Origin of the sequence: Streptomyces sp. RKAG293 (genome assembly GCF_023701745.1) — a bacterium.
Lineage (GTDB): Bacteria > Actinomycetota > Actinomycetes > Streptomycetales > Streptomycetaceae > Actinacidiphila.
This window is the reverse complement of the sequence record NZ_JAJOZB010000001.1, coordinates 2,997,647-3,112,358: the sequence shown is the minus strand read 5'-3', so window position 1 is coordinate 3,112,358 and position 114,712 is coordinate 2,997,647. Positions and strand designations below refer to the sequence as shown.

Sequence of the window (114,712 nt, the reverse complement as noted above, 5' to 3'; positions counted from 1 at the left end):
TTGATCCCGGCGTCCTTGGTGAAGCCTCGGTCGCTGTTCCTCCCTATGGCACAGGAGCCCTCATTCCGCGCGGCACCGGACTGCCGCAGGGCTCCGTTTGGAGCAAGCCATGAACAAGACTCTCCTGCCCCTGGTCGGTATAGCCGCGTTCGCCGTACCGCTGGCGCTGCCCGCGATGGCGTCCGCACAGGACTCCAGCGGTGGTGCGAACTATCAGGCCACTCTCGACCCGGTGGCCACCAACATGGTCAACGGTTCCGGCACCGCCACCGTCACCCTGTCGGGCAACCAGGCCACCGTCTCGGTGACCGCCAACCAACTGCTCGACGCCTCCCCGCACGCCCAGCACATCCACATCAAGGGCTCGGGTGAATGCCCGAAGGCGGACGCGGCCCATGACCACAACGGGCACAAAGCCATCAGCACCACCGACGGTCTGCCTGCCTACGGCAAGATCGGCACGTCCCTGACCACCAAGGGCGACACCAGCCCGAACAGCGCGCTGGCCATCGACCGCTTCCCGGCCACCGGCTCGTTCCACTACACCCGCACCATCACCGTGACCCCGGACGTGGCGGCCGCAGTACGGGCCAACAACGCCGTGATCGTCGTGCACGGCATCGACTACAACCACAACGGCAAGTACGACAACGTCCTGGGCGCCAGCGAACTGGACCCCAAGCTCCCTCAGGAAGCCACCGCCCCCGCCATCTGCGGAGCCCTGAACTCCATGCCCACCGGGGGAGCGGGAACCGGTGACGGAGCCACCCAGGCCTCTGCCGGTGGCAACAGCGCCGATCTGATCGCCACCGGCCTGGGCGCCGCCGCGGTCGCGGCACTGGCCGGCACTCTGATCCTGCGGCGCAGGAATGCCGCAGCCCAGCGATGACCGACGGGACCGGGCCCGGCACCAGGCCCGAGCCGGACCCCGAAGCGGCCGCCCCCGTCCGGCGGGGGGCGGCACCCGCCGCCGTACCGTCATCGGACTCACCGCAGCACTGGCCCTGGCCGGAGCCGGTGCCGCCGTCGCCCTTGCCGGCGCGCCCAGCAGGAGCGCGCCGCCACCTCAGCCCCCAGCCGTGGCAGCCCCGGCGACCACGGCACGCCCCACACCACCACAGCCCCCCGGCAAACCGGCACCACACTCCTCAGCGGAGCACGTCCTCCCGGCATCCGTACCGGTGTCCCTGGACATCCCCGCCATCGGCGTCCACACCGCCCTGCTGGCCCTGGGCCGCAACACCGACGGAACCGTCCAGGTCCCCTGGAAGCCGCTGCAAGCCGGCTGGTACAAGAACTCACCCACCCCCGGACAGCTCGGCGCATCCGTCATCCTCGGTCACGTCGACTCCAAGGAGACCGGCCCCGCCGTCTTCTACCGGCTCGGCGCCCTCACAGTAGGCACCCGCGTCAGCGTCACCCGGACCGACAGCACCACCGCCGCCTTCACCATCGACTCGGTGCGGGCCTTCCCCAAGGACGACTTCCCCACCCTCGACATCTACTCCACCACCGCGGACCGCCCGCAACTCCGCCTCATTACCTGCGGCAACTGGGACCCCAAAACCCGCACCTACCTCGGCAACATCGTCGCCTTCGCCACCCTCACCGACACCGCCTAAGATCACCTTGCCCGGGAGCCACGCGGCCAACCGCCGGCCTGACTCACCTGCTCAGAGGGCGACTGCACGAACAACTGTCAAGGCAGGGACCGTTCGGGCAGGTCGGCGTCATCGAGTGGGCAGATCCCCTGGATGCGTTGGGCGGCGTCACCGACGCCCCTCAAAGGAGACGAAATGTTCGGTTATCGCGTTCCCGCCCCCGACGAGGCGATGCTGATTTCAGGCGGCAGGCGGGGACTGGAAGGTGCGCCGTTCCGCGTGGTGACCGGCCACGGAAAGTTCGTGCTCCCCGTCTTCCGCAAGACCCGCTTCCTCACCCTGGCGATGTGCGAGGCCGAGGTCGCCGAGACCTGTGTGACCAAGCAGGGCATCGCCCTGTCGGTGACGGCCGTGATCGCCTTCAAGGTCGGCAACGACCGGGAGAGCATCGTCAACGCCGGCCAGCGGTTCCTCTCCGACCAGGACCAGATGTCGGTACTGACCGGCCGGATCTTCGCCGGTCATCTGCGCTCCATCATCGGCTCGATGACGGTCGAGGAGATCGTCACCGAACGGCAGAAGCTCGCCACCGAGGTACTGGAGACCTCCAAGACCGAGATGGCGAAGATCGGTCTGACCGTCGACTCGCTGCAGATCCAGTCGATCGACGACGGCAACACCGGATACATCGCCGCGATGGCCGCACCGCACAAGGCCGCCATCCAGCGGCAGGCGCAGATCGCCCAGGCGCAGGCCACCCAGGCCTCGGTGGAGGCGGAGCAGGTGGCCGCACGGAACCAGGCCGAGTACGCCCGGCAGACCGCCGTGGTGAAGGCCGAGTACTCGGCCCAGGTGGACCGCGCGCAGGCGGAGTCCGCTCAGGCCGGCCCGCTGGCGATGGCCCACGCACAGCAGGAAGTGCTCATCGCCCAGACCGAACTGGCCCAGCGCCAGGCCGAGCTCCGGCAGCAGCAGCTGCGGGCAGAGATCGTGAAGCCCGCCGAGGCCGAGGCCGAACGGATCAAGGTGCTGGCGATCGCCGAGGCCGAGCGGATGAAGATCCAGGCCGAGGCCGCGGCCTCGTACGACCGGGTGGCACTGGACCGGATGCTGATCGACCAGCTGCCGCTTATCGTCAAGGAGGCCGCCGGCGGCCTCGCCGGGGCCAACGTCAACGTCCTCAACGGCGCCGACGGCCTCAGTGAGATCGCGGCGGGACTGGTCGGCCAGGGGCTGACCATCCTGGACTCGGTCCGGAAGAACCTGAGCGGCTCCACCGAGTACCCCCGTCCGGGCAAGGACAACGGCCTGCTCGAACTGCAGGGTTACCTGAAGCCGGCCGCCGGCCCCGCGGAGCCGGTGAAGCCGAAGCCCACCGGCAAGGACACCGAGAGGGACGCCGGGAAGGACAAACCGACCGACGGCCCGATCACGATCGACTAGCGGTCCAGGCTCACAGTGCCCACAGGGGGGACACCGAAGGTCAGAGCAGCGACAGTGTGGTGGCGTAGTTGGGGGCGGTGTGTTCGGGCTGGCTCCCGTTTCGGGCATGGGCCGTTTCGCTCAGGTCACGTTCGCCTCCGATGCCGTACATGACCTGGAGGTCCACGCCGCGCTGCAGCTGGGTGGCTGCGGCGCGGGCGAGGAAACCGAAGAAGGCGCCCTTTTCCTTGTCGCAGGATGCGGTGGCCAGGGCTTGGAGGGTGAAGCTGGCGTCGCGTACCCAGGTGTAGCGGTAGTCCCAGTTGCGGTCTCCGCCGATGCTCTCGGGGAGCGAGGTGGTGGCGGCCGCCACGATCGCCCCTGTCGGGGCGAAGGGTGAGCGCCTGCAGTACCCGCCCGCTGTGCTCGACCTGCTCCTGCCACGGCCCGCGGTAGGAGCAGGTGCGGCGCTGTCCAGGATCGCCAGCTGTTGGTGGTGTCCGCCAGGCGCTGTCGGATGCGCCGTCGGCTCCACGGTCTGGGCTCGTCGCCCCAGACGGGGCGGGCGTGCAAGGCCATGTCGAGCCGGTCACCAGCTCGCATCATGATCTGGCCGCGGGCGGTGGACTGCTCGATCGCGAGGTCGATCGGTGGAGACAGCATCAGGCTGTGGGAGCTCCCGCGCGCAAGAAGGCCATCGAGGTACCGGCCGCGGAAGTCGTCGTGTTCCGCGAAATCCTTGCCCAGGTGCTCAACTACGGACGGGCGGACGCTGTGCCCACCCGACTAGCCGTCTGCGCCGCTCACTCGGACCATGATCCAATCGTGAGTGGGCAATTACGTCCCGGCGCCCATTTCGGCCTCGGCCTGTGCGGCGATTGCCTCCTGGCGGGCCCGGTCCTGCGGGTCGAGATAGTCCAGGTGGTTCCAGCGCGCCGTGTCGTAGCCGGTGTCGGCGTTCCACGGGTAGACCGCGCTCCACAGCCGGTTCCACGCCCGTTGCAGGTCCTGCCGAGAGCTCAGGCGGTCCCGGGCGTCGAGGAAGATGTCCTTGGCCAGTTTGTCCAGGTGCCAGCGGGCGGTGTTGGCCGCGTCCTGCACGAGGCTGTCCAGGGCGAAGGCCATCTTGTAGCCGGGCGTGCCGTAGTGATCGTCGCGCTGCTCGGCCAGCCGCGGCGCGAGGAATGCGTCGATTGCCTCGACGTCACCGCCGGTGATGTCGTCGGTGTAGTGCAAGGTGCGGTCCAGCGCGGCGGGGTCGGTCACGGGCGGAGGATTCCCCTCGGTCGCGGCGCCGGACCGACGGGGCGTCATATCCGGTCTGCTGCATCGAATAGGGAATGTTATCCGAGGCGATGGAGCAGGAGAGGTTGCGACGAACTCGCGTCACGGTTTCGCGGACAAGCGGCATCCAGACGCCGGCTGCCCCGGCGAACAGGACCGAACGGGACCGGAGGCCCTGCCTCGGCGCAGGGCCCACCCCCGTTTCAGTAGCTTTGCGAGCACCAGGCCTTGTTGTCGCAGTACTGCGCGTCCCGCACGAATTCCGGCACGGCACGCTTCTCTCGCCGTGCCCATTGGGGGCAAAACGTCAGCCCGGTGCGATACGGCGAACTGGATGCTCACTGACGCGTTCCGGGAGGTGCCCGGCCCTGCGGACGGGCGATTCCGCCGCCGGTTGTACTCGATGGCATCGCGTCCGGCACGCTGGAACGGTCTGCCCGGCTGAATCACGCTCTGGGCCGGTGTGGTTATCCTTCCGGGCCTGCGGGGGTGTGAGAGACCGGGGCATGGAACCGGTCCCGAAGGCGTTGCCGCGACGCTTCATCCTGGCCACCGGCGTCGGCCTCCTGATGGCTGGCTGCGCCCGATCCGCCGAACCGGCCGAGGGAGAACCCGGCGCAATTCGTACGGGCCGGACGCCCATCACACCGACCACAAACGCCGTGCCATTTCCACCAGCGGCCGCGGCGGCACCCCCCGCTGCGGTGCCCGTTCCCGCTGAGCCGGCTGAACCCGCTCTACGTACGTCACCGTTGTACGAACTGTCGAACCCGGATCGCACGGCCATCGCGCTGACGTTCGACGATGGGCCGAACACGGAGTACACCCCGAGGATCCTGGCGATTCTGGCCCACTACGACATCCGTGCCACGTTCGTGGTGGTGGGTCAGAACACCGCTGACAACCCGAGTGTCCTCGCACGGATCTATGAAGCCGGGCATCAGATCGCCAACCACACCTGGTCACACCCTGACCTGCGCCGTCTGTCGTCCGGGGGCGTCCGCGACGAACTGGAGCGCACCAGCGACGTCGTCGAGTGGGCCACCGGCGGATGCCGTACTCGTTGGTTCCGTGCTCCCGGTGGCGACTTCTCGCCCAAGGCACCGGATGTGTGTTTCCAGCTGGGGATGAGCCCCCTGGCGTGGAGCGTGGATCCTCAGGACTGGCGATGCCCCGGCCAGAATTACATTGCCTCGGCCGTGTTGAGCACGGTCAAGCCGGGGGCCATCATCCTCAATCACGATGGCGGCGGAAACCGGGCCCAGACCCTTGCCGCTCTCCACGACTACATCCCACGCCTGTTGGACGCCGGCTACACCTTCACCACGCCGTGACCGCGCGCGACCGACCCAGCACAGCGGAGGCCAGGAGACAGGTCCCGGGGTTAAGGCCCTCCTGGGCGACCGTGCCGTCAGGGCTTGGTGAGGTTGGTGTAGAGCTTGGCCCATGCGGCGTCCTGTGCGGTGGCGGGCTTGGTGTCGCAGAAGGGCAGCGTTCCCTTGGCGGTGTAGTACTTCATCATCGCCAGGACGGCCAGGGTCTTCGCGTCGCTTCCCCCTGTGTAGTCCTGGCTGGGCAGCACGCTCTGGTGGGTTCGGCAGGTGGGTTTCTTGCTGTCGGAGGTGGTGTCGAGTGCGCCGGTGCGCGCCGCGGAGGAGCCGCAGGCGGTGAGCGCGAGCGCGCCGAGCACGAACAGGGCGGTCCAGCGGGTGCGAGCACGTGATGCCATGGTGGTCTTCCTGTTTTCCGGAGTGATGGCGAGGCCTCGGTGACGGGTCACAGCGGCATGGCCCGCAGTGCGGTGCCCATCCCGACGGCCAGGATGAGTAGTGCGGTGCCCAGCGGGGTGATGCGTGCGCCCCACGTCGCGAGTCGGCCGGCACGTCCGCCGTTCAGGGCCGGGATTCGGTCACGCAGTTTGAGCAGGAGCAGTCCGGCGGCGGCCAGGGTGGCGGCCATGCCCAGGCCGTAGCAGAGGACGAGGGCGACGCCGAAGGCGGTTCTGCCCAGGGCGATGGAGCCCAGCAGGACGATCAGGGCGGAGGGGCTGGGGACGAGCCCGCCTGCGATGCCGATCCCGATGAGGCCGCCCTTCTTACGGCCGGTCGACCCATCGTGATGATGGTGGCCGAACAGCCCGTGGCTGTGGCCGTGTGGGTGACCGTGGCCACTGTGGCTGTGGTGGCGCTGCTCTTGGTGCTGGTGAGCGACAGCGTTCGGCGCCGCATGGTCGTGGTGTGACTCGGGTCCCGTGGCGAGCGCTGCCTCTGTCGTCGTGCCGGCTGCGGCGACGGCCGGGTTTCCGACAGAAGCCGTGACGAGTTCGCCGGCTCCGAGGGGCTCGGCGACGGCGGCGACCGCCACGTCATGGCTGTGCGGATGATCGTGGCCGTGCTCGTGGTTGTCGTGGGTGTGGCCGTCGTGTGCGGGGGCCTGGTCTGTGGACCGGGCCCCCGACCGGGTGCGTGCGGTGCGCAGGGCGGCGGGCAGGAGCCAGATTCCGGCGGCGATGATGACGAGGCCGCTGATGGTGCCGAGCCAGGCGAGTGCCTGTTCGCCGACGAGGGCGGAGGACACGCTCAGCGCGGTGCCCAGGATCAGGACGGACGCGGTGTGGGTGAGAGTGACGGTCGTGGCGACGGTGACCGCGTCGCGCGGTCGGCCCTGTCGGCCCGCGAGGTAGGCGGCCATGATGGTCTTGCCGTGTCCGGGCAGCGCGGCGTGCCCGGCGCCCAGGACCAGGGCCAGCAGCACGGCGAGCAGTCCGATGGGAAGGGTGAGCCGGTCCCGGTCCGTGAGGGACCCCAACCGTGCGTCCAGAGCCGCGTACCAGCCGCCCAGCAGTCCCGAACCCGGCGCGTTCCCCGCGACGGCCCCCGGGCCGTTACCGAGGGTGACGCGGGTGTGGCGGGCGTCGGGCGGGTTGGACAGCAGGTCGGCGGGGTACTTCCGCAGCTCGTTGGAGATGGAGGTGGCGGGGACATCCGAGGAGCCGATCCGCGTCCCGTCGCTCTGGGCGGTGATCTCGTGCCAGCCGATGTGGGACGGATCGACTCCGGTGGTGAGTTCGAGGGTTCCGGTGGCGCCCAGGTCCGCGGGCGCGGTCAACCGGCACTCGAGCCGGCCGGTGTCGAGACCGGCCTGGCCGCGTACGAGCCGGTAGTCGGTCGTCATGGCCTGGAAGTGCAACGAGACGGCGCGTGAGGACCCGGTCCCTTGGGGTTGGGCGGTCGCACGGATCGCGCGGGCGATCGTGGAGCAGGTGGTGCGGGCGTGGGTGGCGGCTTCGGCGGCGCTGAGTCGGCCGTCGTGATCGGTGTCCAGGCCGGGCATGGCCTGGAGGGTGGGGATTTCGGCGGTGTCCACCACTACCAGGTCATCGACCCGGTCGGAGTGGAGCGTCAGACCGTCGTACCGGTTGACGGTGAAGTTCCCCAGCGGGTGCGCTGACGCGGTGGGTGCGGCCAGGGACAGCAGCACCGGAATCCCGGCGAACAGAAGTGCGGCGCGGCGGGCGTAGACGTGGATACGGGTCATCGTTGTCCTTGGAGGCGGGCCAGGCGTGCGCGGGCGTCGGGTGCGCGCAGGGGTGAGAAGGCGGGGTTGGCTGACAGGGCGCCCGTCAGGTCGGTGCGTGCGGCCTGGTCGTCGCCGACGGTTTGCTCGATGACGCCGCGGTGGTAGCGCAGGGTGGCGTCGCGCCACCCGAGCCGGTTGGCTTCTCTGACCAGGGGCAGCGCTTCTTCGTCGCGGCCGGCCCGGTGCAGGGCCCAGCTCAGGGCGTCGGCGACCAGCACGCTGTGGCGGCGGCCCCATTCGGCGGTGAGCAGAGTGACGGCGAGTTGAGGGTTTCCGTGGTCGGCCTGGTACTGGCCGAGGTTCAGGTCGTCGACGACGCCGTTGGCAGCGAACAGCTTCTGCTCGACTTCCAGGACGCTGTATTGCGCGCGGGCCTCCGCGGTGCGGCCCAGGGACTCCAGGAGTTCGCCGAGTTCGAGCACGTACTGGGGTTGGGGAACGCGGGCGATGGCTGCCTGATAGTCGGTGACGGCTTTGGCCGTCCGGCCCAGCGCGGCTTCGGCGCGGGCTACTCCCGCAAGGGCGGCGGTGTAGGTCGGGTCCAGGGCCAGCGCCTTGCGGTAGTGCTCCAACGCCGCAGCGGTGGAACCGGTGTTGAAGGCCAACTCCCCCAGGTAGTGCTGGCAGAAGGCCTGGTCAGCAGGGTTGGATGCATCCTCCAGACCTCGTTGGAGGGCTTGTGCCGCCTCATCGGTTCGGCCTTGCAGTTCCAGCGTGTAGGAGGCGCGGGTGAACGATGCGGTCGATGGGTGCAGGTCCAGCATCCGTTGGACGGCGGCCTGGGCTCCGGCGTCGTCGCCGAGTTGGGTGAGGGCATCGGTCAGTGCACCGTAGGCGGCCCATGCGTACGGGTCGCCGGCGACGGCCTGATCGGCCCAGGTACGGGCCTGGCTGAACTGGTGCCGGGCGTTCGCGAGCCCGGCCATGCCGGTCAGCGCGGTCGTGTTGACGTCCGGCTGCAGCGTCAGCGAGCGTCGCAATGCCGTTTCCGCCTTGGGGTACAGCGTCGGATCAACGGTGAGCCGGGCCTGCTCGACGTACGCGGAGCCCAGCTGCGCCCATGCTGCGGCGTCGGCGGGCTGCCGGCGCAGTTTGTCCTGGAGCTTGGTCACCACCGCGCCGATCGACAGTGCGGTATGGGCCGAGCCGGCCGCAGGGGCGGCTGCCGATGCGGGAGGAGGGGGGTTGGAGTTGTGTTCCAGCGCCGCGAATCCGGTCAGGCCGGCACACAGCGCGGCGGCGGTGGCGATCAGGGCGAGGCGGCGCATGAACGACATCCCTCACTGGACGATGAACGATGGGCGTGTTGGGCTGTGGATGAGCCGATGGACGTACGCGTCGTCAACGACGGGGCCGGTGGACCGGTGCGGGCCAGTCGTGTTGGCCCGCACCGGCCCGGACGGGACCAGCCGGACGGGACTAGCCGGCCTGGTTGACCGAACCGGTGTACGGCAGAGCGACGTACGGGAACGTGGTCCCGAACGGGATGCCCGGCCCGTTGACGCCGTCACCGGCGGCCAGTGCCTGGATCAGGTGACCGGGAGTGGCGCCTTCGAGCGCCTGGATGGCGATGTCGATGACGTCGTCACCCATGCGGCGGCCGTTGGGGAAGCCCTGGAAGTCACCGTTGAGCACACCGAGCCGGTCCGGCATGGCCGTGACCGGTGTCGACATGTTCAGCCGCAGTTCCTCGGCGGGAACGAACCGCTTCTTGTTGATGTCGAGGTTCATCAGCTGCGAGTTCAGGTCCACGGCCAGCGGCCCGTTGGTCGCCTTCGCAATGCCCGTCAGGAAGATCTCCTGCAGGTCCTTGCGCGGGGTTGCGGGCGCCGGGATGCCGTAGATCCCCTGGATGAGCTTGGGCAGCTCAGGGTCGAGGACCTTCGCGACGACCTTCGGCTGGTTGTGGTCCTCCGACGGCGGCAGCGCGTTGAAGGCGTTCTTCAGCCCGGCCGGTACGACGGCCTCGTTGACCAGCGGATTGCCCAGACGCGAGACCTGCACGTACTTGCCCGTGGGGGTCTGCTTGCCGGGGCTGAGCTGCATGGTGCGCCGCTCGGTGGAGCTCCACACGCCGATGACAGGGTTGCGCTTGGCGTTGCCCTTGAAGGCGAGCTTGGACTTGGGCACCTGGATGGACAACGTGTTGACGTTGTAGCCGTTCAGGGTGTTGTGCCCGGTCTCGGAGAGGTTGCCGCCGTAGAGCAGGTCGAAGACCCGCAGATCCAGGAAGAACGGGTCCGCGGCCTGCGTGGCGACGGTCTGACCGCCACCGGGCAGTTGCTTCGTCGCCTGGTTGCGGAGCCTGCCGTAGTTCGGCATGGACGCCTTGCCGACGTTGGACGGCGTGGCGATGCCGTCCGCGACGAGCGTGACCGGCTTCTTGCCCGCGCGGATCTCCTGCAGGCAGTAGTGCTGGCGGAACAGCAGCGTCTTGTCGTTGAGGTTGTTCACGACGCCGTTGTTGTACAGGAACGTCTTCTCGCCGCGCAGGTCCTCGTTGCGGAACGTCCACCGGTAGGTCAGGTCCGGCTTGCCGGTGCCCTGGCTGTCGATGTTGATGTCGTAGTGCGCGTCCTCGGCGAACGGATAGAAGTTCGGTCCACCGTTCGGCTCCTGGAACGGGATCCAGTTCGCCGTGAGCGTCACCGTGTCGGACTTGTCCGGGCTGGTGAACGCGTACAGGTCGGTGTTGTCGACCTGCGGGTCAGCCGCGATCAGCGGTGCTTCGCGGTGGCTGGACGCCTGGCCGACACCGGATCCCGGCCCCGCCAGTGCGGCGCCGGCGACTGCCGAACCGAGGGCTAGCAGCATGGCTGCGGACTTCCACCGACGGCTGCCGGCGGGTGCTGCGTTTGCGGTCATGAAGAGTCTTTCTCTCGCGAACGTGGGGACGGTCTCGGAGGTTTGGACCTCCGCATCCTCTTCGGAGCCAAGCGCACTGCGGATTGGCTCCGATATGAAACTCCACTCAATGGAGAGAGTTTTCCAGCCACCCCGCCGATGGATTTAATGGGACTATTTTCTGCCCAGTAATCAAGATGCCCAGGTCATGCGGGTGGTTGAGGAGGCTGGATGATCGTTTCTGCTCTGCATCCCATGCCGCGCAAGAGGATTTGGCGTTTAATTCTCTCGACCGGAAGTCTCAACCAGTGGGGCCATAAAGGTATCGCCGTTGACGTGAACTTATGCGGCCATTTGAGGGTTGGCATCGCCCGGTCGCACAGGTGGACGATATTGCGAGTGGCCTCGGACTCGCGGTTCGGTAAATTGCTTATTCTTTACTGCGCATCAGTTGCAAGTAGGAACTCCATGCTTCTACGGTGAATGAGCTACGCCTGACCGGAAGAAAGCAGTCCCATGGCGCTCACCTCCACCTCCCCCGCTCCTTCGTCAACTCTCGTCGCGCCGGTATCGCGCTGGGCGCGCCTGCGCGACTCGATGACCAGGCAGGAGTGGACGCGCCTTGGCGGCATGGCCGCGTTCATCCTGGCGCTGCATGTGATCGGCTGGTTCACGCTGGTGGTGATCGTCGCACCGGAGCACTACACGGTGGGCACCAAGGCGTTCGGCATCGGGATGGGGGTGACCGCGTACACCCTCGGCATGCGGCACGCTTTCGACGCCGACCACATCGCGGCCATCGACAACACCACCCGCAAGCTCATGGGTGAGGGCCAGCGCCCGCTCTCGGTGGGCTTCTGGTTCTCCCTCGGCCACTCCAGCATTGTCTTCGTCCTGGCGTTTCTCCTCTCGCTGGGTATCAAGGCGCTGGCTGGACCGGTTGAGGATGATAATTCGAAGCTGCATCACCTGACCGGTCTGATCGGCACAACCGTTTCCGGTGCCTTCCTCTACATCATCGCGGCCATCAACCTGGTGATCCTGGCCGGGATCTGGAAGGTCTTCCGGAAGATGCGGACCGGCCACTTCGACGAGGCGGCGCTGCAGGAGCAACTGAACAACCGTGGTTTCATGAACCGGTTGTTGGGACGGGTGATGAAGTCGATCACCAAGCCCTGGCAGATGTATCCGCTCGGCCTGCTGTTCGGTCTGGGATTCGACACGGCCACCGAGATCGCCCTGATGGTCCTCGCCGGTTCCGGGGCTGCCTCGGGCCTGCCCTGGTACGCGATTTTGTGTCTTCCGGTCCTGTTCGCCGCAGGCATGTCGCTGCTGGACACCATCGACGGGTCGTTCATGAACTTCGCCTACGGATGGGCCTTTTCCAAGCCGGTCCGCAAGGTCTACTACAACCTCACCATCACCGGGCTGTCCGTTGCCGTCGCCCTCATCATCGGCACCGTCGAGCTCCTCGGACTGCTCGCCAACCAACTCCATCTGCACGGCCCGTTCTGGGACTGGGTCGGCAGCCAGGACCTGAACATCATCGGCTTCCTCATCGTCGGCCTGTTCTTCACCACCTGGCTCGTCGCCGTCGCGGTGTGGAAACTCGGCCGCATCGAAGAGAAGTGGACGGCAGGTCTGCATCCCGCAGAAGAAGCAACGGACTGAACTGTTGGCGCAGGTGTTGCGGTCACGGGCCGTGCTGCACCGGTGGCATTGCACCATCTCTCATGCGAACGGCTGCGAGATCGCTCGCTGGGACGCCTTCACGCCCTTGCTGCCCGCGGTGACGTCGTAGGGCGGTGACAGCGGCGGTCGCCTGTTTACGGTGTGCTGGGCAGCGCGGCGAGAATCGCCCGCGCTTTGGGGGCGTGCAGCGGGTTGAAGCGGGAGTTGATGGCCAGGGCCAGGGTCAGATCCTTGCGCGCTGCCGCGTTGTCGCCGAGGGACTGTTGGATCAGAGCCCGGTGGTAGTGGAAGAGGGCACTGCGGGTGCCTTGGGCGAGTGACGCGTTCGATTCCTCCAGGGCTTCGTCGTCGCGGCCGTTCGTGTGCAGGGCCCAGGCCAGCGCGTCGTGGGATTCGAGGAACGGACGGGTCCGCAGACCTTGGCGGGCGATGGTGAGGGCGTCCTGCGGGTTGCCGTGGTCGGCTTCGAACAGCGCGGCGTCGGAGTCGAGGGTGACACCGCCCGCGGCGAAGAGTTTCTGCTCGGCCCTAAAGACCTGGTACTGCTGGTTTGCCTCCTGGGTGCGGCCGAGGGACTGGTAGAGCTCCCCGAGGGCGAGGACGTACTCGGGCTGGGGCACCCGCTGGACGGCTTGGGTCAGGTCGGCGATCGCGGCGTCCGTCGTGCCGAGTGCCGCTTCGGCCTGGGCCTTGGCCTGGAGCAGGGCGACGGAGGAGGGGGCCTCACGCAGCCCGGCCTGCGCCTGGGCCAGTGCACCGGCCGGATCGCCGCTGTTGAAGGCGAGTTCACCGAGGTAGTAGTGGGCGAAGCCCCGGTCGGCGGGCCCAGCCGCGTCCTGCAGAGCGCGCTGCATGTCGGTGCGGGCGGTGTCGGTGTCCCCGCGCAGTTCCGCGACGTAGGAGGCACGAGACAGCGACGGTGTCCCCGGCTTGAGGTCGACCATGCGCTGTACGGCGTCGGCAGCCTCGCCGTAGCGGCCAAGTTGGGTGAACGCGTCGGCGAGGGTTCCGCACAGCGAGGAGTTGTACGGATTGACCGCGACGGCCTGCCGCGCCCAGTCCAGTGCGGGGGTGAAGTGGTGGCGGGCTGCCTCCAGGGCTGCCATGCCGCCCAGCGCGGTGAAGTTGTCCGCCTTCTCCACGGCCAGCGAGTGCTTGAGCAGCTCCTCCGCCTTGGGGTAGTACGACGGGTCCGCGGTGGCTTTCGCCTGCTGGACGTAGTCCAGACCGAGCGTGGCGAGCGCGACGGCATCCTGCGGAGCCTTACGCAGGTGGTCCTGCAAGGCGGTGATGTCCGCCGCGAGCGGGTCACCGACCGGGTCGCTCACCGCGTCGGCGGAGAGTGACCCCTGCTCGGATCGTGCGGCCGGCCACGGAGAGAGGCCGAGGCCGCCGGCGAGGAAGAGCCCCACTCCCAGGGCACTGGTGATCGCCGCGAGCCGGATGTGGTGCCGGCGTGCGGGGCGCATGCGTTCGGACTCGGTCAATTCCCGCTCCGGTCTGGGATACCTGGTGGAGAGGCGGCTGATGGCGGTGCCGCGGGGTGCGGGTCGGCGGGGGTCGCGTAGACGACGATGTTGTCGCGGTACTCGTGCAGGGCCTTGTCATAGGTGCCGCCGCAGGTGATCAACCGCAGCGCGGGGGCGCCGGCGGTGGCATAGACCTGGTCGTCCGGGAAGTCTTCTTTCTCGTACTGCCGCAGCGCCCGGACGGTGAAGACCATGTGGGTGTGGTTTTCGCGGTCGATGGTGATCGCGTCTCCCGGTCGCAGGGAGGACACGTTGTAGAACGCGGCCGGGCCGGTGCGCGAATCGACGTGGCCGACGATGATCGCGGCCCCGGGATCTCCCGGGCGGGGGCCTTCGCTCCACCACCCGACCTGCTGCGGGTCCTCGGGGACGCCGAGGTGGCCGTCCTGCTGCACCTGCAGCTGAGTCAGGGTCTCGTCGAGGTCGATCCCGGGTATTCGGATACGCACCGGTGCCGGAGCTGAAGCTCCGGCGGGGGCGGCCCGGTCCCCGCCCTGGGAGATGGGGAGGGTTCCGACGTCCGCGATCTTCGCGGGCCCTGGGCCGGCGGTGATGAGGGCGCAGGTGCCGAAGGAGGCCAGCGATATGCCCGTCAGGACGGCGAGGGATGCGGCCACTCTGCGGGGGCGTGCCGGGCGGAACCTGCGCAGCCCCCGCGGCCGCCTGCGCTCCGGTGCGGAGCGCAGGCGGCCAGGTGCGGCGGGGGTGGTCACGGACGGCCTGCGTGCCGGCGCCGCCGAAGGTACAGCACTCCGGCCACCGCCAGCAGGACGCCTCCGCCCAGTGCGGTGGCGGGAACGACGGTCGATCCGCTCAGGGCCGTGCCACCGAGGCCGGCTCCGATGCCGCCGTCCGGCCGCTGCGAGTCGGCCTGGTTGACCGCGGCCGTGTTGGGTAGCGCCACATAGGGGAAGGAAGTGCCGGTCTGGCGGTAGGGCGTGTCGACACCGTCACCGGCCGCGAGCGCGGGAACGATCTTCCCGGTCTGCGCGGCACCTTCCAGGGCCTGCAGTTCGATGTCGACGACATCGTCGTTCAGACGGCGGCCGTTGGGGAAGCCGGCCAGGTCCTGACCCAGCACCCCCAGGCGGCTGGGGTTGTCGGACGGCGGCACGGCCATGTTCAGCCGCAGCTCCTCGGCCGGGGTGAAGGCGTCCTTGTGGACGTCGGCGTTGAGCAGCTGCGAGTTGAGGTCTGCCTTGATCGGTCCACAGTCCTTGCACACACCGGTCAGGAAGATCTCCACCAGGTCGTCGCGGGGCGCGGCCGGGGCGGGAATGCCGTAGATGCCCTGGACGAGTTTCGGGACGATCGGGTCCTTGACCTTGTCGACGACCGGCGTGACCGTGTGGTCCTTGTCCGGGGTCAGCGCGTTGAAGGCGTCCTTGTACTTCAGAGGCACGACCACTTCGTTGACCAGCGGGTTGCCCAGCCGGGACACCTGATGCCAGCCCGCCTCGACGGGCGGCCCACCCTTGCCCTCGTTGCCCTTGGACTGCGAACCCTCGTCACCCTTACTGCTCCCGGCGGTGACCGCGACACCCTTGCGGTCGGTGGTGGACCACACACCGATCACCGGGTTGCGGGTGGCATCGCCCTTGAGGGCCAGGTCCTTCTTGGGGACCTGCAGGGCGATGGTGTTGACGTTGTACCCGGCGAGCGTGTTGTGGCCGCTCTCCTTGAGGTTCCCGCCGTAGAGCAGGTCGAAGACGCGCAGGTCCAGGAAGAACGGGTCGGACGCCTGACCGGCGTAGGACTGACCGCCCTCCGCCAACGGCACCACGGCCTGGCTGCGCAGCGAGGCGTAGTCGGGCATCGAGGCCTTGCCGGTGTTCGAAGGGGCCGCCGGGGCGTCCTTGAGCAGGGTCTTGGTGTTGCCGCTCGCGTCGGTGACGGTCAGGTTGTACGTCTGGCGGAAGTTCAGGTTCGCGTCGTCCACGGAATTCACGACGCCGGTGTTGTAGAGGAACTGGTTGGCGTCGTCGCGGATGTGGTCGGTGAACGTCCAGGTGTAGGTGGCGTCGGGCTTGCCGTCTCCATTGCTGTCGATCTTGATGTTGTAGCGGGCGTCGTTGGCGAACGGGTAGAAGTTCGGTCCCCCGTTGGGCTCCTCGAACGGGATCCAGTTCGCCACCAGGGTCACGGTGTCGGGCTTGTCGGGGCTGGTGAAGGCGTACACGTCGGTGTTGTCGACCTTCGGGTCACCGGCGGTCAGCGGTGCCTCGCGGTGACTGGAGGCGGAGCTGACCCCGGGAGCGAGGGTCGTCAGAATGCCGGCGGCGACCAGAGCGAGAGTGCCCACGGCCGCGAAGGTTCGCTCGGCGGGGCGGGTCGGACTCTTGTGGCGGCGCGGACGGGATCGTGGCATGGGACATCCGTTCCAGGTCAGAGCCGGTGCCTGCCAAATGGCAGGCGGGGCGGCGGGGTGCGGCGAGCGCTCGGAGCCGCACACGGAGCCATGCACAGAATGCCCGTAATGTGACTTAAGCTACGAATAAAGCACCATGAACTCAGAGTCCCCGCAACGCTCCTGGGCCGAACGTGGTCGCCGGCCCTCAACCGTGACGCCACCCGAGTGACCGGCAGCTACCTGCGGTTACCACACGGCTCTAGCGGGCAGCGTCGGCCGGCGGTGTCGCGGGCGAGACGTTTACGACGTTTACGTCGATGCCTTCGACCTGCTGACTGGTGCCTCTCCCGCGGTGGGCCGTCTTCGCACATACCGGCCGGCAGGGAGTGGTCCAGGCAGCCGTCGACCTGCGCACATGGAGGTCCGAGCACATGTGCGGATATCGCCATCGGCGCCCAGTCGACCGCATCGGGCGTCATCATCCCGATATCTGGGTATTGCGTACTTCGCTGGATGGTTGTGCGGGAGTGACCGTTTCCGGCCTGGGCACGCGGGCGGGTCGAACTCCTCCAGCCGTCCAGCTGAGGCGAAGGGGGAGCGGATGAGCCCACGGTTTCCCGACCTGAAGGATCTCGGCCTGCTGAGCAGCGAGGAGTCGGGGGCACTGCGATGCCTGAACCGCGCGCACGTAGAGCTGCGTGGCGAGTGGGAATGCGCCCGCGCCCTGACGCGGAGACTGTTGGCCAAGGCCGATCTGGAGGAGGGATACACCGGACAGGGCCTAGCGCCGCACCATCAGCTCGCGGCGCGAGCAGCCTCTTCGGCAGCAGTCGCCTACGAGCGGACCATCGGGGAGATCACCTGGCGATACGCCAGCGCGGCCACCGTCCTGGGCATCACCATCTGGGACCGCCTGACCTGCGGCCGACCACCCCTCAACACCCAGACCCTGGAAGCCCTGGCGGAGCAAGAACCCACTTTGGGCCAGTTGCGCAGCATCTTCTGCGGGCCCTACGCGCGGCTTCTGGAGTTTCGGGCCGAGGAGCCCTGGCGGTCCGCGGGGAAGGAGCAGGAGGACCTGCTCGGTTTGCTGGAGACCGCCTCCTTCAACGTCACCCACACCAAGACGGACGGCCGGTATCCGGACGAGTCCGAAGCCGCCGACTGCCGGCTGACAACGGCGTCGCCCCACGACGTCGACGCCTTCTGGGAAGACCTCCTCCCCCAGTGCTGCACCTGGCGGAAGCAGTACCTTTCGCCATCGCGCAGCGACTCAGGAGCGGCAGCTCACCCAGACGCTGAACGCAGGAGACAAAGGGGCGTACCGGCCGGCGGGGCAGCTCCCTCCGGTGACGCCGCCCCTCCCAGCTTTGGCATCCAACGACCGCATCCGCTACCGCTCTTGGCACAGGTATGCCGGTATCCCGTTCGGTGCCGCAGGCCACCCAGATGGCTACGACGATTGCACCAACCCCGCCCACACACCCTGAGGGCGGCTCCTGTGGAGGCCCCACTCCACAAACGGACCCGCGCATCATGAACAAGGGTTCGTGGAACGCGCGAATGCGCGTGCCGTGTCAGGTCGGCAGGAAGGCTTCGTCCGGTGCTGTGGTCACCGAACGAAGCCCCCGGCCTTCCCAGGGCAGCGGGAGAAGCGGACCGTGCACCAGCCACATCCCTCTGGAGGGGCGGGGCACACGATCCGGCAGAAATTGGCTCACCCGTGGGCGGGCCGCGCACGCCGCACCGCCGTACGATGCTAGACCGGCAACCCGATCAGGTGCGCCCCACGCGCCGGAGCGCGATCAGTGGTCGCAGTCGTCCATGCCGGCGCCGTGCATGTCGCTGCCCTGGTGGTCTTTGCCCCACTGGGCCTGGCCGCTGTGGTCGTCGCCGCCGCGGTTGTCCTGGCCCCAGTTGTCCTCGCCGCGGTTGTCCTGACTGCCCTGGTCGCCCATGTGGTGGTCGGATCCGTTCTCGCAGCGGTTGCCGAATGCCGGGTTCAGCGCACCGAGCACGCTGACGGTGTTGCCGCACACGTTGATCGGAATGTGGATGGGCACCTGGATCAGGTTCCCCGACAGCACACCGGGCGAGCCGACCGCATAGCCCTCAGCGCCGGCGTCGGCTGCGGCCAGTCCCGCACCGCCGAACAGGGCGGCACCCATAGCGGCGATGACCGTGGCGGCCTTGGCGATACGCATCATGAAGATCTCCCTGAGGGTGAGACAGCTCCGCACCGGGTGCGGCACGGACCTCACGATCAAGACCACACTCAGCGCCATGGACCGCTCCCCAACACGCCCATTGCGTCCGGGTCGGAACCATATTCCACCGCAACAGCTCTCTTCGGGTGCTGGCGACCCGTTCATCGACGGTGCGCGGGGCCTTCCCGGGTGCCTCCGATGGTGACGCTATTCCAGAACGCCACATGGTTCTTGATCCTCCGGGCGAACGGGCTGGGACGAGGTCTGACGCCGCAAAGGACAGCCCGCTCAGATCGACGTCGATCGGGCGTTCCCTTACCGCGGTGGCGAAGGACGTCGTGGACCGGCGCATCCTGGCCCACAGCGAACGCGAACGCGGGCAGCTCCAGTACGTCCTCACCAGCCGCATCGTCCTCGAACAGGTCAAAGGCATCCTCGCGGAGCGCTGGAACACGAGCGTTGACGACGCCTTCAACGCGCTGCGCACCTACGCCCGCAGCCACAGCTACCAGCTCGCCAGCCTCGCCCGGGAGATCGCCGCCTCCCGAAGGTCTGCGGCCGTACGCACTGACCACGGTCTGGGGGCGGTGCCTGCGCACCACTCTCGAGAATAGATCATGCGTACGTATATTGAGGGTGTGTCGATCCACCAGCGTCTGGGCAGAGACCGGGCTGGTGGTGCGTTGGGTGCCCTCTCACCTTTCATGGAGAGGGAGAAGGAGACGAGGGTGGGTCCGATGGAGCCGTTGCAGGTGAGCGCGGTGGGGCAGGCGCAGGTTGGTGTGGCCGTGCTGTCGGTGGCCGGCGAGCTGGATTATGGAACGGAGCCTGTCCTGGGTGACGCCGCGCAGCGCCTCCTGGACCAGGGGTGCCGCCGGCTGATCGTGGATTGCGCGGGCCTGGCGTTCTGCGATTCCCAGGGCCTGAACCGTTTCCTGCAGCTGCGTCTGGACCTGGAGAGCCGGGACGGTCTGCTGGTCCTGGCCGCCATCAGCTCGCCGCTGCGGCATGTGCTGGAGTTGACCGATGCCCTCCAGATCTTCGTGCTCGCGGATAGCGTCGAGGCCGCGCTGGGGTCGGCCGGGCCGGGCGGGGCCTGCGTGCGCGGGCCTGCAGCCTAGAGGCCAGCCGGCAGGCAGAGGGTGGCGCGGATGCGTTTGCCGACCGGCACGCGTTCCACGCGGACCTCGGCGCAGATGCGGTTGATGATCTCCATGCCGTGGCCGCCGATCCGGGTGGGGTCTCGCGGGAAAAGGCGGGGCAGCGCGGTGCTGCTGTCCCAGAGCGGCAACCTGACCCCGCTGCGGCGCCCTTCCAGCTCCAGGAGGCACGGGCCGGGTGCATACCGGTTGGCGTTGGTGAGCAGTTCCGTCACCACCAACGCCACGTCGTAGGCGAACGGCTCGGACACCGGGACGACCAGCAGGTCGACGAGCTCCTTCACGAACACGTCCGCCATCTGCCGCGCCTCACCCGCAGCCCTGTGCTCCACCCCGTAGTGCGCCGCCTGGTACAGCACCCCCACTGACACCGGAGCCCCGGCCGGCTTCGCCGGATCCTGCACCATCTCGTCCCCCTGGCATGTAGCCGTGCACTGCGACTCTCCCCGATCCGCGCAGGTAGTCCTGTCGCAACCCCAAACCACGTCCCCTCGCCATGGCAGACAGCGAGAGGACAACCTGGGTTCGCCAACCGACGGCCCGGTGTACTGGCTACCGCCGCTGCGCCCGACCCTGCGACAATCGACAAACCGTACGCGGCCCCTGCCCTTGGCGATGACGGCACGGATGCGCTTACCGACTGGCACCCGCTCGACGATCAGTTTCTGGCAGATCTGTTGGAGGATTTCGATGCCGTGGCCCCCGATCCGCCGTGGGTCGGGGGGAAATTCGCGTGGAAGCGACGTGCTGCTGTCCGAAACGGTGCCCGTGATGGCGCCGCGATCACCCTCATGACCCGCCGCATCACCCGCAAGCCAGCCCGCCGGGCCGAACCGTCGGCGCCCCGGCGGGACCAACTCGCGGCGGCCGCCTGATCACAGCGGATCCTCAACGGGCACGGCGTCCGTCGAACAGAGCCGTCGCGATCGCCAGCAGTTCGGTGGCGGTGCGGGTACCGTCGACCGGAACGGGGGTGGTCAGCGCGACTCCTCAGCCATCCGCATCAGCGCGTCGACGACGTGCTGGTCCGTCACTCCATAGATCGCGCACAGATCGCGCACATCGCGGGGGTTGACGGCGCGTTGGCCGAGCTCCAGGCGACTCATCTTGGGCTGGCCTACCAGAAGTCGCTCTGCCGCTTGTGTGCTGGTCAGGCCACTGGCCTTGCGGAGCCGGCGGAGCTCGGCTCCCAGATCGTGTCTCCTGCGGGTGGGATTGATGATCGCCGCCACGGGTGGTGCGCCTCCGGCTCACAAGGCCCTCTGCCACTCGGCAGCCTGCCATGATCAAATTCAGCGAGCGCATTCTGCACTGCCCTGTCGGGGCCGCTCGTGACCATCTGCCGGAGTTCACCTATCTGGCGCAAATGGCCCGCCCCAGACTCAGCCGCTGACCTGCGATGCCGAGCAAACTGTCATGTCCCGCCCACCCGTTTACTCTGCCCGCGACACGAGCGATCCGGGCCACGCGGGGCTGCGGTCAGGCTTGGGTGAGCAGGCGGGCGCGCAAGGTTTCCAGGGTTCGGGTCAGGAGGCGGGAGACGTGCATCTGGGAGACGCCCAGGACGGCTCCGATCTGGGACTGGGTCATCTCCTGGCCGAAGCGCATCTGCAGGATGCGCTGGTCACGGTCGCCCAGTTCGGCCAGCAGCGGCTTGAGGGCCTGGAGGTTCTCCACCGCGGCCATGCCGGGATCGTCCGAGCCGAGCCGGTCGGTCCGCGCGGCTCCAGCTCCGTCCTCGGTTCCGTCACCGACAGGGACGTCGAGGGAGTCTGCGGTGTAGCCGTTGCTGGCCATCATCGCCTCCGACACCTCCTCGCGGGTGAGGTCCATGTACTGCGCAAGGTCCGCGGTGGTGGGTTCACGGTTGAGGTGCTCGGTCAGTGTCTCGCGGGCCTTGGCCAGGACGATGCGCCGCTCCTGCAGACTGCGCGGCACGTGGACCGCCCAGCTGGTGTCGCGGAAGAAACGCTTGATCTCCCCGACGATGTACGGAATGGCGAAGGTGGTGAACTCCACCTCGCGCGACAGGTCGAAGCGGTCGATGGCCTTGATCAGGCCCATCGTCCCGACCTGGACGATCTCTTCCATGTCCTCGGGCCGGTTACGGAAGCGCCCGGCGGCGAACCGCACCATCGACAGGCTCATCTCGATCAGTGTGTTCCGCGCGTACTGGTACTCCCGGCTGCCTTCCTCCAGGACCCGCAACTGGTCGAAGAACAGTCTTGACACCGCACGCGCGTCCTTCGGAGCGACCTTGCGCCCGTCCTCGATCCACGGCAGCGCCCCCGCTGTGGCTGGGCAACCCCGCATCGTAGGAAACTCCACCAGCTGGCCCACTATGTCCGTTTGTGCGGTCATCTAGTCCACCCTTTAAGGCGCCCGACCATCAGGCTCCCATCTCCCGGACCTACCCCCCTCTGCCGATCCGATGTCCCCAAGGCGGCAGGGACTTCGCGGAGCCGGGGCAAAGCATCTCTGGCTCGGATGGTGGGGATCGGGTTCCCTCCAGGGCGCGGTGAGTGCCCGTCAGGCTCGGGGCGCGCGTACTTGGCCCCCGTGGATCAACTGCGAGAGGTCAAGATCACGGACTTGACCGGATGCGACCACCGTGAGGCGCCCTGCCCTCATCACACACGCGAGCGCCCCGCCTCCAGAAGGGGAACTTCTGGAGGCGGGGCGCCCTGGTGCGGCGGTGCTGCGCTCAGTCGCGGCTGCCGTAGTAGCCCTCGACCTGCTGGTGATAGCCCGCGTCACCGGTGTGCTTGTCCTTGTCGAACTCCGGAGAGTCCTTGATCTCGTCCTTGGTGAGGGCGACGTAGATCTTCCGGTCCGCGCCGTCGATGGACTGGATCGTCCCCGCCGGGAGCAGGACGTGCTTGCCGAAGATCCACACTCCGGTGTCGACAACGATGTACGCGGACCCGACCTCGTCGGACTGCTTGTCGACCTTGCCGATGCTGCCGTCGGTCGCCTCGACCTTGAACCCGGTCAGATCCGTTCCGGCCTGGTAACCCGACGCTGCCGTGTGTCCCCACATGCTGTCCGTCACAAGAAAACCTTCCGTTGCCGTGCAGGTAGTGCGAGAGATCCCGTCCGGCAATTCGGTGGGTAACTCTCAAAAGGCGCCTGCCCCGCAACCTCCGGCACACACCCGCCTCTCGCTCAGGTACCCCGCCTTCAAGGACGCGCTTTCGGACCACTTTGCCGCATATTGGAACAGATCGGTTGGCCGACGAAGCCTCGCGGCGGCCCTGCGAGCCGTCAGGGCAACCGATTCACGCTCCCAGTTGCCGTCCGCGCGGGACTGGCCTAATGCGTCATGTTGACAGGGTGCACAAATGGGGCCTAGATGGTAAATAGGGTCGAAATCTGAACGTGGGCGAAGGCTCCGCGACGAGATGGAACGGGTCGCATTCCATGCGCCTGACCTGCTCTTTGTCGACGAGGCGCACGTGACCGCGCCTGAGGGCATCGAAGGTGGATCGGCTGCGATTCTCGTTCGTGCGTTCGAGTGCAAAATGAGGAAGTGAATGTGATGGGTAGATCACCAGGTGAGGTTTCCAAGGAGGAGCTGCAGGAGGAGCGGGGTCGGAAAGGGTCACGCGATACGGGTTCGGACGAGCCGTCCGGGGGACCGGTCGATCGGCCTTCAGGTACCGCGGATGAGGATTCCGACACTGGCATCGATCCCCAGCTGCCCTCTGATTCGGACGCGCCGAACCTGCAGTCCGGCGGCGGCTGACGTGGACCGACCGGGGCACTCCACATGAGCGGAGCATGATGAGCGAGCCGAAGCAACCCGATGACATCGACACTGAAGGCAGAACTCTGCCGCCCTATGAAGGCCGCAAGAAGAGCGGCAAGGTCAGCAGTGACAAGGCGCAGTCGGTCAGGAGCGGCGTGAAGACAGCCGGCGCGGCCGGCCCAGTCGAGGACGACGACATGAAGGCGCCCGACCTCAGGGAGACCCCCGGCGGTGCGACCAGCTCACCTGCGCACGAGAGGTCCGTCAGCCGCTCCTCCAAGGCCGACGACGACGGGACCGGCCCGGCCCACCAGCGCGGCACCCCACGTGCCGAAGACCAGCCCTGAGGTGTGCTCCAAGCCTGACTCCCGGGGTCCGTGGCGCGGTGCGATGGTTACCGTGCATCTGAACGTTGCGCCGCCGTGGCTGCCATTGCCAGGTCCACCAGTGGCCCTGTCCCGGTCGTGGACACGCCCGGGGCGGGCGCAGCGAAGTTCGCCGCGTCGAATGTCGGCCCGCGCGTGATGACCAAGGCGTCGTACATGCCTAGGGGTGGCAGGGAGTTCGGAGTCAGGGTCGGGTTCCGGGGGCTGCAGTCTTCGACGAGTTGCCGGAAGGCATTTTCGGTCCTGCTGGCGAGCATGACGCAGCTGTTCGCGGGTCAGTTGTGTGGGCGGGGTGGCCGGCCGTTGCGTCAAGTGGAGACCGAGGACGATCATGGATGACCGCACCAGCCAGGCTGAGGAGCTCGGTCGAACCTTGAGCGACACCGCCTCGGTCGCGGTGGAGGTCACGTGGATCGACGGCCATGAATGGACCGTCAGCTGGTCGGACGGCCCCGGTGAGCAGCAGGTGCGCGACAGCGTGGTCCGGGCGCTGGCCGACCCCCGCTACGCCGAGCTGCGCGGCCGGCATTTCACCTTTCTCCGCAACGAAACCGGCGGCGGCTCGCGGCTGCGGTGACCGGGGGCGTGCGTGGCGCACTATGGTGCTGGCCGCAGGGGGGGGCGCCGGGCGTGTACCGACGCCTGCTCTGGGCGTGCGATGCGGTGTACACGTAGATCTTGCGGTAGGCGCGGTCGGGCGGGCTGCATCGGGACTAAGCTGCGGGCAGCGTCCCGGCCCCCGGCGTGACCCATCCGATGGTGAAGCAGATGCCCGCAGGAACGGATGACGGTGATCCGCGCCGATGGGCACCGTGGAGGGAACGCACTCATGTCGCAGCCTTTGTCAGGGCGGCGGAGCGAACGGTTCAGCTGACCGATCCATGAGGTTCGGCCACCCACCAGGTGCCAGCTGCAGCGGTAACCCCCGCTCGCCGGTGCTGGCCTGGGAGGCCGTAGAGACTGAGGCGTTATGCCTGTTCTGCAGGCGCTGGAGTTGTCTCACATCATTCGACAGGGCCAGGCGTTGATCACCGTGGCCGGTGAGCTCGACCTGGACACCGCGCCCGCGGTCAACGCGGCAATACAGCACTGTCTTCACGAAGGTGTCCGGTCGATCGACGTCGATCTCAGCGAGCTGTCCTTCTGCGACGTCAGCGGACTGAACGCCTTCCTGACCGCCGCCCGGCAGGCCCGAGCGGCCGGAAGCACGTTCCAACTGCACCACCCCTCTCGCTCGGTGACCCGAGTGTTCGAACTGACCGGCACGTGCTTCCTGCTGCTGTGCTCCCCCGCAGTGCGCGTGCCGGGCCCCTGCTGCCCCATAACGGCCGATCCGCGCGGCGCGGCGGCCTGGTGATCAGTGACCGCATGGCGGAGCTCATGCGTCGGCTGGAGCCGGAGCAGACATTCAAGAGCAGCACCGATATCGGCCCGATCATCTCGACGGCCACCGACGTCCTGGGCGCCGACGGGCTGTCGGTGTCCTTGCTGACCGAGGACGAGAAGACCGAGCTGCTGTGGTGCTCAGGGGACATCGCCCGGTGTTTCGAGGAAATGCAGCTCACCCTCGGGGAGGGCCCGGGGCCCGACGCGGTACGAACAGGGGCGATGGTGTGGGTGCCGGACCTGGCCCGCACCCGTGCCGAGCGCTGGCCCATCCTGAGCATGGAGGCCCCCGATCTTGAGGCGCGGGCGGTGTACTGCTTCCCCTTGGGCATCGGCGCGATCCGGGTCGGGGTGCTGACCGCCGTGCGGCGGATGCCGGGCCCGATGTCCGCGCAGCAGGCCGACGACGCCATCGCCATGGCCTCGGTGCTGACCGCCCACTGCCTGAACCACCACGTACTGCCCGGCACCGAGGCCGGCGGTGGGCCGGACGGCCCGCCGCAGGTGCTGAACGCCGTCATCCACCAGGCCACCGGCATGGTCTCGGCCCAGCTGTCCGTCCCCCTGCCGCAGGCGCTGGCGCGCCTACAAGGCCATGCTTACGGCAGCGGGCGCTCCCTTACCGAGGTGGCGAAGGACGTCGTGGACCGGCGCCTTCGCCTGACCGACCAGGGCAACGGTTCGCCGACGCCGCCATCCGTCGTAGACAAGGACTGAACCCCATGATCCGAGAACAACGTCTGACCGAGGTCTTCGTCGAGGTCGCCGACTCCCTGACCGACGATTTCGACGTGATCGACTTCCTGCAGCAGCTGTCCGTGCGCTGCATGGAGTTGCTGAATGTCGCGGCGGTCGGCATCATGCTGGCCGACAGCCACGACACCCTGCAGACCATCGCCGCCTCCGACGAGCACACCCGGCTGCTGGAGCTGTTCGCCCAGGAGCACGATCAGGGGCCGTGCGTGGACTGCTACAACAGCGGCAACGCCCGCACCAACATCAACCTGACCGACTGGACGATTGCCGCGAAGTGGCCGCAGTTCGCCGTCCAGGCCCAGGACACCGGCTTCGTGGCCGCCAACGCCCTGCCGCTGCGACTGCGCGGGCGGACCATCGGCGCGATGGGCCTGTTCCAGACCGACCCCGAACCCCTGACCGCCTCCGACCTCACGCTCGCCCAGGCACTCGCGGACATCGCGACCATCGCGATCCTGCAGCAGCGCACCCTGGCCCACAGCGAACTCGAACGTGGCCAACTCCAGTACGCCCTCACCAGCCGCATCGTCCTCGAACAAGTCAAAGGCATCCTCGCGGAGCGCTGGAACACCAGCGTCGATGACGCCTTCACCGCGCTGCGCACCTACGCCCGCAGCCACAGCTACCAACTCACCAGCCTCGCCCGCGAGATCGCCGACGGCACCTTCGACACCAACCAGATGTCCCGCCCGGCCACCACTCTCCGGCCCTGACACGGACCCCTACGGCTCGGCCAGCCCACGCCCGCGAAGGGCAAGGCCCGGTACGGGGGAGAGGTCGCGGCTCAGGCGGCCCGCTGTTTCGTGCGTGCGATGGCGTGGTGGTGCTGGTGGTACTGGTGGTCGGTGAGTTGGGATCTTCGCCGTCCGGAGTGTGATCGGCTCTTGGTGGGAAGAGGGCCGGCTGCCCCTTGAGTCTGCCCTGGGCACGTACTGGCCGCATGTGGCCGGGCGCCTGCTGGGGGGGCGTCACCGTCCGTCAGCTACTGACCCACTCCGCCGAACTGCCGTTGCGCGCAGCCCTCAAGGCGTCCTACGGCACCGACCCACAAACCATTTGTTCCGGGGTCCCTGCACGAGGCCCTGTACCGCCCGCACGGGCAGGCCGGCAGTACACCGACCGGGCTGCCCTCATCCTGGGATACCTCGCCGAAGACCTGTCCGGTCAGAGCCTCGACGAGCTGGCTCGCACGCGGGTCTGGGAACCGCTGGGCATGGACGGCACCCGCTTCGGTCCGCTCCCGCAGGAGGTGGCGGCTCGGTGCGCTCCCACCACAGCGGTGCCGGACCCGCCGCCGTCACCTACCACGACAAGAACGGCACCAAGAACCAGGTCCTGGTCAACCACTGCGGCTGCGGCGACCACGCCGCCGGAACCGCCGAAGCCCACCTCGCCGCCGAGGAAACCGCCGCCGCACCGGGCGGCCAGCGACCCCCAGGAGCCGCCCGGTGTCAGCTGCACCGCGAAGCCCGCACCCAACTCCTTTCGCCATACGCCGCCCCTCTGCCTGCCCCCGGTCTCACCCACCCCACGGCTGGCCCGATCATCGGCCGCAGCACCCTCCTCATCCATCCAATTGGAACCGGACAAATGGCTGTGCTGACGTACCGGCTTAGCCTGTGCGACGACCGCCTGAAACCCGCCATCCGTCCAGGTCAGCGAGTTGTGGAACAACCCACCCTGGTGATCCCCGACACCCTGGCCGATCCGGTGGCCTGCGCCAACCCGCTGGTGGCGGGCCCACTGCAGATCCGCTTCTACGCAGCCGCCCCGATCATCACGGCCGACGGACACCGGCTGGGCACCATCAACATCCTCGACACCCGCCCCCACCTGATGACCGAGGCCGACACCGCCGCCTTGGCCGACCTGGCCGCCATCGTCCTCGACAGCCTGGAACTGCGGCTGTCCGCCCTGCGCCTGCTGCGCGAGGAGCAGGCGCGGCACAAGGAACAGCAGGAGACGCGGGAGCGGGCCGAGCGGGACATGGCGGCCATCACCGCCTTCGCCACCACACTGCAGCGCACCCTGCTGCCGCCCGCACTGCCGACGATCGCCGGACTGGAACTGGCCTGCCACTACCAGACCGACTCCCCGCGGGACGTCGGCGGAGACTTCTACGACGTCTTCCCGCTGGGCGCCGATCGGTGGGCGTTCTTCCTGGGCGACTGCCACCCTCACACTCCACCCGCACCGAAAACCGGCCAGGAGCCCTGAACCCGCTGGCCCGCCTCGTACCACCAGCAACGCTCGGCATCTCGCCGAATGAAACGCAGCCCGCGGGGAAGGACTGTGCGGCCGTCGGGAGGGAAGCCAGCACATAGGATCTGCTGCAACACAGGGCTGGGGACCAATGACATATCACCTGCCCGACCCCGTTCAGCCGCCGACAGCCCCGCCCGTTCATGTGGCGCCGCTGTACTGTGCCGCTGACTGTTCCGGTGAGGCCGGCAGCATCGCCGATGCGCGGCACTGCGCGGGCACCTTCATGGATCGCCTCGCGGCAGCCCTGGGCGTACCCGTGAGCGACCGGCTCCGTTACGACGTGCAGCTCGTGGTGACGGAACTGGTGACCAACGCCAACCGGCACACGCACGGCCCGTGCTTGCTGGAGCTTGAAGGCGCGGTCGGCTCCGTCATCATCACCGTGTCGGACAGCAGCACCGCGCTTCCACGCGCGTTTCCCCCCGACCCCCAGCGGGTCGGCGGCCACGGCATCGAAATCCTCCAACGGATCTGCCAGGAACTGATCGTCGAGCGGGTACCGGTAGGCAAACGGATCCGTGCCGTCCTCGCCATATCCTGACAGCCCGCGCGGTTGCGCCATTTGTGACCGAGGGGTGAGAAGAGCGGCCTCTGCGCGGCCATTGCAGCCGACGGAGGACTATTCTGGCGTATGGACGTCCCGGACCCCGGCGTTATCGTGCCGCCGAACCGATGCTCGTGGGGACCGGATGCACTCCGTTTGTCACTGCATCACCGAGGGGAAACGGCTACGTCCCACGGTCTGGGAGATCGGGCTGTTGGGCCGGCCTTTCGCCCGCTGACCCGAAGCGTGACCGTACCGGAAGTGCCAGGCGGAGCCGGGGATCCGGCACCGCCGCACAACACAGCACCGGCCGGTCTTTGGAACCGAGGCATCATGCCCATCCCGCTCCACCTCACGGCCCATCGTCGCGACCGCCAGGCGCGGACGCTGATCACCCTGTCCGGTGACATCGATCTGGATTCGGCGCCCTTGCTGAACGCCGCTTTGGAACAGTGCCTGCACGATGGCAGCCGCACCATCGACGTCGACCTCAGCGCTGTCACCTTCTGCGACTGCACGGGCCTCAACACCTTCCTGTTCTTCCTGCAGCGCGCCACCGCCGTCGGAGGAACCCTGCGCCTGCACCGTCCACCCGTTACGGTGGCCCGGCTGTTCTCCCTCACCGACACCAGTTCGCTGCTTCTGGCCCCCTCCGCCGGCCACACCCTGCCCCCTCCAGTTCCGCTCCTCAAGGTGCCTCGGCGGCTCGCATCCGTGATGTCTGCGGCGCGTGATGCGGCATGAGGTACGGGCCGGGACAGGCGCAGAAGGTGGAGGGTCACCAGCCCTCAGCGGGCGGCGAGATGTATCTGCGCGGGCTCAACCGCTGGCAGGCCGAGGATCAGTGTGAGGACATGGCGGATCTGTACGTCGAATCGTCTGCCACCGCGCCTGGTCAGGAGTACCGCAGTCGTGAACGTTTCCTGCGACGGCTGACCGAGGACGTACGTCGGCCCGGTTTCGACATGATGGTCGCGGAGGCCACCGTGGCGGCCGAGGCACCCGCCCTGGTGGGTTGCATCTTCGGCTACCCCGTGGGGCGTGACGGTTCGTGGTGGCAGGGCCTCGACGGTGAGTTTCCGCAGGAGATCGAGCAACTCACCGCGTCCGGGCACGTCTTCGCCATCACCGAGATCGTGGTCCATCCGCACGAACAACACCGGGGCCTCGCCGGCCGCCTGCAGGAACGGCTGCTCGCCGAGCACCAGGCATCGCTCGGTGTCACCCGGGTCGACCAAACCGACGATGCCGGCCAGGCGGCCTTCCGATTATGGGGCTGGCAGGACATCGGTCAGATCCGTGACTCACTCGGCTCAGCGGTCCAGCGGGTGCTGATGCTTCCCCTCGGGGAGCGCTCGGCGGCGGTACCCGACGGCCTGGCCCACAACGCGGACAACGAGCCCCCTCGCGAAGCCGACGCCCAGGACCCGGGCATGAGGCGCTAGAACTCCACGGAGTTCGACACACCCCGCAACGGCGACCGGAGCCACCCCGCCGTCCACTCCTCAGTGCAGAATGCTGACCGCGCGCGCGATGACCAGGAGAGAGGTCATCAGGGCGGCAATGCACTGCACACTCATCATGAGTTTCGCGCGAGTGGACAGCGGCATGGTGTCCGTCGGGCTGAACGCAGTCGAATTGGTCACCGACACGTACAGGTAGTCCATCAACGTGGGCACCCAGTCGGACGTGACGCTGGAGCCGTCCGCGACCTCCTCGACGGCGTCGTCGTTCTCGTCCTGGGAGAAGCGGAAGTCCGCCAGCGGCAATTCCGCTCGGGGCACCTGCGTACGACTGACCGGGCCGCCCCGGTCCAGCTCCCAGTAGGCCAGACCGAAGACGATGATGTTGGTCAGCCACACCTGAAACGCCGCCGTCAACAGGGAGCCCCCATCCTTCACTCCGGTGGAGATCAGGTCATGGATCAAGATCCCCAGGGAAACCAGATTGCTTGCCGCGATGACCAGGACGAGCGTGAGCGACAGAATCCGGGAGAACCTGGTCTGGCGGGTCAGCCGTTTGGGATTGATCGCGATCAACGGTACGAGGAGCAGCAGTTCCAGGGCCAGCAACACATAGCGCGGTGCGATCAGCAATTGCTGCGGCAGGACCTGGTAGAGCCCGATCGCCACGAGCGTCGCGATCACAGCGGGCAGCCGGGCCTCCCCACGCCGTTCATGCCGGGGATGCCTGACCCGGGCATCGGCACGGCTCCGCGTCATATTTACGCCCTCTTCATCGCCCGAGGATCAGCTGGTGATCGAATGGAATCGGAGTCCAATTAAACTCGAAGGGCGCCTCGCGCCCTGGACCGACGCTCATGGTTCAGGGTCACCGCATTTCGGGCTCATTCCCTCCGACAGTGGCCGACGTCGCCGCTCAGAGGCGGCGCCAGCGCGCTGAGGCGAAGGAGAAGACGCCGAAGAGGATCAATCCGACCGCGATGAGGGCCAGGAGCCAGGGGCCCGCCGGGGTATCGGTGAAGCTGCGAAGCGTCGCGTCCATACCCTTGGCCTGATGCGGGTCGAAGCGGACGGCCGCTACCAGGACGAAGATCCCGGCCGTGGCGAACACGGTTCCGCGCGCCACGCCTCCGGCTACACCCAGCCCGGTGACGACCTCCCGGGTGCGGCGGCTCATCACGCCGGTGTTCAACTGCTTGAGGAACCGACGCTGCGCCGCCCGTACGGCGAGCACCGTTCCGACTCCGATCAGGGCGAGGCCCGCGAGACCCACCAGGATCCGGCCGCCCGCCATCTTCAGCGCCGACGCCGTCCAGTCCTGCGACTGCGCGTTACCACCGGACGACTCGCCACTGCCGGCGGCATAGGTGGCTATACCCCAGCAGACCGAGGCGTAGAACACCGCCCGACCACCGTCCAACAGCCGTGACCCCACCTTCCGATGAGGGCCCCTGGCCAGCAAAGCCCGAGCAGCCCGCCAGATCGCCATACAGGCGAACCCGACCACCAGCGCCCACAGCATCACCGTCCCGAAGGGCTGTGCCGCTATCTGGTGCAGTGCCCCCTGGCGGTCGGCCTGCTCACCGCCGCCGTGCCCGAAGGCGATCCGCACCGCCAGCACGCCGATGAGGACATACACGATGCCCCGTGCGACAAAGCCCGCACGCCCCGCGGTGGTCAACGTGTCCTTCTCAACGGAGCGCCGGGTTGAAGGCCGCGAGGCTCGGCTCCGACCGTGTGCGCGCGACGACATCACAAGGGTCTCCCTGACGAGTGGTCGCGTTGCCCGCGCCCTGCTGTCTCGTCTGCCCCCCGCCCGGCGTCCGATGCGCGAGGCCGGGCCTGTGGAGCGGGCGTACATCCCACCCTGAACACCGTTGAACGTCAGTCTGGTCGGCCGGTCAGGGCATCAGCCACAGAGGTGTGGATGGGGAAGACCTGTCCAGGCCGGTGAGACGGAAGATCTTGGCGACATTGGGCGTCAGGCCGGCCATGGACAAGGTGGCCCCGGCCGCTGGCTGGCGAGCCGTTACGGGAGATGACAGGCAAGACGGGGTGCCTGGAGGCGACCGCTTCGCTATTGCCTGCGGCACAACCACTTCACGATCTCCGTGACATAGCCGCGGCGTACAGTGCGCTCCTGCGCGTGACTCATCCGGTCCGCTCGTTGGTAAGGACTTCCCATGAATCCTGACACGCTGTTCGACGACCTTGCCACTGACCTCGCACCTCGCGGTGCCGCAGCCGGCACGCTGTTCGGCAAGCGCGCCCTCACCGCCGAGGGAAAGGCATTTGCCTGTCTCAAGGCCGATGCCCTCGCTTTCAAGCTCGGCCAGGGGACCCCGGCACACGCCGAAGCACTCGCCCTGCCCGGTGCCGAGCTGTTCGATCCGTCTGGCAAAGAGAAGCCTTTTAAGGACTGGGTTGCTCTCCCCATCGCCCACGCCGCCCGCTGGCCCCACTACGCCGAAACCGCGCTCAACAGCCTCAAGTAGGAGAGCGTTCGATCCCCTGGATGACGCTTGCTTCGATGCCTGGCTTCTCCGCCGCTTCAGGGATGACCTGCGAGGTTGACCGGCCGCCCGTGCCGGTATCGACGCCGACGCCCACGTTGGAGCCGTCGGCTCGCCGAGCGTTCTTTCGGGCAACCTCTTGCGGGTCCCTGTCCACATGCCGATCACATGTGCAGCAACACCCTCAACGTCATCGGGCTCCTCAACCCCACGTTCGGCAACACCTCCCAAAACATCGTCAAGCACCACGACGATGACGACAACAAGGACGCAAGGGGCGGCCACAGGGGGTACAATAACGGCTGACGCCAGTCCCCCCGAGCCCCTGCACCGTCGGGACCAGGTGTCAGCCCGCACGGGAACCGGGCCGTCGAATGCCCCGTTTCCGTGCCGCGTCCCCGGCGGAGGCCCGGGCCTCCGATTCAAGCGATGAGGACCGCAGCGCAACGAGGGGCCGTGGCGCGGGTCAGCGCACGGGCCGCCGGCCGGAGCGGCGCCAGTACACGGCGAGGAACACCACGTCGGCGATGAACAGTGTGATGGCGATGATCAGCAGGTAGAACAGCCCGTGGGCGAGGACGCCGATGACGCCCAGCACGATCGCCGCGATGACCAGGAGCAGAAAAAGAACCATAGAGCGGATGCCTCCTTGGTCGGTGCGGGCGCTCAGCGACGGGCGAGCTGCCGCTCGCCGTTGGCACCGGGCTGGTATGCGATGCCGTAGTGCTCGAAGATGGCTGCCTCATCCTCGGCGGGCAGCACGTCGTCCGTGCCGATCGCCGGGCACCGCTTCACCACTGCCTTGTCGTAGACGACTTTCACATAGCCCGGCCCGACGATCGCGCCGTCCAGCGGAACGAAGACCAGGCGGTGCCGGGTGGGCAGCCCGACTTGGACGGTGACCATCGCGGGCTCATCGGTGCTGGTGTCCACGTAGACGGCTTCGAACGTACCGATTTTGTGACCGCCGAGGTCGACAACATCGTGTGTGCGCCACTCGCGGATATCCCCAATGTGGATCATCGTTCAGCCACCTCGCTGGTCGGGCCTGGGTCGGTGTACTTCTCAGCCTGACCCCGGCCGCTCGCCTCCACCACTGCGCGCGCCGATCCATCACGGTCAGTGATCCCGTGGGCGCCGATCGCCCTTGTACCTCGGCAACCGGGAAGCCTGCATCGGCAGCTCTGCTGTGCGGCCCGTTCAAGCGATCCCGGTGCCGCGCAGCAGCAACAACGCCACGTCCACCGCCGCCGCGAACGCCGCCTGCTCCCGGCGGCGACCCAGCACCGTTCCCGCCACCGCGACCAGGCCGGCCACCACCAGCCCCGCCACCCCCCACGCGCCGTATGGCCCCGCGGGCCCCAGCACCAGGACAGCTGACGCGGCCACCAGTGGCACTGGCAAGAGCAGCCGCGCGCCGTCGGGCCCCAACACGTGCGGCCACCCGCGTACGCCCGTCGCCAGGTCTCCGCGGGTGTCCGGTAGTACATCCCCCAAGTGGACCCCCACTCCCAGCAACGCGCCCGCGGTGACGATCCACCAGGCCGGCCACGGATGCCCTGGTAGACCCAGTGCGACGAACGCGCTGCCTGGTTGCGCAAACGTGGAGGCCCTGACCAGGGGCGATTCCGGGGCGAAGATCAGGAAGACCATACTCCCGGTACATCAGCTTTTCGTCCGCTGCCCCGCAGACGTCTGCAGCCCGCGTTGCATCACCGAGCACCTCACCCTGGTGCTACTCCTGAGGCCGCATAGGTCGACTCCCGGCGGCAGCTCGCAAGCACAACCGCACCCCGAATGGCATGGGCGTCTGTAAGACAACCAATTCGCACCCCGCTCAACCCGGTGCCCCAGGCATCAACGCTGCCGCGTCCTATTGCACGAATGCCACCGGGTTGACCGCCTCCGCCGCAGGTCCGCTGGGCATCCAGCCGTTTCGACCGCCACTTGCCCCAGATGGGAGGCCGTTCCCCTTTGGTTGTCACGTGATGCGTCGGATGACGGCCCAGCTGCCCCAGCCAGCGGTGGCCTCGATGGTGTGCCATTGCCCAGGGATGGCGGCGGCCACGTCTTCAGAGGGTACGTACAACGGTCCTTCCGGGCCAAGTTGGTTGATCCACCGCAGCACGCCGTCCGGGGCTAGTACCCGGGCGATTTCGGTGGGGAACAGGAGCATGTCGATGGCGGCGATGGCAGCGATCGACGCGTCGGGAACGGGCAGTGCGCTGGCGTCGGCGCGAACGCGGGTGGGAGAGCGGTCGGCGGCCTGGTGGAGCATCTGCTCGGACAGGTCGAGGCTGAGCACAGTCGGGAAGGCGGTTGCGAGGAGCGGGGTGAACTGGCCGGTGCCGGAGCCGACTTCCAGGCAGGTGCCGTTCGGAAGGGGTCCGCCGCGGGTTAGGGCATCGCGCAGCGGGTCGTCGCGGCCAGTGGCTTGGGCGCTGTCCCAGTCTGCGGCGAGCTGGTCGAACAGTCCGCCGAGAAAGCCGGCTTCTGCTGCGGTCCAGGGGCGCCGGCCGGCGGCCAGGTCACGGGCGAAGGTGCGGAAGGCATCCGCTGTGTCCCTCGGTGGCAGCGGTTTGCCGTCCGGGCTGGGCAGGACGCGCGGCAGCGTATGGGCCATGGGCCCAGTTGAGCACCGCCGGGACAGCGCGGGGATCGGCCCGGGGGTGGATTGCTGGGCTCCACCCCCCGGTGGAGATGTCGGGGAGAGGTCAGCCATGGTCGGCGTGTCCCTGGTGGTTCCCGCTGTTCGGTCCCTGGGGGTGGTTGTCATCGTGCCGGTGGTGGTTGTCGCTGGTGTTGGGTGTGCCACCCATCATGCGGAGCATGTCGCGTCCGCCGGTGCGCAGGAACCGGATGACGAGGGCGGCGGCCAGGAGGAGGAAAGCGATGTTGAGGAAAGTGGTGTAGTTCCAGGAGACGCCTTCCATGGGCACCTTGGCATCGGCCTGGTCGGGGATGAGGCCCAGGCCGCCGAAGGTGAACTCCACGATGTACCCGGCGATGACGGTGGCGACGTAGAAGGTGCCGAGCAGGAACAGCGCCATTTTCGCCCCGTAGTACTTCCGGTAGATGTTGAGGATCGGCAGGATCAGCAGGTCGGCGAAGATGAACGCGACGACGCCGCCGAAGCTGATGCCGCCCTTCCACAGCACGACGGCCAGCGGCACGTTGCCGATGGAGCAGACGAACGAGGCGATGGCGACCAGTGGGCCGATGATCGGTCCCCACAGTTTGGACGCGAGCGGGTGGCCGTCGAAGAAGAACGCGCGCCAGAACGAGTCGGGCACCCAGGCGGCGATGGCCCCGGCGATGAGCAGGCCGATGACCAGGTCGCGCAGGATCGCCGCCCATTCCATGACGAAGACGTGGCTCGTGGAGGTGAAGCCCTCACGGGACAGCAGTCGGTTCGCGAACGAGCCTTCTCGTTGCACGGACATGTCCATCGCCGCGTGGCCCTCCATGGAGCCGGCGATGCCGCGTTCGGCCTGCTCGCGGGCTGGGCGCAGCAGCTTGTCGCGCAGGAACAGGCGGAACAGCACCGCCAGGACGACGATCATGATGGGGCCGCCGACGAATTCCGCAGCGGTGAACTGCCAGCCCATCAACAAGGCCAGGATGACGCCGAGTTCGACGACGAGGTTGGTGGAGGCGATCTCGAAGGCCATCGCGGCGGTGAAGTTCGCGCCCTTGCGGAACAGGGAGCGGGCCAGGGCAACAGCGGCATACGAGCACGAGGAGGAGGCCGCACCGAGCCCGGCGGCGATGGCCAAGGTGCGGGGACGGTCGTCACCCAGGAGCGAGGCGACGGTGGATTTGCGGACGACCGCCTGAACAACGGCGGACAGGGCGAAGCCCAGAATCAGGGCCCAGGTGATCTCCCAGGTCATGGACCCGGCGATCGACAGGGCGTGCAGTAGGGCATGGACCATTTCTGAAGCCTTCCGACGAGAACACGACGTGGGACCCGCCGACACGACACGCTGTTATAGCGCGGGGCGGGCGGGTGCCTTGCGGGGCGCCCCGGGCGGGGGCGCCCCGCAAGGGTTCAGTCGACGTTCAGGGTCACGGCGGCGGTGTGGAGTTTCCCGCCGGTCTGGAACTGCAGGAACAGCCGCCAGTTCCCCTGCGTGGGCAGCTCGGCGTGGAAGGACAACTCCGGTCCCCCGTGGTCGCCGTTCACCTTGGTCTGGGGGTGGAGGTGGGCGAACGCCGTGTCACCCTCGTGGAAAGCGGTGAGGTGGGCGTAGGTGTCCAGGTAGGGCTGCAGGTCGGTGACGGGCTTTCCGCCCTGGGTGATGTTGACGGTCAGTGGGTGTTCCATGCCGGCCATCGGGGAGCCCTTGACGGTGACGGTGTACCCGTCGACGTCGGTGGAGGTCGTTGCCGCCGGCAGTGAGGTCTTCGTCGCCGTGCCGGGCACGGTGACGGTGCGGCTGAGGACGAACGCTGTGCCCTTGCCTGTTCCGGCGTTCGGGGTGAAGGAGGCGAACAGGCGCCAGGAGCCGGGCGCGAGGGCGGCCAGGTCGGCGGTCCAGGTGCCGTCGGCGGCCATCGTCGGGTGAAGGTGCTGGAAGCCCGTCAGGTCCGAGCGGATGGCGTAGAAGTGCATCCTCTTGGTCTGCTCGATGGCGAAGTCCGTGACCGGCCTGCCGTCCGGGCCGGTCACCGTGAACCGGTAGGCCGCCTGCTTGCCTGCCGGGAGGGTGGTGTCCTGGCTGGTGAGGCGGTAGCCGTCCTTCGTGTCGGACAGGCCGTTGCCGTCGGCCATGGTGCCCATGCCGGGCATGGTGCTCATCGAGGGTGTCGCCTGCGCGGCGGACGACACGGACGGCTTCGCGCCGTGGTCCATGCCGGGCATCGAGGAATCGTTGGAGGAACCGCAGGCGGCCAGGGCCAGCGCCAGGGCGACTGCGGTACTGGCGGCCGCGATCGCACGGCGGCGCGCAATGGTACGGGGGGAAGCAGTCATTTGCGGTGGTCTTTCCGGGTGGGCGCACCACGCCGGGCGGGGCGCGCGGGAACGAGCAGGACACGTCGCCGGGCCCGGTCGAAGATCCGGGTCCCGGCACGGTCCTGTCAGGTCCGCGCGATACACACCGTCAGCAGCAGACTTCGCCCGCCCGGTGGCGGTGGTCCGCGCCGCCCCGTCCGGCCCAGGGGGACCGGCCGGTTCGCGAGCATGCCGACCGTTGTTGTCGCCACGACGGCCAGCAGGGCGCCGCCCATCGGCAGCGGGGTCTGGTCGCGCGCGGCAGTTGAGACGCACAGCGCCCCGTGCATCAGTGAGGCGCCCGACACCTGCTGGGCGCCGGGAGGCGACGTCGCAGAACCCATCGCGTCCGGGACCGTGGAGGTCATCGCTGCGGGGTCGTGACCGTGCGGCATCGGGGAGGCGGCGGACATCGCGCCGTGGCAGCCCTCGGCCGCGGTGGCCGGGGCACCGTGCATGAGAAACAGACCGAGCAGGACCGCGCACAGGGTCAGCAGGCGGGCGGTCGCCCGCCCCCGCGTCTGTGCGATGTCTGCCACTGCTGGTTCCTTCCCCACACTGTGGAGCGCTCCCGGCAACGGGCGCGACCTTCCGACCATACCCCGGGTGGGTACCGGGTGTCGGGGTATCACGTCCCAGGAGTTATTCGGGTGCTATCCCGGGCCGTGAGCGGCCAGGACGGCGTGCGGGTCTCCGCTGCCCGTGGCGGTGTGGTCGGTGTGCACGGTGGCGGCGGTCAGCCGGGGAACGGCGTGGATCAGCGCATGCTCGGCGGCGACCGCCAAGGCGTGCGCCTGCACCACCGTCAGGTGCGGGTCGACGACGATGTCGGCCTCGCCGCGCAGGGCGTGACCGATCCAGCGCATCCGCACCTGTCCGACATCGCGGACGCCGTCCACAGCCCGCAAGGCGGCCTCGGCGGTGTCGATCAGGGCGGGGTCGACGGCGTCCATCAGGCGGCGGAAGACTTCCCGGGCGGCGTCCTTGAGGACCATCAGGATCGCGGCGGTGATCAGGAGGCCGACGATCGGGTCGGCGAGCCGCCAGCCGATCGCGGTGCCGCCGGCGCCGAGGAGGACGGCCAGGGAGGTGAAGCCGTCGGTGCGGGCGTGCAGGCCGTCGGCGACGAGTGCGGCGGAGCCGATCTTGCGGCCGGTGCGGATGCGGTAGCGGGCCACCCATTCGTTGCCGATGAAGCCGACAACCGCGGCGGCTGCGACCCACGGCAGGTGGCTGATCTCCTGCGGGTTCAGGAGCCGGTCGATGGCGGTGTAGGCGGCCAGGGCCGAGGAGGAGGCGATGGTGAGCAGGATGGCGATGCCGGCCAGGTCCTCGGCGCGGCCGAAGCCGTAGGTGAAGCGGCGGGTCGCCGCCCGGCGGCCGAGGACGAAGGCAATGCCCAGGGGCACGGCGGTCAGTGCGTCGGCGCCGTTGTGGATCGTGTCCCCGAGCAGCGCCACCGATCCGGACAGCGCGAACACCAGGACCTGGAGCACCGTGGTGACGCCGAGTACGGCCAGCGAGATCCACAACGTCCGCATGCCCTCGGCGGAGTACTCCATCGCGGAGTCGACCTTGTCCGCCGCCTCATGGCTGTGCGGCGTGACCACGTGCGCGACGCGGTGTTTGAGCCGCGACCACCGCCCTGACCGGTGTTCCCCATGAACATGGCCATGCCCTTGCCCGCGGTCGTCCTGGCCGTGGCTATGGCCGCCGCCCGGTCCGTGACCGCCATGCGCCGCGCCGTCGGCGCGCTCGCCCTCGTGGCCGCTCGGACGGCGGTCATCGCGGTGGGGCTCGGGAGTTGGGCACGTCTCGCTCACAGCAGTACACGCCTTCCGGATCGGGGGAGTCGGTACAACAGACCGGTTGGACACCGCCCGCTCATCCAACCATTATGTGCGTATGACTGCACGCATGCACCTATCAGGTGCGCATGACCCGCAGGAGCGCACCGAGGGCGAGCGGTATGCCGTGGCCGCGGAGGTACTGGGGCTGCTGGCGGACAGGACCCGCCTGGCCCTGGTGGATCGCCTGACCGAGGGCGAGGCGGATGTGACGACGCTCACGGAGTCGTGCAGGGTGGCCCGGCCGTCGGTCAGTCAGCACCTGGCCCGGTTGCGCCTGGCCGGGCTGGTCACCACCCGCAAGGAAGGACGCCGGGTCATTTACGCCCTGCGCCACGGGCACCTCAAGCGCCTCGTCGACGAAGTACTGAGCGTCGCTGACCATCAACTCGGCAATCTGCCACCCCACGACTGAGCCTCGTTTTCTGCTGTAGATAGGACGGATGGATGCGAAGCGTCAGAGCTGCGGGCTGCGGCGCTCGACAAGGATGACGTCGCGCCAGTGGCCGCGGTGCTGGCCGATTCGTTCTCGGGTAACGATGGCGCGGAAGCCGGCGCGCTGGTGGAGCGTGAGACTGGCGATGTTCTCGGGGAAGATCCCGGACTGGACGGTCCAGATGCCTGCTGCTTCCGGCGAGTGGATCAGGGAGTCCACTAGTGCGTATGCAATACCGCGGCCTCGGGTCTGGGGATGACGTAGACGTAGTGCTCGACGACTCCGGCATACGCGTAGCGATCGGAGACGCGGCTGGCAGTGATCCGGCCCGGGACACTGCCGTCGGCGGCGTCCCGCGCGGCGAAGCGCATCGATGAGGCATTTTGTGCGTAGTTCCGTTCGCCGTCGCCCACTCTGGGGCCGACTGGCGCCACGGTGGGGTGATGGCGCATGGAAGGTGGTTGCCGGTACGGGTGTGTGGTCGTTGGGCGGGTGTGACAGTGATGCAGGAGGCCGTGGTTTTGCCCGGTCGTCGGCGTAAGGCGCGCGGTGAAGCGGGCGGTGAAAGGGTTCTGCTCGTAGTTGAGCCGCCATTCCGTGCGGTGCTCGTCCGCCAGTGGTGGGAAGTGCGGCGCGGAGAATGGCGGGGTCCGCTAACCGCCGGTGGTCTGACCTGGCTTGGCGTGGGATGAGCAAGGATGATGAGCGGGCGGTGATCCGCCTCGTGCAGGAGTGGCATTGCCTGATTCCCCGGATGGGGGCGGGGGCTGCACTCAATGCCTTGGTCACGGCTCTCGCGGCGGAGTCGGCCTCAGCGGCGACCATCGTCGGGCTCAAGGCGCAGCTCGACCTCATCGAGGAAGAACGCGATCACGCCCGCATTGACCGCAGCCCATGATCACAACGGCTGGAAGTAGAGGAGGGGGTCCACAGCGGGATGGTCCGGCGGGTTCCAGTACCCCGCTATTCCGCTGCTTTCCGCCGTCGTCGACCGCCGCGGTTCCTGAAATCGACACCGGCCTGGACCAACGCGTGATGCACCCCGCCGTAGGAACGGTGCGTTCGCTCGGCGATCTCGCGGATCGATGCGCCGGCGTCGTACATCGCCTTGAATTGCGTCTGGGCCGCGTCGCGTGCGGCGCCGGTCAACCGTAGGGAGCCCGCCCGCACCTGGGGCACCGCCGTACCCTGCCCCGGCGTGCTCTGCTCGGGGAGCGGCACTCTGGCCGTGGAGGTCTGGTCGGTCGGCGGTGTCATGTCCGGCATGCACAAAATCCTATCGGGGCGCGTGGAGTGCTCCCGGGGCTGACTCGGTAACAACCGGTGGCACGCGGGGGATCCCCCGGCCGCGGCCGCTGTAAGGGAGGTGGGCCGGTGGCTACGGTGTCCCGGGTGAACCCATTCGTGAGAGGCGGGCGGTAGCTGATGATGCGGGAACTGACGGATGCGGAGTGGGCGGGAGTGCGCTCGGCCTACTGCAAGGGAACTCGTGCCGTGTGTCCGGCATGCGCCCGGGGCGGTACCGCTGAGCTCAAGCCGGCGAAGCGCGTGATGCGCTTCGCGTGCGGTCATGAACTCGCGGTTCCGGAAGGTGCCACCCCCTGACGGAACGCCGCGGTGATGGCGCGCAGGTTGCACCGAAGGCGGTCTGAGGCCGCGAATGGGGCGGTAGGTGGACTGTGGGACGTTCAGCGGGGTAGCTGGGGGGAGAAGCCGGCGCATCGCGGAATGCCGATCGAAGGCAGGCATTGAGGAAGGTCCACCTGGCCGAGGCCGGTGCTCCCGCCGCTGTACCGGCGGTCGAGGAGATGGTCGGTTTGGCGCTGGTGTACCGGGCCGGGAACTACGGCGGTGAGCCCGGCAGCCTGGGTGCCGCCCGGCAGTTGGCGGATGAATTCCTTGACTGCCTTGCGGCGGACTTCGCCACGACCGTCAGCGAGCGATTCCGCTTCGACGTGATGCTCGTGGTCACTGAGCTGCTGACCAACGCCGAACGCTACGCGCACGGGCCGTCCCTGCTGGAGCTTGCGGGAAGCACCCGCAGTGTGGTGGTGACGGTATGGGACTCCAGCACCGCTCTGCCGGTCGTGTTCCCGCCCGATCCGTCGCGGGTCGGCGGTCACGGTCTGGAGATCGTGAACCGGCTGTGTGTGCAGGTGACGGCAGAGCGGGTGCCGGTAGGCAAGCGCGTACGGGCCGTCCTGCGCGTTCATGACACCACGTAACGGCCGCCGGGGCAGCGCTGACCGCTTGCGCGGGCGATGGGTGGCGGTGCTGCATTCAACCTCCCGATCAGGCGGATATACGGGGAGCTGATGGTGTGGGTGCGGGCGGCCGGACTGGCACGGATGACAACCCGCACGCGGAGCCGCGGTGGCCGGTGATCAGGTGCCCGGTGACGGTCTGGGACGGGAACCTCATGCAACTGCACACCGGTCGCTCCCGGTTGCTGTGCCCGGAGTGACGCCCCGTGCCACCGCTGTAGCAGGAGGCGGACCGGGGTCCGGTCGCCGCACTCGCCCTCGTCGGACCAGGGACCTGACCCGCCGGCACCATTGAGGGCGAGAAAAGGTCCCACGAGCGGCCTCGGCGCGGCGGCGCTCGGAACGCTACGCAAACCGGCTGCGCAGCAGGAGCAAGGCAGCGAGGTCAGCGCCCCTTACGCGCAGGCCCTGGACGCGGGGCTGTCCGCGGCGCGGACGGCGTTCACGATCCCCTCGACGAGCTCGCAGACACCAGCAGATGGTGTGGGGGGTTCGGGTCAAAGTGCATACCTGCACCTATCCAGAAGGCCGGGAGATGCGGTATCGCTCGACCGGGTGAGAACCGCTCCTGCAGTGGGATAGTTTGCCTCTTCGTGTCTGCCCGGAGTCTTGCGCAACCGGTATGCACTGGACTGGCACGACATCGGGAAGAGGGCTCCCATGCGGGATAGCGGAATCGACGGACTGGGTGAGGCGCTGGCCGCGGCGGAGGCCGCGCCGCCGGTGGAGTCCGTCGACGTTATCGCTGCGGCGCTGCGAAGACAGTTCGGGGCCCGGTCGGTGTCGTTTCTGATCACCGACTTCACCGGCGGCTCGGTGGTGCGGCTGGGTGCTGCGGACGACATCGACCTGGAGCGTCCCGCCGACGCGATCGGTGTGTCGGGCACCGTGTACGAGCAGGTGATCCGCACCCAGCAACCGCACGTAGAGCGCATCGGGGCGGGCCCTTGGACGCAGGTGATCGCGCCGGTGACCAACCGCGGGGATGCCATCGGGCTGCTGGAGCTCTATCTGCCCCACCACCCCGGCCCGAACACGCTGCAACAGATCAGCCGTAGCGCGCATGCGCTGGCGTACATCGTCATCGCGAATCGGCCCTTCACCGATCTCTACCAGTGGGGTCGCCGTACCGCCCCGCTGAGTCTGGCCGCCGAAATCCAGCACCGGTTGCTGCCCGCGTCCCTGGCCTGCGAAGCCGCCCAGTTCGCGGTGGCCGGCGCCCTGGAGCCTGCCGAGTTCGTCGGCGGCGACACCTTCGACTACGTCATAGACCGCGACCACGTCCAGCTATCGGTCACCGATGCCATGGGCCACGACGTGGAAGCAGCGCTGCTGGCCACCCTTCTGGTCGGCGCCCTGCGCCGCGCCCGACGGCAAGGTGCTGACCTCACCGAACAAGCCCGCCAAGCCGACCAGGCCATGGCCGAGCACAGCGGCGGCCGCTACGTCACCGGCCAACTCCTGCGCATCAGCCCGCACGACGGCCGCACCGAGTTCATCAACGCCGGCCACCCCTGGCCGCTGCGCCTGCGTGGGGGAAAGGTCGAGCAAATCGTGCCGGCCATCGACATGCCCTTCGGTTTCACAGCTCCTCACACCTATACCGTTCAGCACCTGGACCTGCGGGCCGGAGACCGGCTTGTCATGCTCACCGACGGAATGCTGGAACGCCGTGCCGAACACCTCGACTTGCCCGCCCTCATCCAAAGCACCCAGGACCTGCACCCGCGTGAGGCCGCCCGCGTCCTGATCGAGCACGTCGTCCACGCCCACGACGGGCAACTGCAGGACGACGCCACTGTGATGTGCCTGGACTGGTACGGCACCCAGGACACTCGACGGCATGCCGACCACGGTGCCGACGTCGCCGAAGCCTCCCCCAGCACCAACAGCGAGGCCGACGACTCCCCGAACTACCAGCGAACTTCACCACGCTGAACACGCCCAGCCCAAGGCAGGCGAGATTCGCACAGGCTCATTCGCGTGTGACCAGACAACGGGGACGGGCCCAGCCGTTGGTCCTCGGCATGGTTGCCCGGCCACGGGCCTCGATATCTCTCACAGAGAGTGACGTATGAAGGTCGCGCTGGGCAGCTGGGCGGCGGCGCGTAGAGATCGGCGCCGCCGCCATCAGCTGCCGGATTTCGTTGGGTCCTGTAGCGGTTCTAGACCCGTTCGGCCGTCCGCTGCGGTGTCAGTTCCGCGCCGGGCGGGCGCAAAAACAGGCACAAGGTGTGGGCGGGCTCGGCCGTCCCACGGATCCAGCGGGTGTCGACGACGGTGCAGTCGGGCCCGTCCCCCAGCCAGTCCGCGGCGGCCTGGAACAGGGCCGTGGGGTCCTGGCCCGCAAGGATCAGCGTCCCGTCGTCCTCCACGGTGACCCACAGGTCGACGTGCGAGTTCACAAACGCCCCCGCTCGCTCGCGCAGCTCTTCAACCAGCGTCGCAGTACCGGAATCCGTCGTCATCGTTACCTTCCGCGCACATGTGTCAGTGACTGTTCGTGTGCCCCGCTTACCTTCCGTTACTCCCTGGAGTTCCTCAGGATCGCGTGAACGCCCACGTCGGCCCAGGCGCCGAGAGCCGTCCCACCCCCGGGCATCGGGATGGGACGGCTCTCGGAAGGTCGGCCGAAGGTGTTACGCAGCGAGGGTCACGCGAGGCGCGGGGCGTTCGCCTGATCCGGAGCGGCGGGCCTGGGCGAAGCGGCTGCGGCGGCCGCGGGTGGCGGAGGCGCTGCGCTTGGCGCGTTCCACGACGGGTGCGGCGATGACGCACGGGATGCCGCTGGGGGCCTGGGCGCCGGTGATGCGGGTCAGTTCGGCCTCGTCGGGGCGGACCTGTGCGGTCTGCGGGGTGATGCCGGCGTCGCGCATCAGGCGGATCATGTCGCGGCGCTGGTTGGGCAGGACCAGGGTGACGACGCTGCCGGACTCGCCGGCGCGGGCGGTGCGGCCGCCGCGGTGCAGGTAGTCCTTGTGGTCGCTCGGGGGGTCGATGTTGACGACCAGGTCGAGGTTGTCGACGTGGATGCCGCGGGCGGCGACGTTCGTGGCGACCAGCACGGTGACGTGTCCGGTCTTGAACTGCTCCAGGGTGCGGGTCCGCTGCGGCTGGGACTTGCCGCCGTGCAGTGCCGCGGCCCGCACTCCGCTGTTCAGCAGGTGGTCGGTGAGCTTGTCCACGGCGTGCTTGGTGTCGAGGAACATGATGACCCGGCCGTCACGCGCGGCGATCTGCGTCGTCACGGCGTTCTTGTCCGCACCGTGCACGTGCAGCACGTGGTGCTCCATCGTGGTGACCGCGCCGGCCGACGGGTCGACGGAGTGGACGACCGGGTCGTGCAGGTAGCGGCGCACGAGCAGGTCGACGTTGCGGTCCAGCGTGGCGGAGAACAGCATGCGCTGCCCGTCCGGACGCACCTGGTCCAGCAGCGCGGTGACCTGCGGCATGAAGCCCATGTCGGCCATCTGGTCGGCCTCGTCGAGGACCGTGATGCCGACCTGGTCCAGGCGGCAGGAGCCACGGTCGATGAGGTCCTTGAGCCGGCCCGGCGTGGCGACGACGACTTCGGCGCCACCGCGCAGCAGGTGGATCTGCCGTCCGATGGACATGCCGCCGACCACGGTGGCCATCCGCAGCCGCAGCGAGCGGGCGTACGGGGTCAGGGCGTCGGTGACCTGCTGGGCGAGCTCACGGGTCGGGACCAGGACCAGGGCGAGCGGCTGCAGCGGTTCGGCGCGCTGCCCGGCGGTCCTGGCGAGCAGCGCCAGACCGAAGGCGAGCGTCTTGCCGGAACCGGTACGGCCACGGCCCAGGACGTTACGGCCGGCCAGCGCGTTGGGCAGCGTCGCACCCTGGATGGGGAACGGCACCGCCATGCCCTCGTGGGCCAGCGTCTGCAGCAGGGCGGCCGGCATGTCCAGCGCGGCGAAAGTCTCCACCGCGGGCAGCGCCGGAGTGAGAGTGACCGGCAGGGCGAACTCACCCTGGACGGACGGGCGCCGGCTCGAACCGCCGGAACGGCCCGACCCCGCATAGCCACCGGAACGGCCGGAGCCACCGGAGCCCGCGTAGCCGCCGGAACGGCTCGGCGCACCGGAACGGCTCGGGGCCGAACGGCTGTAACCGCCGGCGCCCGAAGCACCACTGCGACTGGTCGAACTGGAACTGGAATACGAACGATTGGAACGAACGGGGTTCAAGGGGAACCTTCCTGAACACGGGACGCGCTCAGGAGGCCCCAGCAGCGAACACGCCGCGCGAAGGCATCGCAAGAACGAACCGAAAGAATGAGAAGAACGAGGCGGGACCGAAGCGGCGCGGAATCAACCGCGCGAACACACTTCGTCACGAGCGGCACTGCCAAAGATGCAGGCCGGGAGCGGGACCCGCATGGGGCGGGTCCGGGGCAGTGAGCAGAGCGCGGTCGTGGACCGCGGAGCCGCCTGCCGTGCGGCATGGGTACTGATGTGCGCAGCCCCGCCCCGCGATGAGAGGAGCGGGGGGCTTGCGAGCGACGGTCAGGCCCCGCGACCTTGCGGAGCGGGCCCTGACCGTGTGATGCGCGTCAGTGCTTAGGCGGGAACGATGTTCTCCGCCTGCGGGCCCTTCTGGCCCTGCGTGACGTCGAAGGAGACCTTCTGGCCTTCCTGCAGCTCGCGGAAGCCCTGGGCGGCGATGTTCGAGTAGTGGGCGAAGACGTCAGCGCCGCCGCCGTCCTGCTCGATGAAGCCGAAGCCCTTTTCCGCGTTGAACCACTTCACGGTGCCAGTAGCCATGTGTGTCTCCTTAAGACAGGGGGCAAAACCGAAAACCGCACTGTGCGGAGTCCGCGTCGCCGCAATGAGCCCATCCGGAGATGACCGGCCAAACAAAAAATGCACCCGCGGGTCACGCCCGTCGAGTGCACACAAAGTTCATGGGTACCACAACTGCAACTGGCAACAACGTAGCACGAACACCGGTCCTCGTGCCGGATTTCCACCGGCGGGTTGATCTTCCCGCCGGAGGTCCGGATGTGGGACTCTGAGGGATCCGCCATCCCCTCTCTCTGCTGAGGTCCTATGCGTTGCATCATCGCCGGCTTCCCGTTCGACCTGGTCAAGACCGAAGTACAGGACAAAATGCGGGGCATCAAGCCTGAACCGGTCACCGGAGAGTGCGTGATCATCAGCCGCCGCACCTACCCCGTGAAACAGGTCGGCCAGATCCTTACCCGCCAGGACCGGCGTGACTTCACCGCCGAACAGATCACCCGGGCCATGACCCGACTCGGCTTCACCTGCCGCCCCACACCTCACGCTGCTGCAGTGACTGCCGCCGCTGTTCTCGGCCCACTCCAGGCCGCGGCAGCGATGCTGGGCACACCCGCCTACAGCTGAGCGGCTCACCACACTCCATGTGACCTCAGCAGCGGTGGCCCCACCCGTCTCATGGCCGGTCCGGGCCACGCAGGCCATCACATTCCGTGCTGCCGCCCGCACCGCGACCTGCTGCACAGTCGCCCCGACTTGGCCGAGCGTCTGCCAAAAGGTAGCTCCGGACCCACGTCAGCCTGCCCGCCGACAGCCCGTCCGTCGTCTCCACACCCGTCCCAGGACCCGGCAAGGCTGCGGAATCAGCCGGCAGGCCATGCGAGCGGGCGACCCGGCACGCCGGCGCCCGCCTAGCAGGCTCTGGTCGGGGAATCGAGGTGTCCTCCAGCGCGAACCTTGTGCGCCGGTAGGGGAGTTGGGAGTCTGTGGTGCTCCGGGGTGGAGCGGGAACTGCTGTGCGGATGGCGGTGGTCGTGGTGGAGCAGTGGTCGGGGTTACGCCGGGTCAGCCAGGCGGCGGCGGGCGATACCTCGGGGTTGCCAGGGCGTTTGTGTCACGCGTTGCGCGAGGCGCTGGAGGCGGACTGGGCGGTGATGTCCCTGCACAGTGATACGCCCGGCCGCCAGCTGCTCGCGGTGAGCGGCATACCGGCGCTGCGGCTGGAGGAGCTGGAGTTTCTGGTGGGGGAGGGGCCGTGCCACAGCGCCAGTCTCACCGGACACTCCACGATCATCGGAGACCTCCGCCACCAGGTCACCCCCTGGCCCTTCTTCGGAACGATCGCACGCGAGGTACTGCCACGCATCGGCGCGATCCACGCGTTCCCGCTGCGCTGGGCCGATGAGCGCTTCGGGTCGGCCGCCGTGCTCTACGCCAGACCCCGCGCCACCCCCTGGGCGCAGACCCAACAGGCGGCTGCGGCCGTGGACACCGCGGCCGCGGCGCTCGTGGACAGCTACCGGACGGTGTTTCTCCGGGGGCGGACCTGCCGTGGGAGCCGGCCAGTCTCCTGGACACCCACTGGGGCGCCACCCATCGGGCCGCGGGAGCCCTGGCACTGCGCCTGGGGATCCCCTTCGACGAAGCCCTCGCCCGCATGCGGGCCCTGGCCTTTCGCACCGGACACTCCCTGCGCGACATCACCACCCACCTGCCCTGACCACCCGCACCCCACCGGTCGAGACCGTCACCCGGCATCGGGGGAGTGCAGGTGGTGCTCGCAGGACTGCGGGCGGTGCCGTGCCCGATGCCGCTCCCACTCCATAGCGCGTCGGATCTGTAGATCATCCAGCCCCGTGGCTGCGCACAGGGCTTCGGCAGCCATTCCGTCGGGCTGCTGAGCCAGGGCACGCAGGATCTGCCCGGCCCACAACTCCTCATGGACGAAAGGCCGCTCGCGGTACTCCTGCTGCAGCGCCACGAGGTGCTCGGGAGAGCAGGCGGCGATCAGGCGCCGCCCGTCACGCGCCCGGTGGCGGGGGTGGATCGCGGAGGAGTCCCGGACGACGCCCAGGTGGCACCCGTCGGTCAGCGGCCGGGCGCACGCATCGCAGATGTCCGTCTGCGGGACGGACGGTGACTGGTCGTCTCTCATGCGGTTCTCCTACCCTTTCCATGCCGCCCGTTGCCACCGGTGTCTGCCGAGCGGGAGACAGGATGCCTGTCGGTTCGTGCCACGAAAATCTATCCCAGGTGAAGTAGACATTCGCTTCCGGGTGTGGGTAGTGTTCCTCTCGTAGCCAAGAAGGAAGCAGGGCGCGGCAGACACGAACTGCCGCGCAAAGCAGGTGGCACGGTGATGGAATCCGGCGGCCAGTGCAGTGCTGGTGGGTCGCAGGGTTGATTGCCGGGCCGGGTTGCCCCGGGAGGGGCCGCCGCGCAGGACCGCATTACTGCAAGTGCAGGTCTGACACGCAGTACCCGCAGTTCAGCAGGACCGCATCATGCAGTTTCAGCAGTATCGGATGCGGCTGCAGTACCAGCAGTGCAGTACCCAGTGGTTCCTCGGTGAAGGCGTCGGCTGCGGGCGCGCGCGCCGGGAGGTTCGGCAGTGGGGTTCTAAGCCAGAGCAGTTGCAGGATGGGCGACGGGGCTGGCTGCCGAAAGTGTGGCGCTAGTGCAGGCCACCGAGCAGTACGTATCACCAGCGGTATGCAGCAGTGGAGTGTGAGCAGTTCCTCGGTGAAGGCGTCGGCTGCGGGCGCGCGCATCGGGAGGTTCGGCAGCGGGGTTCTAAGCCAGAGCAGTTGCAGGACGGGCGACGGGGCTGGCTGCCGGAGGGTGGTGCGGTGAAGGCCACCAGCAGTTCGCAGTACGGGTTGGGTAAGTGATTCATCCAGAGGGAACGGAGGGGTTGAGCGCCATCAGGATCGCCCGGGCCGAACGCTTGAGTCCGGGTACCGCAGGACATCGATAGGTAGGTGGTCTCCGGTCACGCAGTTGCGATCCCCGCGCCCCCGACCACGGTCGGTCGTGCGGACTCAGTAGGCCGGCGCAGTACCAGGGCCGGCAGGTGGTGTTTTCCGTCCTTCGGGGCCCTGGCGCTGCAAGCGCCAGGGCCCCTCCACGCGTTCCCTTTGCCCGTTTCCCAGTGAGGTGAGATGACAGCAGAGGTCTCCTTCGGCCGTCTCGATGACGAGGACTACCCCGCCTACACCATGGGCCGCGCCGCCGAAATGATCGGCACCAACCCCGGTTTCCTGCGCGCGATCGGTGACGCCCGCCTGATCACCCCGCTGCGCTCCGAGGGCGGCCACCGCCGCTACTCCCGCTTCCAACTGCGGGTCGCCGCCCGGGTCCGTGAACTCGTCGACCAGGGCACGGCCATCGACACCGCCTGCCGCATCGTCGCCCTGCAGGACCAGCTCGAAGAAGCCCTCGCACGCAACGCCCAGCTCCGCACCCACACTCAACACCCCGCCTCCTGAGCACAGGAGCCGCGCGGCAGGCAACCTGCTCCCCGCCGCATCACATCCCCGGTGCGCAAGCAGACCGCCGGTCATCCTCCACCCTCGACCCCTCGCGCCCTGAAGACTCAGTTCTGCCTCCTGCGCTCGGGGCTGCCCAGAGATGTGTGTGCACCGGGCGGTGCGGGCCGGATACGGCCGGGACGATCAGCGCAAAGGCACAGGAGGAGTCGCAGAAGTGTTAGCGCGACCCAGCGGTCGCTGTGCTGCCCGCTCCCTTCCCGTTGCGGGCATCAAGGCGTTGTTGCCTGCTGCTTACAGACCGCGGAGGGCTACTTGTCGGTGGGTGGCCGGTTTGTGTGGTGTGCGGGCGTTCGCGGTTGCTGTACGGGGGAAGGCTGCTGCTGGCAGGGAGCAGTGGGATCTTCTCCGATATGCCGTTATGCAAGGGTCGTCATGGATCGTTCGGCGCAGGTGAACCCGCTGGTGAAACCACCGTAAGCCGACGCCTAGTCGTCGCGGCGTGGTGCGGGCCGACATGTTCAGGGGCAGTCCTGCACTGTCTGTCGGGACCGGGCGGAGCGGGGTGATCCTGCTCGTGGCACCCATCGCCCCGTAGGTGAGCGCGGGCTGGTGCGGTTTGCGGCTGCCGCGCCAGTGGAGGCGCGGTCTCCGGCGCAGGGGCGGTCGGCTCCGTCCTGGTCGCCACGGCGGACAGCCCCCGCACAGCTCCACGGCGGTCAACACCGCGGCGAACGGCTCCCCTGCGAGCGAAGCCGGCGGCCCGGCCGCCGGTCTACGGCGCGGATCTATGCGTCCAGGGCAGCCGTTCGGGCCTTCGGCCTGATCTGGTGCGCGCTTTCAGGGGCGTCCTCGGCGGTTAGCGGCAAGCCACGGCCCCACCCTTGGTGCTGATGGGGTGGGGTTGTGGCTGCTCGGAAGATCTCATTGCCTGTTTTCATCCTTCCCAGTAGACACCTGGCGTGCCTGTCGCGAGGCAAATTACAAGGGCACGGTCCGTTTTGTCTGCCCCATGAACATGAGGCATGGCAGTTGATCAACAACCCGTGCTCCATGGCAGTCTGCGGGCAGCAGCACGACTTGGAGCCGGAGGTACACCGCTCGTGGCGGCGAACATCAACCCCACCGTCAGGAGACGCCGTCTGGGAGCCGAGCTCCGCCGGCTCCGCCACGCCAGTGGGCTTAAAAGCACAGAAGCGGCAGCTCGGCTCATGGTCTCCCAGCCCAAGATCAGTCACCTGGAGAACGGCCGCCGCACCATCAGGCCCCGCGACGTACGCGACCTGTGTGCGATCTACGGAGTGACGGACCAGCAGGTCATCGAATCATTGATGCAGATGGCCAAGGAATCCGGACAGCAGGGCTGGTGGCACGCTTACGGCGACATCCCCCAGAACGTCTACATCGCACTGGAGACGGACGCCGCCTCCCTCCATACCTACGAATCCATGGTGATCCCCGGGCTGCTGCAGACTCCCGCTTACGCCCACGCGGTCATCGGGGAAACGATTCCCCTGCTCACGGCCGAAGAGGTCGGCATCCGCCTGAAGGTGAGGCTCCGTCGTCAGCACCGGATCTACGACCCGGCCTGCCCGCTGCGCCTGCGGGTCGTCCTGGATGAATCGGCACTGTGCCGCGTCGTCGGCAGCCCGGACGTCATGTGTGAACAGCTGGAGCACTTGAATGCACTTGGCGCCGAGCCGCACATCACGATGCAGGTCCTCCCCTTCACCGCGGGCGCCCATCCGGGCCTGTCAGGACAGTTCTCCATCCTGCAGTTCGCCGACAGCTCCGCAGCGGCGGTGGTGCATCTGGAGCGGTTCACCAGCGACCTCTACCTGGAGAAGCCATCCGACGTGCAGCATTACAGCGTGCTGTATGGCCACCTTCAGGCCCAGGCGCTCAGCCCCGACGACAGCCGCGACTTCCTCACCGACGTCACGAAGATGTATATCGACGTAAGCCGCCTCTGAGTGAGGGGCCTCCGGGTGGCGGGTGGTGACCACCACGTCGATTCAGCACGCGGCAGGTCCGCGCCCTGATGGGTGCGGACCCTGCCGCGTGGGCCGTCTTACTCTTCCTGTCCCTGGGGACTTGTCGCGCCGCAGAAGCCGCACGATAGCGCTGGAAGCGATCTTGCACTCGCGGCAATGACGGCCTCATCATGGCAGGCATGTTCCCTTCGGGCTCCGCCTGGTTCGGTCTGGCTGTGGGTGCCGCGCTTCTTGTCGAGTGCACTGCGTTCTTCGTGTTCCGCCACCGGCCGGGGAGCGCGAGGCGTCGTCCGCGTGGCAGTCAATCGCCGATGCTTCTATGTATGGGCGTCATGCTCACCAGCGGCAGCGCGGCGCGCCTGTGTGGGTGGACCGGCGTTGGCATGAGGACGGTCTTCCTGATCGGGATGGTCGCCGCCGTTGCGACCGCCGTGTTCGCGATTCGATCGTTGGTGTCCCGCGCTTCTGCGCAGAGCCGGACTATCCTGCCGTCGCAGCCGGAGTAGGAGCCTGCCCCGATCGGCAGGTCCGCTCCTGGCGGGTAGGCCCCGGTATCAGGACTTAAACGGCCACGCGGGATCATCCGAATGTGAAGTCGAGTTGGGCCCGCGCGGCCTGTTCTGATTCCGCCGTGTGCGGGATTTCGAAGGAACACCTGGGTGCCCTGATCAATGAGCTGTCCGGTCCGTGGCTGGCGGTCAGGGAGGCTGGGCAGGGCAAACGGCGCGGTCATGCCCGGTTGCGGGTCGCCGGGGCTGGGCCTGATCACCAACTGGTCTTCGCCGACCGGGTGCTGGTGACCCTGGTGGCGTTGCGCTGGGCACTGTCGCACCGGGTGCTGGCGGTGCTGTTCGGTGTGTCGGCCTCCACTGTCGATCGGGCGGTGGCCGAGATCCTTCCGTTCCACCGAGACCGCACGATGGCCCAGGATTGAACCCCTCAGATCGGCCCAAATTCAGCCGTTGCCGACATTCATCAACGCCATCCGGTCTTCGAGCTGAACTCAATGGCATTCTTGTGCAGGGCTCGCAGGACGGGAAGGTCTGCTTCACCGAGATAGCACAATGCAGACCCGCCGCCAGTCGAAGTGGGTCCGTCGAAGGGGAGCTCGGATACGGTGCAGGTCCCGCTACCGGGGCCTGACAAAGACCAGCCTCCAGCACCAGCTCACCGGCACCCCCCGAGCCCGCACCCGAACCAGCCACTTTGCAGCACTGTGCCCCGCCGAGCTGACGCTCGGCGGGGTACAAGCAGGGGCCGAATGAACCAACAGCGTCCCCCGCCGGGGTGCGGCCCCTCATACAGTCGCTGTGCTGGTGGTGGGCTAGATGGTGGTGGTCTTGCGGCGGCGGACGATGAAGATGGCGCCGGCGCCGAGGGCTACGGCTGCGCCGCCGACTGCAGCGATCATCGGGGTGGCGTTGGAGGAGCCGGTCTCGGCGAGGTTTCCGGTGACGTGCGGCAGGGTGCTCTTGTTGGGCGTGGTGGTCGGCAGGGGGACCTTGCCGCCGGTCTGGGGGACGGTGCCGTCGGTGGTGGTGCCGGGGGCGACGATCTGGACGAGGTAGGCGTGGCCGCTGTCGCCGAGGCAGTGGTCCTGGCCGTTGGTGTACACGCCGCCGCCGAGGGTCATGCCCTTGCCGATGGGGGCGTTGGCCTTGACGTCCAGGCGCAGCTTGATGGTGACCTTCTCGCCGGCTTTGAGGGTGTCGCTGAAGCCGGCGAAGCCGACGGAGTGGCCGGCGCCGTCGTTGATGCTCTGCCAGGCACCTGACTGGTCGTCGTACGCCTGCAGGACGACCTGCTTGGTGGAGAAGGCGTCCGGGGCGTCCTGGGAGGCGGAGCCGACACCTGCGTAGAACAGAACCGCTGAGGCGTCCGTGTCGGACTCATTGGTCGTGGTCAGGGTGAGGTTGTGCCATCCGCTGCCCGCGACGATCTTGCCGGGCAGGCCGGTGAGGGTGGTGGTGACCTTCTCCTGGTAGCCGGGCTTGTCCGCGCACAGGCCGGGCTCATCCGTCGGCTCGCCGGTCGGCGTGGCGGAGGTGGTCGGCTTTGCGGGTGACGTGGACGCGGTCGGCTTCGTGCTGACGGTGGCCGTAGCGGTGGGGCTGGCGGTGGCCGTCGGCGTCGCAGTCGGGCTGCCCGAGGTGCTCGGGCTCGCCGTGACGGAGGTGCCTGTGGCGGGGAGTGCGGTGCCGGCGAAGGCGGTGGTCGCGGACAGCAGTGCGGCGGGCGCGATGACGGCGGTCGCAGCGACGGTCACCAGGGTGCGGCGGAGCTTCATGCAAGACCTCTCGGGTCCAAAAAAGAGATAGGAGAGGCCGCCACGGAGTGATCTCACGCAGGACGGCCCGGCTGATCGTAAGACCAAACAACGACCCCGCTGAGTAAAGATTTGATCGCCCCGGGCCCAACAACTCCCCCCGTAGCTCGGGCAAAAGGCGCAAGGTCGGGCAGTTGTCCACGCGGGTCACGATTCTTCAGAGACCTATCTCACAGAGCCCTCGAAGGAGCCGCTGGAGAACAGAAGGGCTGGCCCCCGCGGGCCACCATTCCAGGACCCTAAGGCGTGCAGGGGGTGGCCGGAGCGGTACGGACTCGGGTACTTATCGGAACGTGCGTAACTGCAGGCCCGCGCCGCATAGCTGGCCCGCCCACACCTTCCACGTCGGGGGGTCTCGCGCGTGTGTAAGCGCACCCCGGCCGCGGGCTTGGCTGCACCACGCCGGTAATATCAACGGACAATGCCCCCGTAGTAAAAGGCGCCGTGCCGATGGGCTGGCGTGACCACGATGGAGCCCACATGAGACGTCGCGCCCTATTGGCCGCCATAGCGGGCGCGACTGCGGCAGGATGTACGGCTCAGCCGGCGCACCCCGCTGATCCCCCCGTATCCTCTGCACCCGAAGCGCGGCCGCCGAAGGCTGCGCCTTCGGCCGCGACGCCCTCTTCGGGGGTGAGGTCCGAGCCCACTCGTGCGGCGGTGGTAGCCCGCTACGGCGCACTGAAGGCCCGCAGTTGGGGGTTCGACGCTCCAGGCGTGGTGACCTCCCTGCCCGCCTCCCAGCGGGCGATCGCGTTGACCTTCGATGCCTGCGGCGGGCGGGGTGGCAGCGGTTACGACCGTGACCTGATCGACTTCCTTCGGTCGCGTCGGGTGCCGGCGACGTTGTTCCTCAACTCTCGCTGGATCGACGCGAACCCGGTGGCTTTCCGCAAGTTGGCGGGTGAGCCGTTGTTCGAGATTGCCAATCACGGGACCCGGCATCCTCCCTTGTCGGTGTCCGGTCGCTCCGCCTACGGCATCCCTGGCACCCGGAGCGCTGGAGAGGTCTATGACGAGGTTGCGGGAAACCATGCCAAGCTCACCCGGCTGCTCGGCCGCGCACCGCGTTTTTTCCGCCCGGGTACCGCCTACTGCGACGACGTCGCCGCACGCATCGTGACCGCACTGCACGAGCAGGTCGTGGCGTTCACGGTCAACGGCGATGGCGGCGCGACCTTTACACCCCAGCAGGTGGACGACACCGTTCGCCGCGCCCGTCCGGGGTCGATCGTGATCGGGCACATGAATCACCCGGAGGGCGGCACCGCTGAAGGGATCGCCAGGGCAATACCCCGGCTCTTGGCGTCCGGCCACCGGTTCGTGCGCCTGTCCGACGCCCTGCACTGAAACATCCGGCACCCGCCCGCGCTCTGGTGCCATCACCGAGGACTGCCGCCGGACCGTCCGTCGAGATCATCATCGCGAGCGTCGCGACGCCCACGGGATCGCGACGATCACCGAGTATGCGACTTCCCCACAGCCTCGTCCAGGGATTGAACGAAGGCAGTGTTCCACCTGGACGAGGGTCATGACCGCAGCAGGGGGTCACGGATAGGGCGCCCGCTGTGCGACCCCGGCGAAAGCCGGTGCCGCACAGCGGGCGCACAACCTGGACGGGTCGGGTTGTCGGCGCCGTCGACCGGTCAGCCGATGAGGGCGTTGTACATCTGCCAACCGGTGGTGACGAGCGACCGTGCGGCGAAGGGGGCTGCCGCGTTGCCGGTGCCGCGGTAGAGCCACAGACGGCCGGTCGTGTCGCGGGCGAGCAGGTCTGCCTTGCCGTCGTTGGTCAGGTCGGATGTACCGACGATGAGGTTGTGCATCTGCCAGCCGGTGCCGATCTTGAGGCGGGCGGCCCAGGGCGCCGCGGGGTTGCCAGTACCGCGGTAGAGCCACAGGCCGCCTGTGGTGTCGCGCGCGATCAGATCGGTTTTTCCGTCGCCGGTCAGGTCGCCTCCTCCGACCAGCATGTTGTGCATCTGCCAGCCGGTGCCGATCTTGAGGCGGGTGGTGAAGGGGGCTGCGGGGTTGCCGGTGCCGCGGTAGAGATAGAGGATGCCGGCGGTGTCCCGTGCGATCAGGTCCGGCTTGCCGTCCCCGGACACATCACCCACGCCGATGAGGGCGTTGTAGATCTGCCAGCCGGTCCCGGCCTTGACCCGTGTGGCGAAGGGGGCTGCGATGTTGCCGGTGGCCTTGTAGTACCAGAGCGTGCCCGACGGCTCGCGGGCGATCAGGTCGCCGGTGCCGTTGGCGTGGAATCCGGACAGGTCGATCAGGGCGTTGTAGCCCTGCCAGCCGGCGCTGAGACGGTAGCGGTACAGGAAGGGGGTCGTGGCGCTGCCGCTGCCCTGGTACTGCCACAGCACGCCGGACTTGTCGAGTGCGACCAGGTCGGAACGAGTGGCGCTGTTGGACGGTCGGGTGCTGTTGATCTGTTGCACGTCGTCGGCGCGGACCCAGGCGAGTCGGTGGTTGTAGCGGATCGGGATGAACTTGGTGGTTCCGGTGATCAGGGTGTGGTCGCCGGGGGCGCTGTTGTCGAAGTTCATGGCGTAGAAGTAGTCCCCGGCCACGGTCGGCCCGCCGGGCACGTAGACCTGCCCCGCCTTGATGCTGTACTTCGTCAGCGCCTTGTCGGTGTCCGCCTGGACGGGCACCTGGGTGCCGGTGTAGTCGGCCGTCCGCGGATAGGCCCTGCCGTACACGGGAATCGAGGCGAGCCCCGCCTTCGGGGTGACGACCGGCTGCGTGCTCGTGCCGACGGGGGCGGTCAGCTGGCCGCCGGGGTTGTAGAACCAGCCTTGCCGACCGCCGTACCAGATCGCCGTCCAGTCGCCCTTCACCGCGGCGACCACGTAGTGGTTGCCGGTGACGGCCTTGGCGGCCCAGTCCGGGCCCTGCGTGCTGCCCGCGGCTCCGGCCCGCAGATACGGATCCGAGATCAGTGGCGAGCTGGTGGAGGCATCGGAGTAGAGGTAGAGGAAGTTCGCCGGGTGCGGCGTCTGCGTCGTGCAGGTGGGGGAGCAGTACACGATGGCCGGCTGGTTGGCCGTGGTGAACGGCGGCGCGATGGTGATCTCCTGGCCGGCCAGGACGGGGCTGCCCCCGCCGCCGTCGCCGGTCGGCGCGCCCATCAGGGAGAAGTAGTGGTTCCAGTCCCAGTAGGGGCCCGGGTCCCAGTGCATGCCGGCGACGTTGGCGTCGAGCGGGCCGGGTACCTCGTCGTGGCCGATGATGTGCTCGCGGTCCAGTGGAATGCCGAAGCGGGTCGCGAGGTACTTCACCAGCGCCGCCGACGACTCATACTGCGATTCGCTGTACCAGGACCCCGCCTTGATCGCGAAGCCCTCATGCTCGATACCGATCGAATGCATGTTGAGGGTCTTGTTACCCGCCTGCCAGGCAGTGTCCTTGGTCGGCACCAGCTGGGTGACCAGACCGTCCGAGGCACGGATCAGGTAATGCGCGCTGGCGGACTTCGCCGGGTTCTGAAAGACACTCAGGGAACCTTCGTAGCCGCCCTCGGTGTCATGGATGACGATGTAGCGAATGTCGACACCGTCGGCCGGCCGGTTCGTCACGTCGTAGTTGCCGTAGTCAGCCGGATCCGTGCTGTTCTGCTTGTACGCCGCGGGCCGGAAATCGCAGTTCAGGCCCGCCGGGCACTCGGGTGTCGGAGCGGCGGCCGTGCTGGCGAACGTCGCGGCCAGCTTCATCTTCGCCGGCTTCACGGGGGTCACCGACGGGTCGGCGGGCAGGGTGACTCGTTGCCCATCGGCGGTGACCCGGCTGCCGCCGCGGTTGATGGTCTGGAAGACGCGCTGGGTGAACAGCTGGGCGCCCTTGGCGTCCGGCGCCTGGCTGTAGCGGGCCACAGCCGCGTACCACTGGCCCGCATCCTCGGGCAGCGAACCCGTCGCTTCCTTCTCATACTCGGCCAGCAGCGCCGCCCCGCCCCTGACGCTCTCCTCGCGATCGGTACGCAGCGAGCCGGCCGTCGCACCGGTCAGCTCGGCCGCCGCATCCAGCGTGTGCAGGCGAGGGTCGGAGGTCTCGGCCTGGCCGTCGTCGCCCTGCAGCGCCCGGGTGGGGTTGAACTTCTTCATCCGGGCGGGATCGCCACTCATGTTGAGATGCGACAGCCGCTCCGCCCGGGTCGGCTCCACGACGTCCTTGGGCGTGACCTGGGTCAGGCCCATGACGTTGTAGTTCCCGGCCGTACTGGGCTGGCCCTGGTGCGTCTCCCACCGGGTCAAATGGTACGAGACCGCCATCAGCACGCTCTGCGGTACGTGAAACTCCTGCGCGGCGTCAGCGAACTCCCGCTCCAGTCCGGCCGCCGGATCCAGCACGGGAGCGGCACTGCCGGACGGATCCGCCAGCGCGAACGTCCCGATGGCCGCCACGGATCCCGCGATGAGCGTGGCCGCTATGCCGATCGGCAGAAACTTCCCCGACCGGCGATGTCTACGAGTCAACGACCTGCCTCGATCTTCCGGCGCGCCCAGGCGCCCTGTGTGTCATGTCAAAGACAGGCAGACGCTAGCAGCGAGAACGCGGGATGAGACCAACAAGATCTGGTGGGGGCCAGGTCGCGCGGTAACCGGCAGCTACTGCGGGTAGCCGCAGTGTCGGTTCGACAGTCGTGGTGTCCGATTCGGTACTGATCGTTCCCTGATCCGCCTGCCGCAAGGGTCGGTTCCAGTAGCTGAGTAAAGATTCCGTATGTGCGGGTCCCGTAAAGATCAACAAGTCCGCTTTGGGAGCACGAAGCATCATTTTGGCCTCGCTACGGTTCGCCTGAGTGGCTCAAGTCATGGGCCCGGAACAGACTGTAGGGACATATGAGAGCCAGAGGGATAAGGGCTTGGCGTGGCAGCGCCTGGCCCAATCCGGGGGGTACTTGGACGCGGCGCATAGCTGTGTCCGTGGCGGTCGCGATGGCTGTCACACTGCTGGACGGCACCAGCGCAGCGATAGCCGCGCCGCAGAAGACCGCTCCCCAGCAGACGGCCGGACACTACGCGACGACCGCTGCGGACATCCCCTCCGCGCGGGTAGCGGCGCGGTTGTCGGGTAAGCAGGTGGAGGCGCTCTCGGAGCGGTCGGAGACCTCCACGACGTGGGTGAACGCGAATGGTTCGCTGACGACGGAGGTGTCGGCCGGCCCGATCCGGTTCAAGGACAACGGCCAGTGGCGGCCTGTCGATCTGGACCTGGTGCAAAACGGTGATGGCAGCGTGGCGCCCAAGGCCCACCCGCGGGGTCTGAAGCTGGCCGGTGGGGGCGGCACCACAGCCCGCTCGCTGACCGATGCCGGCACCGCGCCCGCTCGTGATCTGGTAACGCTGGGTGCGGGTGATCAGCAGATCGCCCTGCAGTGGAAGGGCGGTCTGCCCAAGCCGACACTCAGCGGGACACGCGCCACGTATGTCAACGCCGTTCCGGGCGCGAACCTGGTCGTGGAGGCCACCCGTACCGGTTTCGAGCAGTTCGTCGACATCGCCCAGCGGCCCGCCGCAGGGGGCTTCGCCTACACGCTGCCGTTGAAGACCAAGGGCCTGAGCGTCAAGCAGCTCGCCGACGGCAGTCTGCAGTTCACCGATGCCAAGAACAACAAGCGGGCCGTAATGCCCGCCCCCACCATGTGGGACGCGCAGATCGATCCGGTCTCCGGCGAGCACACCCACCAGGCACCGGTGGCGTTGAAGGTCGTCGCAGACAAGGGCTCGGTCGACCTGGTCTTCACCCCGGACACCAAGTTCTTGGCGGATCCGAAGACGAAGTTCCCTGTCACGGTTGACCCGTCCACCGCGACCCTCGGAAACGTTTTCGACACCTACGCCCAGCAGGGCGTGACGGTCGATGAGTCCACCGATACCGAGCTGGACCTGGGCAACCCGGGCACCACGAACACCGACGGCACACCCCGTACCGCGCGCTCCTTCATCACCTGGAACACCGCACCGTTCGCGGACGCCCTGGTGACGAGTGCGAAGCTGAGCCTGTGGGACTTCCACGCGGGCAACAACGTGGACTGTGCGGCGTACCCGTGGGAGGTATGGGACACCGATAAGGCATCCACGTCCACCCGCTGGCCGGCGCAGCCGGTCTGGCACACCAAGTCCGCCACCTCGACGGAGACCCGCGGCAACCCCTCGTGCACCGCGGCACCCGACGGGTGGATCAACGCCGACGTCACCACCCTCGCTCAGACCTGGGCGTCGCTGAAGAACGCCACGTCCGGCATGGGCCTGCGCGCTTCCAGCGAAACCGTTGTCGCGCAGTGGAAGCGGGTGAACTCCGCGAACGCGGCGTCCAATCCGCCGAAGCTGGTCGTCACCTACAACTACCGGCCGCGCAACGGCACGGACCCGCAGGCAGGTCCGCCGTTCTTCAAGGATGCTGCGGGCACCTGGTACACCAACACCGTCACACCGGTACTGCGGGACACCTTTGCCGATCCCAACAATGACAAGGTCAACGCCACCTTCCAGGTCTACGACAACGCCACCGGCACCCAGGTCGGCTCCAACGTCACCTCGCCGTTCGTGCCTGCCGGGCAGCCGGCATCGGTGACTGTGCCGGCCGGGTTGCTGGTCAACGGCAAGTCGTACAAGTTCCGCTCCACCTCCTACGACGGCACCCATTACAGCGTGGGCTGGGGTGGATGGACGAACTTCACCGTCGACACCTCCGCGCCGTCGGCGCCGGCGTCGGTGACCTCCACCGACTACCCGTCCGCGGCCTGGGTCAAGGGCGCCGGCCAGGTCGGCAAGTTCACCGCAACTCCCCCTGCCGGTGACCAGAGCGGCATCGAGTGGTCCCTGGACGGCACCACCTGGACGAAGGTCACCACCAGCGGTACCACCACCCCGGTGAACTTCAACGTCACCCCGGCCAAGGCCGGCACCAACACCCTCCAGGTCCGCACCACGGACAAGGCGGAGAACAAGTCCGAGCCGATCGCCTATACCTTCCACGTCGGACCCGGCGGCGTCACCCTGCCCGATGACGGCACCCGAACTGCCGCCCGTGTCCCGCTGACCGCGGAAGCCGACAGCTCCAAGTACAACGCGGTCACGTTCTCCTGGCGCCGCGGCGACGCCGACGCCTGGGCACCGATCCCGGCCGGCGACGTCACCAACGCGGGTACTGCGCTGACCTCCTGGCCCGTGGCTCTGACCGCCGGCAAGAGCCCCAACCTGGCCTGGAACGCCACCTCCACGGTCAATCCCGACGGGGCCGTTCAGCTCAAAGCCGACTTCACCGGCGCTGGTGGGGTGAGCGCGACATCCGATTCCATCGACCTCGTGGTCGACCGCACAGCGGACGGTGCCACGACCACCAGCGTGGGCCCAGGAGCGATCAACCTCCTGACCGGTGACTACACCCTGGCAGCCACCGACGCCACCTTCTTCGGCATGACGGTTGCACGGTCAGCGTCCTCGCGCTCCCCGCAGGCCGGTGGTGCCACCGATGGCCAGTCGCCCATCTTCGGCAAGGAATGGCTGTCGGGCACCACGGCGGAAGTGACGGCGTCGAACTACACGAGCATCCGCAAGACGTCTGCCACTTCTCTTGACGTCCTGACCAGCGCGGGATCGACGATCAAGTTCACCGCGAACGCGGCGAACACCGGCTGGGTCCCTGAAACCGGAGCGGGAAACCTGACGCTGAAGGGAGCGTTCACCTCCGGCGACTTCACCCTCTCGGACACCCAGGGAACGGTGACGGTCTTCTCCAAGGTTGCGCCGGCCGCAACCGCATGGACGGTTACCAGCTCGCTGTCCAACGGCCTGGCCACCTCGACCACCCAGGTGGTCTCGGAGGCCGTGACCGTGGGCGGTCAGACCCTGGCGCGTCCCAAGCAGGTCATCGCGTCCAGCACCGCCACCACACTGGCCGCTTGCGCGGCAGATCCGTCCACCCGAGGGTGCCGGATCCTGCAATTCATCTACGCCTCGGCGACCACAGCCTCAGGGTCCACCTTCGGTGATGTGAAGGATCAGGTGTCCGCCGTCAAGCTGTGGGCGACGGCTCCAGGCGCGACGCTTTCCACGGCCACCACGGTGGCTCAGTACGCCTACGACAGCAGCGGCCGGCTTCGGGAGACCTGGGACCCCCGTGTCTCCCCGGCGCTCAAGACCTCCTACAGCTATGACACCAACGGCCGCGTCACCACTCTGACGCCCCCCGGGCAGCTGCCGTGGACGTTCGTGTACGGCCAGGCTGGGTCCAGCCCGACTGCTGGTGCGGGCATGCTCCTGTCGGCTTCCCGTCCGACGTTGACCCCGGGCAGTGCCACGCAGACCAACGGCACCGCCACGACCACGCTCGTCTACGGCGTCCCGCTGACCGGTGCCAGCGCTCCGAACGACCTCGGGTCTGCGGCGACCGCGTCCTGGGGTCAAAGCGACCTGCCCACCGATGCCACCGCGATCTTTCCCTCCGACCAGGTGCCGTCCTCCAGCGACGGCACCACCCTGGGCGCCGGTGATTACGCGCGAGCGGGAATCCACTATCTCGACGCCTCGGGCCGCGGGGTTGACGATGCCACACCAGGGCACCACATCGCGGTCACCGAGTACGACCGATACGCCAACGCGGTCCGCTCCCTGACGGCGGCGAACCGTGAACTGGCCCTCGGCACGACCCCGGCCCAGATCACGCAGCTCACCAACCTGGGCATCAACGCACTGTCAACGGGTGAGCGCGCACAACTGCTGTCCACCACCTCGGTCTTCGACGGCACCGGGGTCCGTGAGACAGACACCTACGGACCGCTGCACCAGATCACGCTGTCCGCCAACCTGATCAGCGGCACCACCACGGTGGCTTCCGCCGGCACCCAGGTCACGGGCCGGCAGCACACAGTGACGGAGTACGACTCCGGCCGCCCCACGGACGGCACGGCCAACGGGGCCAACGAGCCCACGAAGAAGACGACCGGAGCGCAGGCGCGCGCGTGGCCCGACCTCCTGGCCGACCCGCAGGTGACGTCGACTGCGTACGACTGGGTTAAGGACGAGCCCGTCAGCAGCACCGAAGACCCCTCCGGGCTTGCCCTCACCACGACGACGGCCTACAACAGCCAGGGTCAGGTGACAAAGACCAGTCAACCGGCGTCCTCGGGCACCGACGCCGGTACCACGCTGACGACGTACTACACCGGCACTGGGGCAGCCCCGTGCGGCGGCCGTCCGGAATGGGCAGACCTTATCTGCCAGACCGGACCGGCGGCCGCCATCACAGGCGGGGGCAGCAACCCCACCGAGCTGCCCACCAAGACGATGGAGTTCGGGCTGTTCGGCCAGACCACCAAGGTCACCGAAACAGCGAACTCCGTGACCCGCACCACCACCACCAGCTACGACAACGCCGGACGCCCCGCCACACTGTCCGTCAGCGGGGGGATCGGCACCGCGGTACCTTCGGTCACAACCGCCTATGACTCCATCACCGGGTTGCCGCTCACCCAGACTTCCTCCACCGGAGGAACGATCACCAAGACCTACGACGGCCTCGGCCGCCCGATGTCCTACACCGACGCCGACGGCGGAAGCACCAGGACCTCCTACGACGCCCTCGACCGGCCCACTTCGGTGACCGATTCGGTGCCGTCCACGACCTCCTACACCTACGACACCGCTGTGGACCCGCGGGGCATGGTCACCAAGGTGACCGACTCCGTGGCCGGCAGCTTCACCGCAGCCTACGACTCCGACGGCGGAATGATCGCTGAAGGGCTGCCCGGCGGCTACACCATGAAGGAGGGACGCGACCCCACGGGGGCTGCAACCGCCCGCACCTACACGCGGGACAGCGACGCCCTGGTTCTGGTTTCGGACAGCGTCACCGCAACCGCCCAGGGCCGGTGGGCCACGCACGCCGGCACCCCCGGAGTCACCGCCTCGCAGAACTACACCTACGACGCGACCGGACGCCTGACGCAGGTCCAGGACACCAGCACTGACGCCGTCTGCACCACCCGCGGTTACACCTTCGACAAGAACACCAACCGCAAAACCCTCGCCACGGCAGTGGGCGCACCCAACGCCGACTGCGCCACCACCGGCGGAACGACAACCAATTACACCTACGACACTGCCGACAGGCTGGTGAACACCGGGTACACGTACGACGCATTCGGCCGGACTACCGCCCTGCCCGGAACCAGCCTGGCGTACTTCGCCAACGACCTCGTGCAGCAGCAGACTGCTGGAACATCCCGTCAGACCTGGGCACTGGACTCCAACTTCCGTTTCCGCTCCTGGACCACGGAATCCAATGCCACCGGCACGTGGACGCAGACGGCGGCCAAGGTCAACCACTACGGATCCGACTCCGACAGCCCGCGCTGGACCGTGGAGAACTCATCGCCTGGGACGCTCACACGCAACGTGGCCGGTCCGGACAGCAGTTTGGCCGCTGTCACCACCGCCACGGGCGGCACAGTGCTGGAACTGCAGAATCTGCACGGCGACATCGCTCTTGCGCTGCCTGTCGACACGTCACAAGCCCCCGTGGTACTCGACTCCGATGAGTACGGCAACGTACGGACGAACCAGGCTGCCGTCCGCTACGCGTGGCTCGGCGGCGCCCAGCGTTCGGACGAGACCCTGACAGGACTCACGCTGATGGGGGTGCGTCTGTACAACGCTTCCACCGGCCGTTTCCTGTCGGTCGACCCGGTACCCGGAGGTAACGCCAACGCCTACGAGTACACGGGCGCTGATCCCGTCAACAAGGTCGACCTCGACGGACGGTGGAACCACTACAAAACCCTTTACGCCTCGTGGGGCAGGGTTTCATCGCATGTGTGGTCCTTCTGGGACTGGTGGGGATGGGGCTGGCATGTCGGAGCGTCCGTGCGCTTCACCTTCAATCGCTGGGGCACCAACAAAATAGCGAACGAAGGTCCCTACGCCCTGACGCTGTATGCCTTCCTCGCCGCAGCGGTAGGCGGATACGCCGCCACGATCATGTACATCATCGGCGCTGTCGCGGCGTGGATCACGTGGGAAGCCTACCGAGCAAAAGAGCGAGGCAAGTGCCTGTACTTCTATGCCAGCGCACGCTGGATAAACGGGGTTCCGTACTGGTACTACTATCCTGCTTCGCAGTCCTGCTAGACAGTTGAATCTCATCGCTTAACGGCCTGGTCGGCGCCCCACGGGCGCCGGCCAGGCCTGAATCACCAGACCTGCCAAAGTAGAGGTGCAAAGATGATGAAACTCCCCCGTGCTTTGTCCGCATCCGTCCTTCTCTTCGCATTCGGAAGCCTGCAGGGGGCGATCTATCTTGCTGAGTTCATCGCCAGCGGAGACCGCATGAACGGCTTCATCGAGACTGCCGCCGCTGAACTCTTCGTCGCATGGGCAGTAGCCGGAATACATTTCCTTCGGGAACGCAAATCTGCGACGGCGAGCCGGACGCACATCTAATTCCCGCAGTGCGCCATCGCAACAACAACGGTCGCTGTGACAGATGAGGAAAACAATGAAGCGCAGCCGGCGGGCCGTTCTGGCATCCGTGGCAGGGTTCGCTCTCGCCGGTTGCGCGGACCTGATACGGCCGAACCAATGACGGCCCGGCCACGCCCGACACGCCACTCGCCACGGCTGTGAACCCCGTGGCGAGCACGGCGCCTGCGAGCGGACTGCCCGCCACGGGCCTCCCAGAGACCCGTGACGAGATCGTTGCCCGCTACGGCCATCCCACCCCGCACAGCTGGGGCTTCGACGCACCCGGGGTACCGCACTCACTGCCCACCACTGACCATGCGATTTCGTTGACCTTCGACGCCTGCGGGGGCCCGGGCGTTGGCGGCTACGACGAAGCGTTGACCGATTTCCTCCGACGACGGGAAATGCCAGGCAACCTTGTTCCTCAACTCCCTTTGGTTCGAAGCCAATCCGGCAGCAAACTGTTACCTCGCCGGTCCGTTGTCCGGTACTTCCTTCCCAAGGCGCCCTGCGCGCAGCAGAGATACCGTCGCCCACCGCTTGAGGGCAAGCACTTCTGAACGGGGCGAACTCATCCCCGCCGCACGCCCGCAGGGCCAGGAGATAGCCATCCGATCGCGGAAGGCACGTGCGGGACGAGGGACGACAGACAGGCCGGAGCGTGCGAGAGCACGCCCCTCACGGACGGACCACGACCTGCACTTCAACGAGTTGGACCTGATCCGAGCGCCGGACCTTGGGACCGACCGACCTGTGGGTGTCGATGGGTCGGCCCCAAAGGTGGGGAGCGCCGCATAGGTTGCTCAGCCTGAAGCAGCGCGCAATGTCTCGGCCGCGTGGGTTAGCCGCTCAACGATCGCTCGACACAGACCGCCGTGTTCGACGTTGGCCGAACCGGATAGGGCGGCTGTACTGATGTCCCCTTCGATGGCAATGACCCGAGCAAGGATGCTCTGAAGCATGTTCTCCGAGGCGAGATCGCCCAGGAAGCCATTCGCAGTTTGGACGCGATCGTGATCGGATCCTGCCATCGAAGCAGCAGGCTTGGCCGTGACCTCCTCGTGACTATCTGCAAAATTTTGCACAGTTGGTGAGGGTGGCTGTTGAGGCCTCGTCGTGCTTGTGGTGAGGGCGTGCCGTTCTGCCCGGCTGCCCGTCGTGAGTGGAAGGGCGTCGGCGCTCATGAGTTGACGAGTTGCTGCCTGGAACTGGGTTTCCTCGGCTGGCCAACCTGCGGTTTTCAGAACCAGTCGGACTATCTGGCCGGTGATGGTGGCGGTGAGCCGGCGGTCCTCTGCTGCGGCGCGTGCGCGTATCTGTTGGTAGAGGTCGGTTGCGGCGGTGAGTCCGAAGCGTCTTACGACGGGGAGTAGCGCGCGGGTGTGCGAGGCGGTTGCGGGTTCCCCCATGGTCTGGGTGAGGCGTTCGGCCAGGGGCCATTCCTCGATCATTTGGTAGGCGGCGCGTGCGCTGATTTCCCAGCGTTCTTCGACGTAGGTGTCGAAGCGGGTGTGGGTGTGGCGGTAGAGCTTGCGGTTGCAGATGGTGTGGAGGGCTTTGCCGGCGAGCCACGTCGCCGTGGCAAGGTTCTCGACGGCCCGTTCGCAAACCCCGAGCTGATGCATTTCGTCCGGTGTGAGTTCGCCGGAGGCGTCGACCGCAACCGGGGCGGCGATCATGTCGGCGGTGATGACCAAGTCGGCAGGGCGCTCGGTCGTCCGGTGGGGCGTTGGGCTGTTGCTGCCTCCGAGATGCTGTTCTTCGCGTCGGGTACGCAGTGCGGCGGCGCGGTCCTGGCCGCTCATCGCAGCTCTCCCGTCCAGGGGAGGAGGAGGCCGCGATCGATCATCTCGGTGACGAGTTCGTCGTATGCGGATCCGCGGGCGGTGACGGGTTCGAGCATGGACTGTGCGTAGATCTGGCGGTTGGGGATGGTGGTGGTGAAGACGTTCCAGCCGTCTTCGCGGAGGTAGTTGCGGTACTGGCCGGTGGCTTTGGCGCTGGCGGTGGTGCGGTTGAGGAGGACCCAGGTAGGGGGTGGGTTGCCGTCGGGGCGAAGTACGTCGACGTCGTCGATCAGTTCGCGCATGGGGAGGCGTTCGATGCGGTCGATGTCCGCGGTGGTGGGGGCGGTGCTGAGGATGGCGAGGTCGGTGACGCGTAGTACCGACTGGACGATGTTGCGGTGGTCCTCGGCGTGTCCGCAGTCGACAATGCCGATCTGCTCGGGGCGCATGGCCGGGGGCACGTTCTTGTGGAATAGGGGAGAGGCCTGCTGCTGGACTGGGAACGGGAATCCGCCGGAGCGCACGTCCCACTCCGCGAGCTGGCGACTGTAGTCGGCCTCGAAGGCGACGACCGGATACCCGCGCTCATGGAGGGCGTGAGCGTGCCATCCGGCGGAGGTGGTCTTGCCGCTCGTACGGGGGCTGATATAGGCGATGATCACTGAAGCTCCTGGAATGTGTGGGTGGACGGGCAGGTCGACGTGCGCCCCGTCGTCACGGGTGGCGACGGCCCTGGGTGAGCCGCATGCGCGGGGCAGGTTCCGGCGGTCTTAGGGCGGACGGCCCGCTCGCCGGCCCTGCGGACCCGGGCGTTGCGGGGGTCGCATTGGTGTGCCGGCCGTGCGGAGCAGGCGGTAGATCGTGGTCACGGAGCAGCCGTGGTCGGCGGCCAGCGCGGGGACCGACTGCCCCGCCTCGTAGCGACTTCGGAGCGCGGCCATCAGCTGGTGGCGGACAAACGCGGCGGTGGCCTTCCGCAGCTGGCGTGCTTGGAGCGGCGTCCGAAGGGTGGCTCCGGCTTCCTGCAGCAGGCGGCGGACCGTTCGGGCGGATCGGCCGCATTGGGTCACGAGATCGCCGAGAGTTGCCCCCTGCTCGTAGCGGGTACGCAGTCCAGCGGCGAGAAGGGTGCGTCTCGCAGCGGCACCACGATGGCGGCGGGTTTCTTGCGGCGTGCGCATCACGGTTCCTGCGGCCCGCAAGCGGTTCACCACCGTGCCCTGAGACAGCCCTGTGCCGTCGACGAGTTCGCGGACCGTGGCACCCGCGTCGTAGCGCGTGCGTAGGTCGAGTCCTTCTTGGCGCCGTTCCTGCGCGTGACGGGGCAGCGGTTTCATGCGGCGGATTCCCACTCGTTGACGGCTTCGGCGTGTGCGGCGACCAACTCGTCGTAGGTGCGCTGATCGGCTGGGGTGATGAGGATGAGGCGGCCGTCGGTGGCGACCCGCCACTCCGGGGCGATGCGGCCGGTAGTGGGGTTGAGGACTGCACCACCGGGGAGCTGCCACCCGGGCGGGATGTCGTCGCCGCGTGGCGTGGGCACCAAGATCTGGCGGCCGTCGCGGACGATGACCAGGGCCTTGCTGCGGTGCTCCGAGAGCTGTTCGAGTGGTTGCCGATAGGCCACGCGCTCGGTGGCGTGGAGGGCTTTGCGCTGTGCCGCGATGCCTGCGGTGGCGTAGTGCTGGGCGATGGGGTCCCAACTCCACTCCGCTTGCCTCTCCGAGAGAGGAGTTTGGGCGTGGGACTGGCTGATGCTCTCCAGGGCATGGGGCGCCAAGGCCCAGGTCGTACCGTTTCGGTGGACCACGCCGTGGGCTGCTAGGCGTTGCAAGGTCCGGTAGGCGGTAGCGCGGGACACCGAGGCAGTGGTGATCAGTTCCTTGGCGGTCTGGCCGGGCCTGAGGTGGAGTGCTCCGATGACCATCAGGCCGGGACTACCGAGACCGCGGTGGGCGAATGCGTCGTGGCCCATGAGGCGGCTGATGACGGTGGAGTCGATGTCGGCCGTCACGGTTGTCTCAGGGGCGGACCACTCCTCAAGGTCCCGGTCGGGGGGGAACTGAGTGGTCCTGTAATGAGACGAGGAGGAAACGGTCCGGTGTGCGTGGCCGTCGTCGAGGTACCAGGTGGAGCCTTCGATGCCGTGACCCACGCGCAGTCGGCGGAGCCACCCGCCCGGCTTCAGTACGCCTTCGTAGGCCCTGCGCAGGGTCTGGCGGGATATCCCCGCCTCTTCCGCTGCCTGTCGTTCACTGGCGGCATGCTGGCGACCCCCGGCAGTCTCGGCGAAGTTCAGATGGGCTCGCAGGACCCGCAAGGCGGTACGACCACGTTCGCCGCGCCATGGGGTGGTCTCGATCCGGTCGCGCAGGGACGCGAGGTCTTCGTGGGCATGGTGCCGGGACTCCACCGCCACGCTGCTGCTGATCGCCGAGCAGGCGTTGGCCCATACGCGGTGGACGTAGTCGCGGGCCCGAGCGTGACCAGAACGCAGCTCGATGGTCCGGGCGTGGTGGCCGCCCTGGTGGTCGGGAGGCATCAGCAGGTGCATCAGCTGGTCGAAGGTTCCGCCGAGGCGAGCGACGTGGCAGGCGATGGCCGCGGTGATCCGGTGGCCATGATCGGACTCGCCCTGCCGGTCCGGGCGCAGCACGACGCTCCGTTTGTCGGCGCTGAGCTTGCTGTAGCTGCCCACCGCGTACTTGCCGGTGAGATCACCGTGCAGGACCAGGTCAGCAGCAGCCTGGGGCAACTGATGGAGTCCGAGGGGGTGATCGAGCGGTGGAGGTGTGCCGTGTGGCATGTGGGTCTGTCCCGCAAGGACGAGGATGCTCACCCAGGCCGGCTAAACCAGGGGTGGCATCCGGAACCGACCTCCGAACGGTGCCAGCGAAGCCTCCAGGATTGCCGTCCTGAAAGGGCTTCGGTGTGTCTGGCACCATGGGAGGCAGACGTCCCCAACGCGGCTCGACCGAGGGCGACGATCAGGGCCAAGCAGAGTGACTGCCTCTGATTGCCTCTGAGCGTCGGGTCGAATCGGGGTCGAACCAGAGCGATTGGCTCTGATTGCCTCCGATTGCCTCTGCAACCCGTCCTAGCAGGTCACAACCGGTTCTAACTCCATAGGTGCAGGTCAGAACGGTGTGGCCGATGAACCCGGCGTACAGGCCGACTCGTCCGCCGCCTGTACCGCCCCGCTGGTCAAAGGGTGTTTTCGGGAGTGCGACGGTCGTCGAAGCCAGCCTGCTGGTGCTGAACTCGGTTCGAAGGCCTGCCGATTGGCGCGGAGCCTCAGCACGGACCGGTGCGTGACCGTGTGCCATGCCCGCCCCTCCGTGAGGCGCAGCCGGGGCGCGCACAGCACTCCGCGTGGCTCACGGAGGCCCTCTCGTGCCCCGTATGACCCATGTGTAGTGTCATGGGTTCTGAGTACGGGGCTGTGGGCGGGGCACGGGGCGCAGGTGAGACGCGTTGATGAGTCCGGTCCGGCGGTGTCCGCCGACCGAAACGGGAGCTTGTCGATCATGCGTGTCCCCACCGCGTTCGCTGCTGTCAGCGTTGCGACGTCCGCCGTCTTGCTGTTGTCCGCCTGCGGGGGCAGTGACTCCACGACTTCGGACAAGATCGCAGGTGTACCTACGGGCTCACCATCCGCCTCGGCGGCGCCTACGACCACGATCGTGGCCGGACGTCCGGTGGTCACGTTTCCGGCAGATGCCAAGGACGTTTTCGAGGGCCAACACACCGGAGATCCGGTCAAGGACGCGGTGCTGGCCGACAATGCTCACTGGGTCGAGTCGATGGACGACGCCATTTTCCAGGGAACCACGAAGACCAAAGCCTTGGGATTTTACGGCAGCGGAAAGGGGTTGGAGTCTTCCCTCGCCTTCGTTCAGGGTGCTCTGAGTAAGGGCTTTACCTGGACGGGGGAGGTTCGATTCTTCCATCGCAAGGCGGCCATCCTTGATGATGGCTCGGCTTCGGTGATCTATTGCTCCGATGAGAGCAAGGAATTCCTGAAGCATCGAAAGACCGGAAAGATTGACAACACTCCGACGACCGCTGATAGTTACGTGCTCTACAACACGCACCTCAAGAAGAACCAGCAGGGCGTTTGGCAGACTGACAACGTGGGGTCGGTCAGGGGAGCCAAGCAGTGCCAGCCGTGACCTTGCGGGCGAAGGCCGCCATCGTCTTCTCGGCACTGTCCCTGCTGGCTCTGATGCCGGGCATCGCCCATGCCGGTGGCGGTGGTGGAATCGGCAATGTCGGCGGTGGCACGACCGATCCGGGCAAAGGAACGATCGCGGCAGCCGTCGGAGTCCAGTACAACAAGGGTCACAACGGTAGCGGCGACGGTGCCGGGCCGCTGACCCCCGTGGGGACATGGGCGCCGCCGGCTTGCTGGTATCAGCCCATGTACACCCCCGACCAGCTCAAGGCGTCGTCCGAGGGCGTCTGGTCGCAACCGTCCGTCGGATATATGTGGGTCAACGCGCAGCGTGACCGTTACGTCGACGGTCACCCGTACACGAACTTCAATGCGGACAAGGCCGGCAAGGGATTCTGGTGGGCCGGGTACGCCGACCCCTCGCGGTATGCCGATCCGAAGGCGTTCAGTTGTACCGATGAGCCCTTCTGGGTCGACAAGGGCGAGCCCGCCCCGGCGGGGCATCCGAACGCAGTGACTCCGGCGATCCTGGCGCAGCTGGCGTATGCGCAGATCCTCATTCCGCAGGGCGCTGCGACGATGAATCCGGCCGGCAACCAGACGGTGAATCTGCCAACCTGGGTGTGGCTGAACGGTAAGCAGTTCCACCCGGTGTCGGTGACCGCCTATCTGCCCGACTACGGAATCTCGGCGACGACGACCGCTACCCCGGTCAGCATGCACATCGACCCGGGCACGCCGGACGCCACGGTCTACCCGGGGTCCGGAAACTGCCCGCTGGATGCCAACGGACATGTCGGCACGCCCTATGCGGCAGGCGCCACGGGTAATCCGCCGTGCGGGGTGACGTATCTGCGCTCCACGAACAGCACCGGCTCGTACCACCTCAAGGCCACAGTCACCTGGCACATCAGCTGGACCGGCACCGGCCAGGCGAATCCGAAGGACCTCCCGGAAGGGACCTTTGGAACGCCGCAGGACGTCACGGTGCGAGAAGTCCAGACGATCAACCGCTGAACGCCATATCGCTCGGGGACACAAACGATGGCGGATCTCGCCATGACCGGCGTCGCCCCGCCGCCCCGGGCGCAGCACGATGCTTCGCCTGCTGGCGCTGCGCTTGCTGTGGCTGCCGGTGAGGTCCCTGTGCAGGAAGAGGATCCCACCCGGCCCGTGGTGTGATGGCTCGCGGGCTGCTGGGGCGTCGGAAAACCTGGTGAAACCCCGGCGGTTGGTCATTAGAGTCGGGCATGTCCAGGTGCGCAGGCCGGGGTTACTTCCAATGGTAATGGTGGTGTCGCGGGTTCGAGTCCCGTCGCCGGTTGTGAGACCGGTGTAGCTCAGTTGGTAGAGCACATTGTCACCTCAGCCGACTCTGATCTCTGGACGCTTGTTCTCTGCACCTCCCGGTGCGAAGGCGACGGTTACTTCTCTGGTTGAAACGCGTTCACGCGTGGGGTTCAAATCCCCTCGACCGCCGCCAAGACTGATCTCGGGAGGCAACAGCACCGGCAGGTCCGGTGTGTGGCGCCTCCCCTCCTTATGGGGGGTTTCTTCATGTCCCGTTTCAATACCCGTACGGCCAAGCCGTCCGTCGTCTCGCCCGTGGCCAGCTCGGGGGAGCGGAGCGTTACGCATCAGGGTGGGGCCGGATATCTGCGTGATGCCAAGAGCGAGCTGTTCCTGCTCGCGGTCGCGAACTTCGTTGGGCAGGAGTCCTTTTACGAGACGGGCGGGCAGCGTGACGACCGTTTCACGGCTCTGGTCCGGCAGCTCGCTGTCGAGGACCCGCGGTGGACGGCGGCGCTGCTCGGGTGGCTGCGGGGGGACGGCAATATGCGGACGGCGGCCATTGTCGGGGCCGCGGAATTCGTCAAGGTGCGGCTTGAGAACGGGACGGGCGAGACGGCGACTTCCGGCGTTTCCAACCGGGCCGTCGTCGATTCCGTGCTGCGGCGGCCGGACGAGCCCGGTGAGCTGCTCGCGTACTGGACCGCTCGGTACGGCCGTAATGTGCCCAAGCCGGTCAAGCGCGGTATCGCGGATTCGGTGCAGCGGCTCTACAGCGGGAAGTCGCTGCTGAAGTACGACACCGCGTCGAAGGGTTACCGGTTCGGCGACATCCTCAATCTGGTGCACGCCGCGCCGGACGCCGGAAAGGCTTGGCAGGGCGAGCTGTTCCGTTATGCGCTCGACCGCCGGCACAACCCCGACACGGCGGTGCCGCCGGCGTCGAACCGGACGCTGACCGCGCACCGCGCGCTGATGGCGGTGCCGGTCGCGGAGCGGCGGGCGCTGGTGACCGGGTCCGACGGGGCGGCGCGGCTGGCGGCGGCGGGGATGACGTGGGAGGCGCTGGCGGGGTGGCTGCAGGGGCCGATGGACGCCGCGGCGTGGGAGGCCGTGATCCCGTCCATGGGGTACATGGCGCTGCTGCGCAATCTCCGCAACTTCGACGAGGCCGAGGTGAGTGACGAGGTCGCCGAGGGGGTCGCGAAGCGGCTCGCCGACCCGGAGCAGGTGGCGCGGTCGCGTCAGCTGCCGATGCGGTTCTACTCGGCGTACAACGCGGCACCGTCGCTGCGCTGGGGGTACGCGCTGGAGAAGGCGCTCACCGCGTCGCTGGCCAACATCCCGGTGCTGGGCGGCCGGACGCTGGTCATGGTGGACACCAGCTCGTCCATGGAGGCCGGTTTCTCCCGGGACGGCACGCTGATGCGCTGGGACGCGGCCGCGCTGTTCGGGATCGCGCTGGGACAGCGGTGTGCCGGCGGCGATGTCGTGTCGTTCTCCAGCGCCCGCTACTACGTCAGCGACAAGCCGGGAGCGCGCACCAAGGCGTTCCCGCAGCCGCGGGGCGAGTCGCTGCTCAAGGCCGTCGGCCGGTGGAAGGACGGCGGCTGGTTCCTGGGCGGCGGCACGGACACCGCCGCCGCGCTGCGACAGGAGTTCAAGGGGCATGACCGGGTGGTGATCGTCACCGACGAGCAGGCCGGTACGGACACCCAGGAGGTCACCGTGGCGATCCCGGCCACGGTGCCGATGTACACCTGGAACCTCGCGGGCTACCGCGCCGGCCACGCGCCGTCGGGTGGCGCGAACCGCCACACGTTCGGCGGGCTCACCGACGCGGCGTTCCGCATGGTTCCGCTGCTCGAGGCCGGGCGCGACGCCAATTGGCCCTGGGAGAACGCGGTCTGACGAAAGATCAGGCCGGGATGGCGGCCCCCGTTCCGCTCACGCGGATGCGGGGGTCGTCCGCACGCAGTTCGACGGTGAGGACGCCGGGGCGGCCGAGGTCGTCGCCCTGGTGGAGGGTGAGGACGGCGGGCGCGGTGACCAGCCGCTGGTCGCGGAGGTACGCGCCCAGCGCCAGCGCGGCCGCGCCGGTGGCCGGGTCCTCGACGACGCCGCCGACCGGGAACGGGTCGCGGACGTGGAAGACGGAGTCCGAGGCGCGCCACACCAACTGGACGGTGGTCAGGTCGAGGCTGAGCATGAAGGCGGCCAGCCGCTCGAAGTCGTAGTCGAGCGCGGCCAGCCGCTCGCGGGTCGCGGCGGCGAGCACGAGGTGGCGGGCGCCGGCGTAGGCGATCCGGGGTGCGAAGGCCGGATCGAGGTCGGCGGCCGGCCAGCCGAGGGCCGCGAGCGCCTCGGTGACAGCCGCGTCCGGGATCTCCTCGACCTTCGGCTCGACGCTGGTGAGCGTGGCGCGCAGCGCGCCGGAGGCGTCCGGTGCGACCGTGACCGGGATCTCGCCGGCGGCCGTCGAGAACAGCAGGTCACCCGCGCCGATCCGCTCGCCGAGGGCGACCGCTGTGGCGACCGTGGCATGGCCGCAGAACGGCACTTCGGCCTTCGGGCTGAAGTAGCGGACGGTGAGGGAGCGCCCCTGCGAGGCGGTGATGAAGGCCGTCTCCGAGTAGCCGACCTCGGCGGCGACGGCGAGCATCTCCGTCGCGCCGAGGCCGGAGGCGTCCAGGACGACACCGGCCGGGTTGCCCCCGGCCGGGTCGTCGGAGAAGGCGGTGTAGCGAAGCACCTCGGTGCCGTGAATCGACGTCATGACCTGCACCAACGACGACCACCGCCACGATGTTCCCGGAGCCTGGTCAAGCCTCCCGGACCGCTCCCGGGCCCCTCCCGGGCCCCTCCCGGGCCCCTCCCGGGCCCCTCCCGGGCCTTTTGCGGGTCAGGCGACCAGCCGCAGGCGCAGCCGTACCAGCGTCGCCGGGTCCAGGCCGAGGCCGTCGGTCAGGAAGCGGCCGAAGGATCCGTAGTCGTGCTCCGCCTGGTCCCGGAAGGCCGCGAGGTATTCCGTCCTGACCTCCTGGAGCGGGATGAGGAGGTCCGGGTTCTGCATCAGGCCCAGTTGCTTGACCTGGTCGCGTACGGCCCGGTCGGCGGCGGCGCGCAGGTCGTTGGAGAGCAGGTAGTCGGCGGTGGTCGTGGACTGCGGTACGCCGACGGCCCGCAGGACCGTGTCGATCAGTACGCCCGTACGGTCCTTGCCCGCGGTGCAGTGGACCACCACCGGGCCCGTGGAGTCCGCGATCCGGCGGATCGCGGCGCCGAGGGCGGCGCGGTTCGCCGCTGACGTGACGAAGCCGCGGTAGGCGGTCCGCATCCGCTGCGCCGCCCGGTTACCGCCGAGGGCCGCCTCCTGGGCGGCCGGGTCGGCGCTGCCGACGACCTGCGCGATGAACAGGTACAGGCCGGTGTCGTCGACGGGCAGCGCGACCGGTACCGGCCCGGCCGGGAGCCGGTCGGCGCCGTCGGCCTGGACCTCGGAGGGGCTGCGCAGGTCGATGACGGCGCGCAGTCCGAGCCCGGCGAGGGCGGTGACGCCGGCCGGCGGGATCTTGGCCAGGCTCTCGGTCCGGTAGAGGGTTTTCCACCGGGTGGTGGCGCCGTCGTAGGTGCGGTAGCCGCCGGTGTCCCGGGCGTTGACGGTGCCGGGGACGGTGAGCACCCGGCTGTGCGCCGCGGCCGGGGCCGGCGCGTACGCCTGGGTTTTTCGGGCTGCCGGAGGGCTCGTCCCCGCCGCTTGGGCGGCGGGGACGAGCGGTCCTGCGAGGACGAGTGCGAGGGTGAGCGCGGTGGCGGCGCGTGCTCCGGTCCGCATACGGGGATCCCCTTCCTGGTCGGGAGCGGGACCGTAGCGCGAGGATCTTGAGAGCGGAACAGCTTTGCTGACGAATAGTCAACAAACCGCGGTCCGGCGGAGTCCGGCCGGTCAGCCGCGCCCGATGTACGGCATCGCCGTCGCCATCACCGTCGCGAACTGCACGTTCGCCTCCAGCGGCAGCCCGGCCATGTGCAGCACCGTGCGCGCCACATCGGTCACGTCCATCACCGGTTCCACCGCCGTCGTGCCGTCGGCCTGCTGGACCCCGGTCGTCATCCGGGCGGTCATCTCGGTCGCCGCGTTGCCGATGTCGATCTGGCCGCAGGCGATCCGGTACGCGCGGCCGTCCAGGGACAGGGACTTCGTCAGACCGGTCACCGCGTGCTTGGTGGAGGTGTACGCGACGCTGTTCGGGCGCGGCACATGCGCCGAGATCGAGCCGTTGTTGATGATCCGGCCGCCCTGCGGGTCCTGCTCCTTCATCGCCCGGAACGCCCCCTGCGCGCACAGGAACGCGCCGGTGAGGTTGACGTCGACGACCGAGCGCCACTGCTCGTACGTGAGGTCCTCCAGCGGCACCGGCGGCCCGAACATCCCGGCGTTGTTGAACAGCAGGCCGAGCGGCCCGAAACCGTTCCGCACCGACGCGAAGAGCCGGTCGACGTCCTCGGGCCGGGTCACGTCGGCGGGCACGACGAGGGTGCGGCCGCCTGGCAGCGCTCCGGTGTCCCCGGCCGCCCCCGCGTCCCCGTCCGACTGCGCCGCCGCCAGCCGGGCGGTCTCCTCCAGCGCCTCCGCACGGCGGCCCGCGAGCGCCACCGACCAGCCGGCTCCGGTCAGCGCGAGCGCCACCGCGCGCCCCACGCCGGATCCGGCGCCCGTCACCACTGCCACCTTCTGGATCTCACTCATGGCATCGCAGGGTATGCGGTGCGAGGATGGAGATCAGCGCCGACCCGAAGGTGACCACCGTCCCGCAGGAGGCCGTATGCCGATCGTCGACCCGCTGTCCGACAAGGAGATCGCCGACCGTCTCGCGGAACTCCCGGGCTGGGAACTCTCCGCGGACGGGACCGCTCTCGTCCGTACGTACCGGCTGGCGCACCTGCCCGCCGCGATCCTCGCGGTGCACATCGCGCAGGTGCAGGCCGAGCTGGACCACCACTCGGATCTCACCCTCGGATACGACACGCTCGGCGTGTCGATCACCACGCATTCGGCCGGCAGCCGGCTGACGGCGAAGGACTTCGGCCTGGCCGCCCGCATCGCGGCCATCGCCCCGGGCCACGGAGCGCAGTAGCCGGCACAAGCCCGTGGGCGCAGAAGGCGACGGTCAGCCGAACCGGCGCAGCAGGGCGGACTTGGCGGCGGTGAACTCCTCGTCCGTCAGTATCCCGTCGCGCTTGAGGTCGCCCAGTTCGCGCAGCCGCCGCAGCAGCGCGTCCGGGTCCTCGGCGTGGTCGGTGACCTGCGCCGGGACGGCGTCCTCGGGCGCCGGCACCGGCGGCTTGGCGAGCAGTTCGGGCCGCCGGCCGGTCTGACCGGTCTGGCCCGTCTGACCGGAGTCGGAAGGGTGCGGCAGGCGCGCCGCGACGGCCGCGGCGAGGAGCGCGGTGTGCCCGAGCTCCTTCTTCAGGCCCCACAGGACGATGCTGTTGGGGTCGTGCTTGGGCGGCTGGGTGGTGGCCTGCGCGCCCTTGACGCGGAAGCGCAGATGCCCGTTCTCCAGGCCGACGTTGGGGCGCCACTCCACCCCGGCCAGGTCGCCGAGCGCCAGTTCACGGGCGCCGGCCGACTTCTTGCCCTCCTCCGCCATCCAGTTCCAGGTGATGGCCACCCGGTCCCCGTCGAAGGTCGCGGCACCGTCGCCGCCGCTCGCCGACAGGGGCACCTTGGGGCCGGGCAGCAGATAGGAGTCGGTCGGGCCGGTCGGCACCTGGTCCAGCAGCAGGGCGTTGCGCACCTCGTCGGCGAAGTACTCGGCGACGCCCGTACGGTCCGGGTCCACGGCCACCTGGTACGGATCGGCGGCGTCCGGCAGGCCGCCGCCCGTGGCGTACAGGAGCGGGTCGGCGCCGTCCCGCAGCCGCAGGCGGAGCCTGCCGCCCTTGCGGCCCGGCTCGTAGGCGATGCCGGCCACCGCGTGAAGCGGCACGGCGACCTCGCCCAGCGTCTGCCGGAGCTTGTGCACCCCCCGGTCACGGCCTGGGACGATACGGATGACCTTGTCGTCGAACGTCCAGGTCCCGTCGTGCGTCAGCAACTCAGCCATGGACCCGATCCTAATTCTCCGGGCGCCGTGCGCCGGGCCCTCCGGAGGATCCCGGGCCTCACGAACAGAGCCCCGCGAACAGAGCCTCACGAACAAAGCCCCGCGAACAGAGCCCGACGACCCTCAGCGATCCGTCACTCGCCCGGGTACCGCACCCCGATCTGCTCGCGGACGGCGTCCAGGGTGCGCATGACGGCGAGCGTCCCCGCCAGCGGCACGAGCGGCGACTGGGTCTCGCCGGCCCGCAGGCACCGCATGACCTCGGCGGCCTCGTGCCGCAGGCTGTCGCGCTCCGGGACGTCGGTGACCTCGGAGAGCAGGTACTCCCGGGGCTCGTGGCCGTCGCGGTGGAGGGTGAAGCGGTCGGGGTGGAAGTAGCCGTGCGGGATTTCGATGCGTCCCGTGGAGCCGGTCACCGAGGCGGTGACGGGGGTGCCGGAGGTGATGGAGCAGCTGAGGAGGGCGAGTGCGCCGCTGTCCCAGCCCAGGACGATGCCGGTGTTGTCGTCGACGCCCTCCGGGGTGAGGTGGGCGGTGGCCCGGACGGTGTCGGGCTCGCCGAGCAGCAGGTGCGCGAAGGAGACGGGGTAGACGCCGAGGTCGAGGAGCGCGCCGCCGGCCTGGGCGGGGTCACGGAGCCGGTGGTCGGCGGCGAACGGGCCGGCGATCCCGAAGTCGGCGTGGATGGTGGTGATCTCGCCGATGGCGCCGTCCCGTACGAGGTCGGCCATGCGCAGGATCAGCGGGTTGCAGTACATCCACATCGCTTCCATCAGGAAGCTGCCGCGGTCGGCGGCGAGGGCGGTCAGCTCCGCGGCCTCGCGGACGTTGACCGTGAACGCCTTCTCGCACAGCACGGCGCGGCCGGCTTCCAGGCAGAGCCCGGCGGCGGTGCGGTGCGCGGAGTGCGGGGTCGCGACGTAGACGACGTCGAGGCTGTCGTCCTGGGCGAGCTCGGCCCAGCTCCCGTAGGCGCGATCGATGCCGTAGCGGTCGGCGAAGGTCTTGGCGGAGCCGATACTGCGGGAGCCCACCGCGACGACCTCGGCGTCCGGCAGGGTCAGCAGGGCCTCGGTGAAGGTGGCGGCGATGCCGCCGGTCGCCAGGATCCCCCACCGGATCGGCCGGTCACGGCCCACGCCCCCCGCGCCGCCCACGGCGCCGCCCACAGCGCCACCCCCAGCTCCGGACGAGCCGGATGAACCGGATGCGCCGGACGAGCCGGAAACGCCTTCTATGCCGTGTCCGCCGTCTGCGCCATGCTCGTCGTGCCCGCCGTGCACCATGCGTCCGCCTCATCAGGTCTCGACCACGTGTGAATGCCTGAAAGGATAGGCAAGGTTTCAACGATTATCGGGGGTGCCCCATGCAGGAAGCCGGCCCGAGCGCCGACGCGCGAATATCCGACGCGCAACGGCTCGCCGTGCAGCGCCGTACCGGGTGGCTCGTCACGCTGGTGCTGGGCGGGCTGACCGCGCTGGCACCGCTCTCCATGGACATGTACCTGCCGGCCCTGCCGAAGGTCACCGACGCGCTGCACAGCCCGGCCGCGACCATCCAGCTCACCCTCACCGCCTGCCTGGCCGGCATGGCGCTCGGGCAGCTGGTCGTCGGGCCGATGAGCGACAAATGGGGGCGCCGCCGTCCGCTCCTCGCCGGCATGGTGGTCTACGTCATCGCCACCGCCGTCTGCGCCTTCGCGCCCAGCGCCGAGCTGCTGATCGCCTTCCGGCTGTTCCAGGGCCTGGCGGGCGCCGCGGGCATCGTCATCGCCCGTGCCGTCGTCCGTGATCTGTACGACGGCGTCGAGATGGCCCGGTTCTTCTCCACCCTCATGCTCGTCTCCGGGGTCGCCCCGGTCATCGCGCCCGTCATCGGCGGCCAGGTGCTGCGGCTCACCGACTGGCGCGGCGTCTTCGGCGTCCTGACGGTGATCGGCGTGCTGCTCACCCTGCTGGTCTGGCGGCAGCTGGACGAGACCCTCGCCCCGGCGGACCGGCACAGCGGCGGCCTCGGCGAGACGCTCTCCGCGATGCGCGGGCTGCTCGCCGACCGGGCCTTCACCGGCTACATGCTCGCGGGCGGCTTCGCCTTCGCCGCGCTCTTCGCGTACATCTCCGCCTCGGCCTTCGTCGTGCAGGACATCTACGGCGCGTCCCCGCAGACCTTCAGCCTGCTCTTCGGCCTGAACTCGGTCGGTCTCGTCGCGGTCGGCCAGCTCAACGGCAAGGTGCTGATCGGCCGGTTCAGCCTCGACAAGGCGCTCGGCGTCGGCCTCGCGGTCATCACGCTGGCCGCCGTGGCGCTGCTGGTGATGGCGTCCGGGATGTTCGGCCGGGTGGGGCTCGTCCCGATGGCGGCGGGCCTGTTCGTCCTGATGTCGGCCATGGGTCTGGCGCTGCCCAACACGAACGCGCTGGCGCTGATGCGCACCAAGCACGCGGCCGGCTCCGCGTCGGCCCTGCTCGGCACGACCTCGTTCCTCATCGGCGCGGTCGTCTCGCCGCTGGTCGGGATCGCGGGGGAGCACACGGCGGTCCCGATGGCGGTGGTCCAGCTGGTCTGCGCGCTGATCGCCGTCGGATGCTTCGCCGGGCTGTGCCGCCCGTGGCGTCGTAGGGTGGATGCACCGTAGTCATCAGGAGGCAGGAATGTCCGAGCCGATCGACGGGAACCGCTGGGCGTTCAAGACCGCCGACAGCGTGCTGCACACCGGGTCCGAGAACGCGGTCGATCCGGAGGACCTGGTGATGCTCTCCGGCCGCGAACCCACTCCCGCCCGTATCGAGAGGGCCCGCAAGGAGCTGGAGGAGCATGGCGCCGCCGCTGTCGAGAGGTACCTGCCCTGAGGCCGGCCTCGACGCCGGAGAGCTGCGGCGGATCGTCCCCGGGCTGAGGACCGCCCTGGAGCCGTCGCCGGACCACCCCTGGTGCGCGGGAGCGGTCGTGCTCGCCGGGCGTGGCCAGGTCGTCGCGCTGCACGAGGCGGTCGGCTGGGCGGTGCGGTACGCGGGCTACGACGCGGCCGCCGACCGCGGTGTGGAGCTGCCGCCGGAGCGGTGGGTGCCGATGCGGCCCGACACGGTCTTCGACCTGGCGTCCGTCAGCAAGCTCTTCACGGCCGTCGTCGCCGCTCGGCTCCTGGACCTCGACCGGCCGGTCGCCTCGTACGTGCCGGAGTTCGCCGCCGCGGGCAAGGCGGACATCACCGTACGGCAGCTGCTCGACCACACCTCCGGCTTCCGGCCCGAGCTGCCGTTCTACGACCTGCCCACCGTGCCGGCCCGGCTGCGGCTGCTGTGGGACGAGAAGCCGCTGCACCCGCCGGGCACCGTCCGGATCTACTCCGACCTCAATCTGATCGCCCTCCAGCAGGTGCTGGAACGGGCCACGGGACAGCCGCTGGACGTCCTGGTCAGGGACGGGATCACCGGGCCGCTCGGGATGACCGACACCGGCTACAACCCACCCGCCGCCCTGCTGCCCCGGATCGCCGCGACCGAGGACCAGCGGCGGCCCTGGGGCAAGCTCGACCGCGGCATGGTGCACGGCGTCGTGCACGACGAGAACGCCTACGCGGCGGGCGGGGTCAGCGGGCACGCGGGGCTCTTCTCCACCGCGTGGGACCTGGCCCTGTTCTGCCGGGCGCTGCTCGACGGCTGCGGGCCGTACCCCGGCTTCGAGACCGACCACCCCGGCCAGATGGGCGAGCTGGCCGGCCACGGCGCCGTCGGGCACAGCGGTTTCACCGGTACGAGCCTGGTGATCGACCCCGCCACCGACACGTTCCTGGTGCTGCTCACCAACTCGGTGCACCCCAGCCGTACCTGGCGGGAGGGCAGCGCGCCCCGGGCCGCAGCCGCCACCTGCCTGGCCCGGAGCGTTCTGAAGGCGTCGGAGACCTCGGGGCCCTAGAACCCCGGGGCCCTAGGGTCTGTCGTCTGGATCTCCGTGGGGGAAGGAGCGGTGTCCGGTGCGTGCAGCTGCAAGGCGGAGGAGGGAGGCGACGCGGAGCGTCGTCGACCGACGACAACGCGGCAGATGTGCGTGCTGGACACCGCGACGCCGCGGAGATCCAGACGACAGGCCCTAGGCCACGGCCTAGCGGAAGATGCCGGTGTGGCCGAGCGAGTAGCGGCCCGGCTGCGGGTAGACGGCCAGGCCGTGCGGGCCCGAGCCGACCGGGATCTTGGCGATCGTGTGGCCGTCGGTGGTGTCGATCGCGTAGACCTCGGCGTTGTAGCGCCCCGACAGCCACAGCACCTTGCCGTCGGCGGACACACCGCCCATGTCGGGGCTGCCGCCGCCCGGGATCTCCCACTTGTGGATGAGCTTGTTGGTGGCGAAGTCCAGCACCGACACCGACCCCTCGCCGCGGTTCGAGATGTACATCGACTTCGAGTCACGGCTGACGTAGAGGCCGTGGCAGCCCTTGCCGGTGGGCATCAGGGTCGGCTTGGAGAACGTGTCGCCGTTCAGCACCCACATGCCGTCGGCCATCATGTCGGCGACGTACCAGGTCTTGCCGTCGGGGGACATCTTCACGTCCTGCGGCATCGCGCCGTCGAACGGCAGCCGCTGCTTGCCGACGATCTCCATCTTCGCGGTGTCGACCTTGAGCAGCTCCGCGGAGAACTCGCAGGAGACGATGAAGTACCGGCCGTCGGGCGAGAAGTCCGCGTGGTTGACGCCGTAGCAGGGCACCGGGACGGTCTTCTTGATCTTCATGCTGTGCGCGTCGCGGAAGACCAGCTCGCGGTCGAGGGAGGCCATCACCACCGCGTACTTGCCGTCCGGGGTGAAGTACAGGTTGTAGGGGTCGTGCACCTGGACCATGGATCCGGCACGGCCGGTCGCCGGGTCGATCGGGGTCAGCGAGTTGCCGACGTCGTTGTTGACCCAGAGCGTCTTGAGGTCCCAGGACGGGACGACGTGCTGCGGCTGCTCACCCACCGGGATCGTCTCGATGACCTTGTACGTCTTCGGGTCGATCACCGACACCGTGTTGGAGTTGGTGTTCGGCACGTAGACCCGGGACGGGAAGCCCTTCACCACCGGGGAGAGCGCGTTGGGGCGGTCCGCCGAGTAGACGTCCTTCGGGTCGAGCACCGGCGGCATGCCCGGCAGGCCCTGGGGCAGGATCTTGGCCGGGGCCGACCTGACGGCGGCCTTGGTGGCCGCGGGAGAGGGCGCGTGCTGTTCGGTGCCGTCCTTCCCGCAGCCCGCGGTGGCGGTCACGAGGGCGATGGCGACGGCGAGCAGGGCGGCGGGGCGCACACGGTACACAGGACGCATCAGGTCAGTAGCTCCGTCGTGGTCACGGCGCGCAGCCCGCGCCGTTTCAGGTCGTCGAGGATCCCGGGCAGTGCGGCGATCGTGCCGGCGTACCCGAAGTGCAGGCTCACCACGGATCCAGGGCCGACGTCCTTGGCCACCTTGGCCCGGACGGCCCCGGTTCCGGGTTCGGTGAAGTCGAGGGAGTCCACGTCGTACGCGAGGACGTGCTCGTATCCCGCCTGCCGGGCGAGGCGTTCGACGAGCGGGGTGGCCAGCCGGGCCTGGGAGGGCCGGAACCAGCGGCCGGGCGAACCGGTGAGCTTGCGCAGCCGGTCCGCGCAGCCGGTGATCTCGGCGGTCGCGGCGGCCGCGCCCATCGCGCAGATGTTGCCGTGGGTCTGGGTGTGGTTGCCCAGCTCATGACCGCCGTCGAGGATCCGGCGGGCGAGTTGCGGGTACTCGTCGAGCCACTCGCCGACGGCCAGCACCGTCAGCCGTGCCCCGGCCTTCTCCGCCTCGGTCAGCAGGGCGGTGGCGATGGCCGGTTCGCCCCGGCCGTGGAAGGTGAGCGCGACCTGGGGGCGGTCTCTGGGCCCGTGCTCGATCTGCGCGGGCAGGCCGGGCGGCAGCGGTGGCAGTGCGGGGCGAGCGGAGGCGGATGCGGCGGGCGGGTGCTCGGGGGGCGCCTTGCTGGCCGCGGGATCCGGGGAGGCCCCGGCGGCGGAGGGCCGGCCGTCCGCACAGCCGGTGAGCAGCGCTCCGGCGGCGGCGACCTGCAGCACGGTACGGCGGGTCATGGACATTGAGGACCACTTTAGGGCGCAATGCCCGATCTTTTGATGTTATTGGGGCGGCGCGGCGCGTGGCGGAGTCGGCTGACATGATGTGGACCCGCGGTACGCGAGCGGCCATTGGTGTGCCGGGGGCATGCCGCAGACAGGATGACGTGGGGGGCTACGTGGCGGAGACAACGGCAGTTCGGGAGGCCGGTTTCGGCACCGCGCTGCGAGAACTGCGCACCGCGCAGAAGTCGGCGAAGGGGGTGTCGCTGTACTCGCGCTACATCAACCGGCCCGCCGGCCGGGTGCTCGCCGCGGCCGCCTACCGGGCCGGACTCACACCCAATCAGGTGACGCTGGTCAGCATGGCCTTCACCTACAGCGCCATCGCGGCGGTGGCGCTGGTGCGCCCGTCCTGGACGCTGTCGGTCGCGGTCTACCTCGCGCTGGTGATCGGCTTCGCCTTCGACTCGGCCGACGGCCAGCTGGCGCGGCTGCTGCGCCGCGGCAGTCCGGCGGGGGAGTGGCTGGACCATGTGGTGGACTGCGGGAAGATCACCGGCGTGCACGCCGCGGTGCTGATCTCCTTCTACCGCTTCTTCGATCTGCCGGGCGAGGGCTGGCTGCTGCTGCCGCTGGGCTTCCAGTTCGCCGCCGTGATGATCTACGTCGGCGGGCTGCTGACCGAAAAGCTCAAGCCGAAGGCCGCGCCCGGATCCATGCCGGCCGCCCCGTCGCGGATCAGGGCCGTGGCCCTGCTTCCCGTCGACTACGGGGTCTTCTGCGTGGTCTTCCTGGCGCTGGGCGGCGGGCGGGCGTTCCTGTACGCCTACGCCTTCCTCGGCGGGGTGTACGTGCTGTTCCTGGGCGCGTTCCTGGCGAAGTGGTTCCGCGAGCTGAAGGCCGTGGGCGCCCCGGCAGCTTGAACCCCGGCGGCTTGATCCCTGGCCGCGTGCTCCCCGGTCGCTTGAACCCTGGTCGCCTGATCCACGGCGGCCGGGGAGACGGGCCGCTCAACCGTGGCGCCCGGCGCCTTCCGGAGTGACGGGCTCGGTGAGTATGTCCAGTGCCCGGCGCAGCTGGGTGCTGGACGTGTGCACGGTGTACGGGAAGTACACGACCTCGACGCCGACCGCCGCGAAGTCCCGCTCCAGGCGGGCGCCCTTCTCGGTGCCGCGCCAGTCGTCGCCCTTGAAGATGACGTCGAAGCGCACCTGCTGCCAGGTCTCCACCTTGTCGGGAACGGTCTCGACGAAGGCCGCGTCCACGAAGCGCACGCTGCGGACGATCTCCAGCCGCTCGATCAGCGGGACCATGGGCCGGCGCCCCTTGGCCAATTCGGCCATTTCGTCGGAGACCACCCCCGCGACGAGGTAGTCGCACTGGCTCCGGGCATGCCGAAGGATGTTGAGATGCCCCACGTGGAAGAGGTCGTAGACCCCTGGCGCGTAGCCGACACGGTGTGCCACGAAACGACCCCCCAGCCGTACTGCTCCGCCTGGTGATGCCCAAGGCGATGGTGAGTCTCAGACGATAGCCGGACGTCGCAGATACTAAGCGACGATTTGCGAAACGAAGACCGGCTGGAATCGTCAACATGTAGCACTGGTGAACAGTTAGGGTAGACGCTTGGTCACTTCTGGGGGAACGGGGCGCGCTGTGTCGGCTCTTGACAGTTTTCGCCACAAACGGCTGTTCTTGGTTTCAACCAATTACGCGCCGGAACACACGGGCATCGGGCCGTACGCCACGCAGATCGCCGAACACTGGGCCGCGGGTGGGGCCGAGGTGGCGGTGCTCGCCGGCATGCCGCACTACCCCGCCTGGGAGACGGACCCGGCCTACCGGGGCGTCTGGCGGGCCGAGGAGGAGCGCGGCGGGGTGCGGGTGCACCGTCGCCGGCACACCGTGCCACCGCGCCAGACCGCGGTACGCCGTGCCCTCTTCGAGGCGTCGGTGCTCGTGCACGGTCTGCTCGCGCCACCGCGCGTCCGGCCCGACGTGGTCGTCGCGCAGCTGCCCAGCCTGGCCGGCGGCGTCCTCGCGGCGCGCACCGCCCGGCGGCACGGTGTCCCCTATGTCCCCATCGTGCAGGATCTGATGGGCGCCGCCGCCAAGCAGAGCGGCATCAGCGGCGGGGACCGGGCGGCCGCCGCCGCGAGCGCTGTCGAGGCGTACGTGCTCAAGCGGGCGACACTGGTCGGCGTCATCCACGAGAGCTTCACCGACAAGGTCGCCGCGCTCGGCGTACCGCGTGAGCGGATACGCGTGGTCCCCAACTGGTCGCACGTGGCGCGCCCCTCCCGGCCCCGCGCCGAGATGCGCGCCCGGCTGGGCTGGCGGGAGGGCCAGACCGTCGTCCTGCACTCCGGCAACATGGGGCTCAAGCAGGGCCTGGAGGTGCTGGTCGAGACCGCCCGGCTGGACCCGGCCGTCCGCGTCGTCCTCATGGGGGACGGCAACCAGCGCGAGCAGCTGCGCGCGCTGGCCGGCGGGATACCCAACCTGGAGTTCATGCAGCCGGTCGACGACGCGGACTTCCCCGACGTCCTCGCCGCCGCCGACGTCCTCGCCGTCACCCAGCGCGCGTCCGTCCTCGACATGAGCATCCCCTCCAAGCTCACCTCGTACTTCGCCACCGGCCGGCCGGTCGTCGCCTCGGTGGCCGCCGAGGGCGGCACGGCGGAGGAGGTGCTGCGCTCCGGCGCGGGCGTCCTGGTGGCGCCCGAGGACCCGCACGCGCTGCTGAAAGCGGTGCTGGCACTCGCCGAGGACCCGGAGTCGGCCGACGAGCTGGGGTCCAACGGACCCCGCTACGCCGACGCGCACCTGAGCCGTACCGCGGGCCTGGACCGGATCGACGCCCTCGTGGCCGAGGTTCTGGAGACCGCCCCGCCGGCGCCGTCCGCGCCACCAGTACCATTCGCCGAATCCGCGCAGGCCGCGGAGCCCGCGCATTCGGACACCTGATCCGGTGACGAACACGCATAATGAGCGAGCGCATGGGGAGCGCACGCCTGAGGGGGTTTCACGCACGTGATCGAGCAGCATGACGAACCGGACCTGTTGCGCGACCAGTTCCGCCAGCTGATCCGCTACCGGGTACTGATCGTGGCCGGAGTGGTGATCGGGCTGCTCGGCGGCGCCGTACTGGCGCTGTCGGGAGCGGACAAGTACGTCGCGACGAGCGAGATCACCGTCCGGGCCGCCACCGTGAACCCGTTCGCCACCGGTGCCACCCCCGACAAGATCCTGAACATGGGCTCCGAGCGGCAGACCGCCGCCAGCGGTGTCGTCGCGGAGCGTGCGGCCAAGGCGCTGGGACAGCCGGAAGCGGCCACCGAACTGCTCGCCAACCTGCAGGTGACCAACCCCCCGCAGACCACGGCACTGGACTTCGCGTACACCGGCCGCAGCCCGCGGGAAGCGGCGGCCCGGGCCAACGCCCTCACCCAGGCCTACCTGGACAACCGGCAGCAGCAGACCGCGTCGAGCATCACGATCATGGTCAACGGCTACAAGACCCAGCTGGACCCGCTGGTGAAGCAGTCCGAGGCGCTGCGCAAGCAGATCGAGAAGCAGAAGGACCCGTCGAGCGTCGCCACCAACACCAACGCGCAGACCAACCTGCTGGGCCGGATCTCCGAGCTCAACGGCAACATCAGCGAACTGAAGGCCCTCGACACCACCTCGGGCAACGTGATCCGCACGGCCGTCCCGCCGACCTCGGCCGCCGGACTCGGCCTGCCGATGGCCCTCGGCCTGGGCCTGGCCGTCGGTATCGCCATCGGCCTGCTCGCCGCCTGGGTGCGGCTGGTCTTCGACCCGGCCGCCCGCTCCGACAGCGATGTGGCGCGCGCGCTGCGCGCCCCCGTCCTCGGGACGCTGCCGCGGGTCCGCGACGGCCGTGAGCCGGCTCCGCTGCTCGCCCTGGACAACACCGAGAGCCGGCTCGCCGAGGCGTACCGCTCGGTGGCCTTCCGGCTCGCCTACGACCAGCGGTTCGCCGACCGCCGACGGCTGCTGGTGGTCGCGCCGCGCGGCTCCAGCGAGACCGCCACCGCCGTCTCGGTCAACCTCGCCGCGTCCTTCGCCGAGACCGGCATGGAGGTCCTGCTCATCGAGGCGGACCTGCGCACCCCGACGCTGGCCGACCGGCTGCGCTCCGGCGACGGCACCCGCCCCGCCTGGGCCCGTACGCCCTCGGTGGGCGACGGTGGCTGGCCGGCCGGCCACCAGATCTCCATCGACGCCGGTGAGTCCGGCTCCTTCGACCTGGTGCCGGGCCGCCGGGTCCGCAACGTCGCCCGCGCGCTGACCTCGGTACCGGCCACCCGGCTGATCTCCGAGGCCGACGCCCCGAAGTCCGCGGTCATCGTCCACGCGCCCGCCGTGCTCGCCTACGCCGACGCCCTCGCACTCGTCGACCGGGTGGACGGCGTCCTGGTGGTCTGCGACCCGCGCGAGGTGCACCGGGCCGACCTGGAACGGGTCCGCGAACTCATCAGCGGCGCCGGCGGCACCGTGCTCGGCGCGGTACTGCACTCGTCGGGCAGCACCGGATTCACCCTGCCGTGGCGCCGCAACGCGGACAGCAAGGCCCCCCTCCCCGTGGCGTCCGCGGAGGACGCCGGCAGCGCCCCCGTGTCCCCGGCGGCCGACCTGCTGGAAGCGGTCCTCCCGGAACCCGAACGGTCGCCGGTGTCATGAGAGTCCCGGGGGCGAAAGCCTCCATAGCCTGCTCCGTCGCGGACCAGGGAGTGTCGGCGCTCACCAACATCCTGGTGCTGGTGGTCGCCGCGCGGCTGTCCAGCGCCGCCGGGTTCGCCGTCTTCTCCATGGTCTACATGGTCTTCACCATTCTGCTCGGCGTCGGCGTCAGCTACGTCGGCCAGGCGCTGGTGCTGGTCCGTGGTGACGACCGGGTGATCCGTGCCGCCTGCCGGTCCGCGGCGCTCTTCACCGTCGCCGCGTCCACCGTCATCGGGTTCACGGCCGCGGCCGTGCTGGCCTTCGTGCCCGGCGACACCGCCGCCGCGCTCGCCGTGCTCGGGCTCATCCTGCCCATCGCGCTGACCCAGGACGGGATCCGCTACTGCTTCTCGGCGCTGCGGCTGCCGCACTACGCTCTGGCCGCCGACCTCGTACGGCTCGCCGTCGCGCTGCCCGCGCTGGCCGTGCAGCCGCACGGCGCGGGACCCGCCCGGCTGGTGGCCGTCTGGGGCCTGTCGGCGCTGCCCGCGCTCCTCACCGCCATCGCCCTGCTCGCCCCGCTGCTGCGCGGCCTCCCCGCGGACCTGCGGAAGTATGTGCGCCGCGGCCACCTCGGGCAGCGCTTCGTCGTCGAGTTCGGGGTCGGCAACGGTTCCAGCCAGCTGGCGATCCTCGGCCTCGGGCTGTTCGCCACCCCGCTGGCGGTCGGCGCGCTACGCGGCGCGACCACCCTCTTCGGACCGCTGAACGTCCTGTTCAACGCCTCGACGGCGTTCGGCCCGCCGCTGCTGAACCGGACGGAGAGCGTACGCGGCCAGGTCCGCGCCACCGCGGTGCTCGCCGCCGTACTGGCCACCGTCGCCGCGAGCTGGGCGACCGTGCTGTACCTGCTGCCGGACCGGATCGGCCGACAGCTCCTCGGCGACACCTGGCCGAACGCCGTCCATCTGCTGCCGGCCAGCGGCAGCCAGTACACCGCGATGGCGGTCGGCACCTGCGGGCTGCTGACGCTGCGGGTGCTGCGCCCGCGCACCACGCTGCCGATCCAGGTGGTCTTCTCCCTGGCGGCGGTGGCGTTCATGCTCACCGGCTACGCGCTGGGCGGTGTCCTCGGCGCGGCCTGGGGCCTGGGTCTCGGCTCCGTCGCCAAGGCGGTCGCCACCTGGCTGCGGATCGGCTCGGTCAGCGCCTCGGCGGCGTCAGCGCAGGAGCTTGCGCGGGTCGGTGCGGAACGAAGTGACCATGGCGAGGCACAGCACGGCGATCCCGATCCGGCCGGAGGCCTGGAGAAGTGAACCGCGCAGCAGGATGAAGGAGTAGCCGGCGATCAGCGGCACGATGATGGCCGTCATGTCGCCCGGCCGCCCGCCGTCCGCGGTGCGCAGCGCGTACCGCCGGTCGCCGCGGGCCGCCAGATAGCCGACCCCCAGGAAGCCGCCGGTCATCCCGAGCGGTCCGAAATCCAGCCACAGTTCGGACCACAGCGGTGAGGAGAGGTTGGTGTTCTTGTTGCCCATCCACTCGCCGAGCATGATGCCGGTGTCCAGCGCCTTGTCGGGCCAGGCGGAGCGGGGCACGTAGAAGAAGACCGCGGCGGCGAGCTGCCGGCCGTAGGTGTGGCCTGCGCCGGAGTGCACCTCGGTGATCGCGTTGGCGAACATCACCGTCTGGTCGTAGTCCTTGCGCGCCAGCGGCTCGAGGACCGAGTTGGTCTCCATGGGCTTGTAGTCGGCCGCGTCGTAGCGGAACCGGTCCATGAAGGGGAAGACCAGCAGCGCCGCGACGACGCCCAGGGCCAGCGCGGAGCGGTACATCACCGGGCTGCGCGGGAACGCCGTGAACAGGACCGAGAACAGCACGGTCAGGAACCAGAACCGGGCGTTGGATATCGGGTTGTTCACGACGACGTTCAGCCCGGCGGTGGCGATCCACAGCAGGATCGGCAGCGGCCGCCGGCGCGCGATGCGCGAGGTCACCAGCCAGCGGGTGAGGAAGAGCAGCGCCAGCAGGGCCGGCACCGTCCCGAAGCCGCGCAGCGTCGCGGAGCCCGCGTGCGAGCCGGCGGTGGCCACCCCGGTCTCCGCGAGGGTGTCGCTGATCTCCTGGCGGCTGCTGAACAGCACCGCGGGCCCGCCGAGCTTCATGACGTAGTAGCTGCTGGCCACGAACGCCAGCAGCACCAGCAGATACAGCCGGCGCGGGCTCACGGAGGCCGCCGGGCGCTCCTTGCGCCCGGTGCGCACCGGGCGGTGCCGGGCCAGCAGGACGCCGACGTCGAAGGCCACACAGCCGACGAGGGTCAGCGCGAGGGCCGCCGACAGATCGCTGCGCGGGCCGACCAGCGGGGTCGGGACGCGGCCCAGGACGAGCTGGGCGAGCGAGGCGACGCCCATCGCCGCGTAGACGAACAGCCAGAACGACCCCTGGATGAGCCGCCGGCGGCGGGTGGTGAGGATCATCGACGACAGCCGGGCCCCGGCGTAGCAGGTCAGCGCGAGCTGCAGCCAGTACGCCTCGTCGTGCACGCCCGCACCCGGCTGGAGGGCCACGGCGGCGGGCAGGAAGACGACCAGACCGAGCACCAGCGGCACCGCCAGGGCGCGGGACAGCACGGCCCGCGGGGACACCGCGGGCACCTCGGGCCGCCTCGTGCCCGTTTCGGCTCCCCGTACGTCAACCGCCATGGCTCCAGCCCCCCACTCCGTGCGACCCGGTCAGCGTCGCACGTCCGCGTACACCTTTTGCAGGTGGTCCACGATCGCGTCGATGGTGAAGGAGTCATGGATCAGCCGCCGGGCCGCGACGGAGGCCGCCGCGTGCACCGCCGGGTCGAGCAGTTCCAGGATCGCACCGGCGATCCGGGCGCCGTTCTCGGCACTGTTCCCGCCGCCGGCCTCCTCGCGGCTGTCGACGAGCCGGCCCGCGCCCGCCGCCTCGATGTCGGGGGCCAGCCCGCAGGTCTTCGTGACGACCACGGGGGTGCCCACGGACATGGCCTCGGCCGCGGACAGCGAGAACGACTCCTGGATCGACGGGATGACGTAGACGTCCGCCCGCCGCAGGTGCTCGTACACCGCGGTCCTGTCGAGGGCGCCGACGTACTCCACCGACCCGTCGACCCCCAGCGCGCGGGCGCGGGCCAGGGTCGCGTCGAGGCCGCCCGTGTCGGGCCCGGCGAGCACGAAGCGCGCCTCCGGGTGCTTGCCGAGCACGCCGGGGACGGCCTCGATGAAGTCCTCGGGCCGCTTGGCGGGGTGCACCCTGGCCAGGTACAGCACGGTGGGCGGCCCGCCGTGCGAGGACGCCCGCAGTTCCGGGCGGTACTCGCCCTGCGGCTCGACGCCGTTGGCCAGCCGCACGGTGTTGGTCAGTTCGACCGGTTCCACCACGGCGTTGACGTTGCGGCGCTCGGTCTCGGTGAGGCACAGCACCGCGTCGGCCCGCCGCAGCACCCGCCGCACCCCGAACGCGTCGGAGATCTTGGCGGGGAGCCGCTCGGTCGGGTCGATCATCCCGTGCGTCTGCAGGACCAGCGGCCGGCCGCACTGCAGGGCGGCGAGCGCGATCGGCAGGGTGACGAGGTCCCGCATGAGGTGGACGTGCACGACGTCCGCCGACTTCACCAGCCGGCGCGCCCCGGCCAGCAGCGACGGGGAGGTGATCCCCGCGACACCGAACCGCCGGATGAGGTGCCGGGCCTGGAACAGCTGGGCCGGTACCCCCTCCACCTCGTTCGGCAGCGGCCCTTCGAACTCGTCCCCGAGGGTGACCAGCCGGGCGTCGACCCCCCGCTCGATCAGCCCGCGCGAGAGGCTGAGCGCCACCCGCGTCGGACCGCCGAAGGCGTGGCTGGGCGTGTGCAGGGTGACGGCGTGCAGGACGCGCATACCCCGTTCACGCCCCCTTCGAGAAGAGCCAGACGGAGCAGCCCGTGCTGGAGAAGCCGCGCGCGCCGGCCGGCACGGTGACCAGGGCCTTGCTGCCGGAGACCGGCTTGCCGTTCGCGCCGGTGAGCGTCCAGGCGCAGGTCTTGGACGGGGTCGGCGCGTGGTAGGTGCCGGGGGTGATGACGCTGCCGGACTTCGGCTTGCTCCCGACGGTGAAGGCACCGTCGGTGAAACCGTGCTCCGCCGCGGCGAGTACCGGCTTCTGCTCGGGGCACAGCGTGGTCACGGCGTCGTGCGCGCCCGCGATCTGGCCGAGGACGATGCCGCTCGCCGCCGCGTCGGGATCCCGCTTGGCGATGAACTTGATCTTGTCGCAGGACTCCTGGCCGAGCTCGAGCACGGCTGCGGGGTCGGATCCCTTGGGCACCCGGCCGGTCAGGTACTGCTTCTGCTGCTTGGTGAAGGAGCCCGTCACCGGGGTCAGTTCCGCCGCCGGGACGGTGGGCCCGGGAGTGGTCGGAGCGGCGGTGGCGGTGGGGTTCTGGTCGAGGCCGCCGGAGACGGGGGCCGAGGCGGACGGGCCGGTCCCCGCGGGCGGGGTGGCCTTCGTGTCATGGCTGCTGGAGCAGCCGGTCAGGAACACCACCGCCGCCGCCGTCGTGATGACGGCGGCGGCGGCGGCCCGGAGCGGGTGGATCATCCGGTGAGCCCCAGGGTGTGGTGCTGGGCGATCTGCGCGGGAGTCAGAACGCTCGGGTAGATCGCGGTCTCGTCGATGGAGCCCGCGAAGTAGTTGCTCGCGGGAAGGCTCGGCCAGCCGTAGAGCTGGTCGCCGCCGACGTGCCAGTAACCGGTGTAGTCCTGGCTGGTGGTGTACGCGGCGTTGCTGGCCACGAGGTTTCCGTCGACGTACAGCCGCAGGCCGTTGGAGCCCTGGGTGCCGACCACGTGGTGCCACTGGCCGTTGTTCAGGCCGGCGCCGCTCGCGATGGTGCGCTGTCCGGCGTTGTAGATGCCGAAGACCAGCTGACCGCTGTTGGTCATGTAGATGTGCTTGTCGTAGCTGGCGCTGAGCCGGCCGTCGGTGTTGCTGCCGAAGCCGACCAGCTTGCCACCCTTGGTGGTGGTGGTCTTGAACCAGGTCTCGACGCTGTACGAGGTCGGGCGGGGAAGGCGCGGTCACTGTAGGAGTACTGGCTGGTGCCGTTGTACGTGACCGCGGTGCTGCCGCCCTTGACCGCGGCGGGGACGACCCGGCGGGTCGAGTAGCCGACGTTGTCGCCGGCGACCTGGTTGCCCGAGGCGTCCGCGAGGTAGCCGGCCGTCTCGTCGTAGCGCCAGTACAGGCCGGCGCCGTCGGCGATCACCCTGGCGGGGTACGTCTCGGCGGTGGCCGCGGCGACGGCCGTCGCGTTGGCCGACTTGGCGCTGACGTTGGTGCCGTCGCTCGCCGACACCCGGTAGGTGTACGAGGTGCCCGCCACCACATCGGTGTCGGTGAAGGTGAGCTGCGGCCGCACCCACGGCAGCGAGGAGGCGCTGACGGTGTAGACCGGGGTGGCACCGTTGTTCCGGTACACGTTGTAGGTCAGGTTGTTGTCGTCGAGGTCCAGGCTGGACTGCCAGCGGACCTGGACCTTGCCGGGCTCCACGCTCGACGCGACGACCTGCGGGACGCTGGGCGCCCCGGTGTCAGGACCGCTCGAGAAGCGCGTCAGGCCCTGCTGGGCCTTGAGGTTGGTGGTGGTGAAACCGCCGCCGGCCCAGAGGTAGTCCTTGCCGCCGCCGGAAGCGACGATCAGCACGCGCGGGCCGACCAGCTCGCCGAGACCGTCGTTGGTGTCGGGGAACCAGGGGAGCAGCGCCGGGCTGTCGACCGACTCGGCCAGCAGGTGGTGGCGGTTGCCGTCCGGGTACTCGCCCATGGTCGAGCAGTCGTGGGCGTGCGAACCGCTGTAGAGGACCGACTGGTAGAGCGCCAGGTTCTGGGTGGCGCCCAGGCAGGTGTCCCGCCAGCGCTGGTTCCAGTCGCTGTTGTTGAAGGCGGTACGGCCGTCGAACACGCCGCCGCCGGTGCCCTCGTTGGCGACGTAGAAGCCGGTGCTGTCGGTGACGATGTCCTTGACGACCGACGTGTTGTCGAAGAAGCCGTTCGGGTAGTTCTTGGTGACGGCGCCGGTGGTCGCGTCGACCACCGCCAGGGCGTGCGAGTTCGCGCCGTTCACGGTGTAGAAGTCACCGCCGACGATCACATGGGTGCCGTCGGCCGCCACCTCGACGGCGCGCGCCGTCTCGTCGGTGTCGACCGTCCACGGCTTCAGGGTGCCCGTGGTGGTGATCGCGGCCAGGTGGCCGCGGGTCTGGCCCGCGACGGACTGGAAGTCGCCGCCCAGGTAGACGGTGTCGCTGGTCGCGGTCAGCGCGCGCACGGTGGCGGTGACGGCGACGTGGAAGTCGTTCCGCGGGGTGCAGGTGGCGATGTCGATCGCCGCCAGGTTGCTCACCCCGACGCCGTTGACGGATCCGAAGGAGCCGCCCGCGTACAGCGTCTTGTGGTCCGGCGAGACGGTGAGCGCGCGGACCGTCCCCGTGCCGCCGGTGAAGGACAGGTGGCACCCGGTGGGTGCGCCCGTCGTGGTGTCGAACGCGGCGAAGTTGACCGCGGGCTGTTCGTTCACGCCGGCTGCAGAGCCGGGCGGCCGGATGGCCGAGAACGTACCCCCGGCGAAGACCACTCCGTCCGCCTGGGCGAAGGCCCAGACGATCCCGTTGGTCTGCCAGGTCGAAAGGTCGTCCGCCGTGATGGCGACCGGCGGAGTCGTTGCCGTCGCGGAGTGCGACGTCAGCACTCCCAGTGTCGCGGCCGCCAATGCGGTGGCAACCGAGAACACCCCCAATTTACGCATGCGTAGCCCCCCAGGCCCCTAGCGTTTGCCCGTGGCTCGTACAGCCGACGGTGCAGGGCAGAGTAGGGCGCTCAGTAGTCCCTAGTCTGCAATTTTGGCGAGATTTAGCGATCTATGCGCACAGTTGCGCCCGCCAACTGATCAGATACGTGCTGAATGTCGGCATCCACCATGATCCGAGCCAGTTCTTCCACCTTGACCGATGCTTTCCAGCCAAGGAGGTCGTGGGCCTTGCTCGCATCCCCGATGAGCGCGTCGACCTCACTGGGCCGCTCGTACTTCGGGTCGTAGCGAACGTATTCGGCCCAATCCAGTCCCGCATGGGCGAAGGCGGTCTCCACGAACTGCCGCACCGTAGCAGCCTCACCGGTGGCGACCACATAGTCGTCCGGCTCGTCGCACTGCAGCATCCGCCACATCGCGTCCACGTACTCCGGCGCGTAGCCCCAGTCGCGGACCGCGTCGAGGTTGCCGAGGTAGAGCCGGTCCTGAAGGCCGGCCTGGATCCGGGCCACCGCGCGGGTGATCTTCCGTGTGACGAAGGTCTCGCCACGGCGCGGGGACTCGTGGTTGAACAGGATCCCGTTGACGGCGAACATTCCGTACGCCTCGCGGTAGTTCACCGTCGACCAGTAGCCGAAGACCTTGGCGCAGCCGTAGGGGCTGCGCGGGTGGAACGGCGTGCTCTCGTTCTGCGGCGGCGGCGCGGCGCCGAACATCTCCGACGACGAGGCCTGGTAGACGCGGGTGCTGATGCCGCTCGCGCGGACCGCCTCCAGCAGGCGCAGCGCGCCGAGCCCGGTCACGTCGCCGGTGTAGAGCGGCGCGTCGAAGGAGACCCGGACGTGCGACTGCGCGCCCAGGTTGTACACCTCGTCGGGCCGCAGGTCGCGCAGCAGGTTCACCAGGGCGACGCCGTCCGACAGATCGGCGTGGTGCAGCACGAGGGAACGATTCTCCTCCTGCGGGCCCTGGTAGATGTGGTCGATCCGCTCGGTGTTGAAACTGGACGACCGGCGCACGAGACCGTGCACCGTGTAGCCCTTGGCGAGCAGCAGTTCGGCCAGGTACGAGCCGTCCTGGCCGGTGACGCCGGTGATGAGTGCGCTCTTGCTCACGCGGTCCCCCCTTAGGGATCCGGATATATTGCTGTTTGGTACGGAAAGCTGGACTCAGACCCGAATGGGTGATGCCGCAGGGCATAATCCGGTGTCATGAAGGCTACGAGGGAACTGCTCCCGCCCAGCGCCCGGATCTTCGTCGCGGGACACCGCGGCCTGGTCGGCTCGGCGGTCACCCGCCGGCTCACCGCCGACGGCTACCAGGTGATCACCCGGGGCCGGGACGGACTGGACCTGCGCGACGCCGCGGAGACCGGACGGTTCCTGGCGGAGGTCCGGCCCGACGCGGTCGTGCTCGCCGCCGCCAAGGTCGGCGGGATCATGGCCAACAGCACCTATCCGGTGCAGTTCATCGAGGACAACCTGCGGATCCAGCTGAGCGTCATCGCCGGCGCACACGCGGCGGGGGTCGGCCGGCTGCTCTTCCTCGGCTCGTCCTGCATCTACCCCAAGCTCGCCCCGCAGCCGATCCGCGAGGACGCGCTGCTCACCGGCCCGCTGGAGCCGACCAACGAGCCGTACGCGCTCGCCAAGATCGCCGGCATCGTCCAGATCCAGTCCTACCGGCGGCAGTACGGCGCCTCGTACATCTCGGCGATGCCGACCAATCTCTACGGCCCCGGCGACAACTTCGACCTGGAGACCTCGCACGTCCTGCCGGCCCTGATCCGCCGCTTCCACGAGGCGAAGCGGGACGGGCGGGAGAGCGTCGAGCTCTGGGGCACCGGCTCCCCGCGGCGCGAGTTCCTGCACGTGGACGATCTCGCCGCCGCCTGCGCGCTGCTGCTGCGCACCTACGACGGCGACGAGCCGGTCAACGTCGGCTGCGGCGACGACCTGACGATCCGCGAACTCGCGCAGACCGTCAGGGACGTCGTCGGATATGAGGGTGCCATCGCCTGGGACCCGACCAAGCCGGACGGCACCCCGCGCAAACTGCTGGACGTGTCCCGGCTGACGGATCTCGGCTGGAAGCCGACGATCCCGCTGCGGGACGGCATCGCCTCGGTGTACACCCAGTGGCGGTCCGAGGCGTGAGGGGTCGGTGGGCGGAGGAACGAAGGGCACCGGTCTAATACGCTCCTCGTCCGTCGACCACAGCACGGAGCGTGCGGGCCATCACGTCGACATCACTGGTGAACGACCAGTTGTCGACGTACTGCAGGTCGAGTGCGACCGTCTCGTCCCAGGACAGGTCGGAACGTCCGCTGACCTGCCAGAGTCCGGTGATACCCGGTTTGACGGCGAGGCGGCGCAGCTCGATCTCGTCATAGCGGGCCACCTCCTCCGGCAGCGGCGGGCGCGGCCCGACCAGTGACATCTCACCGCGCAGCACATTGACGAGCTGCGGTAGTTCGTCGAGCGAGCAGCGGCGCAGCAGCCGGCCGACGCTGGTGACCCGGGGGTCCCGGCGCATCTTGAACATCAGGCCGTCGTTCTCGTTGGCGGCCGTCAGTTCGGCCTTGCGGGCCTCGGCGTCCACGACCATGGTGCGGAACTTCCACATGGTGAAAGGCGCGCAGTTCTGGCCGTGCCGGATCTGCTTGTGGAAGGCCGGGCCGGGTGACCCGAGCCGGATGGCGGCGGCGATCAGACCGAACAGCGGTGCCAGCAGCAGCAGGCCGGCGGCGGCGCCGGCCCGGTCCATCGCCGACTTGAGCTGGATCTGGACCCCGCGCCGGGTGGGCGGGGCGATGTGGAGCATCGCCAGCCCGGCGGGCGCGGCGAGCTGGACGCGGCGCATGGACACGTCCACCAGTCCCGGCAGGACCGCCAGCGGCAGTCCCGCGTCGTGCAGCGCCCAGGACAAACGTTTCAGCCGCTCTCCGGCCATCCGCGGTCCCGGTGCCACCAGTACGAGTTCCGCGCGGTGGTCCCGGGCGGCGCCCAGCACGAGCGCGGAGTCGCCGCTCGGGGCGCTGGGCATCACGGAGCCCAGCCGGGCACTGACCGGGGCGCCGCATTCGAGGTTGGCGTTCCCGACCGGGACGACACCGACGACCACATAGGCGTGGTCGGTGCGTCCGGCCAGGTGGCCGACGACATGGTCCGCGGCGCTCGGCTCGCCGATCACCAGGACCTTGCGGACCGCGTGCGCCTCGCGGCGGGCCGCCGCGAGATGCCGGTGCGTCATCTTGCGGCAGGAAGCGGTCAGCAGCAGTCCGGGCGCGAGCCCGAGCAGCGCCAGCGGGGGCTCGGAGATCTCGCCGACCGCGGTACGCGCGACGGCCAGCACTCCGAGCAGGATCAGCCAGTCGTACAGGACTGGCAACGCGGCCCGGGACTCGCCCAGGGACCGCGCCGCATAGCGGTGCCTGCCCGCCTGCACGCACAGCCAGGCCACCGCGGCCACCACTGCGCATGCCCATGGGTACGGTTGACGCGTCGCCTGGAACACGAGCGCCACGGGCAGTGCGATACCCACCAGGTCGACGGCTAGCGCCACCGGCAGGTACCACGTCGGTTTGTCACTGAGTCCGCGCGGAGCCTTGCTCCGCACGGGTTTCGGTTCGGCTTCGATCAGACCATTGGGTACTTCGACACGCCGCATGGACCCCCCTGGCACATCGCGACCAACTGTGGGCGCGGTTGCTACTTCCCCAAGCAGCAGTGCGCCGTGATAAACCGGAACGCTAGGCCAAAAGAGTGGTCATCCGCTGCGGTTTACGTATATTCGAGCCGTTGTTGTGTCCAAGTTAATAGCTCAGCTGCACAACATGGCCATACGGAGTATGGCGGGCGTCCACTTCATGGTTACAACCGGGGGTGACCTCGCCCGGAACGTATCGTCCTGGTACCGGACCGGATGCGGAGGGTGAGCGTCCGGTGGCCGGGACGGCGCCTGGGGCGGCGCCCCTTACAGTTGTCGCTTGTGTCCACCTTGCAAGCCCCCGACGACCTGCGCGCCGCGCTCAACGGCCTGCTCGACGGTCTGCCGCCGAACCGGGCGGCCCAGGCGGTCGACCGGCTGATCGCAGCCTACCGAGGCGAGACGCCGACCGACGCCCCGATCCTGCGGGACGCCTCAGACGTCGCCGCGTACGCCGCGTACCGGATGCCCGCCACCTACGCCGCCGTCCGCTCCGCGCTCGCGGAGTTCCAGGCGCGGGCGGGCACCTGGGCCCCGGCCACCCATCTGGACGTGGGCGGCGGCACCGGGGCGGCGACCTGGGCGGTCGCCGACACCTGGCGGCAGGACACCCACACCAGCACCGTCCTGGACTGGTCCGACGCCGCCCTCACCCTCGGCCGCGAACTGGCCGCCGGCGCCGACTCCGCGGCGGTACGGGACACCGAATGGCGCCGGGCCCCGCTCGGCGGCGCCGTACGGCTGCCCGGGTCCGACCTGGTCACCGTCTCGTACGTGCTCGGCGAACTGGACGCCGCCGCCCGCGTCTCCGTCGTCGCCGAGGCCGCCCGCGCGGCGCTGGGCGCCGTGGTGATCGTCGAGCCCGGCACCCCGGACGGCTACGCCCGGGTCATCGCCGCGCGCGACCAGCTCCTCGCCGCCGGGTACACGGTGCTCGCCCCCTGCCCGCACAACGGGACCTGCCCGATAGAGGGCACCGACTGGTGCCACTTCGCGGCCCGGGTGAACCGCTCCTCGCTGCACCGCCAGATCAAGGGCGGCTCACTGCCGTACGAGGACGAGAAGTTCAGCTATGTCGCGGCCGCCCGCTTCCCGGCCGCGCCCGCCGCCGGGCGCGTCGTGCGGCACCCGCAGATCCGCAAGGGCCAGGTGCTGCTCGACCTGTGCACCCGGGACGACGGACTCTCCCGCAGCATCATCACCAAGAAGCGGCACGGCGACCTCTACCGCGCCGCCCGCGACGCGGACTCGGGCGATCCCTGGCCGCCGCCCGCCGAGGAATCCCCGGACTCCACGGACTCCTGAGCCGGCCGGCTCAGAGCCAGCCGTAGCGCCGGAAGGCCCGGTAGACCACCGCGGACAGCACGGCCGTCACCCCGACCATCAGCGGGTAACCGAAGGTCCACTTCAGTTCCGGCATGTGCTCGAAGTTCATCCCGTAGAAACCGGCGATCATCGTCGGGATCGCGAGGATCGCGGCGGCCGCGCTGATACGCCGCATATCGGTGTTCTGCTGCACGGCGAGCTGGCTGAGATTGGCCGACAACAGCCCGTCCACCAACTCGGTGTAGCCCGCCAGCCGCTCCCGGACGTGGGACAGATGGTCGGCGACGTCCCGCAGATACCGGCCGACCTCGGGCCCGATGACGGCGTACGGGTCCTCCGCGAGGCGCTGCAGCGGCCGGGCCATCGGATGGACGGCCCGCTTGAACTCGATCAGCTCGCGCTTCAGCTGGTAGATCCGCTCCGCGTCGTCGCCGTGCCCGGCCGAGAACACATCGGACTCCAGCTGGTCCACATCCAGCTCCACCCGGTCCGCGACGTCCAGGTAGTCGTCGACGACCTGGTCCGCGATCGCGTGCAGCACCGACGCAGGACCCTGCGCCAGCAGGTCGGGCCGCGCCTCCAGGGAACTGCGCACCCGGGACAGGCCCGGCGCGCTGCCGTGCCGGACGACCACGACGAAGTCCTTGCCCAGGAACATCATGATCTCGCCGGTGTCGACGACCTCACTGGTCGCCGTCAGCTTCTCGTGCTCCACGAAGACGATCGTCTTCAGCACCAGGAAGAGCGTGTCGCCGTAGCTCTCCAGCTTCGGCCGCTGATGCGCCTTGACGGCGTCCTCCACGGCGAGCGGATGCAGGCCGAACACATCGGCGATCTCCACGAGGTGCTCGGCGTCCGGCTGGTAGAGCCCGATCCAGGCGAAACCGCCCGGCCGCTCCCTGGCCGCCGCCAGCGCCTCACGCGGCGGCAGGGTCGCGGAGCGCTTGCCGTCCTCGTACACCGCGCAGTCCACGATCACGTCCGCGGTGCACTTGCGGGGCGCGGGCAGCGCGCCGCCGCCCTCGTCGAGGGTGTGCCACCTGCCCCCGCTCCCGCTTCTGCGCCACTGCCGACCTGTCATGGTGCCCTCCTCGGTACGTACCCGAGGAAGTATCGCCGATGGGTCCGGCGACCCGTCCGTCCGCCCTGCCGCGCGCCGCCGGTCAGCCGCTCCGGCAGCAGCACGCTGCGGCCGGCGCGGGCCGGGTAGGCGGCGGCCACCAGACCGTTGTGGCCGCCGCCGACGATCACGGCGTCGTACGAGGAACGCTTCGGTACGCGGGACGATGCGGTGGTGGAGGACATGCAGGCACGGTACTTACCGCAGCTCCTGGGTGCAGCACTTCACGCTGCCGCCCGCTTTGTGGAGCTCCGACAGATCGACCGCGACCGGTTCGAAACCGCGCTCGCGGAGCGGTGCGAACAGGCCGGTGGCGCCGCGCGGGAGGACCACATGGCGTCCGTCGCTGACGGCGTTCAGCCCCAGTGCGGCGGCGTCCGCCGCCGTCGCGAGCAGGGCGTCGGGGAAGAGCCGGGCCAGTACCTTGCGGCTGCCGGGTGAGAAGGCGTCCGGGAAGTACATGACCTCGCCCGCCGCGTCGTCGAGAACGGCGAACGCGGTGTCGAGGTGGTAGTAGCGGGGGTCGGTCAGTTCCAGCCCGATGACGGGCCGGCCGAAGAACTCCTGGGCCTCGGAGTGCGAGAGCGGGCTGCTGCGGAAGCCCATTCCGGCCAGGATCCACTGCGAGGTGACGGCGAAGTCGCCCTCGGCCTCGTTGATGTGCTGCGGCTCGCGCACCTCGGTGTAACCGTTGCGGCGGAACCACGCCAGATGCGCCGGCGCCTCATCGGTCCGTTCCGCGTTGAAGAACCGGGCGCCGAGCACCCGGCCGTCCACGACGGTGGCGCCGTTGGCGGCGAAGACCATGTCGGGCAGGTCGGCCACCGGGTCGAGGACCTCGACGGTATGGCCCAGCGAGCGGTAGCGGTCCCGCAGTTCCTCCCACTGGAAGAGCGCGAGTACGGGGTCGACCGGCTTGGCCGGGTCCATCCACGGATTGATCGAGTAGGTCACCCGGAAGTGCTCGGGCGGGCACATCAGGTACCGCCGGGGTGTGGCGGTGCGGACTGTGCGCAATGCGGGCTCCTCGTCGTTTGAGGCTCCGGCGGAACGCCGATGGGGGTCGCGTACGCGCATGGGGGTTACGTACGCGCACAAATCGTCCACCCTCGGCGGCCGAAACGCATCGAACCATTTGGGTGGTTCGCTCGATCGTTTTCATACACGGCGGCCTATCACGGCGGCCCTGTCCCACGCCCGGCCGTCAGCGGCGGGGGAGTACGAGCGGTTCGCCGGTTCTGGGGTGGGCGAACACCTCGACCGGATGCCGGTACACCGCGCTGAGCAACTCCTCGGACAGGACGTCGGCGGGAGCGCCGTCGGCCGCGATCCGGCCCTCCGCCAGCACCGCGATCCGGTCGGCGTGCGCGGCCGCCAGGCCCAGGTCGTGCAGCACGACGACCACGGCGCGGCCCCCGTCGGCCTGGGCGCGGCAGATCCGCAGCACCAGTTCCTGGTGGTGCAGGTCGAGGGCGGCGGTGGGTTCGTCGAGCAGCAGCAGGGGCGCGCGCTGTGCCAGGACGCGGGCGAGCGCGACCCGGGCCCGCTCGCCGCCGGACAGCGCCGGGAACGGCCGGCCGGCGAACGCGGTGACCTCGGTGGCCGCCATCGCCTCGCGCACCGCCGGATCGTCCTCGTCGGCGGCCGCGGTGCCGGCCCAGGGCGCGCGGCCCATCCGTACGACGTCCTCGACGGGGAACGGGAAGGCCAGCGGCGCCGATTGGGGCAGCACCGCCCGCCGCAGCGCGAGGTCGGGCGCGGACCACGAACCGACCGGCGCGCCGTCCACCAGCACCTCGCCGGAGTCCGCCGGCACATCCCCGGCGAGAGCGCCCAGCAGGGTGGACTTGCCCGCCCCGTTGGGGCCGACCAGCGCCAGCACTTCGCCGGCCCGGACGGTGGTGTCCACGCCGTCCAGCACCGGCCGTCCGCCGAGCCGTACCCGCAGGGCGCGGGTCCCGGCGAGCACGGCGCCGGGGCCCGGCCGGCCGGGCAGCGTCCGGCCGCGGCGGCTCCAGGGCCTGTTGACGAGCGGTCTGTTCACGCCCAGCCTCCCTGTCGGTTGCGGGTACGGCGCAGCAGCCAGAAGAAGAACGGGCTGCCGACGAGGGCGGTCAGAACGCCGAGCGGCAGTTCCGCGGGGGCCGCGAGGGTGCGGGCGGCGAGGTCGGCGGCGACCAGTACCAGCGCGCCGCCGAGGGCGCTGCCGGGCACCAGGAAGCGATGGCCGGGTCCTGCGGCCATCCGCAGCAGATGCGGTACGACCAGCCCGACGAAGGAGATGATCCCCGCCACGGCCACGGCGGCCGCCGTGAGCAGCGCGACGACGAGGATGAGCACGATCCGCATCCGCTCGACCTCCACACCCAGGTGCCGGGCCTGCCGTTCGCCCAGCGCGAGCAGATCGAGCCGCCGGGAGAAGAACGGGGCGACGGCCAGCCCGAGCAGTGCGCAGGGCAGCACGGCGAGCACCTTGGGCCAGCTGGACTGGGCGAGCGAGCCGAGCTGCCAGAAGGTGATCTGGCTGATCTGGGCGTTGTCGGCGAAGAAGATGAACAGGCCGATCAGCGCGCCCGCGAAGGCGTTCACGGCGATGCCGGTGAGGACCAGGGTGACCACTTCGGTCCGGCCGCCCGACCGGGAGAGCCCGTAGACGACCAGCACCGTCAGCAGCCCGGCGGCGAAGGCGCACACCGTGATCGTCCAGTTGCCGAGGAAGTTCAGCCCCAGCGCGATCGAGCCGACCGCGCCGACCGCCGCGCCGGACGAGATCCCGACGACGCCGGGTTCGGCCAGCGGGTTGCCGAACACGCCCTGCATCAGGGCGCCCGCGCAGCCGAGGGAGGCGCCGACGAGCAGGGCGAGGGTGATGCGCGGGAGGCGTACGTCCCACAGCACGGACTCCGCGACGCGGTCGAGCCGCGCGCCGCCGAGGCCGAGCCGGTGGGCGGCCGAGCCGATGACGTCGCCCGCGGGGATGTCGTAGGCGCCGGTGCCGGCGGAGACGACGCACAGCACGAGCAGGACGGCCGCCATGGCGCAGCTGAGGACGGTGGCGGCGCGGTTGACGCGTGAACTCACCGCTGCGCCCCGGCCGCCGTGCTTCCGGACGCCTTGATGCCGTCGGCGAGTTGCCGCAGGACCCGGTCGGTGCGGGGGCCGAAGTTCAGCAGGGTGCCGTCGTCGATCGCGATGACCCTGCGGTCCATTCCGGCCGGGGTCTGGGCGACGCCCGGGACCTTCTCCAGTCCGTCGGCGCCGCCGACGGACTCCAGTCCCTTGGTCATGACGAGGATGACGTCCGGCGCGGCCTTGACCAGGGCCTCGCTGGTGATCGGGGTGAAGTCCTTCGCCAGCCCGGAGTCCTTGCCCGCGTCGACCGCGCCCACCGCCTCGATGAGCGAGTCGGCACCGGAGCCGGCCCCGCCCAGGAGGTAGACCGAGGCGGTTCCCCGCAGGTAGAGGAAGGCGACCTTGAGCTTCCGGCCCCTGGCGGGCGCCGGAACGGTCCTGGTGACGGCGGCCATCCGGTCGGCGGTGCGCCGGCGCAGCTCGTCCCCGGACGCCTTGACGCCCAGCGCGGCCGCGACCGCGTCGATCCGCGGACCGACGTCGCCGAGCCGGGTGGCCGTACCGAAGACGATCAGCGGGATGCCCGCGGCACGGATCTGCTGGACGGCTTCGGCCGGGCCGGTGGAGGTGTCGGCGAGGACGACGGTGGGGTGCAGCGACAGCACGCCCTCGGCGGAGACGTCGTGCGCGCGGGTGATGACCGGCAGCTTCGCGGCCTGGGCGAACGTGGCGGTGATGTCGCGGGCGACGACGTTCTTCCCGAGGCCGAGGGTGAAGACGATCTCGGAGAGCCCGCCGGTGAGCGGCACGATCCGGTCCGCGCTGCCGACCGTCACCGACCGGCCGTCCACCGACCGCACGGTGGCGGGCAGCCGCGGGACCGGGACGGTGGCCAGTGGTTCGACGCGGTCGGCCGCCGGGGCCGGTGCGCCGGCGGCCGCGGCGGGCCCGCCGGTGCCTGACTGCGCTCCGCAGGCCGTGAGGGCGACGGCCAGGAGCAGGGGCCCGGCCAGCCGTGAGATCCGCCAAATTCGCACTGTTCACCCTGCCTTGTGCGGTTCCCGGGACGGGAGGGTTCCCGTCGCTTCGCCGATAGCTTAGGTTAGCCTTACCTCAATTTCTACTCCATGAAGGGGTCCCCATGCAGTCATCCGGCCGAGCCCGTGTGCTCGCCGCCGCGCTCCTGACGGCGTTCCTGACCGCGCTCCTCGCGGCGCTGCTGCCCGTCACGACCGCACAGGCGGCGGACCGGCGGGTGGCCGGCGGACGGCTCGACTGGGGGATCAAGTCCTCGTTCCAGAGCTATGTCACCGGCCCCATCGCGCACGGCAGTTGGAGCCTGCTCGGCGGCGCCGCCACCGTCGGCGGCAGCCAGTTCCGGTTCCACTCGGCGCAGGGCTCCTACGACGGTGACCGGGGTTCGTTCAGCGCCGGGTTCTCCGGCGGGGTGCGCTTCACCGGGCACCGGCAGGCCGACGGCTCCAACCAGCTGGACCTCACCATCAGCCGCCCCACCGTCCGGATCTCCGGCGGCAGCGGCACCCTCTACGCGGACATGAGCAGCAAGTCCAAGGAGACCGGCAAGGTCACCACGAGCTCCCAGGTCCCGCTGGCCGCCCTCGCGCTGGGCGGCGTGGACATGCGCGGCGGCGGTGCCACCGTCGCGCTCAACTCCGTTCCCGCGACGCTCACCGCGCAGGGCGCGAAGGCGTTCGCCGGCTACTACACGGCGGGCACCGCGCTGGACCCGGTGAGCCTGTCGGCGGACGTCGCGGCCGCGGCGAAGCCGACCGCGACACCCACGGCCACGCCCACCCCGACTCCCAACGCCACGTCCTCGGCGACCGCACCGGGACAGCCGGCGATCACCGACGCCGCCGTCGACTGGGGCGTGCGCCGCACCTTCCGCGAATACGTCACCGGGCCGATCGCCAAGGGCCGCTGGGAACTGTCCGGCGGCGCCAGGGACGGCGGCGCGCTCTTCCGCTTCGGCGCGGGCAAGGGCAGCTACGACGGCGCCAAGGGCGCGCTGGACGCGACCTTCTCCGGGACCGCGCGCTTCCTCGGCATGGAGCAGGGCGGGAAGTACGGCCTCGACCTCGCACTCGGCGCGGTGCGCGTCACCATCGCCGGCGGCAAGGGCACGCTCTTCGCCAACGGCGCCCCGTTCGTCACCTTCGACGCCCCCGCCGCGACCCTCGCCCCCAAGAACGGGCTGGTCGCCCTCACCGAGGTGCCGACCAGGCTCACGGCTGAGGGCGCCAAGGCGTTCAACGGGCTCTACGCGGCCGGCACCGACATGGACCCGCTCACCGTGTCCGTCGCCCTGGACCGCTCGGCCGCCCTTCCCGCGCTGCCCGACCTCGGCACCGGCGCGACGGCGGCCCCCTCGGCGGCCGCGGCACCCCGGGCGCCGCAGCCGAAGGCCGCGGCCGCCGAACCGGGCGCCCCCGCCCTGCCGTTGACCGTCCTCGCGGCCGTGCTCGTCGCCGCCGCCGCGGGCGTCTTCGTGTGGCGCAGGCGCCGCGCGACAGCAGCCCCGGCCGCCATGGACGCTGCCGCTGCCGCAGGCGCTGCCGCTGCCGCAGACGCTCCGGACACTCCGTCCGCCCCCTGACTGCCCGACCGCACGACCGCTTCACCGCACGTCCCCGACAACTCCCTTTCCCCTTTCACCTTTCATCTCCGAGGAGAACCACCCGCGATGACCGTCCACCCCCGCCCCCGCCCCCGCAGCCGCCGCCCCCTCGCGTTCGCGATAGCCGCGGCCACCGCCGTCGGCGCGACCGCGCTGAGCCTTCCGGCGCTCGCCGCCGACAACGGCACGTCCGGCGCGCCGGGCGCACCGAAGATCGTCCTCGACGGCGGCACGCTCGACTGGGGCGTGAAGGAGTCGTTCCGGAACTACGTCACCGGTATGGCGGCCGGCACCATCGAGACCGCCGGCGGCGCCACGAAGAACGCGGACGGCAGCTTCCGTTTCGGCGGGGCCAAGGGCAGTTACGACACGGCGACCCACGCCGTCTCCGTCGGCTTCGACGGCAGCGTGCGCTTCACGTCCAAGCTGCACGGGTTCGACATCGAGCTCGCCGATCTGAAGATCGACACCGTCGGTACGACGGGCACCCTCACCGCCGACGTGACCTCCGCGGGCGCGACCGCCGATGACGTGAAGTTCGCCTCGCTCGACCTGTCCGCGGTCCGTCCGGGCGGCGGCGCCGACGGGTCGATGAGCTTCGCCGGCATCCCGGCGGCGCTGACGGCCGACGGCTCCAAGGCGTTCAACGGCATGTACAAGGCGGGCGACAAGCTCGACGCCGCGAGCCTCACCGTCAAGCCCCAGGCGACGCCGCCCACCACCACACCCACCACACCCACCACCCCGCCGACGACCACTCCCACCAAGCCGCCGGTCACCCCGCCGGCGACGCCCGGCGCCACGCCGACCGACGCCGCCGACCCCGTCCAGCACGTCGTCGACGGCAATCTGGACTGGGGCGTCAAGGCGTCCTTCCGCTCCTACGTCACCAGCCCGGTCGCGGCCGGGAAGATCGAGACGGCGGACGGCGCCACCGCGAGTGCCGACGCGTACCGCTTCCCGAAGGGCAGCGGTACGTACACCGCGGACACCAAGGCCCTCAACGCGGGCTTCGCCGGCTCGGTGCGCTTCCTGGGCCACAAGGAGAACGGCGCGTACAGCCTCGACCTGAAGTTCAGCGACGTGAAGGTGGCCGTCAAGGGCGCCACCGGCACGCTGACCGCCGACGTCTCCTCGAAGGACCGCGAGACGGGGAAGGTCAGCCGGTACAACGACCTGACCGTCGCCACGCTCTCCGCCGTGGCGCCGAAGGCCGACGGCAAGGTCGTCACCGTCTCCGCCGCGAAGGCGGCCCTCACCGCCGACGGCGCCAAGGCGTTCGGCGGCTTCTACCAGGCCGGTGCCGCGCTCGACCCCGTCACCGTCGCGGTCTCGCTCGACAAGGACGCGAGCCTGCCGGGCACCGGAACCACCGGCGGCACGGGCGGTACGGGCGGCGCGGTGAACGTCGGCGACACGACGGGTGGCACCACGGGCGGTTCCACCACCGGTGGCACGACCGCCGGCACCACGGGCGGCACCCTCGCCGCCACCGGCTCGGGCGCCCCGTCGGCGGCCCTGCTCGGCGCCGCGGGACTGCTCGTCGTGGTGGGCGCCGGCGCGACGGCCGTCGTGGCCCGCCGCCGCTCCTCCTGACGCATCCCTCCCGGTACGCGAAGACGCCTGCGGGACCCGGTCTCCCGGGTCCCGCAGGCGTCCTGTCGAACGGCTGCGGGTGCTACGCGCTCAGCGGGTAGGCGGCACCGAGGTCGGTGAAGACGGCGCTGTTCAGGGCGAAGGCGTGGCGGCACTCGTCCACCACGCGCTGCTTCTCCAGGTCGTCGACGGCCAGGGCGTCCAGCAGCTCGCGGTACTCGCGCTTGAACGCGGCCGGGTTGCCGATCCCCTCGAAGACGTAGAACCGCACGCCGTCGCCCTTGCGTTCGAACCCCCAGGTCTTCTCCGCGATGCCACGGATCACCTGTCCGCCGGACAGGTCCCCCAGATAGCGGGTGTAGTGATGTGCGACATACCCCGCGGGCCACGTCCTGGCGACCTCGGCGACCCGCTCCGCGTACGCCGCCGTGGCGGGCAGCGGGACCGAGCGCCGCTGCCAGCCCGCGCCGAGCAGATGGTCCAGGTCGCGCTCCAGCTCCGCGACGCGCAGCAGTTCGGCGCGGACGAAGGGGCCGGCGACAGGGTCTCCGGCCAGCGACTGCGCCGCGTCCTCCAGAGCCCGGTAGACGAACCACAACTGCTCGGTGTAGCGGGCGTACGCGTCCACGCCGAGCCGTCCGCCGAGCAGATCGCTCATGAAGGTCGAGTTCTCGGCCTCGGTGTGCTGATCGTGGCTGGCGGTGCGGATCACGGTGGAGAACGGGGACGGCGTCAAGGGAACCTCCTGCTTCGGGCGTGCCGCAATCCTTGCAAGTTAGGTATGCCTAAGTCAAGAGGATGCCGACAGCCTGTCGGGAACCACGCTACTCCAGTCCTTCCACCCCGGCTGTGCGTTCATTCCGGACAAGAGGCAGGATGATGCCCACCACCCGCGTACCGTGGACCATGGACGCGGGGGCGAGGGAAGGAGCCCGATGGCAGGCAAGAGCAGGTTGTCCGAGTGGCTGCGCCGCCGATCGGCAGGCTCGGACACCGATCCCGGATCTGCTCCCGCCCTGGCCCGCGAGGAACTGATCAACGCCGCGGCCGCCGCGGGCTTCCCCGTCGCACCGGCCGCGCACCCCTCCGGCTACGGATGTTCGTGCGACCGCGTGGGCTGTCCCACCCCGGGCATGCACCCGGTCTCGTTCGCCTGGCACACCCAGGCCACCACGGATCCGCAGAAGATCGACCACTGGCTGCGCACCCAGCCGCTCGCGAACTTCATCTCCGCCACCGGCGCCAGCCATGACGTCCTGGACGTGCCGGCCGACGCGGGCAGGATCGCGCTGGACCGGCTCGCGGCCGAGGGCGGGGACGCCGGTCCGGTCGCCGCCTACGGGGACGACCGCCTGCTGTTCTTCACCGCCACCCGCGGCACCCCCGTCGACGAGGACGAGTGGTGGCCCTGCGAGCTGGACTGCCATCCCGAGACCGTCGACGAGCACCCCGGTCTGCGCTGGCACTGCCGCGGCAGTTACGTCCTGCTGCCGCCCGCCAAGCTGCCCACCGGCGGCGCCGTGACCTGGCTGCCCGACCGCGGTCCCGACCGCCCGCTCCCCGACCCGCTGCCGCTCCTGGAGATCCTCATGGACTCCTGCGCCCAGGTCGAGTACGTCCCCGAAACGGTGGGCTGGCGGCTCTGACCGCCTGCGGCCGGCTCCGCGCCGGACCCGGCCACCGGTTCACTCGCCCTTGGCGGAGACCAGACCCAGCAGACGGCTCAGGAAGACGACCTTCCCCTGGGCGTCGTTCGCCGGCGGGACCGTGACGGCCTGTTCCGCCACCCGGATCAGCGTGACCGAGTTCTTCGGGGTGCCGGTCATCAGCGCCTTGGTGTCCGGGTCGTCGACCTTCAACGGCTTGCCGGGCGTGGTCAGCCGCGACTGGTGGCGGGAGGCGAAGAACACCAGCGCCCCGCCGTCCGTGGTCCGCAGCCCCACCGGGGGGAACTCGCCCGCGCCCACCGGCTGATCGGCGTACTCGGTGACCGCGGCCGAGGTGCTCGCGCCCTTGCGGCGCTGCTGGCGCACCTGCGAGGTCTGGGGGCCGTCGGCGAAGGCCAGCGTCGCCGCGGTGCCGGTCTGCAGATACGAGGTGTACGCGGTGCTGAGCCGGCCGGGCTCGACCAGCAGCCCGGAGCCGTCCAGCGGCACCGGCTCGGCGTACCCGTCATGGTCCAGAACGAACGTCGGCATCCGGCCGGCGGCGATCAACGCCAGGTACGAGGCCTTCCACGGCTCGCTCACGGCGGACCGCTGGAAGAGCAGCAGCCAGTGGGCGTCGCCGCTGGCGTTGCTGACGGTGTCGGCGGCGAACCACTTGGGCCAGCCGCGCTGCTCCGGTATCAGGAAGCGCGCGTCGGTGAGCTTGAGCGGCACGGCCTGCGGATTGCCCTCCGGGTGGTTGGCGTGCCGGGCCGTCAGACCCGCGTGGTCCAGCGCGCCGAGCGCGCCGGTCTCGGCCTTCGCCAGCGTCGCCGGGTCATAGCTCCGCTTGGCGTCGTTGTTGAGCCGGGTGAAACGGTCGAGGGCCTTGGCGGCCTCAGCCTTCGTCACCGCCGGCACGAGCGCCTGCTCCCCGTGCACGGTCACGCACCCCGTCACCGGCATCAGCACGAGCAGCAGAACTGCGGCTGTCACGGACAACCTGCGGCGGGTCATCGGTCGTCGGCTCCTTCGGGGCTGCTGCGGTCGGCGCAACCCTACCGGGGGCGAGGAAGAAGGCCATCGTCGGTACGAGATACAGCGCCCACACCGTGACCTGGACGACGGTCGGATCCGGCTGGAAGTTGAGGACGCCCTTCAACAGGGTGCCGTACCAGCTGTCCTGGGGGATCGTGGAACTGATGTCGAAGGCCACCGAGCCGAGGCCGGGCAGCCAGTCGGCCTCCTGCAGATCGTGCACGCCGTAGGCGAGCACGCCCGCCGCGACCACGACCAGCATGGCGCCGGTCCAGGTGAAGAACTTCGCCAGGTTGATCTTCAGCGCGCCGCGGTAGAAGAGCCAGCCGAGCACCACCGCGGTGGCCAGGCCCAGCGCCACACCGATCAGCGGCTGCGTCGACCCGTCCTCGGAACCGGCGGCCTGCACCGCGGCCCAGACGAACAGCGCGGTCTCCAGGCCCTCGCGGCCGACCGCCAGCAGCGCGGTCGCGACGATCGCGGTGGTCCCCATGGCGAGCGCGGCGTCCAGCTTGCCGTGCAGCTCGCGCTTGAGATGCCGCGCGGTGCGCCGCATCCAGAAGACCATCCAGGTGACCAGCCCGACGGAGAGGATCGACAGCGAACCGCCGAGCGCCTCCTGCGCCTTGAAGTCCAGCGACGAGGAGCCGAACTGCAGCAGCGCGCCGAAGGCGGCGCTGATGACGATGGCCACGGCGACGCCGGCCCACATCGGCAGCAGCGTGTCCCTGCGCCCGGACTTCACCAGGTACGCGATCAGGATGCAGACGACCAGGCTGGCTTCGAGCCCTTCGCGCAGCCCGATCAGATAGTTACCGATCACCGCCGGTCACTTCCCTTCGAAGAGGCCGCGGCCCCACCAGTCGGCGCTGTCGCGGACGCCGGGAGGGCAGGCGAAGTGCGCGGAACCGACGTGCTGGATGTACTCGTTGAGCGCGTCGGTCCTGGCCAGCCGGTTCTGCACCGGGATGAAGCCGGAGCGCACATCGCGCTGGTAGGCCAGGAAGAACAGCCCGGCGTCGAGCCGGCCGAGGCCGTCCGTGCCGTCGGTGAAGGAGTAGCCGCGGCGCAGGATCGTCACCCCGGAGTTGCTGTCCGGGTGCGCCAGGCGGACGTGCGCGGTCGGCAGCATCGCCTTGAGGTTCGGGGTGTCGTGCTCGCGCTGCTTGCCGGCCGGCGCACCCTCGCCCTTGTTCCGCCCGAAGATGTCCTCCTGCTCCTTGAGCGGAGTGCGGTCCCAGGTCTCTATGTGCATCCGGATGCGCCGGGCGACGAGGTAGGAGCCGCCGGCCATCCAGGCGGCGCCGTCCTTCGTGGCCGCCCACACGTGC

103 protein-coding genes and 6 pseudogenes (1 of these 109 only partly in view) are annotated in these 114,712 nt (G+C 69.3%); 47 read left to right on the top strand and 62 right to left on the bottom strand.

The window, feature by feature from the left end:
- Positions 1-109 precede the first annotated feature (109 nt).
- From LNW72_RS13815 to LNW72_RS13805, 3 genes are all read left to right on the top strand, one after another.
- Positions 110-889 carry a hypothetical protein gene (locus LNW72_RS13815; protein WP_250975687.1) on the top strand — a complete coding sequence of 260 codons (780 nt, stop codon included), beginning with the start codon at positions 110-112 and terminating at the stop codon, positions 887-889.
- Positions 870-1,622 (top strand): class F sortase, encoded by a 753-nt coding sequence (locus LNW72_RS41185; protein WP_285369558.1) that lies wholly within the window; start codon positions 870-872, stop codon positions 1,620-1,622. The genes LNW72_RS13815 and LNW72_RS41185 overlap by 20 nt, the downstream gene beginning before the upstream one ends.
- A 174-nt stretch (positions 1,623-1,796) precedes the next feature.
- The gene (locus tag LNW72_RS13805) at positions 1,797-3,044 is read left to right on the top strand and encodes a flotillin family protein (RefSeq protein ID WP_250975685.1); all 1,248 of its coding nucleotides are present in this window, start codon (positions 1,797-1,799) and stop codon (positions 3,042-3,044) included.
- 40 nt (positions 3,045-3,084) lie between these two features.
- Here the strand turns inward: LNW72_RS13805 and LNW72_RS13800 are convergent, their stop codons facing one another.
- A complete protein-coding gene (locus LNW72_RS13800) occupies positions 3,085-3,396 on the bottom strand; it encodes a glycoside hydrolase family 15 protein (RefSeq protein WP_250975684.1) in 312 nt (103 codons plus the stop codon).
- A 464-nt stretch (positions 3,397-3,860) separates the two neighbouring features.
- Positions 3,861-4,289, bottom strand: a complete 429-nt coding sequence (locus tag LNW72_RS13795; RefSeq protein ID WP_250975683.1) for a hypothetical protein — start codon at positions 4,287-4,289, stop codon at positions 3,861-3,863.
- A 770-nt stretch (positions 4,290-5,059) separates the two neighbouring features.
- On the opposite strand from LNW72_RS13795, the gene LNW72_RS13790 reads away from it, so the two are divergent.
- Positions 5,060-5,641: a polysaccharide deacetylase family protein gene (locus LNW72_RS13790; protein ID WP_250975682.1), complete on the top strand. Its 582-nt coding sequence runs from the start codon at positions 5,060-5,062 to the stop codon at positions 5,639-5,641.
- A 77-nt stretch (positions 5,642-5,718) separates the two neighbouring features.
- Here LNW72_RS13790 and LNW72_RS13785 read toward each other — a convergent pair whose 3' ends face one another.
- From LNW72_RS13785 to LNW72_RS13770, 4 genes are all read right to left on the bottom strand, one after another.
- Positions 5,719-6,036, bottom strand: a complete 318-nt coding sequence (locus tag LNW72_RS13785) for a hypothetical protein (protein WP_250975681.1) — start codon at positions 6,034-6,036, stop codon at positions 5,719-5,721.
- A gap of 47 nt (positions 6,037-6,083) precedes the next feature.
- On the bottom strand, positions 6,084-7,844 hold the full coding sequence (locus tag LNW72_RS13780; RefSeq protein WP_250975680.1) for a nickel transporter: 1,761 nt from the start codon (positions 7,842-7,844) through the stop codon (positions 6,084-6,086).
- A complete protein-coding gene (locus LNW72_RS13775) occupies positions 7,841-9,154 on the bottom strand; it encodes a tetratricopeptide repeat protein (RefSeq protein ID WP_250975679.1) in 1,314 nt (437 codons plus the stop codon). Before LNW72_RS13775 ends, LNW72_RS13780 begins: the two co-directional genes overlap by 4 nt.
- 151 nt (positions 9,155-9,305) lie before the next feature.
- A complete protein-coding gene (locus LNW72_RS13770) occupies positions 9,306-10,751 on the bottom strand; it encodes a DUF4331 domain-containing protein (protein WP_250975678.1) in 1,446 nt (481 codons plus the stop codon).
- Between the two features lie 576 nt (positions 10,752-11,327).
- Between LNW72_RS13770 and LNW72_RS13765 the strand changes: the two genes are divergently transcribed.
- Positions 11,328-12,401, top strand: coding sequence for a HoxN/HupN/NixA family nickel/cobalt transporter (locus LNW72_RS13765; protein ID WP_250980142.1), 1,074 nt, complete (start codon positions 11,328-11,330; stop codon positions 12,399-12,401).
- A 155-nt stretch (positions 12,402-12,556) separates the two neighbouring features.
- Here LNW72_RS13765 and LNW72_RS13760 read toward each other — a convergent pair whose 3' ends face one another.
- From LNW72_RS13760 to LNW72_RS13745, 4 genes and pseudogenes are all read right to left on the bottom strand, one after another.
- Positions 12,557-13,909 (bottom strand): tetratricopeptide repeat protein, encoded by a 1,353-nt coding sequence (locus LNW72_RS13760; protein ID WP_250975677.1) that lies wholly within the window; start codon positions 13,907-13,909, stop codon positions 12,557-12,559.
- On the bottom strand, positions 13,906-14,568 hold the full coding sequence (locus tag LNW72_RS13755) for a class F sortase (protein ID WP_250975676.1): 663 nt from the start codon (positions 14,566-14,568) through the stop codon (positions 13,906-13,908). Before LNW72_RS13755 ends, LNW72_RS13760 begins: the two co-directional genes overlap by 4 nt.
- A gap of 92 nt (positions 14,569-14,660) precedes the next feature.
- Entirely contained in the window at positions 14,661-16,319 is a 1,659-nt protein-coding gene (locus tag LNW72_RS13750; RefSeq protein WP_250975675.1) for a DUF4331 domain-containing protein, read from the bottom strand.
- Positions 16,320-18,244: 1,925 nt separating this feature from the next.
- A pseudogene (locus tag LNW72_RS13745) lies at positions 18,245-18,508 on the bottom strand (chaplin); the annotation flags it as partial.
- A gap of 323 nt (positions 18,509-18,831) precedes the next feature.
- Between LNW72_RS13745 and LNW72_RS13740 the strand changes: the two are divergent.
- On the top strand, positions 18,832-19,122 hold the full coding sequence (locus LNW72_RS13740) for an ANTAR domain-containing protein (RefSeq protein WP_250975674.1): 291 nt from the start codon (positions 18,832-18,834) through the stop codon (positions 19,120-19,122).
- Between the two features lie 123 nt (positions 19,123-19,245).
- Entirely contained in the window at positions 19,246-19,629 is a 384-nt protein-coding gene (locus LNW72_RS13735) for an STAS domain-containing protein (RefSeq protein WP_250975673.1), read from the top strand.
- Here LNW72_RS13735 and LNW72_RS13730 read toward each other — a convergent pair.
- From LNW72_RS13730 to LNW72_RS13715, 4 genes are all read right to left on the bottom strand, one after another.
- Positions 19,626-20,075, bottom strand: coding sequence for an ATP-binding protein (locus LNW72_RS13730; protein WP_250975672.1), 450 nt, complete (start codon positions 20,073-20,075; stop codon positions 19,626-19,628). The two genes, LNW72_RS13735 and LNW72_RS13730, sit on opposite strands and share 4 nt — an antisense overlap.
- A gap of 570 nt (positions 20,076-20,645) precedes the next feature.
- Complete coding sequence (locus tag LNW72_RS13725; protein ID WP_308401941.1) at positions 20,646-20,900, bottom strand: helix-turn-helix transcriptional regulator; 255 nt, start codon at positions 20,898-20,900, stop codon at positions 20,646-20,648.
- Between the two features lie 247 nt (positions 20,901-21,147).
- The gene (locus LNW72_RS13720; protein WP_374117245.1) at positions 21,148-22,029 is read right to left on the bottom strand and encodes an RNA polymerase sigma factor SigF; all 882 of its coding nucleotides are present in this window, start codon (positions 22,027-22,029) and stop codon (positions 21,148-21,150) included.
- A gap of 343 nt (positions 22,030-22,372) precedes the next feature.
- Positions 22,373-22,720: a PRC-barrel domain-containing protein gene (locus LNW72_RS13715; protein ID WP_250975670.1), complete on the bottom strand. Its 348-nt coding sequence runs from the start codon at positions 22,718-22,720 to the stop codon at positions 22,373-22,375.
- Between the two features lie 728 nt (positions 22,721-23,448).
- Between LNW72_RS13715 and LNW72_RS13710 the strand changes: the two genes are divergently transcribed.
- The 10 genes and pseudogenes from LNW72_RS13710 to LNW72_RS13665 all read left to right on the top strand — a co-directional run bounded on the left by LNW72_RS13710 (position 23,449) and on the right by LNW72_RS13665 (position 30,198).
- Positions 23,449-23,763: a hypothetical protein gene (locus LNW72_RS13710; protein ID WP_250975669.1), complete on the top strand. Its 315-nt coding sequence runs from the start codon at positions 23,449-23,451 to the stop codon at positions 23,761-23,763.
- Positions 23,764-24,175: 412 nt separating this feature from the next.
- Positions 24,176-24,379: a hypothetical protein gene (locus tag LNW72_RS13705; protein ID WP_250975668.1), complete on the top strand. Its 204-nt coding sequence runs from the start codon at positions 24,176-24,178 to the stop codon at positions 24,377-24,379.
- Between the two features lie 393 nt (positions 24,380-24,772).
- On the top strand, positions 24,773-25,159 hold the full coding sequence (locus LNW72_RS13700) for an STAS domain-containing protein (RefSeq protein WP_250975667.1): 387 nt from the start codon (positions 24,773-24,775) through the stop codon (positions 25,157-25,159).
- 11 nt (positions 25,160-25,170) lie between these two features.
- Complete coding sequence (locus LNW72_RS13695) at positions 25,171-25,905, top strand: GAF and ANTAR domain-containing protein (protein ID WP_250975666.1); 735 nt, start codon at positions 25,171-25,173, stop codon at positions 25,903-25,905.
- Between the two features lie 5 nt (positions 25,906-25,910).
- Entirely contained in the window at positions 25,911-26,657 is a 747-nt protein-coding gene (locus LNW72_RS13690; RefSeq protein WP_250975665.1) for a GAF and ANTAR domain-containing protein, read from the top strand.
- Positions 26,658-26,884: 227 nt separating this feature from the next.
- A pseudogene (locus LNW72_RS41640) lies at positions 26,885-27,193 on the top strand (serine hydrolase); the annotation flags it as partial.
- A gap of 11 nt (positions 27,194-27,204) precedes the next feature.
- Positions 27,205-28,161, top strand: a complete 957-nt coding sequence (locus tag LNW72_RS41635) for a GAF domain-containing protein (protein WP_308401940.1) — start codon at positions 27,205-27,207, stop codon at positions 28,159-28,161.
- 190 nt (positions 28,162-28,351) lie between these two features.
- A complete protein-coding gene (locus tag LNW72_RS13675) occupies positions 28,352-28,750 on the top strand; it encodes an ATP-binding protein (protein WP_250975663.1) in 399 nt (132 codons plus the stop codon).
- A 336-nt stretch (positions 28,751-29,086) separates the two neighbouring features.
- Positions 29,087-29,497, top strand: a complete 411-nt coding sequence (locus LNW72_RS13670; protein WP_250975662.1) for an STAS domain-containing protein — start codon at positions 29,087-29,089, stop codon at positions 29,495-29,497.
- The gene (locus LNW72_RS13665) at positions 29,494-30,198 is read left to right on the top strand and encodes a GNAT family N-acetyltransferase (RefSeq protein ID WP_250975661.1); all 705 of its coding nucleotides are present in this window, start codon (positions 29,494-29,496) and stop codon (positions 30,196-30,198) included. The genes LNW72_RS13670 and LNW72_RS13665 overlap by 4 nt, the downstream gene beginning before the upstream one ends.
- A 60-nt stretch (positions 30,199-30,258) precedes the next feature.
- Here LNW72_RS13665 and LNW72_RS13660 read toward each other — a convergent pair whose 3' ends face one another.
- On the bottom strand, positions 30,259-30,900 hold the full coding sequence (locus LNW72_RS13660) for a hypothetical protein (RefSeq protein WP_250975660.1): 642 nt from the start codon (positions 30,898-30,900) through the stop codon (positions 30,259-30,261).
- Between the two features lie 232 nt (positions 30,901-31,132).
- On the bottom strand, positions 31,133-31,969 hold the full coding sequence (locus tag LNW72_RS13655; protein ID WP_374117243.1) for a DUF1206 domain-containing protein: 837 nt from the start codon (positions 31,967-31,969) through the stop codon (positions 31,133-31,135).
- Positions 31,970-32,399: 430 nt separating this feature from the next.
- Between LNW72_RS13655 and LNW72_RS13650 the strand changes: the two genes are divergently transcribed.
- Together LNW72_RS13650 and LNW72_RS13645 are read left to right on the top strand one after the other, a co-directional pair.
- Positions 32,400-32,711 (top strand): hypothetical protein, encoded by a 312-nt coding sequence (locus LNW72_RS13650; protein WP_250975658.1) that lies wholly within the window; start codon positions 32,400-32,402, stop codon positions 32,709-32,711.
- Positions 32,712-32,808: 97 nt separating this feature from the next.
- Positions 32,809-33,035, top strand: a pseudogene (locus LNW72_RS13645) (chaplin).
- A 160-nt stretch (positions 33,036-33,195) separates the two neighbouring features.
- Here the strand turns inward: LNW72_RS13645 and LNW72_RS13640 are convergent.
- The 8 genes from LNW72_RS13640 to LNW72_RS13605 all read right to left on the bottom strand — a co-directional run bounded on the left by LNW72_RS13640 (position 33,196) and on the right by LNW72_RS13605 (position 39,335).
- Positions 33,196-33,363, bottom strand: a complete 168-nt coding sequence (locus LNW72_RS13640; RefSeq protein WP_250975657.1) for a hypothetical protein — start codon at positions 33,361-33,363, stop codon at positions 33,196-33,198.
- Positions 33,364-33,395: 32 nt separating this feature from the next.
- Positions 33,396-33,752 carry a PRC-barrel domain-containing protein gene (locus LNW72_RS13635; protein WP_250975656.1) on the bottom strand — a complete coding sequence of 119 codons (357 nt, stop codon included), beginning with the start codon at positions 33,750-33,752 and terminating at the stop codon, positions 33,396-33,398.
- Between the two features lie 177 nt (positions 33,753-33,929).
- The gene (locus LNW72_RS41630) at positions 33,930-34,118 is read right to left on the bottom strand and encodes a hypothetical protein (protein ID WP_308401939.1); all 189 of its coding nucleotides are present in this window, start codon (positions 34,116-34,118) and stop codon (positions 33,930-33,932) included.
- 592 nt (positions 34,119-34,710) lie between these two features.
- Complete coding sequence (locus LNW72_RS13625; protein WP_250975655.1) at positions 34,711-35,352, bottom strand: class I SAM-dependent methyltransferase; 642 nt, start codon at positions 35,350-35,352, stop codon at positions 34,711-34,713.
- A 91-nt stretch (positions 35,353-35,443) separates the two neighbouring features.
- Complete coding sequence (locus LNW72_RS13620) at positions 35,444-36,664, bottom strand: permease (RefSeq protein ID WP_250975654.1); 1,221 nt, start codon at positions 36,662-36,664, stop codon at positions 35,444-35,446.
- A 116-nt stretch (positions 36,665-36,780) separates the two neighbouring features.
- Positions 36,781-37,704: a hypothetical protein gene (locus LNW72_RS13615; protein ID WP_250975653.1), complete on the bottom strand. Its 924-nt coding sequence runs from the start codon at positions 37,702-37,704 to the stop codon at positions 36,781-36,783.
- Positions 37,705-37,811: 107 nt separating this feature from the next.
- Positions 37,812-38,264: a hypothetical protein gene (locus LNW72_RS13610; protein ID WP_250975652.1), complete on the bottom strand. Its 453-nt coding sequence runs from the start codon at positions 38,262-38,264 to the stop codon at positions 37,812-37,814.
- A gap of 114 nt (positions 38,265-38,378) precedes the next feature.
- Positions 38,379-39,335 carry a cation diffusion facilitator family transporter gene (locus LNW72_RS13605; RefSeq protein WP_374117242.1) on the bottom strand — a complete coding sequence of 319 codons (957 nt, stop codon included), beginning with the start codon at positions 39,333-39,335 and terminating at the stop codon, positions 38,379-38,381.
- Between the two features lie 295 nt (positions 39,336-39,630).
- Here LNW72_RS13605 and LNW72_RS13600 point away from each other — a divergent pair, with 295 nt between their 5' ends.
- On the top strand, positions 39,631-39,987 hold the full coding sequence (locus LNW72_RS13600; RefSeq protein WP_250975650.1) for a metalloregulator ArsR/SmtB family transcription factor: 357 nt from the start codon (positions 39,631-39,633) through the stop codon (positions 39,985-39,987).
- Between the two features lie 42 nt (positions 39,988-40,029).
- On the opposite strand, the pseudogene LNW72_RS13595 reads toward LNW72_RS13600, so the two are convergent.
- Positions 40,030-40,460: pseudogene (locus tag LNW72_RS13595) on the bottom strand (N-acetyltransferase family protein).
- A 236-nt stretch (positions 40,461-40,696) separates the two neighbouring features.
- On the opposite strand from LNW72_RS13595, the gene LNW72_RS13590 reads away from it, so the two are divergent.
- Entirely contained in the window at positions 40,697-40,906 is a 210-nt protein-coding gene (locus tag LNW72_RS13590) for a hypothetical protein (RefSeq protein ID WP_250975649.1), read from the top strand.
- A gap of 65 nt (positions 40,907-40,971) precedes the next feature.
- On the opposite strand, the gene LNW72_RS13585 is transcribed toward LNW72_RS13590, so the two are convergent.
- On the bottom strand, positions 40,972-41,274 hold the full coding sequence (locus LNW72_RS13585; RefSeq protein WP_374117241.1) for a helix-turn-helix domain-containing protein: 303 nt from the start codon (positions 41,272-41,274) through the stop codon (positions 40,972-40,974).
- Between the two features lie 482 nt (positions 41,275-41,756).
- Between LNW72_RS13585 and LNW72_RS13580 the strand changes: the two genes are divergently transcribed.
- Positions 41,757-42,233, top strand: coding sequence for an ATP-binding protein (locus tag LNW72_RS13580; protein ID WP_250975648.1), 477 nt, complete (start codon positions 41,757-41,759; stop codon positions 42,231-42,233).
- Positions 42,234-42,932: 699 nt separating this feature from the next.
- Complete coding sequence (locus LNW72_RS13575) at positions 42,933-44,210, top strand: SpoIIE family protein phosphatase (RefSeq protein ID WP_250975647.1); 1,278 nt, start codon at positions 42,933-42,935, stop codon at positions 44,208-44,210.
- Between the two features lie 227 nt (positions 44,211-44,437).
- Here LNW72_RS13575 and LNW72_RS13570 read toward each other — a convergent pair whose 3' ends face one another.
- The 3 genes from LNW72_RS13570 to LNW72_RS13560 all read right to left on the bottom strand — a co-directional run bounded on the left by LNW72_RS13570 (position 44,438) and on the right by LNW72_RS13560 (position 47,053).
- Complete coding sequence (locus LNW72_RS13570; protein ID WP_250975646.1) at positions 44,438-44,740, bottom strand: hypothetical protein; 303 nt, start codon at positions 44,738-44,740, stop codon at positions 44,438-44,440.
- A 171-nt stretch (positions 44,741-44,911) separates the two neighbouring features.
- Complete coding sequence (locus tag LNW72_RS13565) at positions 44,912-46,477, bottom strand: DEAD/DEAH box helicase (RefSeq protein ID WP_250975645.1); 1,566 nt, start codon at positions 46,475-46,477, stop codon at positions 44,912-44,914.
- A 372-nt stretch (positions 46,478-46,849) separates the two neighbouring features.
- Complete coding sequence (locus tag LNW72_RS13560) at positions 46,850-47,053, bottom strand: cold-shock protein (protein ID WP_034275260.1); 204 nt, start codon at positions 47,051-47,053, stop codon at positions 46,850-46,852.
- 285 nt (positions 47,054-47,338) lie between these two features.
- Between LNW72_RS13560 and LNW72_RS13555 the strand changes: the two genes are divergently transcribed.
- A complete protein-coding gene (locus LNW72_RS13555) occupies positions 47,339-47,656 on the top strand; it encodes an SCO5918 family protein (RefSeq protein WP_250975644.1) in 318 nt (105 codons plus the stop codon).
- A 487-nt stretch (positions 47,657-48,143) separates the two neighbouring features.
- On the opposite strand, the gene LNW72_RS13550 is transcribed toward LNW72_RS13555, so the two are convergent.
- Positions 48,144-48,305, bottom strand: a complete 162-nt coding sequence (locus tag LNW72_RS13550) for a hypothetical protein (RefSeq protein ID WP_250975643.1) — start codon at positions 48,303-48,305, stop codon at positions 48,144-48,146.
- Between the two features lie 471 nt (positions 48,306-48,776).
- Positions 48,777-49,184, bottom strand: a complete 408-nt coding sequence (locus tag LNW72_RS13545) for a hypothetical protein (RefSeq protein WP_250975642.1) — start codon at positions 49,182-49,184, stop codon at positions 48,777-48,779.
- Positions 49,185-50,190: 1,006 nt separating this feature from the next.
- Here LNW72_RS13545 and LNW72_RS13540 point away from each other — a divergent pair.
- From LNW72_RS13540 to LNW72_RS42075, 4 genes and pseudogenes are all read left to right on the top strand, one after another.
- Positions 50,191-50,517, top strand: a complete 327-nt coding sequence (locus tag LNW72_RS13540) for a MerR family transcriptional regulator (protein WP_250975641.1) — start codon at positions 50,191-50,193, stop codon at positions 50,515-50,517.
- Between the two features lie 1,103 nt (positions 50,518-51,620).
- On the top strand, positions 51,621-52,490 hold the full coding sequence (locus LNW72_RS13535; RefSeq protein ID WP_250975640.1) for a helix-turn-helix transcriptional regulator: 870 nt from the start codon (positions 51,621-51,623) through the stop codon (positions 52,488-52,490).
- Between the two features lie 652 nt (positions 52,491-53,142).
- Positions 53,143-53,445, top strand: coding sequence for a transposase family protein (locus LNW72_RS41625; protein ID WP_250975639.1), 303 nt, complete (start codon positions 53,143-53,145; stop codon positions 53,443-53,445).
- A gap of 148 nt (positions 53,446-53,593) precedes the next feature.
- Positions 53,594-53,776, top strand: a pseudogene (locus LNW72_RS42075) (IS5/IS1182 family transposase); the annotation flags it as partial.
- Positions 53,777-53,835: 59 nt separating this feature from the next.
- Here the strand turns inward: LNW72_RS42075 and LNW72_RS13525 are convergent.
- A complete protein-coding gene (locus LNW72_RS13525; RefSeq protein WP_250975638.1) occupies positions 53,836-54,798 on the bottom strand; it encodes an LAETG motif-containing sortase-dependent surface protein in 963 nt (320 codons plus the stop codon).
- 756 nt (positions 54,799-55,554) lie between these two features.
- Here LNW72_RS13525 and LNW72_RS13520 point away from each other — a divergent pair.
- Entirely contained in the window at positions 55,555-56,187 is a 633-nt protein-coding gene (locus LNW72_RS13520; RefSeq protein ID WP_250975637.1) for a polysaccharide deacetylase family protein, read from the top strand.
- 296 nt (positions 56,188-56,483) lie between these two features.
- Here LNW72_RS13520 and LNW72_RS13515 read toward each other — a convergent pair whose 3' ends face one another.
- Positions 56,484-59,249, bottom strand: coding sequence for an N-acetylmuramoyl-L-alanine amidase (locus tag LNW72_RS13515; RefSeq protein WP_250975636.1), 2,766 nt, complete (start codon positions 59,247-59,249; stop codon positions 56,484-56,486).
- Between the two features lie 534 nt (positions 59,250-59,783).
- Between LNW72_RS13515 and LNW72_RS13510 the strand changes: the two genes are divergently transcribed.
- Positions 59,784-65,978 (top strand): DNRLRE domain-containing protein, encoded by a 6,195-nt coding sequence (locus LNW72_RS13510; protein ID WP_250975635.1) that lies wholly within the window; start codon positions 59,784-59,786, stop codon positions 65,976-65,978.
- Positions 65,979-66,071: 93 nt separating this feature from the next.
- Positions 66,072-66,290, top strand: a complete 219-nt coding sequence (locus LNW72_RS13505; RefSeq protein WP_250975634.1) for a hypothetical protein — start codon at positions 66,072-66,074, stop codon at positions 66,288-66,290.
- An 824-nt stretch (positions 66,291-67,114) separates the two neighbouring features.
- Here the strand turns inward: LNW72_RS13505 and LNW72_RS13500 are convergent.
- The 4 genes from LNW72_RS13500 to LNW72_RS13485 form a co-directional block, all read right to left on the bottom strand.
- On the bottom strand, positions 67,115-68,116 hold the full coding sequence (locus tag LNW72_RS13500) for a hypothetical protein (RefSeq protein WP_250975633.1): 1,002 nt from the start codon (positions 68,114-68,116) through the stop codon (positions 67,115-67,117).
- The gene (locus LNW72_RS13495; protein WP_250975632.1) at positions 68,113-68,760 is read right to left on the bottom strand and encodes a plasmid partition protein; all 648 of its coding nucleotides are present in this window, start codon (positions 68,758-68,760) and stop codon (positions 68,113-68,115) included. The genes LNW72_RS13500 and LNW72_RS13495 overlap by 4 nt, the downstream gene beginning before the upstream one ends.
- A 108-nt stretch (positions 68,761-68,868) precedes the next feature.
- Positions 68,869-69,279 carry a helix-turn-helix domain-containing protein gene (locus tag LNW72_RS13490; protein WP_250980139.1) on the bottom strand — a complete coding sequence of 137 codons (411 nt, stop codon included), beginning with the start codon at positions 69,277-69,279 and terminating at the stop codon, positions 68,869-68,871.
- 152 nt (positions 69,280-69,431) lie between these two features.
- Positions 69,432-70,853, bottom strand: a complete 1,422-nt coding sequence (locus tag LNW72_RS13485; protein WP_250975631.1) for a MarR family winged helix-turn-helix transcriptional regulator — start codon at positions 70,851-70,853, stop codon at positions 69,432-69,434.
- A 772-nt stretch (positions 70,854-71,625) separates the two neighbouring features.
- On the opposite strand from LNW72_RS13485, the gene LNW72_RS13480 reads away from it, so the two are divergent.
- From LNW72_RS13480 to LNW72_RS13470, 3 genes are all read left to right on the top strand, one after another.
- Positions 71,626-72,270 carry a hypothetical protein gene (locus LNW72_RS13480; protein WP_250975630.1) on the top strand — a complete coding sequence of 215 codons (645 nt, stop codon included), beginning with the start codon at positions 71,626-71,628 and terminating at the stop codon, positions 72,268-72,270.
- Entirely contained in the window at positions 72,267-73,289 is a 1,023-nt protein-coding gene (locus tag LNW72_RS13475; protein ID WP_250975629.1) for a hypothetical protein, read from the top strand. Before LNW72_RS13480 ends, LNW72_RS13475 begins: the two co-directional genes overlap by 4 nt.
- Before the next feature lie 540 nt (positions 73,290-73,829).
- On the top strand, positions 73,830-75,473 hold the full coding sequence (locus LNW72_RS13470) for a TROVE domain-containing protein (RefSeq protein WP_250975628.1): 1,644 nt from the start codon (positions 73,830-73,832) through the stop codon (positions 75,471-75,473).
- A gap of 7 nt (positions 75,474-75,480) precedes the next feature.
- Here LNW72_RS13470 and LNW72_RS13465 read toward each other — a convergent pair whose 3' ends face one another.
- The 3 genes from LNW72_RS13465 to LNW72_RS13450 form a co-directional block, all read right to left on the bottom strand.
- Complete coding sequence (locus LNW72_RS13465; RefSeq protein ID WP_250975627.1) at positions 75,481-76,338, bottom strand: PhzF family phenazine biosynthesis isomerase; 858 nt, start codon at positions 76,336-76,338, stop codon at positions 75,481-75,483.
- A gap of 126 nt (positions 76,339-76,464) precedes the next feature.
- Positions 76,465-77,397, bottom strand: a complete 933-nt coding sequence (locus tag LNW72_RS13455; protein WP_285369547.1) for a tyrosine-protein phosphatase — start codon at positions 77,395-77,397, stop codon at positions 76,465-76,467.
- A 111-nt stretch (positions 77,398-77,508) separates the two neighbouring features.
- The gene (locus LNW72_RS13450) at positions 77,509-78,312 is read right to left on the bottom strand and encodes an SDR family oxidoreductase (protein ID WP_250975626.1); all 804 of its coding nucleotides are present in this window, start codon (positions 78,310-78,312) and stop codon (positions 77,509-77,511) included.
- A 76-nt stretch (positions 78,313-78,388) separates the two neighbouring features.
- Here LNW72_RS13450 and LNW72_RS13445 point away from each other — a divergent pair, with 76 nt between their 5' ends.
- The gene (locus LNW72_RS13445) at positions 78,389-78,700 is read left to right on the top strand and encodes a 4a-hydroxytetrahydrobiopterin dehydratase (RefSeq protein WP_250975625.1); all 312 of its coding nucleotides are present in this window, start codon (positions 78,389-78,391) and stop codon (positions 78,698-78,700) included.
- Positions 78,701-78,733: 33 nt separating this feature from the next.
- Here LNW72_RS13445 and LNW72_RS13440 read toward each other — a convergent pair whose 3' ends face one another.
- Both LNW72_RS13440 and LNW72_RS13435 read right to left on the bottom strand, forming a co-directional pair.
- Positions 78,734-79,672 (bottom strand): DUF4429 domain-containing protein, encoded by a 939-nt coding sequence (locus LNW72_RS13440; protein ID WP_250975624.1) that lies wholly within the window; start codon positions 79,670-79,672, stop codon positions 78,734-78,736.
- A 134-nt stretch (positions 79,673-79,806) separates the two neighbouring features.
- The gene (locus LNW72_RS13435) at positions 79,807-80,841 is read right to left on the bottom strand and encodes a Gfo/Idh/MocA family protein (protein ID WP_250975623.1); all 1,035 of its coding nucleotides are present in this window, start codon (positions 80,839-80,841) and stop codon (positions 79,807-79,809) included.
- Positions 80,842-81,038: 197 nt separating this feature from the next.
- On the opposite strand from LNW72_RS13435, the gene LNW72_RS13430 reads away from it, so the two are divergent.
- The 3 genes from LNW72_RS13430 to LNW72_RS13420 are packed head-to-tail and all read left to right on the top strand — an operon-like array spanning position 81,039 to position 83,587.
- Positions 81,039-82,307, top strand: coding sequence for a multidrug effflux MFS transporter (locus tag LNW72_RS13430; protein ID WP_250975622.1), 1,269 nt, complete (start codon positions 81,039-81,041; stop codon positions 82,305-82,307).
- 16 nt (positions 82,308-82,323) lie between these two features.
- A complete protein-coding gene (locus LNW72_RS13425; RefSeq protein WP_138357608.1) occupies positions 82,324-82,521 on the top strand; it encodes a hypothetical protein in 198 nt (65 codons plus the stop codon).
- Complete coding sequence (locus tag LNW72_RS13420; protein WP_374117238.1) at positions 82,487-83,587, top strand: serine hydrolase domain-containing protein; 1,101 nt, start codon at positions 82,487-82,489, stop codon at positions 83,585-83,587. Before LNW72_RS13425 ends, LNW72_RS13420 begins: the two co-directional genes overlap by 35 nt.
- 186 nt (positions 83,588-83,773) lie before the next feature.
- Here LNW72_RS13420 and LNW72_RS13415 read toward each other — a convergent pair whose 3' ends face one another.
- Positions 83,774-84,967 carry a YncE family protein gene (locus LNW72_RS13415; RefSeq protein ID WP_250975621.1) on the bottom strand — a complete coding sequence of 398 codons (1,194 nt, stop codon included), beginning with the start codon at positions 84,965-84,967 and terminating at the stop codon, positions 83,774-83,776.
- The gene (locus LNW72_RS13410) at positions 84,967-85,752 is read right to left on the bottom strand and encodes a polysaccharide deacetylase family protein (RefSeq protein WP_250975620.1); all 786 of its coding nucleotides are present in this window, start codon (positions 85,750-85,752) and stop codon (positions 84,967-84,969) included. The genes LNW72_RS13415 and LNW72_RS13410 overlap by 1 nt, the downstream gene beginning before the upstream one ends.
- Before the next feature lie 209 nt (positions 85,753-85,961).
- Between LNW72_RS13410 and LNW72_RS13405 the strand changes: the two genes are divergently transcribed.
- Positions 85,962-86,654 (top strand): CDP-alcohol phosphatidyltransferase family protein, encoded by a 693-nt coding sequence (locus tag LNW72_RS13405; protein ID WP_285370293.1) that lies wholly within the window; start codon positions 85,962-85,964, stop codon positions 86,652-86,654.
- Positions 86,655-86,741: 87 nt separating this feature from the next.
- Here the strand turns inward: LNW72_RS13405 and LNW72_RS13400 are convergent, their stop codons facing one another.
- The gene (locus tag LNW72_RS13400) at positions 86,742-87,197 is read right to left on the bottom strand and encodes an adenylyltransferase/cytidyltransferase family protein (RefSeq protein ID WP_250975618.1); all 456 of its coding nucleotides are present in this window, start codon (positions 87,195-87,197) and stop codon (positions 86,742-86,744) included.
- Positions 87,198-87,426: 229 nt separating this feature from the next.
- Here LNW72_RS13400 and LNW72_RS13395 point away from each other — a divergent pair, with 229 nt between their 5' ends.
- From LNW72_RS13395 to LNW72_RS13385, 3 genes are all read left to right on the top strand, one after another.
- The gene (locus LNW72_RS13395; protein WP_250975617.1) at positions 87,427-88,698 is read left to right on the top strand and encodes a glycosyltransferase family 4 protein; all 1,272 of its coding nucleotides are present in this window, start codon (positions 87,427-87,429) and stop codon (positions 88,696-88,698) included.
- A 66-nt stretch (positions 88,699-88,764) separates the two neighbouring features.
- On the top strand, positions 88,765-90,438 hold the full coding sequence (locus LNW72_RS13390) for a polysaccharide biosynthesis tyrosine autokinase (RefSeq protein WP_250975616.1): 1,674 nt from the start codon (positions 88,765-88,767) through the stop codon (positions 90,436-90,438).
- A complete protein-coding gene (locus LNW72_RS13385) occupies positions 90,435-91,736 on the top strand; it encodes a hypothetical protein (protein ID WP_250975615.1) in 1,302 nt (433 codons plus the stop codon). The genes LNW72_RS13390 and LNW72_RS13385 overlap by 4 nt, the downstream gene beginning before the upstream one ends.
- Here LNW72_RS13385 and LNW72_RS13380 read toward each other — a convergent pair.
- The 6 genes from LNW72_RS13380 to gmd all read right to left on the bottom strand — a co-directional run bounded on the left by LNW72_RS13380 (position 91,641) and on the right by gmd (position 98,352).
- Entirely contained in the window at positions 91,641-93,125 is a 1,485-nt protein-coding gene (locus tag LNW72_RS13380; RefSeq protein ID WP_250975614.1) for an O-antigen polymerase, read from the bottom strand. The genes LNW72_RS13385 and LNW72_RS13380 overlap by 96 nt on opposite strands.
- A 30-nt stretch (positions 93,126-93,155) precedes the next feature.
- Positions 93,156-94,328 (bottom strand): glycosyltransferase, encoded by a 1,173-nt coding sequence (locus tag LNW72_RS13375; protein ID WP_250975613.1) that lies wholly within the window; start codon positions 94,326-94,328, stop codon positions 93,156-93,158.
- A gap of 7 nt (positions 94,329-94,335) precedes the next feature.
- Positions 94,336-95,028: a hypothetical protein gene (locus LNW72_RS13370; RefSeq protein WP_250975612.1), complete on the bottom strand. Its 693-nt coding sequence runs from the start codon at positions 95,026-95,028 to the stop codon at positions 94,336-94,338.
- Positions 95,025-95,435 (bottom strand): LamG domain-containing protein, encoded by a 411-nt coding sequence (locus LNW72_RS42070; protein ID WP_374117408.1) that lies wholly within the window; start codon positions 95,433-95,435, stop codon positions 95,025-95,027. The genes LNW72_RS13370 and LNW72_RS42070 overlap by 4 nt, the downstream gene beginning before the upstream one ends.
- The gene (locus LNW72_RS13365; protein WP_374117236.1) at positions 95,369-97,234 is read right to left on the bottom strand and encodes a hypothetical protein; all 1,866 of its coding nucleotides are present in this window, start codon (positions 97,232-97,234) and stop codon (positions 95,369-95,371) included. The genes LNW72_RS42070 and LNW72_RS13365 overlap by 67 nt, the downstream gene beginning before the upstream one ends.
- Before the next feature lie 104 nt (positions 97,235-97,338).
- Complete coding sequence (gmd, locus tag LNW72_RS13360; RefSeq protein ID WP_250975611.1) at positions 97,339-98,352, bottom strand: GDP-mannose 4,6-dehydratase; 1,014 nt, start codon at positions 98,350-98,352, stop codon at positions 97,339-97,341.
- A 96-nt stretch (positions 98,353-98,448) separates the two neighbouring features.
- Between gmd and LNW72_RS13355 the strand changes: the two genes are divergently transcribed.
- On the top strand, positions 98,449-99,393 hold the full coding sequence (locus LNW72_RS13355; RefSeq protein ID WP_250975610.1) for a GDP-L-fucose synthase: 945 nt from the start codon (positions 98,449-98,451) through the stop codon (positions 99,391-99,393).
- A 34-nt stretch (positions 99,394-99,427) separates the two neighbouring features.
- Here LNW72_RS13355 and LNW72_RS13350 read toward each other — a convergent pair whose 3' ends face one another.
- Positions 99,428-100,801: a sugar transferase gene (locus LNW72_RS13350; RefSeq protein WP_250975609.1), complete on the bottom strand. Its 1,374-nt coding sequence runs from the start codon at positions 100,799-100,801 to the stop codon at positions 99,428-99,430.
- A 426-nt stretch (positions 100,802-101,227) separates the two neighbouring features.
- Here LNW72_RS13350 and LNW72_RS13345 point away from each other — a divergent pair, with 426 nt between their 5' ends.
- On the top strand, positions 101,228-102,250 hold the full coding sequence (locus tag LNW72_RS13345) for a small ribosomal subunit Rsm22 family protein (RefSeq protein ID WP_250975608.1): 1,023 nt from the start codon (positions 101,228-101,230) through the stop codon (positions 102,248-102,250).
- 10 nt (positions 102,251-102,260) lie between these two features.
- Here LNW72_RS13345 and corA read toward each other — a convergent pair whose 3' ends face one another.
- The 6 genes and pseudogenes from corA to LNW72_RS13315 all read right to left on the bottom strand — a co-directional run bounded on the left by corA (position 102,261) and on the right by LNW72_RS13315 (position 107,500).
- The gene (gene corA, locus LNW72_RS13340; RefSeq protein WP_250975607.1) at positions 102,261-103,352 is read right to left on the bottom strand and encodes a magnesium/cobalt transporter CorA; all 1,092 of its coding nucleotides are present in this window, start codon (positions 103,350-103,352) and stop codon (positions 102,261-102,263) included.
- A 71-nt stretch (positions 103,353-103,423) separates the two neighbouring features.
- Positions 103,424-103,576: pseudogene (locus tag LNW72_RS13335) on the bottom strand (NAD(P)-binding protein); the annotation flags it as partial.
- 13 nt (positions 103,577-103,589) lie between these two features.
- Positions 103,590-104,408, bottom strand: a complete 819-nt coding sequence (gene ddaH / locus LNW72_RS13330) for a dimethylargininase (protein WP_374117235.1) — start codon at positions 104,406-104,408, stop codon at positions 103,590-103,592.
- A 187-nt stretch (positions 104,409-104,595) separates the two neighbouring features.
- Positions 104,596-105,387, bottom strand: a complete 792-nt coding sequence (locus tag LNW72_RS13325; protein WP_250980137.1) for a heme ABC transporter ATP-binding protein — start codon at positions 105,385-105,387, stop codon at positions 104,596-104,598.
- 44 nt (positions 105,388-105,431) lie between these two features.
- Positions 105,432-106,472, bottom strand: a complete 1,041-nt coding sequence (locus tag LNW72_RS13320) for an iron ABC transporter permease (protein WP_250975606.1) — start codon at positions 106,470-106,472, stop codon at positions 105,432-105,434.
- Positions 106,469-107,500: an ABC transporter substrate-binding protein gene (locus LNW72_RS13315; RefSeq protein WP_250975605.1), complete on the bottom strand. Its 1,032-nt coding sequence runs from the start codon at positions 107,498-107,500 to the stop codon at positions 106,469-106,471. The genes LNW72_RS13320 and LNW72_RS13315 overlap by 4 nt, the downstream gene beginning before the upstream one ends.
- Before the next feature lie 104 nt (positions 107,501-107,604).
- Between LNW72_RS13315 and LNW72_RS13310 the strand changes: the two genes are divergently transcribed.
- Both LNW72_RS13310 and LNW72_RS13305 read left to right on the top strand, forming a co-directional pair.
- A complete protein-coding gene (locus LNW72_RS13310; protein ID WP_250975604.1) occupies positions 107,605-109,080 on the top strand; it encodes an HtaA domain-containing protein in 1,476 nt (491 codons plus the stop codon).
- Between the two features lie 87 nt (positions 109,081-109,167).
- Positions 109,168-110,697, top strand: a complete 1,530-nt coding sequence (locus LNW72_RS13305; RefSeq protein ID WP_250975603.1) for an HtaA domain-containing protein — start codon at positions 109,168-109,170, stop codon at positions 110,695-110,697.
- Between the two features lie 82 nt (positions 110,698-110,779).
- On the opposite strand, the gene LNW72_RS13300 is transcribed toward LNW72_RS13305, so the two are convergent.
- Positions 110,780-111,433 carry a biliverdin-producing heme oxygenase gene (locus LNW72_RS13300; RefSeq protein ID WP_250975602.1) on the bottom strand — a complete coding sequence of 218 codons (654 nt, stop codon included), beginning with the start codon at positions 111,431-111,433 and terminating at the stop codon, positions 110,780-110,782.
- Between the two features lie 199 nt (positions 111,434-111,632).
- Between LNW72_RS13300 and LNW72_RS13295 the strand changes: the two genes are divergently transcribed.
- Positions 111,633-112,343 carry a bifunctional DNA primase/polymerase gene (locus LNW72_RS13295; RefSeq protein WP_250975601.1) on the top strand — a complete coding sequence of 237 codons (711 nt, stop codon included), beginning with the start codon at positions 111,633-111,635 and terminating at the stop codon, positions 112,341-112,343.
- 39 nt (positions 112,344-112,382) lie between these two features.
- Here LNW72_RS13295 and LNW72_RS13290 read toward each other — a convergent pair whose 3' ends face one another.
- The 3 genes in view from LNW72_RS13290 to efeB are tightly spaced (at most 6 nt apart) and all read right to left on the bottom strand, a layout consistent with a single transcriptional unit that may run on beyond the window.
- Entirely contained in the window at positions 112,383-113,360 is a 978-nt protein-coding gene (locus LNW72_RS13290; protein ID WP_250975600.1) for a hypothetical protein, read from the bottom strand.
- Positions 113,242-114,204, bottom strand: coding sequence for an iron uptake transporter permease EfeU (gene efeU, locus LNW72_RS13285; RefSeq protein WP_250975599.1), 963 nt, complete (start codon positions 114,202-114,204; stop codon positions 113,242-113,244). The genes LNW72_RS13290 and efeU overlap by 119 nt, the downstream gene beginning before the upstream one ends.
- Positions 114,205-114,210: 6 nt before the next feature.
- On the bottom strand, positions 114,211-114,712 hold the final stretch of the coding sequence (gene efeB / locus LNW72_RS13280) for an iron uptake transporter deferrochelatase/peroxidase subunit (RefSeq protein WP_250975598.1). The gene runs 821 nt beyond the window's last position; only the last 502 of its 1,323 coding nucleotides appear in the window; the start codon falls outside the window, past its right edge — the gene reads right to left on this strand; the stop codon is at positions 114,211-114,213.

Excerpts from the sequence above, each read along its gene's own strand:
- LNW72_RS13545 (WP_250975642.1), bottom strand. The coding sequence starts at position 49,184 with ATGAGAGACGACCAGTCACCGTCCGTCCCGCAGACGGACATCTGCGAT.
- LNW72_RS13295 (WP_250975601.1), top strand. The coding sequence starts at position 111,633 with ATGGCAGGCAAGAGCAGGTTGTCCGAGTGGCTGCGCCGCCGATCGGCA.
- LNW72_RS13370 (WP_250975612.1), bottom strand. The coding sequence starts at position 95,028 with ATGATCCACCCGCTCCGGGCCGCCGCCGCCGCCGTCATCACGACGGCG.
- LNW72_RS13305 (WP_250975603.1), top strand. The coding sequence starts at position 109,168 with ATGACCGTCCACCCCCGCCCCCGCCCCCGCAGCCGCCGCCCCCTCGCG.
- LNW72_RS13410 (WP_250975620.1), bottom strand. The coding sequence starts at position 85,752 with ATGTCCATGACCCGCCGTACCGTGCTGCAGGTCGCCGCCGCCGGAGCG.
- LNW72_RS13490 (WP_250980139.1), bottom strand. The coding sequence starts at position 69,279 with ATGCGCACGCCGCAAGAAACCCGCCGCCATCGTGGTGCCGCTGCGAGA.
- LNW72_RS13590 (WP_250975649.1), top strand. The coding sequence starts at position 40,697 with ATGAGCAAGGATGATGAGCGGGCGGTGATCCGCCTCGTGCAGGAGTGG.
- LNW72_RS13625 (WP_250975655.1), bottom strand. The coding sequence starts at position 35,352 with ATGGCCCATACGCTGCCGCGCGTCCTGCCCAGCCCGGACGGCAAACCG.
- LNW72_RS13690 (WP_250975665.1), top strand. The coding sequence starts at position 25,911 with ATGATCCGAGAACAACGTCTGACCGAGGTCTTCGTCGAGGTCGCCGAC.
- LNW72_RS13570 (WP_250975646.1), bottom strand. The coding sequence starts at position 44,740 with ATGACGACGGATTCCGGTACTGCGACGCTGGTTGAAGAGCTGCGCGAG.
- LNW72_RS13600 (WP_250975650.1), top strand. The coding sequence starts at position 39,631 with ATGACTGCACGCATGCACCTATCAGGTGCGCATGACCCGCAGGAGCGC.
- LNW72_RS13670 (WP_250975662.1), top strand. The coding sequence starts at position 29,087 with ATGCCCATCCCGCTCCACCTCACGGCCCATCGTCGCGACCGCCAGGCG.
- LNW72_RS13805 (WP_250975685.1), top strand. The coding sequence starts at position 1,797 with ATGTTCGGTTATCGCGTTCCCGCCCCCGACGAGGCGATGCTGATTTCA.
- LNW72_RS13750 (WP_250975675.1), bottom strand. The coding sequence starts at position 16,319 with ATGCCACGATCCCGTCCGCGCCGCCACAAGAGTCCGACCCGCCCCGCC.
- LNW72_RS13775 (WP_250975679.1), bottom strand. The coding sequence starts at position 9,154 with ATGCGCCGCCTCGCCCTGATCGCCACCGCCGCCGCGCTGTGTGCCGGC.
- LNW72_RS13665 (WP_250975661.1), top strand. The coding sequence starts at position 29,494 with ATGAGGTACGGGCCGGGACAGGCGCAGAAGGTGGAGGGTCACCAGCCC.
- LNW72_RS13785 (WP_250975681.1), bottom strand. The coding sequence starts at position 6,036 with ATGGCATCACGTGCTCGCACCCGCTGGACCGCCCTGTTCGTGCTCGGC.
- LNW72_RS13355 (WP_250975610.1), top strand. The coding sequence starts at position 98,449 with ATGAAGGCTACGAGGGAACTGCTCCCGCCCAGCGCCCGGATCTTCGTC.
- LNW72_RS13700 (WP_250975667.1), top strand. The coding sequence starts at position 24,773 with ATGCCTGTTCTGCAGGCGCTGGAGTTGTCTCACATCATTCGACAGGGC.
- LNW72_RS13470 (WP_250975628.1), top strand. The coding sequence starts at position 73,830 with ATGTCCCGTTTCAATACCCGTACGGCCAAGCCGTCCGTCGTCTCGCCC.
- LNW72_RS13465 (WP_250975627.1), bottom strand. The coding sequence starts at position 76,338 with ATGACGTCGATTCACGGCACCGAGGTGCTTCGCTACACCGCCTTCTCC.
- LNW72_RS13720 (WP_374117245.1), bottom strand. The coding sequence starts at position 22,029 with ATGACCGCACAAACGGACATAGTGGGCCAGCTGGTGGAGTTTCCTACG.
- LNW72_RS13420 (WP_374117238.1), top strand. The coding sequence starts at position 82,487 with ATGGCGCCGCCGCTGTCGAGAGGTACCTGCCCTGAGGCCGGCCTCGAC.
- LNW72_RS13425 (WP_138357608.1), top strand. The coding sequence starts at position 82,324 with ATGTCCGAGCCGATCGACGGGAACCGCTGGGCGTTCAAGACCGCCGAC.
- LNW72_RS41185 (WP_285369558.1), top strand. The coding sequence starts at position 870 with ATGCCGCAGCCCAGCGATGACCGACGGGACCGGGCCCGGCACCAGGCC.
- LNW72_RS13710 (WP_250975669.1), top strand. The coding sequence starts at position 23,449 with ATGATGAGCGAGCCGAAGCAACCCGATGACATCGACACTGAAGGCAGA.
- LNW72_RS13730 (WP_250975672.1), bottom strand. The coding sequence starts at position 20,075 with ATGGTGCAGGATCCGGCGAAGCCGGCCGGGGCTCCGGTGTCAGTGGGG.
- LNW72_RS13290 (WP_250975600.1), bottom strand. The coding sequence starts at position 113,360 with ATGACCCGCCGCAGGTTGTCCGTGACAGCCGCAGTTCTGCTGCTCGTG.
- LNW72_RS13380 (WP_250975614.1), bottom strand. The coding sequence starts at position 93,125 with ATGGCGGTTGACGTACGGGGAGCCGAAACGGGCACGAGGCGGCCCGAG.
- LNW72_RS13375 (WP_250975613.1), bottom strand. The coding sequence starts at position 94,328 with ATGCGCGTCCTGCACGCCGTCACCCTGCACACGCCCAGCCACGCCTTC.
- LNW72_RS13430 (WP_250975622.1), top strand. The coding sequence starts at position 81,039 with ATGCAGGAAGCCGGCCCGAGCGCCGACGCGCGAATATCCGACGCGCAA.
- LNW72_RS13385 (WP_250975615.1), top strand. The coding sequence starts at position 90,435 with ATGAGAGTCCCGGGGGCGAAAGCCTCCATAGCCTGCTCCGTCGCGGAC.
- corA (WP_250975607.1), bottom strand. The coding sequence starts at position 103,352 with ATGACAGGTCGGCAGTGGCGCAGAAGCGGGAGCGGGGGCAGGTGGCAC.
- LNW72_RS13815 (WP_250975687.1), top strand. The coding sequence starts at position 110 with ATGAACAAGACTCTCCTGCCCCTGGTCGGTATAGCCGCGTTCGCCGTA.
- LNW72_RS13310 (WP_250975604.1), top strand. The coding sequence starts at position 107,605 with ATGCAGTCATCCGGCCGAGCCCGTGTGCTCGCCGCCGCGCTCCTGACG.
- LNW72_RS13450 (WP_250975626.1), bottom strand. The coding sequence starts at position 78,312 with ATGAGTGAGATCCAGAAGGTGGCAGTGGTGACGGGCGCCGGATCCGGC.
- LNW72_RS13735 (WP_250975673.1), top strand. The coding sequence starts at position 19,246 with ATGGAGCCGTTGCAGGTGAGCGCGGTGGGGCAGGCGCAGGTTGGTGTG.
- LNW72_RS13655 (WP_374117243.1), bottom strand. The coding sequence starts at position 31,969 with ATGTCGTCGCGCGCACACGGTCGGAGCCGAGCCTCGCGGCCTTCAACC.
- LNW72_RS13765 (WP_250980142.1), top strand. The coding sequence starts at position 11,328 with ATGACCAGGCAGGAGTGGACGCGCCTTGGCGGCATGGCCGCGTTCATC.
- LNW72_RS13440 (WP_250975624.1), bottom strand. The coding sequence starts at position 79,672 with ATGGCTGAGTTGCTGACGCACGACGGGACCTGGACGTTCGACGACAAG.
- LNW72_RS13555 (WP_250975644.1), top strand. The coding sequence starts at position 47,339 with ATGCGTTGCATCATCGCCGGCTTCCCGTTCGACCTGGTCAAGACCGAA.
- LNW72_RS13445 (WP_250975625.1), top strand. The coding sequence starts at position 78,389 with ATGCCGATCGTCGACCCGCTGTCCGACAAGGAGATCGCCGACCGTCTC.
- LNW72_RS13415 (WP_250975621.1), bottom strand. The coding sequence starts at position 84,967 with ATGCGTCCTGTGTACCGTGTGCGCCCCGCCGCCCTGCTCGCCGTCGCC.
- LNW72_RS13575 (WP_250975647.1), top strand. The coding sequence starts at position 42,933 with ATGCGGGATAGCGGAATCGACGGACTGGGTGAGGCGCTGGCCGCGGCG.
- LNW72_RS13640 (WP_250975657.1), bottom strand. The coding sequence starts at position 33,363 with ATGGTTCTTTTTCTGCTCCTGGTCATCGCGGCGATCGTGCTGGGCGTC.
- LNW72_RS13500 (WP_250975633.1), bottom strand. The coding sequence starts at position 68,116 with ATGAGCGGCCAGGACCGCGCCGCCGCACTGCGTACCCGACGCGAAGAA.
- LNW72_RS13525 (WP_250975638.1), bottom strand. The coding sequence starts at position 54,798 with ATGAAGCTCCGCCGCACCCTGGTGACCGTCGCTGCGACCGCCGTCATC.
- LNW72_RS13585 (WP_374117241.1), bottom strand. The coding sequence starts at position 41,274 with ATGCCGGACATGACACCGCCGACCGACCAGACCTCCACGGCCAGAGTG.
- LNW72_RS13780 (WP_250975680.1), bottom strand. The coding sequence starts at position 7,844 with ATGACCCGTATCCACGTCTACGCCCGCCGCGCCGCACTTCTGTTCGCC.
- LNW72_RS13540 (WP_250975641.1), top strand. The coding sequence starts at position 50,191 with ATGACAGCAGAGGTCTCCTTCGGCCGTCTCGATGACGAGGACTACCCC.
- LNW72_RS13455 (WP_285369547.1), bottom strand. The coding sequence starts at position 77,397 with ATGCGGACCGGAGCACGCGCCGCCACCGCGCTCACCCTCGCACTCGTC.
- LNW72_RS13635 (WP_250975656.1), bottom strand. The coding sequence starts at position 33,752 with ATGATCCACATTGGGGATATCCGCGAGTGGCGCACACACGATGTTGTC.
- LNW72_RS13650 (WP_250975658.1), top strand. The coding sequence starts at position 32,400 with ATGAATCCTGACACGCTGTTCGACGACCTTGCCACTGACCTCGCACCT.
- LNW72_RS13560 (WP_034275260.1), bottom strand. The coding sequence starts at position 47,053 with ATGGCTACTGGCACCGTGAAGTGGTTCAACGCGGAAAAGGGCTTCGGC.
- LNW72_RS13620 (WP_250975654.1), bottom strand. The coding sequence starts at position 36,664 with ATGGTCCATGCCCTACTGCACGCCCTGTCGATCGCCGGGTCCATGACC.
- LNW72_RS13615 (WP_250975653.1), bottom strand. The coding sequence starts at position 37,704 with ATGACTGCTTCCCCCCGTACCATTGCGCGCCGCCGTGCGATCGCGGCC.
- LNW72_RS13365 (WP_374117236.1), bottom strand. The coding sequence starts at position 97,234 with ATGCGTAAATTGGGGGTGTTCTCGGTTGCCACCGCATTGGCGGCCGCG.
- LNW72_RS13480 (WP_250975630.1), top strand. The coding sequence starts at position 71,626 with ATGCGTGTCCCCACCGCGTTCGCTGCTGTCAGCGTTGCGACGTCCGCC.
- LNW72_RS13505 (WP_250975634.1), top strand. The coding sequence starts at position 66,072 with ATGATGAAACTCCCCCGTGCTTTGTCCGCATCCGTCCTTCTCTTCGCA.
- LNW72_RS13770 (WP_250975678.1), bottom strand. The coding sequence starts at position 10,751 with ATGACCGCAAACGCAGCACCCGCCGGCAGCCGTCGGTGGAAGTCCGCA.
- LNW72_RS13510 (WP_250975635.1), top strand. The coding sequence starts at position 59,784 with ATGGCTGTCACACTGCTGGACGGCACCAGCGCAGCGATAGCCGCGCCG.
- LNW72_RS13695 (WP_250975666.1), top strand. The coding sequence starts at position 25,171 with ATGGCGGAGCTCATGCGTCGGCTGGAGCCGGAGCAGACATTCAAGAGC.